The organism is Roseibium denhamense (genome assembly GCF_009711415.1).
Taxonomy (GTDB): Bacteria; Pseudomonadota; Alphaproteobacteria; order Rhizobiales; family Stappiaceae; genus Roseibium; species Roseibium denhamense.
The window spans coordinates 1-115,343 of record NZ_SMLZ01000115.1 but is presented as its reverse complement, the minus strand read 5'-3'; the positions used below and the strand labels follow the sequence as shown (position 1 = coordinate 115,343).

The window sequence follows — 115,343 nt, the reverse complement described above, 5'->3', positions numbered from 1 at the left end:
TGCCTTTGAGCCGAAGGATTATGGCCTTTATGCCATCACCGTCATTGCATGGGGCGTAAGCTGGATTGCCATGAAAGGGCAGATCGCGAATGTGGCGCCTGAAGTCTCGGTCTTCTGGCGCTTCGTTCTGGCGGCCAGCATCATGATGGCCTGGGCCCATTTCCGCGGACACAATCTGGCCTTTCCGCTGAAAGCACATATGCGCTTCGCCGGTCTGGGCGCCTTTTTGTTCTCCACCAACTTCACCCTGTTTTACTACGGCGCGGCCCACCTGCCCTCCGGCCTTCTGGCGGTGGTGTTCTCGACCGCGTCGATCTTCAATTTGTTCCTTGGCCTGATCCTGTTCGGCCAGCGTCCGAGCCCGCAAGCCTTGCTGGCCGGATTGATCGGGTTTTCCGGAATTGCGCTGATGTTCTGGCCAAAGCTTGCCGGGACCGATTTCAATTCCGATGCGGCCCTCGGTCTCGGGCTTTGCATTCTCGGCACGCTGTCCTTTTGTTTCGGCAACATGGTGTCGGCCGACACCCAGCGGAAGGCCTTTGCGGTGACGCCGGCAACCGCCTGGGGCATGGTTTATGGGATGGTGTTTCTCGGCCTGTTCGCAGCCGTCCGCGGCCAGAGCTTTGCCGTTGAGCTCACCGTGAGCTATCTCGGTAGCCTGGTTTATCTCGCAGTGGTGGCCTCGGTGATTGCCTTTGCCTCGTATCTGACACTGCTTGGCCGGATCGGATCCGCGCGGGCCGGATATGCGACCGTTGTCTTCCCGGTTATCGCCCTGGCCCTGTCCACGGTCTTCGAAGGCTATCAATGGACCAACCTGTCCATTGCTGGGCTCGCCTGTGTTCTTGCCGGAAACGTGTTGATGCTGCGCGCACGCTAGAGCAAATCGCAACCAACTTAGTGCGTCACGCTCTAGATCAGCGGGTCAAAAGATCATTGTCAAAATTGGGATTTGATCGCCGGGGGCTGCTATTCCGCAGCCACCTGGCCCGTTCCATTGCCAACATTGCCGATTGCGGCAATCAGGTGATTGCACAAGGTGTCGTGCATCGGCTCGCGGGCGGACTGGGACCGCAGCAAGGCAATGTCACAGAAGGGAAGCTGGGGGAACCCGTCCTTCTCGTCCAAAATGCGCATGCCGTCCCGGATCGCACTTTCCGGGAACACGGTGATGGCCAGGCCCGCCTGCACCGCACCCACAAGGGCAGCCGCACTGGCGCTGGTGTAGGACACTTTATAAGCCCGCCCGACACGGTCGAGCGCCTCCATCGACATGCGCCGCCAACCGCATGTGGCCGGTCCAAGAGCCAGACGCACGGTTTCCTGCGTATGGGCTGAATGCTGCGTGGACGTCACCCAGTAAAGCGGTTCGCGGCGGATGATTTCTCCACGCAGATCACTGGTGTCGCTCGAGGTGGTGATAGCAACATCAAGCGCCCCCTCCCGGATCGACTCCGTCAAGGTGGAACTGCTGAAGCACTCAACACGCACTTCGATGGACGGATTTAGCCGGTTAAACGCTGCGAGAACCTGAGGCAGCAACCTGTCGGCATAATCATCGGGAACGCCGAATTTCACCAAGCCGACTTCCTTGTTGCCGTTAAAGGCGGACAAGGTTTCGTCGTTCAGCTGGATCATGCGGCGGGCGAATTCGATCAGGCGCAGGCCATCTTCGGTCAGACGGGATTGGCGGCCATCCTTGATGAAAATCGGCTGACCGACCCGTTCCTCCAAACGGCGCATTTGCATCGACACAGCGGACTGGGTTTTGTGCACCGCCTCGCCCGCCTTTGTGAAACTGCCAAGTTCGGCGATGGCGAGAAACGTCCGGAGCTGATCAATGTCGAGTGCGTGGCTCATGGAGATCTCCAAGCCGGAAATGTGTCACCAATCTTCATTATTTAATGCGATTGGTTTGTCCTTAATACATCAACAAGGGTTACAATTCAAACGAACTTAGACCCTTGCAACGAGACCTGTCATTTACATCGATACCATCAATCAAAACGCGTGAGAACAAAGTTCCTTCCACTCCCAAGCGTTCATTTGAAAATCCGCACCTTCACATCGTTACTGTAATGCGTGCTGAGCCCGGCTCAGCCACTCACTCAGCGGCTTGCGGAACGGACAGGTTATCGAGCGAGGAGACAATGTGCTCCACCAGCGCATCGGTTACCCGGGAGCTCTTGTGCCATGACCGCATGATGGCGATTTCACATTCCGGCAGGCGCGGAAAGCCGTCGGCTTCCGTCAGGACGCGCATGCCCGACCGCAAAGCGGATTCCGGCAGCACGGATATGGAGAGACCCGCCAGCACTGCTGCCCCGACCGCGGTCGAATTCCAGCTGGAGTACAGCAAGCGGTACTCCCGGAGCTGATCTTCGAGCGCGCTGATCGCGGCTTTGCGCCAATCGCATGTCGCCCGGCCCAGCGCGAGCGGCAGCGGAGATTCGTTTTCAACCGCATGGCGCGCTGAAGCGACCCAGAGCAAAGGCTCCCGCCGGACAATCTCCGCGTTCCGGCGCCCCTTCTTTTGAACGTGCGTGATAATGGCAACGTCCAGCTCACCTTCCGAGATCATGTCGGCCAGATTGGGCGTGGGGGCACACACCACACTGACCTCTGCTTTCGGGTTTGAGCGCGAGAACCGGGCAAGGATCTCGGGCAGGAACCGGTCCGCATAGTCATCCGGAGTTCCTAGGCGCACGAGGCCGGCAAGCTCCATATCATCAAAGGCTGCGAGCGTTTCGTCATTCAGCTGGACCAACCGGCGCGCATAATGCAACAGCCGTTCGCCATGTTCGGTCAGCTTGGACTGGCGCCCCACACGGACAAACAACGGTTTTCCGATCCGTTCCTCCAAGCGGCGCATCTGCATGGATACCGCCGATTGGGTCTTGTGCACATTTTCCGCTGCCCGGGTAAAACTGCCGCATTCGGCAATCGCAACAAAGGTTCGCAGTTGGTCAAGATCCAGCATGGGCGGCCCTAATCCAGAAAAGGGTGTCAGTGTCTTCTTGGCGTTTGAGCTGCGCGCCCTCTTCAAGTACCGGGCGGCGAGGCCTTGAAGCCAGATGATTTCCGGCGCCATTCGATCACCGTTTCTCATACTGGTCACATTACCAATCATTATTGAAAATATTTTTATTCGTGATCGAACGCAAGCGCCCAGACAAAATTCCATCAACTAGCGTGATCAATTTCATCACAAACATTCGTTGGAATTATAGCTTTAAAACCTTCATTTAGAGTGTGTTCCAAAAAATGCATCCGCCGAGTTTGGCGCGGAACAAGCTGCCGGAAATCCCTCCGGCCGCTAACAGGAGACTATTGCCATGATACAGATCGCAAACCACCCCATCCTCGCTCTCGCCGGGCAGCTGGTTGCCCGTACATGGCGTGTGTTCCAGAACCGCCGCCAGTTTCTTGAGCTCAAGGACATGTCCGATGCGCAGTTGAGAGACATCGGCCTGACACGGGCAGATGTTCGACGGGCCTCCTCCCAGCCCTTCTATGCGGATCCGACATCCTCGCTAGGAACGGGCCCGGCCAGCCAAGCCGTCTTGAATGTCAAGCCGGCCAATGCCCCGGCGGTCCCGCCGCAGCTGTCCGTGGTCAAAATTCCGTCCTGCAAGGATGGGCAGCTGGCCGCCTGATCCGTTCCCGGATCCAACCCCTTTAGCAGCCCCTGTCGGCAAAGCCTTGCTGACGCAACTTGGCCCGCCTCCCGGCGGGCCATTTTTTTAGCGCCTTCTGCCGGCTGCCCCTGCCGATGGTAATGCCGATTCGCGTTTTATTCCGTATCCGGCCGCCGTGCAGCTTGTTCAAAAAAGCTGTCGAACGCCTTGAACTGGCTCGACTGAAAGTCACGTCCGGCCGCCATCCAGCTGGTCATCATCTCATCGAATTCTGACGGATCGTCTCCGGCCCCGTCTGTGTCCTCGATTTCCGGGGCCAACTCTTCCTCCTCCTCGGCCTCCGGTTCCGGCGCGTCCCCGGGAGCTGGCTGCATGAAGGCCGCTGCCGGTTGCATGAACGCCCCCCAAAAGGACTGTACGGCTTCCGTATAGCCTTGAAGATAATCCACTGGTGTCGGCTGGGGTTTTGGCCGGCCACGCGCAAACCCGCGCAAATAGGCATCCAAAAGATTGCGCGCCTCACCATGCACGAAAGGCCGCGCCACCTGCCCCATGGCGAGTGTGGCGGCAACCGGCATCATTTCCTGAATGGCATCGCGTTGCAGCCCGGTCATGCCGGAGATCTGGGCCGCAAGAGCCTGCTGCACTGGTTCTGGCCCAAAGAACGGCATCAACGCTGTCTGGTCCGGTTGCTGCGCAAACGGCAAAAAACCGGCGAAGGGATTCTGGCCAAGTCCAGAAGTAGCCGGAGCCTGATCGCCCGTGCCGGAAAAGGGAAAGCCGAAATACTGGAAGCCGTTTAGCGCGGCAGGCATGAGCTGGGTCATGACCTTGTTCAGGTCATCATTCGACCAGCCGAAGCGGTCCTGAACATCCTTGCTTAAGGAAAAGATGTCGAATGGCGGCTCTGCCCTGCCCGTCATTCCCATATAGCTGTTCCGCGTTCCAATTGCCTCAAAGCCTTGAGAGATAAGCCTCTCTTTGCTTAGCTTGACCGGTTCGCGGCAGAAGGTCAATTCGGGCAAATCGCGATGGCGGCCTCACAGCCTTGATTGCACAAGGTCAAGACCCGCGGCCTTGGCGGACCAGGCCGGGATGCATCCATGTGAGAACGGCAAGCGGACCGGCCGCACACCGCGTCCGGTTAGACGCCACTTTGACCCCAATTGGCCTAGGGCCCTGATCCTAGTAAGCGTATTCCTTGAAAATCCGGGAGAGGTCTCCCTCCCAGGAACCGTTGTAGCGGTTCAAAAGAATATCGGCGGGGGACATGCCCGCAGCCAGTCCCTCTTCGACCGGTGCAAGATGCACCCGCTCGTCAAGATCGCCGTCGCTGAGACGGTTGCGCCGTTTCAAGCCTTCCAGAGACAACGCCACGGCTTCCTTGGCAATATCGAGAACCGTCCCGGAGCGGAACGGTGTCTGCAAAGCATCTTTCGGAACACCGGCACGCAGCGCAGCGCGCTCCTCGGTCGTCCAATCCTTTACCAAGTCCCAGGCCTGATCGAGAATGCCCTGGTCGTACATCAAGCCGACCCAGAGCGCGGGAAGCGCACAGATCCGCCGCCAGGGGCCACCATCTGCTCCGCGCATCTCAATGTACTTCTTCAGCCGCACATCCGGGAAAAGCGTTGATAGGTGATTGTTCCAATCGCCCAGGCTCGGTTCCGCGTCCGGGATACGGCCGTGAAGCGCACCGTTCATGAATTGGCGGAACGTGGTGTCAGTCACGTCGTAATAGGTCGCACCGCGCTTGACGAAATACATCGGTACATCGAGCGCCCACTCCACGTAGCGCTCAAATCCGAAACCCTCCTCAAATGCGAATGGCATGTCGCCGGTCCGGTCCGCATCGGTGTCGGTCCAGATCTGCGCGCGGAAGGACTTGAACCCGTTGGGCTTGCCTTCCGTAAATGGCGAATTGGCGAAGATCGCGGTCGCAATCGGTTGAAGCGCCAGTCCGACCCGCATCTTCCGGGCCATGTCGGCTTCAGAAGAAAAATCCAGATTCACCTGGATGGTCGAGGTGCGGTACATCATGTCGAGACCAAGTGAGCCGACCTTCGGCATGTAGTTGGTCATGATGTCATATCGGGACTTGGGCATGCGCGGCATATCGGCCCGCGCCCAGGTCGGCGTCATGCCGATCCCTAAAAATCCGACGCCCAGGGGCTCGGCGACCTCGCGCACATGGGCAAGGTGCTGGTTGGCCTCCCGGCAGGTCTGATGAAGATTGTCGAGCGGCGCGCCGGACAACTCGAACTGGCCGCCGGGCTCAATGGAAATCGCGCCGCCGCCAGCATCGTCGGCAAGCCCGATAATGTTGCCTGCGTCCTCGATCCGCTCCCACTTGAGGATCTTTTCCATCCCCTCAAGCACCGCCTTGACCCCCTTCTCCCCCTCATAGGGGATCGGTGTCAGATCATTCACACAGTAGCCGAACTTTTCGTGCTCCGTGCCAATGCGGAAAGCCTCTTCCGGCTTGTTCCCCGCCTCCAGCGTGGCTGCTAGATCGGCAACCGTTTTAACGGGCGTGGAATCAACGGTATCGCGGGCCATCCCTTTGTCCTTCTCACCTTGGCGATCCTTCTGTCAGGGGAGAGGTCCCCCTGCCTGAACCGCGTCGAACCGGGCGTCCCGGAACCGCTTTGAGTTCCGGTGATTTATGTTTCCTGAAAATAGATTGCAAGCACAGAAACGACATGCCGTTGATCCACGGCCTTTGCGTTAAGAAAACCGGAAGATCTGCAATCAACGGGCTTCAAGATCAAATCCAGTCGCCAATCGTCGCCTGGACAACGGCAAGAGCCGCCACGGCCGCTGTATCCGCCCGCAGGATCCTGGGGCCCAACGGGATGGGCGTCACAAAGTCCAGACCGCGCAGCTGTGCGCGCTCATCTTCGGAGAACCCGCCTTCCGGGCCGATCAAAACCGCCAGCGGCTGCGGGCCTTTTTCCTTGAGCTGCGCAAGTGTCAAAAGCGGATTCTGACTGGCTTCCCCTTCATCACAAAAGAGCAGGCACCGCCCCGGTTGAGCTTCCGGCCACGCCGCCAAGACATCTTTCAGGGACTGCGGTTCGAGCACCTCGGGCACCGACAGCACGCCGCATTGTTCGGCCGCCTCGATGACGTTTGCCTCCATGCGCTCGACATTAACGCGGCTTGCCTGGGTGTGCTGGGTCATGACCGGCTTGAGTTGGCCGGCCCCCATCTCCACAGCCTTTTGAACCATGTAATCCAGCCGCGCGTGTTTGAGCGGTGCAAACAGATACAGAATGTCGTTGGGCTGTGTCTGATCGCGGGTCCGCTCCATCAGCTGCAGCGCGCAATCGCGCCGCCCGCTGGCGGAAATTTTCGCTAGCCACTCGCCATCACTGCCGTTGAACACCTGGACATAATCGCCATCGCGCAGGCGCAGGACATTCAAAAGATAGTTGGATTGGCTGCGGTCCGCCTCGATACGGGCACCATCGGCCAGAATGTGACGCAGAAAAAGCCGTTGCATATTAAACTCATATTTCGCCATGATTTTCGAACACGAGAGGCTAAAAGGGCGTATCGTCGGATAGATTTATCAGCCGTTTATGCCGCACTCTGGCGCCCTCTATTTCCTTATAAGCGAGATATTCCATAAGACCTTCTTCACTTTCAAAAAGCGTAAAAGAATTTATGTTCATCCGGAACAATTTATCCATGACTTCCTCGCGCATTTCGCCAGATATAATATACTTTTTTACTTTGTTGTTTCTTGGATTTGCACGAACAGCAGAATCATGAGGCATAAAAGCAGTTCTATCCGAGACTTTACCTGCACAGTAGGTGTAAATGCTTTGCTGACGATAGTGGCGCAAATGTGTTTGCACGTAGGGGCCTAGGCTGTGTATCGCAGGCTCACCAACCCAGCCGCCACGTGTATCTCCATCGTTATCATTAAATGCGAAAATCGCGACTGGTTGATCCTTTACAGCAAACTGAAATGCAAAATAAGCAGCGACATAGTGTGATTTACTCCAATCTAGAATTGGAGTTGGAAACCCATGATGTCGCGCATAGTACAGAAATTCAAGATAAGGTAATGAAAAGTACGGCCTAATATCTACATGTATGTCGACACTCTCAAATTTTGCACTAGCAAGAGAGTTTACTGCAGGGACGACACCAGCTACTATTCTATAGTAATCAATAGCGTCTATATTATCGATCTCTACATCAAACACTCGAGCCAGATAACGCTCTAATGAGGTCTTTAGTCCCCAGTTGGCATTCGACTGCCCTCGGTATATCCAATGGTCAAAATATGAAATGCTATCGCCCGAAATTCTTTGTTTGATCTCTTTCCGATCTTCCTCAACACAGGTCTCGAATTCTGACCAACTTATGGGGTGTTCCATGCTCCCAAATTCTTGAAACGACATCTAAAAGCTCCACAGCCTAAAACTTCGATTTTTTGCATCCAGCTTACGTAACACTGTACAGTTTGGGATCGTTACGCATCCCTCTGTGAAGAGAATCACTGCAGTGTCAGAAACACAATCCAACATTGCCGAATTTTCCGTCTCCGAGATCTCGTTTTCCATCAAACGGACGATGGAGGACGCCTTCGGCTATGTGCGGGTGCGCGGTGAGCTCGGCCGGATTTCAAGACCCGGCTCCGGTCATATTTACCTGGATCTCAAGGACGACCGGGCCGTGCTCTCCGGCGTTGTCTGGAAAGGCGTTGCCTCCAAGCTGAAAATCCAGCCGGAACAAGGCCTGGAAGTGATCGCCACGGGCAAGATCACCACCTTCCCCGGCCAGTCCAAATACCAGATGGTCATCGATGCGATGGAACCGGCGGGGGCCGGCGCGCTTATGGCCCTTCTGGAAGAACGCAAGAAGAAGCTTGCCGCAGAAGGCCTTTTTGCAGATGACCGCAAAAAACGTCTTCCGCCGCTCCCCCGTGTCATCGGTGTGGTCACCTCACCGACCGGGGCGGTCATCCGGGACATTCTCCACCGGATCGAAGACCGCTTTCCGCTTCATGTGGTGGTCTGGCCGGTGCGCGTGCAGGGCGAGACATCGGGGGCGGAGGTCGCAAACGGCATTCGCGGCTTCAATGCGCTCGATCCGGACGGCCCGGTCCCGCGCCCGGATGTTCTCATTGTCGCCCGCGGCGGCGGCAGCATCGAGGATCTTTGGGGTTTCAACGAAGAAGCCGTCGTGCGGGCCGCTGCCGAAAGTCAAATCCCGCTTATCTCCGCCGTTGGCCACGAGACCGACTGGACGCTGATTGATCTTGCCGCCGATGTGCGGGCACCGACCCCCACAGGGGCCGCCGAAATCGCGGTGCCGGTCAAGGCCGAGCTGATGTCCATGGTCGATGACCGGTCCCGGCGGCTCAATTCCGGCCTTGTCCGCTTTGTCACGTCCCGCCGCACCGAATTGCGGGCCGCAAGCGCCGCGCTGCCCGCCCCGCAGGATCTTCTGGCCTTGCCCCGGCAGAAATTCGACACGGCGGCCAATGGCCTGGAGCGGGCGCTGATCTACAGCACACGGACCCACCGGACCAATTGGCAAAATTTGGCCGGACGCCTGTCGCCACATCTCTTGCAGCGGCTCAGCAGCAAAGCGCGGCAGGATCTGCAAACGGTCAGCGAACGCCAGCAGCGGGCGCTCAGTGTGGCGGTCGGCCAAAAGCGCCAGAGTTTCCTGGCGATTGAAAGCCGGTTAACCCCGGCTCGCTTGCGGCAGCAGACAACCCTTGGCATGGAGCGGCTCAGCGGCCTGGCCGAGCGGCTCGACCGGGCCTACACCGCACGGCTGACACATGACAAGTCCCGTCTCGACGGCTTGCAAAAGCTCTTGAAGTCGCTGTCCTACAAGGACGTCCTGGCCCGTGGCTATGCCGTGGTCCGGGATGACACCGGACAGCCGCTCCGGTCCGCCGGCGGCGTTGCGTCCGGCGCGGCCCTTTCCATCGAGCTGGGTGACGGTACCGTTGATGCCGTTACCGTTTCAGGCTCCGCTGCGCCCAAAAAGGCGAAGCAAAAGCCCAAGAAACCGGCTGAGGGAAAACCGGAAGCCGGACAAGGCAGCCTGTTCTAGACCGTTTGCAGCTTAGCAAACACCCAGAGCAATTTTGCGGATTGCAACCAAGATCGCCCCGGATTTATGCGGACGGGACAACGGTCCTTTAAGGGACTTGCGTTTCACTGATGTCCAAACGGTTTGGACAAGGTGCGCGGTTATGACGGTTTCCCGCAAGACTTTCGGCAAACGTGGGGTGACCCCGGTGCCCACTGCCTTTGCCTCTAGAACGCCTGAACCCGATTTCGCTCCCGCGCGGGCGCAAAATGCTCTGGTGCTGGAGGACGAAAACTTCTCCGGCGGCAAGGCAGCAGCTTTCGGGCTCGGTCTTTTCTTCAGCTTCAACGGCCGCATCAGCCGTGGTCCCTACTGGATGATCGGCACCGTCCGCTTTGTCCTGATGATGGCGGTCATCTTTGGCTATGCCTTCAACAATATGACGGACATCCAGGCCCTGTCTGAGGACGAGGTTTTCGCCTATATGGTGGGATCAACGGCAGGCCTGACCATGCTGGCGCTGGTTGGCATCTTGACTGTTTGCGCATGGTCCTTGGAAGCACGCCGGTGCCACGACCGCGATGTGTCCGCATGGTGGTTGCTGCTTTATCTGATCCCGTTTTTCGGAGCTCTCTACGGAGCTTACCTGTTTGTCGTCAACGGCTTCTTCAAAGGCACACCCGGCGCCAACCGGTTCGGCCCGCCGTAGGACCTGAAACAGCCAGGTCAACTGATTTAGACGCTTCTGAAAACGATAAATTGTATCCGCTTGCCATAAACAGCCAGCTCAGTTTTTGATTTTTTCTCATATATTTCAATTACCTAGTTAGTTTCACATCACCACATCACGAAAAATTTACTTGGATAACGGCTTGAAAAAATGAATAATTCTATTTGAAAAACCGAATGATCGTGCTGTAAGAGCATGAGGTTTTTTGACAGTCTTTAATGTATCATAAATAATTTAGGGGTGCCGGATGAACCGGACACCCCTTTTAGTGTTGACCGTGAAAGTTAGCACTGCCGTAGGACAACACAGTCGCGCGTGAATAGTATCTACGGTCAGGGGAGTTTTCAACGCCATTCCGAAAGGACACAAGATGGCGCCAAAAAAGCTTAAATCCCCCAGGCTGACAGCAGAACTTGCTGCAGAAATAAAAGCGTTGTGGAAACACACCGAACTCAATCAGGCTCAGATAGCCGCCAAGCTAGGCGGTTTAAATCAAGGCAGAGTATCCGAGGTCATAAATGGGCTTCGCTATGCTGAAGTGCTACCCAGCGAGCGTATTTGAGCCATGGCTAAGAACGAAAAAACCTCAAAAGCTATCGCTTCAAAAGCTGCAAAGATTTTGCGAGACCCAAAATCGACCAAAGCACAGCGTAGTGTCGCGGCTTCTGCTTTAACGCAAGCGCCAGATCGAAAATCAAAAAAATAACAGTTATGGGCGCCAGGCGGCGCCCATAACAACTTCATACTATCCCATCAAGGCGGGCAGGAACGTGATGATCGACGGGAAGGCAAGCAGGCCGGCAATGGTCAGAACGTCCGCAGCAAAGAACGGCACGCAGCCACGGAAGACCTCCTGAACCGGAATGTCGGGCCGGACACCGGACACCACGAAACAGTTCAGCCCAATCGGCGGGGTGATCAAACAGAGCTCCGCCATTTTCACCACCAGGATCCCAAACCAGATCGCACAGGCCTCACCGGACATGCCAAACGTACTGTCGGCGGCTGAAACGCCCTCCCCGCCGTTCAACGCCATGACGGCCGGGTAGACCACCGGAAGCGTCAGGATCAGCATTCCAATCGCATCCATGAACATGCCCAGCACCGCATAGGCGAGCAGGATGCAAATCATGATCAGCCAGGGCGAGAATTCCAGGGCGACGATGAAGTCCCGGAAGGCGTCGGGCAGTCCGGCAAAGCCCAGAAACCGCACATAGACCAGAACACCCCAGATGAGCGTGAAAATCATCACGGTCAGCTTGGCGGTCTCATGAAGCGCCTGGAACAGTTGCTTGGTCTTCATGCCTTTCGCAAAGGCCACCATCAGGACCACAAAGGCCCCCAGCGAGCCCGCCTCTGTCGGCGTTGCAAGGCCGAAGAAGAACGAGCAGAAGATAATCGCAATGACGGCGATGATCGGCAAGGTTCCGGGAATGCTCTCAAACCGCTGTTTCCAGGTGAAGCCCTTGATGGCAGGTGCATCGCCCCGCCAGGCCGATACCCCGACGATAATCGCCACATAGACAAGCGCAGAGAAGACCCCCGGCAGGAAGCCGGCAATCAATAGCTTGCCGACCGACTGTTCCACCAGGATCGCATAGATCACGAGAATGGCGGAGGGCGGGATCAGCGAGGCGAGCGTGCCCCCGGCTGCGACAACGGCCGCGGACAGGCGCTTGGAATAGCCATTTGCCAGCATTTCCGGAATGGCAACGCGGGCGAAAACGGCTGCGGTGGCCACGGAGGCGCCCGAAACGGCCGCAAAGCCGGCGGTGGAGAACACGGTGCCGACCGCCATACCGCCTGGCAACCAGCCGAGCCAGCGCTTGGCAGCCTCAAACAGCTGCTTTGTGAACCCCGCGTAAAAGGCCAGAAAGCCGATCAGAATAAATGTCGGCAGAACCGACAGGGCATAGGTCACGGACTTGGAATGGGGGATCGTGCCCGCCATCTTGATGGCAGTCATGAAACCGCGCTCAAAGCCCTGCATCATCGAGAAGTGGATGATGAGACCGACAAGTCCCGTAAAGGCAGCGGCAAAAGCAACCCGCACACCCAGAATGACAAGGACCAGCAGAACACCGGTCATCATCATGCCAACGTCAAACGGCGTCATTTGGCGCCTCCCTTGCCGGCGTCATCGCCCAACGCTTCCTCGATTTCGTGTTTGGCCACTTCTTCCACATCGTGAATAACAGGGACACCGACCGGGTCGCGGTCCGGGTTGGCCACCAGACGCGCATAGCCGTAGATCTGCAGCAGCAGTCTCAGGAACAGAACACTCAGCGCCACAGGGATCACCAGCTTGGATGGCCAGGTTGGAAGGCGGATATCCATGGTGCTGTCGCCGAAATTCCAGGACCGGTCGAAGTGGAACCAGGAGCCCCAGATCAACAAAGCAACCGTAAAGGCGATCAGGATGACCCCGAGCATTTCGCAGATATAAAGCGTACGCCCGTGAAGTTTGCCCAGCACGATTTCCATGCGGATATGGCCGCCAACGCGCTGGCAATAAGCCACACCCATAAATGCGAAAATCGCCATGGCCTGCTCGGTGATGTCGATAAAGCCAGGGATTGGCGCATTCAGAACAAGGCGGCCAAGAACCTGAGCCACAGCCAAAAGCATCAGGGAAAGGATCGAGAAGGCTGCGATGAGATTGAACCCGTTTTCGACATATCCGAGCATGCCGTCAAAACGAATATAGGTAGCCGGGCGCTCCGGATCGGAACGTCCACCGGGATCAGGATTTGTCATTTTCTATTGCCCCGAATAAAGGCTCTCCGGCGCAGGAGGCGCCGGAGAGGGTCACTTCACCCCATAGAGGGTTTATTCGGCGATGGTTTTCTTGACCATGTCGAGGATTTCCTGGGCAGGCAGTCCGTTTGCGGACTGTTCTTCAACCCAGGCAGCATGGATCGGGCCGGCCTTCTCAGAGAAAGAAGCCAGTTCATCATCGGAGAACTCGATCTGGGTGATGCCGCGGTTTTCCAGCTCCGGCCACCACTTGTCATAGACCGCTGCATAGGTGTCGAGGTAGTGCGCGATGGCCGGGTCGACAGACTCATCCAGCGCTGCCTTGAACTCATCGGACAAAGCATTGTACGCATCGACGTTCACAACGACCGGGCAATGCACGGTGCCCGGGTTCAGGTTCTTCGTCCACCAATCGGCAACTTCAACAACCTTGAAGGACAGGTGCGCATGCGGTGCAAAGCCTGCCGCCTGAACGGTTCCGGAGTCGATTGCCTGGTAGGTTTCAGATGCGGTCACAGACGTCGGCACAGCGCCAGCTGCTTCCATCAGTTTGCCGAGGCCGCCAAGAGCGCGCACACGCATGCCTTCAAAGTCGGAGATGGAGGCCGGTACGTCGCCTTTTCCGGCGAAGTTATATTGCGGCATCGGGGACGGCATCAGCAGCTTGGCGTTCCAGCGGCCAAGGTCCTGCTGAACGGCCGGATGTTCGTAAAGCGCTTTTGAGACCTTAACTTCGGTTTCAAGGTCCGACACGCCGAGAAACGGAAGTTCCAGAACCGTCAGGGTCGGGTTCTTGTCGGCGTGGTAGGAGGCACAGAACTGCGCCATCTCGAAGGCTCCGAAGGAAATGCCATCAAGGTTCTCGCGGGACTTGGACAATGCACCGCCGTAGTGAAGCTTGATTTCGAAAGCCCCGTTGGTGCGTGCCTTGACTTCCTCAGCCAGCTTTTCAACGTGCTCGGTGAAAGCGCGGCGCTTGCCCCACAAGGACACGTTCCATGTCACATCAGCAGCGAAGGTTTCGGTGGCGAAGATCAGTCCGAGCGTGCCCGCAGACACAGCTGTGGCGAATTTGAGTTTCGTGAGCATGCAATCCTCCCAGATATAAAGCTCGTTGGCCTGGTAACCCGGCCCTGAACGCGTGCCGCGCTCCAGCCTGCCCCAAGTTCTTTTCTTTAAGCATGACCCGTGCCAGAGCGGCTTGGCAATCCCTTTTCTCAAGGTTTGTGCGGCTGAACACGCAAGTGGACCGGACATGCTGCACCGCATCTAGGCGGATTCTTGCCGATGGGCTTGAGAGGTCGGCGGTATTCCGCCGATGAGCCGGACCCGATTGACCGCCCGCTGATCTCGAGCAACGGGCGTTTTGTCAGAAACGGCCCAAGATGCTCGATCCTTCACAATCGATCAGCTTTGGGCCGGCAATCGAATCCGATTGACCGCCCGCTGATCTCGCTGATCTAGTCGCGGCTCAAGCCAAGACGCGCCATCTTCTCGTTCAAGGTCCGGCGCGGCAGATTGAGGTCTTCCATCACATCGGTGATGCGGCCGTTGTGGCGGCGCAGGGCGCTTTCAATCAGGGACCGCTCATAGGCATCCATGAGATCTTTCAAGCTGCCGCCGCCTGCGACCGGCCCCGTGCTTTCGCCTGTCACCAGCGCCTCAAGCGGCTTCGGGCTGACACCTGCGGTCAGGACAAAACGTTCGGCCGCATTGCGCAGCTCACGAACGTTTCCCGGCCAGTGGTAGGTCTGCAGAAACGCCTCGTCCCGCGCAGAGCAGGCTGGAACCGCCATGCCGTACTGAGCGGCAAACCGGTTCAAGAAGGTGTCGAACAACAGGAGGCTGTCCCGGCCACGCTCGCGAAGCGGAGGAACGGCGATTTCAATAGTGTTCAGACGGAACAGCAAGTCTTCCCGCAAACGCCCATCTGCGACCGCTGCCCGTGGCTCGGCATTCGCAGCGCTGATCAAGCGGATATCAACCGGCACAGGCTTGGTGCCGCCCAGGCGGTCCACCTGGCGCTCCTGCAGAACCCGCAGCAGTTTCGGCTGAAGGGCAAGCGGCATGGAGACGATTTCATCCAGGAAGAGAACCCCGCCAGAAGCCGCCTCGATCCGCCCGATGCGCTGCCGGTCCGCGCCAGTGAAGGCCCCGGCCTCATGACCGAACAATTCCGCCTCAACCATCGCTTCGGGAAGTGCGGCCGCATTGATCGCCATGAACGGGCTGTTTTTCCGCGGACTATAATCGTGAAGCGCCTGCGCAATCACTTCCTTGCCGGTGCCGGTTTCCCCGGTGATCAAGACCGCCACATCGGTTCCGGCAAAATGGAGGATCTGCTGCCGCAACAGTTGCATCGCCGGACTGGTGCCGATCAGTCGGCTTTCCAGGTTCATCGTGTCGGAAATGCGCGTTTTCAGGCTGCGGTTTTCCAGAACCAGCGCGCGCCGGTCGCAGGCTCTCTTGACCACCTCGGCAATGTGGTCCGGATCGAAAGGTTTTTCGACAAAATCATAGGCCCCGGTGCGCATGGCTTCGACCGCCATCGGCACATCGCCATGACCGGTTATCAGCACCACAGGTAGATCGGCGTCGATCTCCGCAATGCGCCGCATGAGATCGAGACCGTCATCGGCGCCCAGTTTCACATCCGAGACGACACATCCGCGGAATTCGGGCGACAGATGCGCCAATGCAGGTGTCGCCGCGCCCACTTCTATGGTCTCAAAACCGGCCAGCCGGATCCACTGGCGCAGGGCCGCGCGCATGGAAGGGTCGTCATCGACGATTACGACGGAGGAAACGGAGACGGGTTCTGTCATTCTGCGGCTTCTGTTTCTGCAATCACGGGCGCAGGGTCTGCCTGAGGCTCGGGGACGGGAGCGGGCAGGCGCAGAACGAAACGAGCGCCCTTTGGGGTGTTGGGCTCTGCTGAAAGACTGCCGCCCAGGTCTTCTGCAAGGCGCATGGAAATGGCAAGGCCAAGCCCCATCCCCCCGGCATTAGCCTTGGTGGAAAAGAACGGATCGAAAATCCGCTCCTTCAGGCCGTCGGGAATGCCCGGACCGTTGTCGCCAACGATCACGATTGCGCTTTCGTCCCCTGTCCGTGTTTCCAGCCGGACCTCGCCATCCGCCTCACCGGCAGCTGCTTCGGCCCCGTTGCGCAGCAAATTGACCAGCACCTGCTCAATGCGCAACGGAGCGGTCTCCAGAAGGATCGGCTCGTCCGGCAAGGACAGGTGGAGACGGGTGCCGGTTTCCTGGAACCTTGGCCGGGTAATCTTCTCAGCTGCCCGGATACTGTCCCGCAAATCCACCTGCTTGATCTGGCTTTCGGCCGGCCGTGAAAAGCGCTTCAGCTCCTGGGTGAGGCTTGCCATACGCAATTGCAGCGAATCGATCTCGTCCAGGTTTTCCGATGCCGTTCCAACGTCGCCTTTTTCGAGAAACTTGCGGGTGCCGGCCACGAACATGCGCAAGGCGGCCAAGGGCTGGCTGAGTTCATGCACAACGGCGGCCGACATTTCACCAACCGCTGCCAGCCGGTTTGAGCGGGCAAGGCCCCGTTGTGCTTCCAGAAGCTGGCGTTCCACCCGCCGCCGCTCCTGAACTTCATCAATCAAGCGGGTGTTCAACTCTTTCAGTTCATCGGATTCCTGGCGCAGGCGCACAGAGGTCTTGCGCAGCCTCCGGCCGCGCAAAAACAGAACCACAACGGCGTAAAACAGGCAAAGCGCAAAAGCGGTTGTCCAGATCGGCAGCGCGCTGGCGCGGGTCTCCTCAATCGGGACAAGGTAGTGGAGGTTCCAGCCGAGCAACCCGACAGGTGCAACATTGTGGCGGTAAAGCGCATCATCAATGCGCAGGACGTGATCGGCGGGAACAGGATCGGCGCTGACCGGACGCAGATCCTCATTGGCATATTTTTGCGAGGCGAAGATGCGCGCCAGCACATCTTGCGGCAGCGCGGACAAGGTCCGGTAACGCCAGTCCGACTGGCTCGACAGGAAGATGACACCGTTGGCATCGCTCAGGAAAACGCGCTCGCCGCCATCCGCCCAGGCATGTTCCAGCTGGCTTGTGTCCACCTTCACGACCGCGACACCAAGCGGGTCCCCGTCGACCGGCGTGGGTCTGGCCAGGAACAGGCCCGGACGGCCCGTCGTAAGGCCAATGGCGAAGAATTGCCCCTCCCGGCCTTCCATCGCCTCGGTAAAATAGGGCCTGAAGCCGTAGTTATTGCCCACGAGCGACAAGTCTTCGCGCCAGTTGGAGGCCGCGAGCGTCGTTCCGTCCCGGTTCATCACATAAAGAAGATCGGCCCCGGAGTTCTCCGCCATTTCTTCCAGAAACTGGTTGGCACTGTCGACAGGGTGGCCCAGACCCAGCGCGGCCGTTGCCCTTGGATCTCGCGCAATCATGTAAGGCAGGTAGCGGAACTTCTGGTACTCGCCGAGGATTGTCTGCCGGTAGAGGGTCAGCCGTTCACCGGCCTTGCGGTCGACGCGGTCCCGGTCCAGCTCTTCGAACAGCTGTACCAGAACAAAAGCGGCGCCAACCAAAAACACGGGCGGCAGGAGAAGAAGGAACCAACGGGATACCATGGCGCTATATTGCGGATTTTTTTCCGCTTCGCCAGAGGAGCACTGCAATCGCTGCTATTGAATTGATCCGGGTCAAGGAGCTGGCATATCAAAGCCCTATGATTTTTGACGAGGGCCGCTCTTCGGTTTCCGGCCCAAGGAGGACTAAATGCCGATCAAGGATATTTTGACTGTTTTGGATCTGGCGGGAGATCAGCCGGCTGCCAAGTATGCGCTGGAATTCGGCCGCACCTACGACGCCCATGTCACTGGACTGGCCGTGTCGTTTGAGCCTGTGGTTCCGGCCTTTGCCGCAGCACCCATGCCCGTTGACTATCTGCAGGCGGCTCACGATCAGGCGATTGCGGCTGCCAACGAGGCCAAAAAGGAATTTGACGAGTTCGCCCGTCTGGCAGGTACCAAGACCGAAAGCCGGCTGGCGGAAGTGCTCACGGGCGGCCCTCTGGAATCGGTTCTGGTTCATTGCCGTCCCACCGATCTGGTGGTGATTGGCCAGGCCAATCCGGACAAGCCTGAACCCATGCGCGAGATCTTGATCGAGACCATTCTGTTCGAGAGCGGCGCTCCGGTTCTGCTGGTTCCATATATCGGCAGCAAAACCTTCCAGCCGAAAAATGTACTGATTGGCTGGGATGGCAGCTCCACGGCGACCCGCGCCATCCATGCTGCCCTACCGGTCCTTGAAAAGGCGGATCAGATCACCGTTCTAGTGATTGAAAAGAAAGCCTCGAAAGACGGTGGCCAGCCCGGCGCGGATGTCGCCAACTACCTGGCCCGCCACAACATGAATGTGACCGTAAATGTTGTCACGAATCCCCAGACAGGGATTGCCGACACGGTTTTGAACCATGTGTCCGACAACAGCAACGACCTCATCGTCATGGGCGGATATGGGCATAGCCGGATGCGGGAATTCCTGTTTGGCGGGGCAACCCGCGAGATCCTGGAATCCATGACCATTCCGGTGCTGATGGCCCACTGATCCTTTCACGTTTGCGCTGCAAAACCACGGATGCCAAAACTGGTGTCCGTGGTTTTTAACTGTCTTCAAACTCCGCTATGGTTGCGCCAGTTGACGGCATCGGGAAAAGGCAGACACGGTGACCATTCGCAATCTGGAAGGTTTTTTTGATCCGCGTTCAATTGGTGTGATCGGGCCCTGCCGGCATCCTGGCGTCCTGACGGTAAAACTGATTGCCTGTCTTCAGGACATCGAGGCCGGACACACCGTTACCCTGATCGGGATCGATCAGGATGTTCCCTTCCACGGTGTGAAAGCGGCCTCCCTCGATGACCTGAACGAAATGCCGGATCTGGTCATATATCTGGCTAAGGCGGAGGAGCTGCCCGGTGTGATCGGCAAGCTCGGAGCGGGCGGAACCCGTGCGGTCCTGATCCCCTCGCCCGGATATGAAAGCTGGCCGGAAGACCTTCTCCAGGCCTGCCGGGAGGCGGCGCGAACGACAAACCTGCGGCTGCTTGGTCCCGGCAGCCTCGGCTTTGCGGTTCCAGCGCGCGGACTGAACGCCTTGCTCAGTGCGGAAGCACCGAATAAAGGCGATATGGCTTTCTTCTCCCGCTCGGGCGCGATCTTGAATGCAACGCTGTCCTGGGCACAAACCCACAATGCGGGATTTTCCGCCGTGGTCTCCCTGGGCGAGCGCATGGACGTCGATATCGGCGATCTCATCGACTATTTCGCACAAGACTACCGCACAAGATCGATTGTCCTTCACATGGAAGGTATCGCCGTTCCCAGGAAGTTCATCTCAGCTGCGCGGGCGGCGGCACGCATCAAGCCGGTCATCATCATCCGCTCGGGCAGAAGCCGGGACACAGGCGGCTCGGGGCGCACCCATGCCGGCCGCCTGGCAAGCACAGACCTTGTTTATGAGACCGTTTTCCGGCGGACTGGATTGCTTCGGGTGTACGACCTGGATGAGATGTTCGAAGCGCTTGAGACCCTGTCCCACCTCAGAGTGCCAAGGTGCGAGAAGATTGCCGTCATCGCAAACGGCCGCAGTCTTGCCAATCTGGCTGTTGACCGGTTGATGGATCTGGGCGGACAATTCGCGGATCTGAGCGATGACACGCGCGCAGCACTATCAGGCATTGTGCGGGATGTGCCGGACCTGTCCGCGACCCCGGCTGCGAACGGTTCGGTTATCCTCGCCGAACATGCCAGTACAGAGGACACGACGACGGCAATCACAACGGTATTGAAGGATCCGGCCGTCGACGGCGCGCTTGTGCTGCAAACGGCAAGCGCCTTCCAACCGCTCAGCGCAGTCGCCGCCGCGATAGCGGACGCAGGCGCACAGGACCGGCGGCGCACAGGACGGCGCAAGGCGCTTGTCGCCGGCGTTATCGGCGCGGACGCACAGACCCGCGAGATCCTGACCAAAGCGAAAATCCCGAATTTCACCAGTCCTGCGGAATCCGCCCGCAGCCTCATGCATCTGGTGAATGAGGCTGAAGCCCGCGAGTTTTTGATGGCGGCTCCGCCAAGCCTGCCGGCGACCTTTTCACCGGACGCGGATACAGCCCGCAAGATCGTGACCCATGCGCTCGAAGAAGGCAGGACATGGCTCTCGCCGACCGAGGTCTGCGATGTATTGACCGCCTATGAACTTCCGGTCATGCCGACCAAAATGGCCGGAACACCGGAACAGGCCGCCCGGATATCCGAAACATATTTTGCCACGCACCGGCATTGTGTGGTCAAGCTGATTTCGCCCGACCTTCCGTTCAAATCGAAGATCGACGGGGTGCGGCTCGGCCTTGAAACACCGGCGGCGGTCGAAAGGGCAACGGCCGAACTAATCGGCAAGACCAGCAGTGATTATCCAGAGGCGCGGATTACCGGTGTCTCGATCCATCCGATGCTGGAAGACCGGCACGGGCTGGAACTTTATTTGGGCGTTGCCGAAACGCCGGAATTCGGTCCTGTGATCGTCTTCGGGCATGGTGGCACCTCAATCGAGGAAAGCGAGGACATTGCCCTGGAGCTTCCCCCGCTTGATCTCCATCTGGCCGCTGCCCAGATCAACCGGACACGGATTGCCCGGCTTCTGGATGGCGGTCTATCCCGCCCCGCGCTCGACCGGGATGCTCTGGCCCAGGCCCTGGTAAAGCTCTCGCAAATCACCATCGACCTGCCCGAAATCCAGGAGCTCGATATCAACCCGATCGTCTCCCTGCCCTCCGGCCTCATTGCGCTGGATGCGCGCATGACATTGTCGAACCCGGAACGCCGTCCGGGACGCACGGGTGCATCCCGCCTTGCCATCACGCCCTACCCGAAGGAGTGGGAGCAAACGTTCACCTTGAAGGACGGACGGACTATTTTTGTCCGGCCGGTCCGTCCCGAAGACGAAGATCTTTTCAAGTCCTTTTTCGAGCGGGTCACCCCGGAGGATTTACGGCTCAGATTTTTCGCCCCGGTGCGCGATTTCAATCACCGTTTTCTCGCCCGGCTGACCCAGCTGGACTACGCAAGGGCCATGGCTTTCACCGCCATTGATACCAGCGACGGCAGCCTGCTCGGCGTTGTCCGGCTGCATGCGGATCCGGACCATCAGACCGGCGAATACGCTGTCATGGTCCGCTCTGACCTGAAAGGGCTCGGCCTCGGCTGGGCCTTGATGAAGCTGATTATCCGCTATGCCAAGGCAGACGGGATTGAGACCATCAAGGGTGAAGTCCTGAAGGAAAACACCTCGATGATCTCCATGTGCCAGGCGCTCGGGTTCACCGTGGGCACCTCACCGGATGATCCCGGCGTTGCAGTTGTCACCCTGCCCGTCGCGGGACTTCCCGAGGACGGGTGACATTGCGCGTTACTTGCCTTCCGCTGCCGCCCGGATCTGGCTGAGGGAGGCTGCCGGGGTGATGGCTTCCGGGTCCAGCTTGAGATGCAGGAGTGCCGGGGTGCCTGCCTGGCGCGCGCGCTCAAAGGCCTCCCCGAACTGCTCCGTTGTTTCAACGCGCTCACCGAAGGCTCCGTAGCTCCTGGCAAGGGCTGCAAAATCCGGATTGACCAGATGGGTTGCAGACGGGCGGCCCGGATAGTGTTTTTCCTGGTGCATGCGGATCGTGCCGTACATGCCATTGTCGATCACAAGAACAATGATGTTCGCGCCGTCCTGGCAGGCCGTGCCGAATTCCTGCATGGTCATTTGCAGACAGCCATCGCCTGCAAAGCAGATCACCTCGCGGTCCGGGAAGGCAAGCTTTGCCGCAACGGCGGCGGGCAGTCCGTACCCCATTGAGCCTGATGTTGGCGCAGCCTGCGTGCCGTAGGTGCGGAACCGGTGAAACCGGTGCAGCCAGGTCGCGTAGTTGCCCGCGCCATTCGTGCAGATCGCGTCTTCTGGAAGATGGCCCTCCAGCCACTCCATGACGCCTGCCATTTGCAGGCTTCCGGGTGTTTGCGGCCGGGCACCGGACCAGGTCAGATAGTCTTCATGCGCGGCCTTGGCAGCGCCCGCGCCCTTGAGTTCCGCCGGGGGCTGCAGACCTTCAGCAGCCTTGGCAAACGCCGTTGGGCTTGCATGGATCGCGGCGGACGCCCTGTAGACGCGGCCAAGCTCTTCAGCGTCCGGATGGACATGCACCAGCTGCTGGGCGGGGGCCGGAATGTCGAGCAGCGAGTAGGACTGGCTCGGCATTTCAGATAGACGCCCGCCAACCAGCAGGATCAGATCGGAGCTCTTGACCCGCTCGATCAGCTTCGGGTTGGCGCCAATCCCGACGTCACCGGCATAGTTCGGGTGCAGATTGTCGAACAGCATCTGACGGCGGAAAGAGCAGGCGACCGGCAGGTCGAAGCGTTCGGCAAACCGGGTAAAGGCCGCGACCGCGTCTTTTGACCAGCGGCTGCCGCCCAGGATGGCGATTGGTCTTTCAGCCGCCCAAAGGCGTTTTTGCAGATCCGCCATCTGGGTCAGACCCGGATAGGTTTCTACCTGGCTCCAGGCAGGTGGCTGCGGGGCCACGGCTTTTTCGACCAGCATGTCTTCGGGCAAGGCCAGAACCACGGGCCCCGGACGGCCGGAGGTTGCCACATGATAGGCTCTGGAAATGAATTCCGGCATGCGCTCCGCATGGTCGATTTCGGCCACCCATTTGGCGATACCGCCGAACATCTGCCGGTAGTCAACTTCCTGGAATGCCTCGCGCTCGCGCATGGCCCGCTCGATCTGGCCGATGAACAGGATCATCGGCGTGGAATCCTGAGCGGCCACATGGACACCGGCGGACGCATTGGTCGCGCCCGGACCGCGGGTCACCATGCAGATGCCGGGTTCACCGGTCAGCTTGCCATGGGCTTCCGCCATCATCGCAGCGCCACCTTCCTGGCGGCATACGGTCACCGGTATCTCAGTATCATGGAGCGCGTCCAGCACGGCCAAATAACTCTCGCCCGGAACACAGAAGACGCGTTTTGCCCCGTGAAGGCCGAGTGCCTCCACCAGCAATTCGCCACCGGTCTTCAAGGCGTCGGACGTATGTTTCATTTTGGCTGATCCCAGTGTTGTAAAGGCTCAGTCATTCTATAGCGTATGAAACATGCCCCCGGCAGACCGGAAAATCAGATTATTTGGCAATAAGGTCATTCCGATTGGTCGGAAATTGCCGGCCCGGACACGCACAGCGCATGTCCGGACCCGCAACATTGGCAGCACTCGGCAGCCGCCGGTCCTAAACCGGCTGAACCGTGACGACCTGAAACGTATGCAGGTCGCCATCTTCGTCCTTGATGGAGACATATTCACCCGGCTCGAACGCATGCGTGCCGAACCGGTAGCCCGCCTCGTCATCATCTTCGCCGTCAATATCGTAGTGAAATGCCCACGACCCACCTGGCCGGTGGATCAGGTGGCCGATTTCCTCAACCTCATCGCCCCAGAACCGTCGCACGCGGCAATGGTCACGCTCCTTTTTCCAGAGCGCTGCATCAATGTGGCCGGTTTCGTCCAGAGGCGCTGTGAACTCATAACCATGGCGGGCGGAGCCTTGCGGATACTCCTTGGTCCGGGCCAGGTTCAGCCTGATCTTTTTCAACGCCGGATAGTCGCTCATATGAGCCTCCCTTACTGACAAATCACCCTATATGTGCCACAGCACGGGCACAGCACATTGAGCAGTATCAAACCCGAAGCATGGCCTTTGGGGCAGAATTTCCTGAAGGCCAGCAAAAGGATACGGTATGGCGCATGCTTCTGACCAGACTGAAGCCCTGAACTTTCTGAACGCCCTTCCGGCCCGGGACCCGGCGCGCCCTGACGTGATGCGGATCGACACCCATGCGAATGTCGTTTTTCTCGCCGGTGCGCTCGCCTACAAGGTCAAGCGCGCGGTCACGTTCCCGTTTCTGGACTATTCAACACTGGCCTTGCGGAAAGCGGCCTGCGAAGCGGAGATCACGGTCAATCAGCCGAACGCGCCCCAGATCTACCGCCGCGCAATCCCCATCACACGGGAGGAAGACGGCCGCCTTGCCTTGAACGGGCAAGGAACACCGGTCGAATGGACCGTGGAGATGAACCGGTTTCACCGCACGGACGAGCTGGACATGATGGCAGCGGACGCCCTTTTTCCAGACACCTTGTCTAACGATCTTGCCGCGATGATGGTAACGGCCCATGACGGCGCGCCGCTCAGGAACGGGGCGGGCTTTTTCGCCGAACTGGAAAGCTATGTGGAGCAGAACGAGGCCGCTTTCCGGGAGTTTCCCGAATTGTTTGCCTCTGAAGACGTGCGGCACCTGACCGAGACCGCCCGCACGGTTCTGGCCTCCTTGAAGGCCCTGATCCTTAAGCGCGGTGAAACCGGCCTGGTCCGGCGCTGCCACGGGGATGCGCATCTGCGCAACATCGTGCTTCTGGAAGGAAAGCCGGTCCTGTTCGACGCAGTGGAGTTTTCCGATGCGATTGCCACCGGCGACGTCTTGTACGATCTGGCCTTCCTTCTGATGGATCTTTGGGAACGCGGCCAGCCCCGCGCCGCCAACCGGGTCTTTAACCGGTATCTCGATCAAAGCCGCCTTGAACACGGCACCGACGGATTGGCGGCCCTGCCCTTTTATCTGATGATGCGCGCCGCTATCCGCGCCAAGATTGCGGCCAGCGCGGCCGCGAACCAGACCGATCCGGACGAACGGCAACGCCAGGAGGACCAGGCGCGGGCCTATTTCGGCTATGCCTGCCGGTTTCTTGAACCGTCCCGGCCGGACCTTCTGGCCATTGGCGGCCTGTCCGGAACGGGCAAAACCACACTTGCCTATTCGCTGGCGCCTGATCTTGGCCGGGCACCGGGGGCACGGGTTCTGCGCACCGATGTCATGCGCAAGCGCCTCTATGGACTGACGGAAACCGAAAAAGCGCCCGAGGCCGCCTACACCAAGGAAGCCTCCGCGAAAGTCTACGAGGCTTTGGACAGCGGCATTCAAAATGTTCTGGCCGCCGGTCACAGCGCGATCTACGACGCGGTCTTTGCCGATCCCGCCGAACGGGAAAAAATCGAAGCCGTGGCCCATGCCGTCGAGGCTGCCTTCACAGGCCTCTGGCTGGAAGCGCCGCCGGACACCCTGAGGACCCGCGTGGAGGCGCGGAGCGGCGATGCCTCGGACGCAACCGCGCATGTGGTGGACACCCAGCTGACCTACGACCTCGGCCGGCTCACCTGGGCCAGGATCGATGCCGGAAACGGCCCGGAGGAAACAGCGAACCGCGCCCGGTCCGTCCTAAAGCTGAGTTGATGACCACTACATCCCTGCGGCTCTCAGGGCGGCGGCGGCTCCGGCGGCGCAGAAGACGGCTATATACTCCTTGCGAAGCTTGATTTGCGCGGCCGCGGCAACGATCAGGCACAGGCCCACTGCCAGTCCGCCTTTCAAGACAATCGGCAGGATGGTGGAGACAATGATGGCGCCGGGCAGCGCTTCCAGACCCCGCCGCACACGGTCGGTGATTGGAAGCCGCCCCATTACCCAGTAGCCGCCCGCGCGGAGCGTATAAGTGATGGCGGTCATGCCGAGCACGGCCATGACAAACATGGCATCTGCTGAAAACAATCCGTCAGTCATCGAGATAAGCCCCCGCCAAAGCACCAGCGATTGCGCCGGTGAAAATGCTCCAGTACCCGCCAACAAGCGCCCAGGTGATACACGCGACAGCACCTGCGACCAGCCAGCTGACCGTTTGCCGCTTTCCCTTCCACAAAGGTACAAGCAGGGCTGCGAAGAATGCCGGCAGGACAACATCAAGACCGAACACTTTCGGATCTGAAATCAGGCTTCCGGCAAAGTATCCGGGAATGACCGAGACCGACCAGACCGACCATGTGAACAGGCCGCTGCCCAGATAAATGCCCCAGTCCCGGGTGCCCTTGTCATATTCGGACAGGGCAATCAGCCAATTGAGATCTGTCAGAAAGAACAGTGACGGGTAGGTGTTGCGCGCCGGCACCTGACCCAGCCACGGGCGCAGGCTCGCCCCGATCAGGAGCATGCGCATGTTAACGGCACCTGTCACGCCCACCATCGCGATCAGGCCGCCCCAGGTGAGTGGATCCTTGTAGATCTCCATGGCAACGAACTGGCTGGCGCCTGCAAAGACCAGCGAGTTGATCATGAGTGTTTCCAAAAAGGTCAGGCCTTTTTGCGCGGCCACCGTCCCGAAGACCATGCCCAGCGCAATGATGCCGGGAAAGGCGGGAAAACACAGCGCAGCACCGCGCAGGCAGCCGGCCGGAGAAATATGTACCTGTGTCGTGGCCATCGTTGCCGGTTCCACCTTGAAAAAAGTTGCTTCATGCAACCTTTACATCCGAACCGTCTGATTTTCCAATGAATTGATTTGATCTACTCATGAGCGGTTTGGGTGGTTGCGGCCATTCGCAGGCGGACCCCAAACCACCCCCGGCCGCACGCGCATGGGCAGGGCCAAACCGGCCTGGCCCTTTAGGTTTGTGTCTGGCGGACGCCTGCTTTGCCGGGCCGTTTGCCCAAATTGCCCGGCCATGCCATGAGCTAGACCATCACGTCGTAGATCATGCGCGCTCCGGTGAAACCCAGAAACAGAGCAAATATCAGCTTCAGTTTGGACGGATCGATGGCATGGGCGATCTTCGCGCCGAGCGGGGCCGCATAGGTCGAGGCCGGGATGATCAGGAAAAAGCCGATCAGGTTGACATAGCCCAAGGAGAAGGGCGGACGGCCCTCCACACCCCAGCCGAAGAAGATCGACATCAACGTGCCCGGAACCGCAATGATCAAGCCGATGGCCGCTGCCGTTCCGACCGCCTTGCGGATCGGATAGTTGAACAGCGTCAAGGTTGGCACTCCGAGCGTACCGCCGCCGATCCCCATCATGACGGATATGCCGCCGATCAGGAAACCGAGTGTTTCCTTAATTGGCGTTCCGGGAAGTTTGTCGGCAAGGTGGGAGCCGTCCTTGCGGATCATCATGTTGGCGGCCACGGCCAAAGCCACAATCCCGAAAATGAGTGTGAGCGCGCCGCCGGAAATGTTTCCGGCCAGGGTTGCCCCGGCCACAACGCCCAGCGCAATGGCCCACCACCAGCGCTTCAGGAGATCCATGTCGACACTTCCGCGCTTGTAATGCGCCCGCGCGGAAGATGTACCGGTCGCCAGGATTGTCGCAAGCGACGTTCCAACGGCAACATGCATGAGCACGCCAGGGTCGATCTCAAGGGCGGTGAACATATAGTAGAGCACCGGGACAATGACGATGCCGCCGCCAACACCCAGAAGACCGGCAATGATACCCGCCACAACACCCGTTGCCAGCAGCGCCAATGCCAGCAGTCCAAGAGACAAAAAGCTAAGATCTTCCAAAGCGCACCCCTGCCGCCCATTCCAAACGGCCAGACAATAGCCATGCTGCCGGAAAAGGCCAGCGCGCATCACTCTTTCCTTTCAGGAACAAATTGAATGTGACGCAGGAAAGACACGCATTCCGGAAAAATGAGCAAACCACACGCTGAGAATGTTCGTCCGGCGGCTGGTCGTTTAAAAGACCGGGCGAGTTCAAAAGGAGGCCGAATGCCCGCCCATCTTGCGGTTTATACTTTCAACCAGTTCATCGCGCCCTATCAATCGGACGCCATCAAGGGGTTTCGTGATGCCGAGCCCGGCGCGTTTGCCGAAATGGACCGCGCCCACGGCTTCATCGCCCGCTCCGGGTATGACGGCGAGGACGGTCCGGAAAGTTGGGGAACCCAAGTGTTTCCCAAATGCTGGGAGAACCTGAACGGTGACGGCTGGGCGCCGTCCACGTTGTCCGTTTGGGAAACGATGGAGGTCCTGATGGCGGCGACCTATCACGGACACCATGGACATGCCTACCGGCAGGGCAACATGTGGCATCTCGCAAGACCCGGCATTCCGGAATTTGTCCTGTGGTGGATCCCGGCTGGGCACCGGCCAGACTGGAGCGAGGCGGTCAACCGGTTTGAAGACCTGATGGACAATGGGCCAAGCGTCCGGGCATTTTCATTCAAGAAGGCTTTTGCTCCAAATGGCCAGGCCATCAAACCGGATGCTGCGCGCGTGAAAGCCATCGCAAGGGAAAACCGGGCCCTTGCAGAGAGCGGTGAGGCGTTCACCCGCCCTCGGATTGTTCACAAAATGACGACTAATCGTTAAACGCCAGGGTCATTGTACAGAACGGTGATTGTGACGATCTTATGCCCAACAGCGCGGGACATGCCCGCCAGGACTTGGAAAGGATCACTCTCATGAACCAGATTTATCGCGCCTCTGACGCCCGCGGCGATGCCGATTTCGGCTGGCTGAAAAGCAAGCATACCTTCTCGTTCGGCTCCTACTTTGATCCGAACTATATCGGTTTCGGCGCCTTGCGCGTCATCAACGAGGACCGGGTTGCCCCGTCCGCCGGGTTCCCGGCCCACCCGCACCAGAACATGGAGATCATCTCCTATGTCGTGTCCGGCGGGCTGGAGCATAAGGACAGCCTCGGCACCGGGTCGGTGATCCGTCCGGGCGAATTGCAGCGCATGAGTGCGGGCACCGGTGTCCGCCACAGCGAATACAACGCATCGGACAAGGACCCGGTCCACTTCCTCCAGATCTGGATCGTGCCGGAGCGGGATGGGATCGAACCGAGCTACGAGCAGAAGGCCTTTCCGGCTGACGGCCGCGAAAACGCCCTGCGCCTGATCGGCTCGCGGGATGGCCGCGACGGGTCCGTTACCATCCACCAGGATGTGGACCTTTACACGTCCCTTCTCGGGGCCGACCGCAGCCTTGCCTACGACATCAAGGCCGGACGCAAGGTCTGGATCCAGCTGATCAAGGGCGCCTTGTCGGTGAACGGACAAACGCTGACCGCCGGTGACGGCCTTGGCCTTTGGGACACCGGCGCCATTTCCCTGACAGCACAGGAAAATGCCGATTTCCTATTGTTTGATCTCGCCGCATAAAGCGGAAACAGGCTCAAATTGTCCTCCCCCTCTCCTCCTCGGAGAGGGGGATAGTTTTCAGGAGATTTCAATGATCGACACTGCGACACCAACCATCACCCTTGAACATGAAGGTGCGAAAGGCCGCTATGTTGCCGTTGTCAGCGGCATTGCCGACCCGGCGGAGCTCACCTTTTCCGTTGTGAACGAAAATCTGATCATTGCGGACCATACTGGCGTGCCAGACGCAATGCGGGGAATGGGGATCGGCAAGGCCTTGGTCGAGCGGCTTGTGGCGGATGCCCGCGAAAAGAAGATCAAGATCGTGCCGCTCTGCCCTTATGTGAATGCGCAGCGGCAAAAACACCCGGAATGGGCGGACGTTTTTCAGGGATAGGGGCCTGCCGTCCAGCTTATCAGCTTGCCTGTGCGGCGGATGGCGGCTCTCCGTCTTCGGGGATCACCACATTGGTCGGAACGCCGCAGCCGCGTAGCGTGTAGAGACTGTTGGTCAGGACTTCGCCCGCCTGCTCAAAGGCGGCGGCCGTGATGTCCGGCCCGGCGGCGCGAATGCCGTCGGCTGCCTGGCGCAAGCCCTCAAGATTGGTGTTCAGTTGAGTGAGCTGGCGCAAAAGCGCTGGATCGGCTTGCAGGTTTGCGCTTTGCAGCCGGTCCGAAATCTCTTTCAACCGGTCGTCCAGACCTTCCAGATTTTCCTTGAATTCGGCCGGCGTGACCTGCAGCCGGGCGAGGGTCGCCCCGGTCACGGCACCGGCCACTCGTGTTCCAGCCTCATCGACCCGGTGAAGCACCAGAAGAACAAGCACACAGGCGGCGATGATCAGGAGCGCCGTTGCGTTGATCAGGGCCAGCAGCAAATTTCCGGGCAAGCGGATCAGCCGTCCCCAAAGCCCCAACCGTTCCTTCGCCATGTCCAATCTCCCATGCCCTTTGACTGCAGCAGATGCGGGAGACTAACAGCTTAAGGTTAAAAAGCTTCGCGGGCCCTGTCCGGCATGCGCACGGCAACCAGCTTGGAGTTTTTTGGGGGACGTTTTCAGGAATGGTACAGACGAGTGGATTCGAACCACCGACCTTCGGAGCCACAATCCGACGCTCTAACCAACTGAGCTACGTCTGCTTAAAGGCATGGTCTTTGGCGCGGAGCAAACTGCCCGGCCCGCCAATGGCTAGCGCGTCTTCTACCCTCGTTTTTTGAACGCGGCAAGCCGGAATCTTGTAAAATTTTCAGCTGTTGAAAAGCAAATGCCCGGAGCGGTGTGCTCCGAGCATTGCGCATTCTGTCAGGACTGCCTTTTCGGCAGTGAAGGCCTTAGTTGACCTTCAGGTCCTTGAAAGACTTTTCCATGGCTTCCTTGACCGGAGCGGAAACGTCGGTGCCGAGTTTGGTGGCCAGTTCGTGCATTTCCTTGCTCTGGGCGCTCAGCGTGTCGAACTGCTGGCGTGCAAAGGTGGACTGCAGCTCAATGGCTTCTGCCAGGGTCTTCACGGACATGATGTCCTTCATGAAGGTGAAAGCGGCATCCGCATTGGTCTTAGCTGCGTCAACGGCCTTGTGGTTGAACTCGACAACGCCCTGACGGGATGTTTCGAATGTATCTTCCATCAGGTCTGTTGCGTCTTCAGCAGCAGTCTTCATTTTGGAATAAGCTTCCCGTGCGTTCTCGATGCCTTTTTCAGTGGTTTCGCGGAACATAGCCGGGACTTCCATTTTCGGCATTGCGAAAGCTTCGAAATCCGGGAACGCAGCAGGAGCAGCCGGTGCTGCCTTTGCGCGTGTCGCACGGGTTTTCGGAGCGGCTTTTTCAGTTGTTGTAGCGTCGGTCATGATCTCATCTCCTTGAGTCCGGATGCGATCATTGGTGTTTGGTACTCCCGCCGAACCCTTGTCCGGCGGACCCTGTCGTCATCCGCAGGCCCTTACATAAGGCATCCTATGTTGCATTGCAATATTTTTTTGCACTGCACAATGAGATTTACGTCGGGTTTCCGGATTTTTTTTGTCCGCCCGGCGGCGGACAGCAGCTGACAGGATTGCGTCAACCCTTGGAGCCATGACCAGTACACCACCGGAATTGAGACCCGGAACAGACCGCCTGCCAAAGACCCACAAAACACAATGACGCACTTTTTAAGTGCATATCGATCAATTTTCAACTTTCATCGGATGTGTTTTATGCACTCACCCGGCTGTGGCGCGGCCAGACGCATCACTCCCTATCCAATCAGCTTTGGGCGGAAAACCGGGTCCGGATTACCGCCCGCCGATCTCGAGCGTCGGGGCGTTTCGTTCAAAACACCCGCTGCTCGACCACGTCACAACCGAGCAGCGCGCCGCCCGCCGGGAGCAAGGTTCACTCAGGTTTGCGAAAAGCCCTTGGCCGCGTCCTGGACCGTCTTGGTCGCTGTATTGGAGACTTCGCGCGCCTGCTCGCCAAGCGTCTCCATCTGCTTGCGCATGTAGTCCTGCTGCAGCTTCATCATGTCTTCCACAGTGCCCGCTTTCACAAGCTCCTGGGCGAATTCGAACGCCGAGTTGACCTGTTCCTCGGCAAAGGTCAGGGCCTTCTTGTTCACGTCGGCAGCACCGGCCTGCATGGCATTGGCACTGTCTTCCACATTGGTCACTGCCTTGTGGGTTGCCCCCATGAAATCGTCAAACGCCTTGCGCGCCTGATCGACGCTCTTGTCGGCGAAATCGCGCATTTGGTCGGGGATCTCGAAACCGGGCTTGTTCGTAGTCATATCGGCACTCCTCCAGTGGCAGGCTCGAAAAAATCATGCAGGATCTTTACTTGCCAAAAATTCGTAACACGCAGATGGCAATCCGGCAAATTACCCTTGGCCCAATTAACCACGCCTTCATGTAAGCCCTTTACTGGCCATGGTTTACATGGACGACGTCCGGGATTGCTTGTATTAACGGAGTGTTAACACTGCGGGCAGATCCGGCAGCCGCGCCCCCGTCAACACGTGTCGAAAGACAAGTTTGGAGCACAGCTATGGACAACCAGATCCTGTCATTTTTGGAAATGACTGCGCTTAGTGATCTGGCACCGCTCATCAATGACAAACGTGCGGCATGGTTGTGGTCCGCTGACGGGTCCAGGATCCTCTGGGCGAATGCCGCAGGGGCTGCTTTCTTCTCCGCGCACAAGGCGTCTGACCTTGCGGCCCTGAAAACATTGGAACGCTCGCCGGCCCGCCCGCATATCGCGCGCATTGCCGCCTCCGGCCAAACCGACCGCTTCAGCATCGACAGGCTGCGCTTTTACAAAGGCCTGCGGGTGATGCTGCTGACCTGCCAGTGCAAGCGGCTGACGCTTGACAATGGCGATGACGCGGCCCTGATCGTGTGCGGCGATAACGGCCTGGCCCTGACCAAGGATCCGGTCGCAAGTTTCGCGGCCATGCTGGCCGGGACCGGACAAACCGTTTTTGTGCTCGACCAGGACCAGGTCGCCAGCACGGCCGGCGCTCTTTCCGGTGTGCCGGAAAATCCCGAGCTCCTGGAAGACCAGCCGGCCCTGTTCGGCCCGCTGGACCTTGAAGGTACTTTTCACGACGGCGTTTTGCTGCGTTCGGACTCGGGTCACAGGATCATCGTTCTGTCTGATGACCCGCTTGAAGAAGACCTGGAAAGCGCTCAAGACGCAGCGGATGAGGCCGGGGCTTCCATGTGGGTGCGCGCCGATGACGAGGATGCCGGAGAGCGCGCCACCGCTGCCCCTGAAGGCTTCGCACCTGAAATCCCTGCTCCCGATGTTTCTGTCCCCGATGTTCCTGTATCTGAACACATCGACCTTGACCCGGCGGGCGTTGAGACCGGACACGACGTGCCAGACACCGAAAGTTTGGACGAAGACGCGGTGGCCAGTCCGGTGTCCTCAGCTCCCGTTGAAGACGATGCGCCGCCAAGCATTGAAATCACTGCGTCCGATGATCCGGCACCCGCGGACACAAGTGCTGATACTGTAGATGAACAGGCTCCGGGTCCTGAGGCCGCCGATCTGAATACCCCTTTGACCATCGCAGATCAGACTGCTGCCGGACGTGCCGCAGACAGCACCAAGGGCACCGAAGCCGAACCGCCGGTTGATACGTCAGATGAGGCAGCCGCCGCCGATCCACAGGCAGAGGACACACCAGAAGAGCCTGGCGCGGACGCCACCACTGAAGATACTGACAGCAAGGCGCAGGACGAAACCCACACCAGCGACGGTTTTGTATTCCAGCCGCGCCGCCGGCCGGTCCGCTTTGCCTGGAAAATGGACATCGACCAGCGGTTCACCTTCCTTTCGGACGAGTTTTCCGACGTGCTGGGACCGGAGGCCACAGATATTGTCGGTCAGTCCTGGGCGGAAGTTTCCGAGCGCTTTGACCTCGACCCGCGCGGCACCATTGCCCGGGCGCTCGACCGTCGCGACACCTGGAGCGGCAAGACCGTAAACTGGCCGGTCACCGGGGCGGATCTGCGCGTCCCAGTCGACATGGCCGCATTGCCTGCCTTTGACCGGGATCGTCTGTTTGAAGGCTATCGCGGGTTTGGTGTGTGCCGTACGGCGGATGCGGTCCAGGACACGCGCGCGGTCCCCCTAAGCCCGGCGCTTGCCGCGTTTGACGAGGATTTTGCGACCAGCCGCCGGGAGGCAGATCCGGAGGACGAGGACAAGCAAGAGACTGTCGAAGAGGACACCACAGCAGCAGAGCCTGTCGCATCGTCTGAGCCGGAAACACCATTGGTGGACAGCGCTGACAGCGATAGCGCGCCCGAAGATGATGATGCGCTCGCCCTGAACGAAAAAGACATTGTGGAGGATGAGGCGGCAGCGGCTGCGGCTCAGTCGCTTGATGCAGCGCTGGAAGCTGAGGACGCTGCTCCGGAAGCGGACACCGCCCCGGAAGGCCCAGCTTCACCTTCACCAGACGAGGGCAAGGACACGTCTGCGGCCGCAGAGGCACAAGAGTCCGTTGATGACCTGAAGCCGGCGCCGCCTGCGACCTTCGCCGGTAAGACCTTCATCGGATCGAGCGCGGCCGCGCTTGTCGGCTCCCTGGCAAAGTTCACCGGCCGTCCCGCCCCAAAAGCAGAGACACCTGCGGCGCCAGAAAGCTCCGGCAGCGCCCCAGAAACCACCGGCACGAAAACGCCTGACCCGGCTTCAAGTGATCTGCCCGCCGAACCGGACGACGATGCTGCACAGGCAAACTCATCCACAGATCCAGAGCCCGCCGATGCGGAGGATCAGGGCTCTGAGGCACCGGGCGCCATGCTGGACCAGAAGATGGCCGATGCGGATTTGCCAGCAGCTGATGCGGGAGACCGTGGAGATGTGAGCGCCCCCGCAGCTGAAGATGCTCCGGTATCCGCACCCTCCGAAGATGCAGCCGCTGAGGGGGACCAAACGGCCCTTCCGGCAGAACCGCAGGATGATGCAAGTGCTGCCCGTCCTGACACAAATCCTGTCCAGCCGGACGAGAGCGCTGTAACTGCAGCCGCAGAGCCCGATGCAGAGCCGAAGGATGCACCGGCGGAAACGGTCAAGACGGAGACGGAACCAACCGGTATTTCCGGCCCTGCCCCGCTTGCCCCGGCCGAAATCGAAAGCGCGGTGAAGTCACTCGCAAAGACTTACAGGACGGACAAGAAAGAGCCGCGAACGCCCACCTCGCTCTTGTCCGGTGACACGCCGCAATCTGTCGAGCCGGAGCCTACGCCGAGAGACTTTTTCGAAGACCCGGCGGATGAACCGGACTTTGACGGCACGGCCGATGATCTGTTGGCGGCGGCACCGGATGCCGAGGCACCGGATCTTGAGGACGCTTCCGCCGATGACACAGCGGCGCCGGAAGACAATCCTGAGTTTGAAGACACCCAGAAGACCGATGACGCCGCAGCTGACGCGGACGAGCGGGAGTTCTTTGAAGAGACGGCTGCCTTTGAAGGTGAAGAGCAAACGGCCCAAGAGGAAGACAGCGCCGCTCCAGACAAGCAAGCGGCGGACGATCGCCCTGAAGACGATGACCGCCCGGTCACCGGCAAGGTGATCCCGCTTGCAACCGCAGTGCCCCGTGTTGTGCCGGTCGATACGTCCAGCCTGTCCCGGCCGGAACGCCAGGCCTTCCGGAAAATCGCCGAAGCCCTTGGGGCGCGTCTTGAAGGCGACCTGGCAGACTGGGATGCGCCGGACCCGGAAGAAACCAAGACCGTTGACGATCTGGCCGCAGAACTCCCGCCGGAAGTGCCCGAAGCCGGGCCGATTGATCCGTCCTTGCTGGACCGGCTGCCGATTGGCATTGCCATCGTTCACGAGCGCGAAGTGCTTTACGGCAACAAGGCCCTTTTGAAACTGCTGGGCTACACCTCGCAAGCGGCCCTGCGGGAAGCGGGCGGCCTGGAAGCATTGTTTATCGATGAGACGGAAGACCTGCCGGATGCCGACGGCATGATGGACGGTGAGGTCGACGAACCCATGAAAGTGCGCCTTGCCGATGGCGGCGTGCGCTCCGTCGATGCGCATATGCATTCCGTTCCCTGGAACGGCGGGCGCGGCTTGATGGTGTCGATCACGGAGCGGCCGTCAAAGCCGCAATCCCTTGAAGCATCCGCCCCGGCCTCCCCCAACTTCTTTGCTGAGGTGCGCGGCGAGCTGGAAAGCGCGCGCAATCAGATCGCCGAGATGGACACGATCCTGGAAACGGCAACGGATGGTGTATTGGTTCTCGACGACAAAAGCATCATCGTGAAGGCTAACGGGTCCGCTGAAGCCCTGTTCGGCGCAGGCCGGGCCGATATGATCGGGGCGCCCTTTACCGACTTCCTGGCTCCGGAAAGCCACCGCGCCGCCGCCGACTATCTTGACGGGCTGTCGCGCAACGGCGTTGCCAGCATCTTGAACGATGGCCGGGAAGTTCTCGGCAAGATCCCGGCTGGTGGCCTGATCCCGCTGTTCATGACCATGGGCCGGATCAGCGCAACCAAGGAAGATCCGAAATATTGCGTCGTGCTGCGCGACATCACTCAATGGAAGACGGCTGAAGAAGAACTGACCCATGCCAAGCGGCAGGCGGAAAACGCCAGCTCGGCAAAGTCCGATTTCCTCGCCAAGATCAGCCACGAGATCCGCACCCCGCTGAACGCGATTATCGGATTTTCCGAAGTGATGATGGAAGAACGCTTCGGCGCCATCGGCAATGACCGCTACAAGGATTACCTGAAGGATATCCGGACGTCCGGCTCCCACATCATGAGCCTGATCAACGACCTTCTGGACCTGTCCAAGATCGAGGCGGGCAAGCTCGACCTGAAATTCGCCGCTGTCTCTGCCAACGAGATCATCAATGAGTGCGTTGCCCTGATGCAGCCGCAGGCGAACCGGGACCGGGTGATCATCCGCGCAAGCCTGCCGGAATCCGTGCCGAATGTGGTGGCTGATCCGCGCTCGCTCCGCCAGATCGTCCTGAACCTTCTGTCGAACGGGATCAAATACAACAAGTCGGGCGGCCAGGTGATCCTCTCGACCACGCTGGAGACTTCCGGCGAGGTTGTCATGCGCGTGCGCGATACGGGCACAGGCATGACCGCCAAGCAGCTGGCCGCAGCGCTCGAACCGTTCCGCCAGCTTCACACCGCCAGCCGAAGCGGGGGCACCGGTCTCGGGCTGCCGCTGACCAAGGCGCTTGTTGAGGCCAACCGGGCAAGTTTTCACATCGATTCCACTCCGGACCAGGGCACACTTGTGGAAATTACCTTCCCGACACAACGGGTGCTGTCCGAGTAAAAAAGCCGGACCACAACGCCTCACCCCAAGACGTTTAACTTGACGCTAGGGCTCCAGTTTGTCACCTAGGGCATCAAGGCGCGCGGCAGTTTTTCGCCGCCATTGAACCAAAACGCATGCGCTGGAGATTTGAAAGGGGCGTCCGCTGACAGACGTAATCGGTCAGAGTACCGTTGAAGACGTTGCCGAAAAAAGCATGCCCACCGGAACACCGAGCTGGCCATTGTCTGCCGGTGCACTTCTGGCCGCCGCAGCGTGCCTGCTGCCGATGGCAGCTGTGCTTCTTGCCGCGGTGACCGGTTCCTTGGAGACGCTGAGCCATCTCGCGGACACGGTCTTGTGGCGCTACACATGGACGACCGCCGTGCTCGTGGTTCTGGTTGCCCTATTTACGGCGGTGATCGGCACCGGAACGGCCTGGCTGGTGACCATGACGCGTTTTCCGGGCGTCCGGGTGTTCGAAATCGCGCTCGCCCTGCCGTTCGCCTTTCCGGCCTATGTCATGGCCTATGCCTATACGGATTTTCTCGATCATCCGGGCGCGGTTCAGACCACCTTGCGCTCTGTGTTCGGCTGGGGGCCGAGGGACTACTGGTTTCCCGAAGTCCGCAGTGTCGAAGGGGCGGCCATCATGCTCACCCTTGTGCTTTATCCTTACGTGTATCTGCTCGCCCGCGCCGCCTTCTTGCGCGAGTCGGCGACAGCCAATCTGGCGGCCCGCACCATGGGACGCGGCGCGTGGGGGGCCTTTTGGCATGTGTCCCTGCCCATGGCCCGCCCGGCCATTGCAGGCGGTGTGCTTCTGGCGGTGATGGAAACGATCGCAGATTTCGGAACGGTGAGCTATTTCGGGATCCAGACCTTTGCAACCGGCATTTATTCGAGCTGGTTTTCACTGGCCGACCGGGGCGCTGCCGCGCAGCTGGCGCTCTGCCTTCTGGTTTTCGCCCTGTTTCTTGCGATCCTGGAGAGGATGCAGCGCGGCGCCGCGCGCAATCACCATGCGGGCAAGCGGTTTGAACTGATGCCCCCGCATATCTTGACCGGATGGGGCCGCATCGGCGCCTGGGCCGCCTGCGGCCTGCCGGTTCTGTTCGGGTTTGTGCTTCCCCTGGTTCTGCTGTTCGAGATGGGCCTGCGGTCTGAACAGGATCTTTTCTCGCAGCGCTATCTCGGCTTCATTCAAAACTCGGTTATCCTTGCAGGCACCGCCGCCGTGGTCACCGTCACCGCTGCCGCGCTGATTGCCTTCAACACCCGGCTTCATCCGGTGCGCCTGTCCTTCATGGCGGGTCACATCAGTCGGATCGGTTACGCTGTGCCCGGCGGGGTGATCGCGGTTGGACTGCTGGTGCCGTTCGCCTTTCTCGACAACAGCATCGATGCCCGCATGCGGGAGTGGTTCGGCATTTCAACCGGTCTGATTTTCACCGGCACCATTACCGTCCTCGTGATGGCCTACATGGTGCGGTTCATGGCGGCCGCGCTCAATACGGTCGAGGCCGGACTGGGCACCGTCAATCCGAACACGGATGCAGTCGCCCGCACGCTTGGCAGGTCACCGCTGCGGATGGTCTGGTCCGTTCACATGCCGATCCTGCGCCCGTCCGTTTTCACGGCGCTTCTGATCGTCTTTGTCGATGTCATGAAAGAGCTTCCGGCGACCTTGATCATGCGGCCGTTCAATTTCGATACGCTGGCTGTTCAAGCGCACCGGCTGGCGTCCGACGAGCGGCTTACAGGCGCTGCCGTTCCCTCGCTTGTGATTGTCGCGGCCGGCCTGCTTCCGGTGATCCTGGTCTGCCGGTCGATTGCCCGCCAAAAACGCCACCGCCAGCCATCCTAACGGACTGATAGATCGCTTTCCCATTCAGGGGCGGCTGACCTGGATTAGCTTTGGGCGTTCCTGAGAAAACGCCCGATGCTCTAACGCGCGCCGCCTTCAATCGAAGTCAAAGTGTTTCGTCTCTTGCGTTGAAATTCTCAATTTCACGAAGCGAAAGACGAACCCGATCCAGCGCGGTTTGCCGGAGCCCAAACGAAAAAACCCTCCCGCTGTGGGGGCGGGAGGGTTTCTTGGCCAACGGTTATAAGCTTTAAAGCTTACTTCCAGCCAGCTTCGTTCAGAACTTTTTGAGCTGCAGAGATGTTGTCCGCAATCGCAGACGCATCCAGGTCGTCCGGCTTGAAGAAGCCGAGCGTTGCAACGGACGGGCTGATACCGACACCCGGAACTGCCGGGTATTCGTCGTTGCCTGCCGAGAAGTACTGCTGCGCCTGGTCAGAGGCCAGGTACTCCAGGAACAGGATCGCATTGTCCTTGTTCGGAGCATGGGCTGCCACGCCGCCACCGGACAGGTTCATATGGGCACCGAATGTGTCCTGGTTCGGGAACACCCAGCCGATCTTGTCCTTGCTCTCGGTCACGCCGTCGACCTGCTTGCGCAGCGCACGGCCGAAGTAATAGGTGTTGGACATGGAGATCTGGCATTCGCCGGAAACGATACCGCGCAGCTGGTCGGTGTCTCCGCCCTGCGGGTCACGGGCGAAGTTGCCGACAACTGCTGTTGCCCAGTCCTTCACGGCCTCTTCACCGAGATGGTCGATCAGTGCTGCGGTGATTGTCTGCGTGTAAACGTTGGACGACGAGCGGATGCAGATCATGCCCTTGTATTTCGGGTCTGCCAGATCCTGGTAGGTCAAAGGCGGCTGATCGACCGTTTCCTTGTCATAGAACAGGATACGGGCGCGCTGTGAGAAGCCGAACCACTGGTTTTCATCGTCCTGAAGGTAGGCCGGAACACGGGTTTCCAAAACCTCTGAATCGATAGACTGCAGGACGCCGGCGGCTTTCGCGCGCTCCAGGCGGGACGTGTCGACGGTCAACAGAATGTCGGCCGGGCTGTTCGCGCCTTCTGCTTCCATACGGGCGATCAGCTCGTCGGCCTTGCCTTCGATCCGGTTGATCTTGATGCCGGTCAGCTCTTCGAAATCAGAGTAGAGGCGTTCGTCGGTGTCATAGTGACGGGAGGAATAAAGGTTCAACTCACCTTCGGCGAGCGCAAGCGGAGATGACGCGAGCAGCAGCGCAGCGGCGAGACCCGAACAGGACAGGGTCGAACGAAAAGAGGGCATAGGTGGCTCCCTGTTGTAAATTGTTGCGGTCATAAACATGACCTGCACACTCAGGTAAAGGAACCAGCGCACAGGTCAACTAAAATCGGACTTTTTCAATCAAGTTTTTCCGTTTTGACGGCGTCACGCCATCCGGGGGCACAATTTTGGTGCCGCAACGGGCAGAGCAAGTGCTTCCAGCAGAGAGGTATTACACCGTCACCTATCACCTTGCCCATCGGCAAGCCGCAGGATCAGGTCCTTGCCGTTTCGCGCTTCATATGAGGTGAGCAGAGTTGTCATGCGCTTCAAAGCGGTGAGCGCCACACCCGCGTTTTCAGCCTGATCGGCCATGTGCCAGCGGACATTGCGCCAGAAGCTTGCGGACACAGCCGCCTGCAGGATCAGGTCGGGGACAAGCTCTGACAACAGACCGTGGATCTTGCTGAAGACATCAAATTGCAAGGCCCGGTCGGTTTCAGTGGCCAGAGCCATCATGCCGTCCAGTGCAAGCACCTCCGAATGTTGCGCGATGGTCAGCTCCGCAATGTCGAGCTCCGCGGCGGTCCGCAACATTCCGGCATGGACCAAACGGTCACGCTCCCGGTTCTCCGCTTTCAGGGCGGTCACGACCGTGCCGACGCCGCTTTTCGTCTCGACCAGACGCTCATAAGCCAGCCGCTGCAAGACCTGACGGATCGGTGTGCGGGACATGCCAAACTCCGCCGTCAAGGCTGTCTCGTGTAGGGTCATACCCGCACCGGGCGCGGCCAGGCAAATGCTGCGGCGCAGGCTGTCGAGGGTTCGGGTGTATTTGGAATCAAAGTGGGAAGCTTGGCTCATGGGACCGCAGTGGGTGTCCTGGTGTTTGTCGTGAAAGTGTCACTTTACGGAAATTTTACATACCTGTATACATGTTTGCAGTGCAGCACGTATACCGGACAGTCATGATACCACCAAGCCCGCCTCCACCCGTCAAGCGGCGAATACGTCTTTCGGATGTTTTTGTTCTTTCCGGAATTGCCGTGCTGCTGGCCTTCGCACTGGCCAATATTCAGGCGAATATGGCAGCTGCCGGAGTGCATCCCGGCTTCGGCTTCCTGACAAAGGAGGCCGGATTTGATGTCAGTGAGACGCTGATCCCCTACTCTCCCGGGTCCTCCTATATCCGTGTGATCCTCGCGGGCTTGGCAAATACGGTTTTCCTCGCCGGCGTCTGCATCATACTTGCGACCGTCATCGGCGTTCTTATGGGGCTGGTAAGCGTTGGACCAAGCCCGGCCGGCCGCTGGCTGGCCGTGGCCTATGTCGAACTGTTCCGCAACTTGCCGAAATTGCTTGTGCTCCTTGTGCTCTTTGTTGCAGCGGTGAACGGGTTACCGCATGTGCGCGAAGCTATGTCTGCCGGGCCGTTTCATCTCTCCAACAGATCGCTCAACTTTCCGGTCCCCTTGTGGGACGGAAAGGGCTGGATCCTGCTGCTGGCGCTCGCCGCCGGATTGATTTTACCAAGACTGATCGAAGCACATCTTCAAAAGCACTGGGGCCGCAGCACGCCCATGCCGCTGAGCGTGCTGATAGGCTGTCCCATCGTATGTGTCCTGGCGGCCAGCGTTCTATTTCAAGTTCCGTCCGGATTTTCAGTTCCGGAGCTGAAGGGCTTTGATTTTCAGGGCGGTGCGCGCGTTTCTCTGCAGTTCTGCGTTATCGCGGTGACCTTGGGCATCTACCACGGAGCCCAGATCGCCGAAGTGGTCCGCGGCGGGCTACAGAGCGTTCCCAAGGGCCAAAGCGAAGCCGCCCAGGCTCTTGGGCTGACCCGATCGCAGACCATCCGGCTCATTATCCTTCCGCAGGTGATACGCATCATTATCCCGCCAATGAACAACCAGTATGTCAATCTGATCAAGAACACATCGATTGCCATCGCAGTGGGTTATTCCGATCTGATGTCGGTCTCCGGGACCGTTATCAACCAAAGCTTCAAGCCGCTCGAAATGATGCTGATCACGATGGGGCTTTATCTCGTGCTTTGCATGTCTGTCGCAACGGCCCTCAACACGTATCAGGCGCGGCTGATCGGCCGCGAAACACGGTGACAGCATGACCAGGCTTGTCCCGCCCCCTTTGCTCTCCGCTCTCAAGAGCGGATTTGGCACGCCCCTCGCCAGCCTTCTGACCTTTCTTGCGGCCGGGCTGGTTTTAACGGTGTCCTGGTCCGCTGCCGGATGGCTGTTTGTAAACGCCGTGTGGCCTTGGCAAGCGGCGGAGGCGTGCCAGGTCAACACAGGCATTTGCTGGCCGTTCCTGGTTGAAAAAGCCCGATTCATCCTGTTCGGCACTTATCCGGCCGGCCAGCACATGCGCCCGGCGGTTGTGTCAGTGCTCCTGATCGCCCTGACCGTTATCACGTGCCGCCAGATGACCGGCAAACCGCCGCATCTGTCTCCGGTGCAGCTGATCTGCGCCTGGCTGGTGACCGTTCCACTGTGTTTTGTTCTGATGGGCGGCGGTGTATTCGGGCTCGAACCGGTTGACCCGGTCCGCTGGAACGGCATGCCAATTCTCTTGATGCTGTCCGTGATTGCCATTGTCCTGGCCTTCCCGCTGGGTCTGGCACTGGCATTGGCCCGCACACAGACAACCCATAAGGGCCTGTCCTGGGCCGCGGCCGGCTATGTGGAGGCCACCCGCGCTGTGCCAATGCTGACAGTCATCTTTGTCGGCATCTTCGTTCTACCGCTGACCTTGCCCGAAGGCATGTCGATTTCTCCGGTCACTGCGACATTGGTCGCCCTGATCTTTTTTCATGCATCTTACTTTGCCGAGGACATTCGCAGCGGTTTGATCTCCCTTCCCAGAGGCCAAACGGAAGCCGCCCGCTCGCTTGGCCTTTCCTATTGGCAATCGATCTTCTTTGTCGGCCTTCCGCAAGCAATCCGGCGGGCCTTGCCCGCCTTGGTCAACTCCATGATAGGTGCCTACAAAGATACGTCTCTGGTGATTGTCGTCGGGATCCTGGATCTGACCGCAACGGCCCGCGCATCCTTCGGCGACCCAGGCTGGCGCGACCATGCTCTGGAAGCCTATGGCCTTGTTGGCGTGTGGTTCTTTTTATCCTGCGCCTACCTGTCCAGTGTCGGACGCAGCTTGCACAAGCAAACCAAAGGATAGGACTTCGAAAGTCCGGCGGTCAGACCGCAGGGTTTGGCGGGTTTGCCGGGCTTTCAAAGCGCCTCTTCCAGCCGCCAACGCGCCACCTGCTTGCCGCCGTCAAGAATTTGTAATAATATACCTGTATACAAGTATTCGTCGAACACAGCTTCTTCCTGTTCAAAAAGGACTAACGCGATGAAACTCGTCCTATCTTCTCTTGTTGCGGCCATGACCGCAGCTGCTGCCAGCCCGGCGCTGGCCGGTCCGGTTCTCGACGAAATCAAGGAAAAAGATCAACTGATCTGCTTGGTTAACCCGAACTCCCCCGGCTTTTCCGTACCTGACAGCAATGGTGTCTACCAAGGCTTCAACACAGATTTCTGCCGCATGGCTGCGGCTGCCATTCTCGGCGATGCCGGCAAGGCGGACATCCGCGGCATCGGCTTTTCAGACAGCATGAAGACCCTTGTGGCCGACGGCGCGCATATGGCCTCCCGTTCCATCACGGCAACCGGTACACGCGATGCGGACGCGGGCATGGCCTTTGTTGCCACCACCTTTTATGACGGGCAGGGCTTCATGATCCCGAAATCAATCGGGGTCACCAGCGCCACTCAGCTGGAGGGCGCAACCGTATGTGCTGAAGACGGCTCCACCACCCTCCTTAACATTGCAGACTGGTTCAGCGACCGGACCATTTCTTACCGGGTGGAGAACATAGCGGACAAAACCGCACGCCTGGAAGCGTTCTTCAATGGCAAGTGTGACGTCTATGCCTCTGACGTGACTGCGCTTTTGAGCGACCGCCTACTATCGGACACCCCGGAAGCCTATACAATTCTTCCGGAAGTCATCTCTGCCGAGCCGCTGACACTCGTGACCCAGCCGGATCAGGCTCTGGAAGCTGCCGTGTTCTGGGCTTTCCAGGTTATGTTGAATGCCGACGTTTACGGCATCACCTCTGACAATGTCGACCAGATCATCGCAGACCTGGGCTCGTATCCGAAAGCTGTCAATCGTCTGTTTGCAGAAGACAGCGCAACGGCTGAAATGGCGGAGAAACTCGGCTTGCCCCAAGACTGGGCCTATCAGGTGATCTCCCAGGTTGGCGCCTACTCTGAAGTCTTCGAAAAGCATCTTGGCAAAGAAACCGCCTTCGGCCTTGAGCTGAACGAAACCGCAAACGCGCTGACCGCTGATGGCGGCCAAATGTATGCTTATCCGATCCGCTAATTCTCAGGTGATTTGAGAAACATCCAGCATTCCAGCATTCCAGCATCGCCAAACACGCTGAAGTCTGTAACTTCAAAACCGTTTGGCGATGCAACTCATTCTCAAGGCGCTTCAGTCGGAGCTCCCTGCCGGCCTTCGTCAGCCCTAATGACGGCCGCTCAATTCAAAGATAAACATGCGATCCAAAACCATGGAAAAATACCCATCTGACCTGCGGGCCCAACTGATGGACGATGAGACAAGCATCCGCGCATACCTGCCCCTGCCCGAAGGCGGCTTCATTGCAACGCTCGGGTTTCCGGGCCTTGCGTTTGACTTTGCAGGAGCGGCCTATGTGGATCCATTCCGCATGACCGCGACCCTGTCCGCACCCGCCTTGGCAAATTGCAAGATTTTGATTGTGCTTGTGGAAAGCCATGAAGTACCCGCTGATGCGTTCCAATTACTCAAAGAGGAATGTTCAAAGCTCCGGATCCGTTTGTTTCATCTCCCAATCTCGGATTACGACGCCCCGGACGGCACCTTTCAAAACGCCTGGGCTACCGTGGAGCCCGACTTGCGCGCTGTCTTCGCCGCCGGGGGGACTGTCGCCCTTTCCTGCCATTATGGCGCCGGCCGCTCGGGTACAATCGCCGCAAGTCTGTTGATCCGGCAAGGTTTGACCACAGAAGCCGCTATTGCCGCCATTCGCGCGCAATTTGCTGAATCGATCGAAAGCGACAAACAGCTGCAATGGCTGAAGGACCTGTCCCCCGCAGCCTGACACGCACCCTTTTTTTGCGCGGGCAAGCAAACCGCGTTCCAGCGTCTCGTTTTCCGGTCCTGCCAGACATCAAACCAGGCTTCTCCCACCTTGACAGATCTTTGCGGAACCGGGCCAATATCAGCCGTTCCCGATGATCTTGGAAAGTTGGCAATTCATGGAAAAGAAACATCAAATCAATCTCTGGTACGCCTTCATCGCGATGATGCTGGTGCTGATGTTCCAGAGCTGGTGGACAGCCTACAAGACAATCGAAGAAATCCCCTACAGCCAGTTCGAGACCTATCTAAAGGACAAGAAGATCGAGGAGATCTCGATCCGAGAAAACACCATTGAGGGCAAGTTCAAGGCTCCGCTCGACGACGGCAAACAGTATTTTGTGACCACCCGTGTGGACGTGCCCCTGGCCGAGGAGCTGGCCAAATACGACGTAAAATTCACCGGGGTTGTTCAAAACACCTTCATTCGGGACATCCTGTCCTGGGTCCTGCCTGTGGTGCTTCTGTTTGGCCTGTGGGCCTTCTTCATCCGCCGCTTTGCGGAGAAACAGGGCATTGGCGGCATGATGACCGTCGGCAAGTCCAAGGCGAAGGTCTATGTGGAAACGCAGGTCGACGCGCGCTTTGACAAGGTGGCAGGTGTTGAGGAAGCCAAGCGGGAACTGAAGGAGATTGTCGATTTTCTAAAAGACCCGAAAGCCTATGGCCGTCTTGGTGCGCATGTTCCCAAAGGCATCCTTCTTGTGGGGCCTCCGGGAACGGGCAAAACGCTTCTGGCCCGTGCGGTGGCCGGGGAAGCGGGCGTCCCGTTCTTTTCGATCTCGGGATCGGAGTTCGTGGAGATGTTCGTCGGGGTCGGCGCGGCCCGGGTCCGGGATCTGTTCGAGCAGGCCCGCAAGGCGGCCCCCGCCATCATCTTTATTGACGAACTGGACGCGCTTGGCCGGGCCCGCACCAGCGGGCAATTCGGTGGCAACGACGAAAAAGAACAAACCCTCAACCAGCTTCTGACGGAGCTGGACGGGTTCGATCCGTCCAGCGGCATCATCCTGCTGGCAGCCACAAACCGTCCGGAAATCCTGGACCCCGCCCTGATGCGGGCAGGACGCTTTGACAGGCAGGTGCTGGTGGACCGTCCGGACAAGTCCGGACGCCGGGCCATTCTGGATGTTCATGTCGGGAAGATCAAACTGGACCCGGACGCGGATCTCGACCAGGTCGCCCAGCTGACCGCTGGCTTTTCCGGTGCAGACCTCGCAACGCTCGTCAATGAGGCAGCCCTGCTCGCCACACGGCGCAAGGCGGAGGCCGTGACCCTTCCAGATTTCAACGAGGCGGTCGAACGGGTCATTGCCGGCCTTGAAAAACGCAGCCGGATCCTTTCCGAAAAGGAGCGCAGAACAGTGGCCTTTCACGAGATCGGCCATGCGCTGGTTGCCGCCAATCTGGAAGGCTGCGATCCGGTACACAAGATCTCGATTATTCCGCGCGGCGTTGGCGCGCTCGGCTACACCATGCAGCGGCCAACCGAGGACCGGTTTCTTCTGTCCACCCGTGATCTGGAAAACCGGATGGCGGTCCTGATGGGCGGGCGGGCCGCGGAAGAGATCGTCTTTGGCGAAATCTCCACGGGCGCGTCCGACGATCTTCAGAAGGTGACCGAAGTCGCGCGGGACATGGTGATGCGCTACGGCATGGAGGCCGCGCTTGGAAACCGCGCCTATGCAACCCAGCTCCAGACCTTTCTCGGCCAGCCGACCGGCGATGGTGCGGACGCGTCAGAGGCTACAAAGCGGGAAATCGACCTTGCCATCAAGACCCGGGTCGAACAGGCCTACGCAGAGGCAAAGGACATTTTGACGGCGCAGCGCAAGGATCTGGATGACGGCGCGGCGCTTCTGCTGGCGAAGGAAACCTTGAGCGATCAGGATTTCCCGGCGATCCGGCCCGTGGCCGAGCGCCAAGGGGAAGCAGCCGCAGAGTAGCCGAAAGTTAGGCGGCAAAATAAGGCTTCTGGAAAGCCGCGCCGCCGGGCTGCCAACTGGCGTGCCGCTCCAGCCAGGCATCAAAATGAGCAGCCGGCATTGGCCGGGCAAACAGGAACCCCTGGGCGGTTGAGCAGCCATTGTTGCGCAGGAAATCGCGTTGCTCTTCCGTTTCCACGCCTTCTGCAACAACTTCGTAGTTCAGGCTCTCGGCCATGGCGAGAATGGTCTGCACGATGGAATCACTGTGCTGATCCTCACCAATTCCCCAGACAAAGCTGCGGTCGATCTTGAAGGTGTTGAACGGAAGGCGCTGAAGGATCGCCAGACTGGAATATCCGGTCCCGAAGTCGTCAATCGCAAAGGTAATGCCCGCGTCCAGGAGCGGCTTTGTGACGGCGGCAACCCGGTCGGGATCCGCCATGGCCACGGTTTCGGTGACTTCCAGCTGTAGCTGGTCCGCCGGAAAGCCCGTGTGTTCCAGGATATCCAGTACCCGCCGGTCAAAACCGGGTTTTTCCAGCTGCCGGATGGACACATTGACCGCGAGCGGCATGCGCATCCCTTCGTCAAGCCAGATCCGCCCCTGCTGGCAGGCAAGTTCCAGCACGCGGTCACCGAGCCGGTTGATCAACCCGCTTTCTTCGGCGACATCAATAAAGCCGCCCGGCGCGATCATGCCGCGCTCCGGATGGTTCCATCTCGCCAGAACCTCCGCCCCGACGACTTGGGTTGTTTCGCAATTGACCTTCGGCTGGAAGACAATGGCGATTTCGTCGCGAAGCAGGGCGTTCTTGAGTTCCGCCTCCAGCCGGATCCGGTCGCGGGACCAGGAGTTCCGCTCAATCTCATTGTAGAAGGAGGCCCGGTTGCCGCCTGTCCGCTTGGCCGCGTACATGGCGATATCGGCATTCTTGAGGATCGCCGTGTAATCCTCGCCATCGTCCGGGTAGGTCGACACCCCGATGCTTGCCCCGACCGTCATGGTCAGGCCGTTGATCTCAAGCGGCTGTTCAACGCACTGCACAAGATCTTCAGTCAGCGCATAAATGTTGGTGACAGGGTTTCTCGCCGGAACAATGATTGCAAATTCATCGCCGCCAAGCCGCGCGACAAGCGACGATAATTCCGGATTTGCCGCCTGGTTCATTGGTCCGACTGCCTGTCCCGAGCGGTCCGATGAGAGGCCCTTGGATACCATCAGCGTCTCAAGCCGCTTGGCGACTTCCTTCAAGAGCGCATCGCCATGGTCATGGCCATAGCTGTCATTGACCCGCTTGAACCGGTCCAGATCGATAAACAGGACGGACAGACGGTTGGGCTGTCCGTTCTCGTTCAAGATGCTGTTGGTGAAATGCTGGCGGAAATGCTCCCGGTTCGCCAGGCCGGTGACGGGATCGATAAAGGCAAGCTCATGGATTTTTGCCATGTTGTCGCGAATGCGCCCGACCATATCGCGGTAAGCCCGGGCCAGGACGCCAATCTCGTCCGTCCGCTCAACCGGAAATGGCGCATCAAAGCTGCCTTCGCTGACCTTGTGGGCCGTCTGGGTCAATGCCTTGATGGGCCGCAGGAAGTTATCCGCAAAATGGAATGTCACCGGAATGCAGAACAGCAGCAACACGCCGGCAATCACCATATTGCGGCTCCAGATAGCAAAGAGCATTCCGTCGGTCTGCTTGCGCTCCACGCTCACAAGAGACACCCCGAGCAGGTCCCCTTTTGCCATGTCATGGACCGGAATTGCGATCTCGATCAGGTCGGGCGTCTGGCGTGTTTGTTCCTCGCCCGTCTCCATGACCAGCTGGATAAGCGGGTGCGTCTCGATGTCATCGAAGTAGCTTGTCTCCGGATCACTGTCGATTGTCACCGCGCGCGCCGGATCCATGACCTGCGCAACAGCCACGAGGCCGCCGGCGGCAATGCTCTCCAGTTCCTGCTCCAAGATGAGATAGTGGTGGTTGGTCAGGTGAGGAACGGCCAGGCGGCTGACCGTAATGCCGATGGCACGTGCGTCGGAAACGGCCCGCTGTTCTTCATCGTGAAGGTCAAGGTAGCTGGCGACCACGATCATCACGACGGAAAGCGCCACGAACAAGCCAGCGACAAGTAAAACAAAGCGAGTCCTAAGGCTTGGCAGCCAGGATGACAAAACGCTCAAAAATTTTGCCACAGCCCTAGGCGTTCCAGGCACGTCTCAATCCTCCGGGGGAGTACTTGCTGAATATATACAGCAAGTCTTGAAGTCCTGTTCACTCACCAAAGAATAAATCGGCTCTTTTCGTAAACGATAGCCCTTTTGTTAGCCGGAAAACCAAAACACGCAGCAACGCGCCGTTAAAACCACTTTAATACTATGTTATCAAAGGTTTTCCGGAACGCAAGCGTTAACCCTTTCGTTAAAATTACTGTCAATTCTACCTATTTGTCTCAGTCTGAAACGCTTCCGGCAACGTCACCGATAAACTTCTGAGTGTCTTTGAAAAACCCACATCAGCCTGATGCGTGCTTTCGGAAAGGTTCTTTAAGCCAAGCGGGCCCGAAGCGCCGCGCACTCAAATTACGAAATTCGCAATTGCCTCGTTGTAGGTAATGTCCTCCCAGCGGACATCCGAGCGGTCAAAACTGTCATGCAGTGACTTGAAGTTCTCCGGGCTCTTGGTCTCGATCCCCAAAAGCACGGAGCCGAAGTTCCGCGCTGACTTCTTCAGATACTCAAACCGGGCAATGTCGTCATCCGGTCCCAGCAACGAAAGAAAATCCTTCAACGCGCCCGGTCGCTGCGGCAACTGGATCAGGTAGTATTTTTTCAGTCCGTCAAACTTAAGGGCCCGCTCTTTCACTTCCGGCAAACGTTCAAAGTCGAAGTTTCCGCCGGAGATGACACAAACGATTTTCTTGCCGCGCACCTCATTGGCCGGGAGCCGTTTCAAGGCGTCAATGGCCAGCGCGCCGGCCGGCTCCAGAACCACGCCTTCAACATTGAGCATGTCGATCATGGTGGCGCACACACCGTCGGTTGGCGCCAGCACCATGTTATTGGTCGAGAATTTGGCCAGCTGCTTGAAGTTTTCCGCACCAATCTGAGCCACCGCAGCGCCATCGACGAAGTTGTCCACCCGTTCCAGCCGGATCCGTTCGCCCGCCCGCAGGCTTTCATAAAGGCTCGGCGCCTTGTCCGGCTCCACAAGGCTGAACTCCGCTCCGATGCCCATTTCATCAAAATAACGGGTGATCCCGGCTGCAAGACCGCCGCCGCCGACCGGCAGGATCAAGCGGTCCCAGGTCAAACCGTCCGGGCTTTGTTCCAGGATCTCCTTGCCGACCGTTGCCTGTCCCCGGATGATGGTCGGGTGATCGAAGGGCGGCACCATCAACCCGTTTTGTTCAGCGCAATACTGCATCGCAGCCGCATTGGCTGCATCAAAGCCATCCCCCAGCAATTTGATATCCACCAGCGGCGCGCCGAACGCCCTTGTTTTCATGATTTTTTGCTGGGGCGTTGTCAAAGGCATGAACACAACGCCGTTCTTGCTGAAATGACGGCAGGCAAAGGCAAAGCCCTGGGCATGATTGCCCGCGGACGAACAAACGAAGAGGGACCGGTCCGGTTCCGCATCCAGTGCCTTCTGGATAAAGGCAAAGGCCCCGCGCACCTTGTAACTGCGGACCGGTGTCAGGTCCTCGCGCTTCAACCAGATGTCCGCTTGATGAAGATCGGAAAGATACTGGCTTTTCTGCAGCGGCGTGGGATCCAGAACCTTCGACAGAAGACTGTGAATTTGATGGACTTCGTCTGCAAACTGACCCACGTTTTCTTCTTTCCGTTGTCTGTGGCGTGTTGGGATCCTGTGTTTAACGCACAGCGTCCAAACCGATGCTTAAAACATTTCCCGAAAATTTTGAAACGTTTGACCGTTGCGATTTTGCCCTGTGGCCAAAGCAAACCTCACTCAAACAGGAACGCGCCGATTCTGTTTGAGCGGAAAAACCACTCTTGATTGAGAGCGTTAGAGCCGCTTATCCGGGTCCAGCCTGCACTTGGACACTGTTCAGCCGGCGCATGATTTCAGACAGTCTCGACCAGGTTTGCAAGGTGACCGGCAACGCCAGCGCGCTCTCCACGAATTCCCACGAATAGCTGATGATTGAAAAGATGGTGCCGACCGTCATGTCCAGCCTGGAAGCAGCAAACCAGAGATTAAACAGGATCAGGCCGAGCAGAACGACAAAGATCAGGCCGTAAAGCACAGCTTCGGTATCCGAAAGCCGGATTTCATGCTGCCGCAGCCGCATGAGATGCACATGAATGGGCCGGCTTTTGCGTTGCTCAAAAACACTCACCTGTTTTTCGCTTTGCCGGTTGAGCGCGCTGTTCAGACGGAAAAAGCGACCATGGAACAAAGCATAGATCAGCACCATGGCAACAGCCGCCGCACCTGCAGCCACGGCGAGCATTGGCGCAAACGCATAAAGCACGATAACGGAAACAGTCAGTTGAACCGCTGCGGTCATGGCATCGGGCAGGTTTTGCTCCAGAAAATCGACCAGCTCCCGCCCCATGCTCAACCGGGCATTTAGGGCTGAAACCGGGAGGCTGGAAGACCGGACCGCCTGCTCCTTGCCCAATGCCACCCGGACCGAGCCGTAAGCGCGGGTGTCATAGATCCGGCGGATGACAGCGAACACGATCAGGGCAGCCATGATGCCGGCAAGCTGCCAGAAGTTCTCCATGCGCCCTTCCACAAGGTCGTCAATGGCAAAGCCGATGAACAGCGGGATCAGCGCCATGAGCGTTGTTTCGGCAAGTGTCATCAGCCAGGTCAGGACGATGCGCCTGGAAAAAACACGCAGCAGGGTGCCGATGGTAAGCGGTCGGTCTGTAAGCATGTCAGCCTGCATGTACGGGGTTAAGGATCTCTGGCGGACCAACGGGCTTAGGCGCGCAGGACTGGTCACCGGGGTCATGCCGGATCTGCCCGGCCAATCTGGCTGGCCGTGTCATGGGACAGCACGTTCTGCAGTTTTCGTCTCCGCTGACCGGCCAAACACGGCAAGAATGTCCTCGCCCACGGCAATGAGCACAGGCACAAGGATCAGCATCAACACCGTGCCGAACAGCTCCCCGAAGGTCAGCGATACGGCGGCGGGGATCAGATATTGCGCCTGCTCGGAGGTCTCCAAGAGAAGTGGTGTCAAGCCGATCGCCGTTGTTGCGGTGGTCAGGAAAATGGCCCGGAACCGCCTTGTGCCCGCCGTGTGGAGGGCTTTGCGAACGGATTCGCCTTCGGCCCGTGCCTGATTGTATCGTGTGATCAAGACAAGGCTGTCATTCACGATGACGCCGGTGAGGGCGAGCATCCCAAAGAAGGACAGGAGCGACAGCGGCACCCCGATGATCATGTGCCCGGCAGCTGCCGCGACAAACCCGAAGGGCACAATGACGAGGATGACCAGGGGTTGCCAGTAGCTCTTGAGAGGCACGGCCATCAGGACATAGATCAGCACGGCTGACAGTATCAGGGCCTTGACTAGGCCGCCGCGGATTTCAAACATCTCCTCCAGCTCTCCGCCGGCAATCACGTCTACGCTGGGATATTTGACCGAGAGCTGCGGAACCAAGTCTTCAAACACGGCCTGCGCCACCTCTTCCGGAGCGGCGGTGCCCCGGTCTATGGACGCGGACACGATGTTCATGCGCTTGCCGTCACGGCGCACCACGGCGCCGGACGCGTAGGCGCCCTCGACACTGGCGACAGTTTTCAGTGGCACCCAGGCGCCTGTCTTGCTGCGCAAACGGCTTTGCATCAGGTCATCGATCGTGTCGCGCGCGGCTTGTGCATTTTGCACGACCACCCGCACTTCGGCCCCATCGCGGCGCACCCGTGTAACCTCTGCACCTCCAAATCCGTATCCGATCTGGCTGGCCAGTGTTTCAGCGGTAAAGCCCAGATTGCGGGCTTCGGGCCGCAGGCGGAGCCTCAATTCAGGCTGACCGCCTGCAAGGCTGTCCCGAATGTTGGACACGCCTTTGATCGTGGACAGAAACGCGCGGATTTCATTGCTGGCAAGACGCAAGAGCCCGGTGTCCCGCGACACCAGTCTCAGCTGGAAGCCGCCCGCAAGTGCCTCCGATCCGCTGAATTCAAGTTCTGTCGCCCCTTCCACAGCACCGGCACGCTCCCGCCACTGGCGGACAACATCAAGCACGGCAACCTCTTCCCGCTCGGAAACCGGGCCGAGTTCGGCATAAATCTGCGCACCAGCTGCGCTTTCAATGATGGTGAAAAACGTCCTGATCGGCGCCCTGTCCAGACCCGCCTGTTGCTTGAGATCCGCATTCAGCTCGCGGCCGGCTTGTTCGATCCGTTCAATGTTTCTGCGGGTCAGCGCAAAGGGCGCACGCGCGTCCATTTCCAGGCTTACCGTGATGACCTGCCCCGGAACTTCGGGAAAAAAGACCGTTTGAACCTTGCCCTTTATCATCAGGCCAAGTCCCCCAACGGCTGCGGCCACAAACAGAACGAGAACCGCATACCGGTGGCGCACCGACCAGATGAGAACAGGCTGGTAGACCGCGTCCCGGACCCATGTCAGTCCGGATTGCGCAATATCTTGAACAGCCCCCCACCACCGCGCGGGCAGGTGGGCCCGTCCGGCGTCGATGCGGGTTTGGGCCAGATGGGCCGGGAGGATGAACTTGCTTTCGACCAGGGAGAAGATCAGCGCGAAAATGACAACGCCCGAGAACCCGGCAAGCGCCTTGCCCAAGGGATTATCGATCAAAAGCATCGGGTAAAACGCTGCAATCGTGGTCAGCACCCCAAAGACGGTGGCGACGGCGACACGCTGCACACCGGCCTCAGTGCCCTTGATGGGGTCCGGTGTCCTGCTCCGTTCTTCAAAAACGCTTTCGCCGACCACGACTGCATCATCGACCAGAATGCCCAGCGCAATGATCAGACCAAAGGTGGTGACGTCATTGAGCGAATAATCCGCCCACCGCGATCCGGAAACGGCAATAGCGCCTGCGATTGCAACCGGAATGCCCATGGCAACCCATAAGGCAAGACGGACATTCAAAAAGACGGACAGCATTAGCAGGACCAGAAGCAGCCCCTGCACACCGTTTGAGCGCAGAAGCGCAAGCCGGTCTGCGATGTATCCGGCGCTGTCGGCCCAGATTGCCACATGAATTCCGCGGGGCAGCTGCGGTTCGAAATCGGCCGCCACCGTACGCACGACACGGCTTATGTCCAGAAGGTTCTCTTTTTGCCCGACCAGCACCTCCATGCCGACCGTTGGCTGCCCCTTGAACCGGAACAGAAAATCTCCTTCCTCGAAGCCGTCATCGATCACCGCGAGGTCGGCCAGCAGCACGCGCGACCCGTCCGGCCTCTCGATGATTGGTAAAGCCGCATAACCCGGTGCATAGAGCGCCCGGTCATCGGCCCTCAGGAAGATGGTGCCTCCTTCCGTCCGCAGACGGCCCGCCTGGAAATCAAGCGAGTTGGCCTGAATGGCATCGGTTACGTCCGCGACGGTCAGCCCGAATTGCCGTAGGCGGTCCGGGTCGACTTCAATCCGCAAGTTGCGTGGCAACAGCCCCCAAATCTTGAGCCGCGACAGCTCTTCACGCGCCAGCAGCTCTTCCTTCAGCCCTTGCGCCAAGGTCCGCAACGTATCCGGGTCCGCCTGGCCATAAAGGTTCACGTAAAGAGCCGGGAAGTCGAAGGCAGACGTCTCAATGACCGGCCTGCGGGCCTGTTCCGGCAGATCGGTGAGGCCATCGATCCGCAAGCGCACCCGGTCCAGCACCGCTTGCAGGTCCTCGCCGCCTGCCCGGCGGACAGAAAGGATGGCAAGGCCGTTGGTTGATTGCGACGTGATCGAGCGCACGCCCTCCAGCCCCTCAAGTCCCTGTTCAATCTTCTGCGTGAGCAGCTGGTCGACCTGTTCGGCGGTCGCGTTCGGATACTCGACACTGATGTCCACCGTTTCCGGCGGCACACGCGGGAACCCCTCGATCCGGATCGAGAACAATGTTTGCAGCCCCAGAAACAGGATCAGCAGCATCAGGAGATTGGCGGCAACCGGGTTGCGAATGAACCAGCCGGTAAGTGCGTGCATCACTTACTCCTCCACCGGCCGCGGGGACACCTGCTGGCCCGGCATAAAGGACGCAAGCGGCGTGACCGCGATGCGCTTCGGCTCCGTGCTGTTTGCCGCAATCGTGATGCTGGAACCGCTGCGGAACAAAATCTCCGGCGTCGTGCGCACCAGCAGTTCGTCCGGGTCCACCAGCCAGACATGCCCTTCCCGCGTGAGCGCGGTTTCAGGCAGCGTCAACGTGGCCGGAATGGTCCGGCCCAGAAACACGGCCTGCACAAAATCTCCGGCAAGCAGGGCGGCATTTGGCCCAATCACATCGAGAAATAGTCTCTGCTGCCGCGTTTGCGGGTCCAAAAACCCACCGCCCTGCCGGACACGCGCCTGACCAAGCTGTGTTCCGTCCCGGTGGAGGATATCGGCTTCTTGTCCGGCAACCGGATGATCGAGCAAGGCCCAATCAGTCTGGCTGAGTTCCACCATCAGCTCATACTGATGATCGTCAGACAGGTGAATGAGGCCCTCACCGGCCGTCACCGTCTGGCCAAGGCTTGCCATACGGCGGGTTACAAAGCCGGAGAACGGAGCAACAACGTCCGTGTCTGCCAGCTGGTGTTGCGAGGATCTGAGGCCTGCCTCGGCCGATGCCACCAGCCGCTCTGCTATGCGCAATTCAGGCAACCGCAACGCCAGCTCATTTGGCGGCTCAGTACCTGCCCGCGCATAGTCGCGCCGGGCAAGTGCGACGGCATTTTGCGCCCGCCAGCGGGACAGCTTGGCTTCCTCCAGCCTGAGCTCGGCGGCTGCCACGTCCGTTTCGTACTGGTTCTTATCGATTGAAAAGAGGGGCGTTCCCGCAGCGACGCGTTCGCCAGCCAGGGCGGCCGGATGGACCTTTGTAATCCGTCCGGACACAGCGGCGCGGATTTCCGCATCCCAGCGGGGGCGGAGTTCGGCAAAAGCAGATATCTTCGCAACGGCGTCGGCAGGCACCACTTCCACAATTGTGACGACAGGCCGTGGCGGCGGCGTCTCTTCAATTGTTACATTGGCTGTGTCTTCTGCCTCAAGAACAAGCAAAAGGATTGCGCCCAAAACGGTAATTGACAATATGATCCAGATCCATTGCCGCGCGGACGTCTCTGATTTTTGGATATATGTGTCGCTCATTCCGGCCCTAGTATCGCAAACTCGAGAAGCGCATATTCGCGCCTCCCACGCCGTGACATATATTATGAACGTTCGTTCGTTCAAGTAAAGAGTGAGAAACGTGACAAAAGACCTGGCAGACCCTGGAACCAAACGTGACAAGGCAGTTGCCCAGCGCCGCCGGACCATCCTCGACGCCGCCATGCTGTGTTTTATCGAGAACGGCTACCATCAGACCGGGGTCCGGGACATCGCGAAACGCGCCGGTGTGAGCCTGGGCAATCTGTACAATCACTTTCCGGGCAAGCACGACGTTCTTGCGGAAATCGCGGCACTGGAACGGGCTGAACTCACCCCGTTTCTCGACCTGCTTGCGGGTTCTGATGCACCCGCAAAGACAATCGATGATTTTGTGGCTGCCTATGCTGCCTATCTGGGCAAGCCGGAAAATGTCATTTTGACAATTGAGCTCACCAGCGAGGCCATTCGAAAACCGGACATCGGAGAATTGTTCGTTGCCAACCGTAGGGATTTGACCGCCGCACTTGCCTCGGTTCTCCGGCAAGGAATGAGCAATGGCGATTTCCGGACCAGTCTTGATCCGGATGCGTCAGCGCAGATGATCATTGAACTTGTGGAAGCGGCCGCGTTCCGCGCCGTTTTAAGCAAAACAACCGTAGCGTCTAAGCTTGCCGGTCTGACGGACTTCCTTCATGCGGCCATCCGTTCCTGATGGGGCGGGAGTTGAATGTCTTCTGACACGTGAGGCAACTACCAGAACGAAATTCAAAGCGGGAACATGAGCCGAACCGGAGAAGTGTCTGGAACCGGCCGGGGCGGACCCTGGTCCAGATTTTAAGCGCGATACGCCTGCCGGAGCGGTGCTAACGGAGAAGCGGCCGGGATGTTGACCGGTAGGAGATCTAGCACCGGATAGGGCACGCAGACCCTGACCGGAGGCACGGTGTCAATGGTTTGCCGGTCTGCGCCTTGAATTTCTTTCGGAGCGTCGTCCAGTCTGTCTTTAAAGCGCTTTTGCAGCTCTTTTGCGACCCGGGGCATTAAACATCTGACCAAGAGATCCTCATGCGGCGATCGATACGCTTGATCAGTTTTACTGCCACCTCGGACCATCACTTCCACCTCCCGATGGCCAAATCCCAGCATGCAGCTACGTCAAGAACAAGTTGTGGTTACTGCGTATATACCCTGATTTTCACGGAGTAGAAAATGTGGACCCCGCCAAGTTGCCGCTAGCGGCCAAGCGGGGCCAATGAAATCAGCGGGCGGCTTCTATCTACCGTCTCCCGCCCGCTGATCTTTCAGTGTGGTGTCACCCGGCTCCGGGTGTTTGGACAAAAACGCGGTGGCCCTTAACCGACGAGCGTTGCTTCGGTCTGGTCCTTGACCATCTCCATGGTGATGTCCGGGGCCAGTTCGACCACCTTCATGCCGCCCTCGACCACATCGAACACTCCAAGATTGGTGATGACACGGTCCACGCAGCTCACCCCAGTCAGCGGCAGGCTGCAGGCTTTCAGGAGCTTCGGATCACCGGCCTTTGATGTGTGATCCATGATCACCACGACGCGCTTCACGCCAGCGACGAGATCCATCGCGCCGCCCATGCCCTTGACCATCTTGCCCGGGATCATCCAGTTGGCGAGATCACCTGTTTCGGCCACTTCCATCGCGCCCAGAATGGACAGGTCGATATGACCGCCGCGGATCATGCCGAAGCTGTCGGCGGACGAGAAGTAGCTGGTTTGCGGCAGCTCGGTGATGGTCTGCTTGCCGGCGTTGATCAGGTCGGCATCCACCTCGTCCTCGGTCGGGAACGGGCCCATGCCGAGCATGCCGTTTTCCGACTGAAGCGTCACATGGACACCGTCCGGAATGTAGTTGGAAACAAGTGTCGGAATGCCGATGCCCAGGTTGACGTAAAAACCGTCTTCCAGTTCCTGCGCAGCGCGTTTTGCCATGTCATCACGTGTCCAAGCCATGATGTATCCTCCCTCAGGCTGCGCGCGTTGTGCGCTTTTCGATGCGTTTTTCGTGATCGCCGACGATGATCCGGTCGACAAAGATACCGGCGGTGTGGATGTTGTCCGGGTCCAGATCCCCGATTTCCACCAGCTCCTCGACCTCGACCACGGTGGTCTTACCGGCCGTTGCCATCATCGGATTGAAGTTGCGCGCGGTTTTCCGGTAGACGAGGTTGCCTTCCTTGTCCGCCTTCCAGGCCTTGACCAGCGACACGTCGGCCACCAGGCCGGTTTCCATGATGTAGGTTTCGCCGTTGAAATCCTTGTGTTCCTTGCCCTCGGCAATCAGGGTGCCGACACCGGTCTTGGTGTAAAAGCCCGGAATGCCGGCGCCGCCCGCGCGGATGCGCTCGGCCAAGGTGCCTTGCGGGTTGAATTCCAGCTCCAGCTCGCCATTAAGATACTGTTTTTCAAATGTGGCGTTCTCGCCGACATAGGACGAGACCATCTTCTTGATCTGGCGTGTCTGCAGCAAAAGCCCCAGGCCAAAGTCGTCAACACCGGCATTGTTCGAGACTGCGGTGATGTCCTTGGCGCCGGAATCCCGGAGCGCCACGACCAGATTTTCCGGAATGCCGCACAGGCCAAAGCCGCCTGCCATCACAGTCATGCCATCGAAGGTCAGGCCGTCCAAAGCCGCCTTCGCATCCGGATAAATTTTGTTCATGTTTCACTCCCATTTAGACCGCTGGATGCGTGACCGGCACATTCGCTGCTTGCTCCCGCCCGGTCAAGGGATCTTTGGTGCATCGCAGCGAAAAACATGAGTGAACAGTCATTCCCGATGCAGCCCGAGGGATTCTCAAGCCCCCCCGCGCGATTGCCTCTGGAAAACCGGCCGGAACGGCCTCCAGCGCGGGTTCAGACCGGTCCGGATATGATAAGAATTCAATGTTTGGTGCCCGGTTCGAACCGGCCAAACCCCTTGAACCCGCAGCGAGACCTGACGCCCCGTGCATCCGTTTTTCTGGACCCTTTTCAAGATTGCCGCCTTTTCGCTGCTGGTCGGCGCGGGTCTGTCCTTTATCAATGTGTCCGCAGAAGATGTGCTCGGCTCAATCGGCCTCAGCCCGCTGGAGCTGTGGATCTACCTGCTGGAGTTCTGGGACTGGGCGGTACCGAACATGATCCTGGGGTCCTTCATCGTCGTGCCCGTTTGGATCGTGATCTACCTGTTCAATCCGCCGAGGGCTTGACACTCCAGAACTTATCCCTCTGCGCCGAAAGCCGCGCGTTCATCCCGCTCCCGCTGGACCTGCTGACGTTTCGAGACAATCGAGGCGGCAATCACCCCAACGGTCACAAAGGCAACGAGGATCGTACAGACAGCGTTGATCTCAGGCGTGACCCCAAGGCGGACCTGGGAGTAGATCTTCATCGGCAAGGTCGTCGCCCCCGGCCCGGTGGTGAAGCTGGCGATTACAAGATCATCGAGCGAGAGGGTGAAAGCCAGCATCCAGCCCGCGATCACGCCCGGCAGAATGATCGGCAAGGTGATCAGGAAGAAGGTCTTCACCGGCGGGCAGCCGAGATCCTCCGCCGCCTCTTCCACCGACTTGTCAAAGCCGACCAGACGCGACTGCACGACCACGGCCACATAACACATGGCAAAGGTGGTATGCGCGATCATCACCGTCCAGAACCCGCGGGCCTGATCCATGGCAACGAACAAGAGCAGCAGCGACAGGCCAAGGATGACTTCCGGCATGACCAGCGGCGCGAAGATCATGCCCGAGAACAGGGACCGTCCCCGGAACCGTCCGGACCGGACCAGCACCAGCGCCGCCATGGTGCCCAGAACCGTGGCAACGCTTGCCGAGACAAAGGCAACGCGGAGCGTCACCCAGGCCGCGTCCAGAAGCTGATCGTTTTCCAAAAGCGCGGCATACCACTTGGTGGAGAAGCCGCCCCAGACCGTCACCAGACGGCTTTCGTTGAAGGAATAGATCACCAGAAGCACGATCGGCAGGTACAGGAACGAAAAGCCGAGCACGAGCGATGTCAGATTGAACCAGGTAGGGCCGCGCGTCATCCGTCCCGCTCCTGCATCTTTTGCTGCTGGTTCTGGAACAGGATGATCGGGACCACCAGGATCAGAAGCAGGATCACGGCAACCGCAGACGACACGGGCCAGTCCCGGTTGTTGAAGAACTCAACCCAGAGGGTCTTGCCGATCATGAGCGTGTTCGAGCCGCCAAGCAGATCCGGAATGACGAACTCGCCGACCGCCGGAATGAAGACCAGAAAACACCCTGCAATCACACCGGGCAAAGACAGCGGCAACGTGATTTTCCAAAAGGCCTGCCACGGCGGACAGCCCAGATCCTCGGCCGCTTCCAGCAGACTTCCGTCGAGCCGTTCTAAGCTGGCGTAAAGCGGCAGAACCAGAAACGGCAGATAGGAATAAACAATGCCGATATAAACCGCGATGTTGGTGTTCAGGATCGTCAGCGGCTCACTGATCAGGCCCAGGCTCATCAGCAGCTGATTAAGCAATCCCTCGTTTTTCAAGATGCCGATCCACGCATAGACACGGATCAGGAAGCTCGTCCAGAACGGCAGGATCACCAGCATCAGCAATGTTGGCCGCCAGGCGGCTGGACTGCGCGCCATGCCGTAGGCAATCGGATAACCGACCAGAAGCGTGATGAAGGTAGAAACGGCGGCGATGATCACCGATGAGAGATACGACTTCCAGTAAAGATCGTCCTCGGTCAGCCACACATAATTTTCCAGTGACAGCTCACTGAGGCTCTCCCGGAAGGCCTGCCAGCCTGCCGACAGATCGAAGGCCGGCGTATATGGCGGGATCGCAACTGCAATCTGAGACAGCGAGATCTTGAAAACGATCAGGAAGGGAACCAGAAAGAATAGTGCGAGCCAGAAATAAGGCACGGCAATCAGGGCCCAGCTGCCAAGGCTGCGTTTTTTCGAAGGCGGGGTCACCGGTTCATCCATGCCGCCGTTACCTCCTCAAGATCACGCCGGCGTCCCGGTCAAAGGACAGGACGACCTTGTCATCCCAGGTGATCGGTTGTTCGACCATCCGGGACACGTTGGCAAATGTTGCCTTCAGAACGTCATGGTCCCCCTCGCCGATCTTGGCATGGATCACCGACATGTCGCCGAGATAGGCAATATCCCAGACGAGCCCACCCGCCTGATTGACGGTGCCCTCACCCGGTTCGCCAAGATGAATGCGCACTTTTTCCGGGCGGATGGCATACCAGACCGTGTCGCCCGCAGACGCATCGGTTGTCTGTGCCGTGTCGATGTCGTAGCCGCCGATCCCGGCCTTCAGCCGCGTTCCGGCTTCGGAGGTCTCCATGACCTTGGCTTCAATCAGGTTCACATCGCCAATGAAGTCCGCCACGAACCTTGAATTCGGCGTCTCGTAGATTTCGCCAGGGGTCGCGACCTGAACCAGTTCGCCCTTGTCCATGACCGCAATCCGGTCGGCCACCGTCATCGCTTCTTCCTGATCGTGCGTCACAATCAGGAAGGTCATTTTCAGGTCTTCCTGAAGCGCCATCAGCTCGAACTGTGTCTCTTCGCGCAGTTTCCGGTCAAGCGCTCCCAGAGGCTCGTCCAGAAGCAGAACCTTCGGGCGCTTTGCCAAGGACCGTGCAAGAGCCACCCGCTGGCGCTGGCCGCCGGACAGCTGGTGCGGCTTGCGCTTGGCAAACTGTTCCAGCTTGGTCAGGCGCAGCATCTCCTGCACCCGTGCCTCGATTTCACCGGCCGGCATGTTGTCCTGTTTGAGGCCGAACGCGATGTTCTTCTCCACATTCATATGGGGGAACAAGGCGTAGGACTGGAACATCATGTTGGAAGGGCGGCGGAAAGGCGGAATGCCGGCAAGGTCCTGGCCATCCAGGAAGATCTGCCCTGTGGTCGGCGTCTCGAATCCGGCTAGCATGCGCATCAAGGTGGTTTTACCGCAGCCCGAACCGCCGAGCAGGGCGAAAAATTCGCGCTCATAGATCTTCAGCGAGAGATTGTTGACCGCCGTAAAATCCCCGAACTTCTTGGTAACATTCCGGAATTCGATAAATGGCGGATGATCGGGATCTTCCCATGGCACGAATTCCCGCCGCACCGGCCCGATGGACTTTTTCGCCAAAACTGCCCCCACCCCTTGTTCGCTCTTCCAAGGCTATGCCGGGCCGCAGAAGCGGCCCGGCGCCATCTTGGCTTACTGGCCGCTTTTCACAGAGGTCCAGGTCCGGGTGACGATCCGGTTCACTTTCGGCGCATAGGAAGTGACCGTGTAGAGGTTTTCAACGGCTTCCGCTGGCGGGTAGATCGCCGGATCCCCGATCACGTCTTCGTTGAGAAGCTCTTGCGAGGCCTTGTTGCCGTTGGCGTAGTAGACATAGTTCGATGCCTTGGCCATGACGTCCGGACGCATGATGTAGTTGAGGAACTCATGCGCCTCTTCAGTGTTTTTCGCGTCGGCCGGGATCGCCATCTGGTCAAACCACATCAACGCCCCTTCCTTCGGAATGGCGTATTCAACGGTCACACCATTATCTGCTTCCGCAGCGCGGTCACGCGCTTGCAGCACATCGCCGGACCAGCCAACCGCGAGGCAAATATCACCATTGGCCAGCGCGTTGATGTATTCCGACGAGTGGAACTTCTGGACATGGGGACGGACAGTCTTGAGAAGTTCGCCCGCCTTTTCGATGTCGCCCGTGTCCTTGCTGTCTGGATCAAGCCCCAGATAGTTCAGCGCAGCGGGGAAAAGTTCGGTCGGCGCATCCAGAACATGGATGCCGCACTCGGCCAGCTTTTCGGCATTTTCCGGCTTGAACAGAAGGTCCCAGCTGTCGACAGGTGCGTCTTCGCCGAGAATTTCCTTCACTTTCTCAACGTTGTAGCCAAGACCGGTGGTGCCCCACATGTAGTTGATGGAATAGGCGTTGCCCGGATCGTATTTCTCAACGCGCGCCTCAATGTCCTTCCACATGTTGGACAGGTTGCTCAGCTTTGACTTATCGAGTTCGGAAAACACCCCGGCCTGGATCTGACGGGACAGGAAGGTTCCGGTCGGCACCACGATGTCATAGCCGGTTCCGCCTGCCAGCAGCTTGGTTTCCAGAACCTCGTTGCTGTCGAAGACGTCATACACGACTTCAATGCCGGTTTCCTTCGTGAAATCCTCCAGAATCGATTCATCAATGTAGTCGGACCAGTTGTAGATGTTCACGGACCGGTCCTGGGCCAGAGCGGCCCCGGTCATCAGGCTGAGTGCAGCGACGCTTGTCAGAAAAGATGTCATCTTCATTTCGAAACTCCCCTCAAGAGGTCCTGGGGTGGCCCTTTCCCGGCCTTATCCCTGTTCGCAAACGGTTTTCCGTCTGCTTGACGATCCAATCCGAAGATTGGCGATGCTCCGGATTTTTGTCCAGAGCGGATTTTGAGCACTGAGTGCCTCAAAGATATGTCTGGCGCTCAAGCGACGAGATCTCGCGGCCGAATTCATTCAATTCCTCGCGCTTGATCTCGGTCAGAACCTTGTGCATTTCCTTGCCAACTGCCTGTTTCATGAGCTTGGACGCTTCAAAGGCATCAATCGCTTCATCCATCCAGGGTGTCAGTCGTTTTCTGCGCTTTTCATAGGCATTGCCCGTCACGGCGGCCGGCGGATCCTTCTTCAGTTTCAGGCCTTCCATCATCCCGGCGAGAATCCCGGTCAGCACAAGATACGGATTGGCGTCCGCGCCTGCGATCCGGTGCTCGACACGGGCCGCATCCGGCGTAGAGGCGGGAACCCGCAGAGCCACGGATCTGTTGTCGTAGCCCCAGCAGATCGACGCTGGTGCATAGGAGCCAGGCTGCATGCGCCGGAAGCCGTTGAAGGTGGAGATGAACAGCAGCAAGGCTTCCGGCATCGTTCTCATGAGGCCGTTGATGGCATAGCCAAGAAGGTCCGCTCCCTCCTTTTCATCAGCAAAGATATTGCCGGTTTTATCACCCAGCGAGCAGTGAACATGCATGCCGTTTCCGGGCCATTCCACGAAGGGCTTGGCCATGAAGGAGGCTTTGAGCTGATGTTTGCGGGCGACACCGGCCACCAGACGGCGCAACAGCACCACGTCATCTGCGGCCAGAAGCGGGTCGCTCCGGTGATGTAGATTGAGTTCGAACTGGCCGGGCGCCGCTTCTGAAACCGCGGCATCGGCCGGAATGCCCTGGGCCTCGCAGGCCCGTCGCAAATCGTCCACCACCGGCAGAAGCGCCTCAAGATCCGACAGGGCATACATGTTCTGGCGGGCCGGGCCCAGATGGGTGGAAAACAGCGGTTTGGGCTGTTCGGTCCAATCGCCGTCGCTTTCCTCGAAAAGATAGAATTCCAGCTCAAAAGCACAGGTCGCGGTCAGGCCGTGTTCGTCCTGGAGCTTCTTGACAATGCGCTCCAGCACATGGCGCGGATCGGCCATGAAGGGCTCGCCATCCCGGTCATAGACAGACAGAAGCACTTGTGCGGTCTTGCGGTCCGTCCACGGAACCAGTTTCAGGCTTTCCGGGATCGGCCAGCAGACACCGTCCTTGTCACCGGTTTCCAGATGCATGCCGGTCGCTTCGACTTCGCGCCCCCAAACATCCAGACCGAAAAGCGAATACGGAAAGGCAACCCCCTGCTCGAACACCTTGGGAAGCGCCTTGCCCGGCAGCCACTTGCCACGCAGAACGCCATTGGTGTCGGGCAGGATGACTTCCAGTGTATCGAGATCCGGATGCTCTTTCAAAAAGGCTTCAAAGCCGGTCTTCCACCCTGGAGCCGCCGGGTGGTTCAGGATCTGGTGGGGAAGTTCGTTCATGAATGCCTTGTCCGGCGAGGAACGTTTGACCCTTCAAGCCACTCCGCTCGTCACCTATGTTGCGTCCTTGGCAAAAATGTGATCACTTTCTGGAAAGACTGTCAAGAAAGATCACACCCAGCCTTCGAATTACGGAAAGGATACACCTGGTGGCAATGCGGCGGTCCGCTCTCAGTTCAGGCCCGGAAAAGCGGTCACCGGCAACCGCCTCCAAACGCGCGTCCACGCGCGCTCAGGTGGACCAGGCTGTGCGCACGCGGCTTTTGACCGGCCGCTTCATTCCGGGCAAGTCCGTGACCATCCGCGGGCTGGCGGCCGACCTCGGGGTCAGCCCGATGCCGGTGCGCGAAGTGCTGCAGCGCCTGTCCGCCGAAAACGTGCTGGAAGTGAAATCGAACGGCCGCGTGCAGGTGCCGTCCATGACCCCGGCCCGGTTCGACGAGGTTCTGACCGCTAGGCTGCTGCTGGAGCCGGAACTTGCCGTTCTGGCTCTCCCCTCCTTGTCTGCAGCCGATGCGGATGCGCTGACCGAAATTGATGATGACATCGATGTCCGGCTAAGCAATGGCGATGCGGAGAGCTACCTGCGCCTCAATCATGCCTTTCACTTTGCAATGTACCGTGCCTCTGGAAGCGAGGTCCTGTTGCCTTTGATCGACAGCCTTTGGCTACAGTTTTCTCCCTTTATGCGGACAGTTTACGGGCGGGTAGGAACCGCCAATCTAGTTGACCAGCACAAGGCGGCTATAGCTGCCATAAGGGATGGCAACGCTTCGGCTCTCCGGGCAGCGATACGCGCAGATATACAGGATGGAATGGGTCTTTTGGGACGCGAGATTCTCTCATCGAAGCCCCCCGCTTGATCAATTTCATCCACCGTGTCATTTTGTGATCACAATATTTGTATTGGACAGTCTTGGAATGACACGCTGGGCAGTTTGGATTTCCAAAAGTGTTTTTGTGATAAGAGCCGCACCCTAGACCACTGAACCCAAGCGAATGCGAACACCCGGAGCCGACCTGTGAGTGACACCACCTCTGATACGGAGAGACAGCACCTACCTGAAACCGTTCGCGGTGTTCCGGATGAAGCGGCTGCCAAAGCCTGGCTGGAGGCCCGCAACATCCAGGATATCGAGTGTATCGTGCCGGATATTGCCGGGGTTGCACGCGGCAAGATGATGCCGACCGAAAAGTTCTTCTCCGGCCCGGTCATGACCATGCCGGCTTCGATCTTCGCGCAAACCATTTCCGGCGACTATCCCGACGATGATGATCGTTTTCAGCACAATCCGATTGACGGGGATCTTTACTTCAAGGCCGACTATTCGACGCTGACCACCGTACCTTGGGAAAGCGATCCGACCGCCCAATTGATCCACGATGCACAAACCCGGGACGGCGTTCCGGTGGAGACAGCCCCCCGCAACGTCCTGAAACGGATCCTGAAGCTCTATGAGGACAAAGGCTGGGCCCCGGTCATCGCGCCGGAGATCGAGTTCTATCTGGTGCGGCCGAATACGGATCCCGACTATCCACTCGAGCCACCCACCGGACGGTCAGGACGCCCCGAAGTCGGCCGCCAGTCCTATTCCATCTCCGCGTTGAATGAGTTCGATGACCTGATCGATGACATCTATGATCTGTCCGAAAAACAGGGCCTTGAGATCGATACGATGATCCACGAGGAAGGCGCTGCGCAGATGGAAATTAATCTGCGGCACGGCGACCCTCTGGCACTTGCCGATCAGGTCTTCCTGTTCAAGCGCACCATCCGCGAGGCAGCGCTCCGCCATGAAATGTATGCCACATTCATGTCGAAGCCCATGTCGAATCAGCCCGGATCGGCCATGCATATTCACCAGTCGGTCTTGGATGTGGCAACAGGCCAGAACATCTTTGCCAGCGATACCGGCACGGAGACGGATGCCTTTCTCTCCTTCATTGCCGGCCACCAGAAATTCCTGCCGCATGTCACGGCGATCATGGCACCCTTCGTAAATTCCTATCGGCGCTTTTCAAAAACCTCGACATCACCCGTCAATGTCTACTGGGGTTATGACAATCGAACCGTCGGCCTCAGGGTGCCGTATTCGAGCCCGGACGCACGGCGCCTCGAAAATCGCATCCCGGGATCTGATGCAAATCCCTACTTGGCAATCGCCGCATCTCTTGCCTGCGGATATCTCGGGATTACAAAGGGCTTGAAGCCGGATACGCCACGCGCGGATGATTGCACCGAACTCGCCAAGTCTTTGCCTCGCGGTCTGCCGGAAGCCCTTTCAAAATTCGAACGTTCTGAAGAAATGGTCGAGGTGTTCGGCGAGACCTTCGTCGCCACCTACCGGGCGATCAAATACGAGGAATTCGAGACCTTCATGTCGGTCATCAGCCCCTGGGAGCGGGAGTATCTCCTGCTCAATGTGTAAGGGCGGCCCGATACCTGGTCCGGAAGTGTCCGCCCGGCCCATCGGAGATCCGGGATAACAAATGAAGCCCAGCTTCAATGCTGGCAAACGGTCTTAGTCAACTGGAGCCAATGCCATGACGGCGCAATCGAACATTTATCCGACCAAGGCCCTGCAAGAGCTGGATGCCGCCCATCACTGGCATCCCTTCTCCGACATGAAGTCGCTCAACGATGAGGGCAGCCGGATCATCACAAGTGCCGATGGCGTCTGGCTGACAGATTCGGAAGGCAAGAAGATCCTCGACGGCATGGCCGGGTTGTGGTGCGTCCAGGTCGGTCACGGCCGCAAGGAAATTGCCGATGCGGTCCACAAGCAGATGGTGGAACTGTCCTATTACAACACCTTCTTCAAGACGACACATCCACCGGCCATCGCCCTGGCGGAGCGGCTGGCAAAGCTGGCGCCGGACCATCTGAATACGGTCTTTTTCTGCTCGTCCGGCTCGGAAGCCAACGATACCGTGTTCCGGATGGTGCGCACCTATTGGGACAAGCAGGGCAAACCGGACAAGAAGGTGATCATCGGCCGCTGGAACGGCTATCACGGTTCGACGCTCGCCGGCACCAGCCTTGGCGGCATGAAGGGCATGCATGAGCAGGGCGACCTTCCGGTTGCCGGCGTTCACCACATCGACCAGCCCTACTGGTTTGGCGAAGGCCACGACATGAGCCCGGATGACTTCGGCATTCACGTCGCCCGCAAGCTGGAACAGGCAATTGACGAGATCGGGGAAGACAAGGTTGCCGCCTTCATTGCCGAGCCGATCCAGGGCGCAGGCGGTGTCATCATCCCGCCGGAGACCTATTGGCCGGAAGTCCGGCGCATCCTGGAAGAACGCGAAATCCTGTTCGTGGCGGACGAGGTCATCTGCGGGTTCGGCCGTCTCGGTGAATGGTTCGGCTCCACCTATTACGGGATCAAGCCGGACCTCATGCCGATCGCCAAGGGCCTGACCTCCGGCTACCTGCCGATGGGCGGTGTCATGGTGTCGGACAAGGTGGCTGAAGGCCTGATGCTGGCCGGCGGCGACTTCAACCACGGTTATACATATTCCGGCCATCCCGCCTGCGCGGCAGCGGCCCTTGCCAATCTCGACATCATCGAGCGCGAAGGCCTGGTCGGACGGGTGAAGAACGATATCGGCCCTTATCTGCAGGAGCGCTGGCTGAAGCTCGGTGAGCATGAACTTGTCGGTGAAGCGCGCATGAGCGGAATTGTGGGGGCACTGGAACTGGTGCCGGACAAGAAAAACCCGCACAAACCGTTCAAGGATGTCGGCGTACCGGGGCTGTTGTGCCGGGACATTTCCTTCGAGCATGGCATGGTGATGCGCGCGGTGCGTGACAGCATGATCATATCCCCGCCTCTGGTCCTGACCCACGAGGAAGCCGACTTCCTGATCGCAACTGCCGAAAAGACGCTGAACGATACCTACCGGATCCTGAAACGCGACGGCTGGCTCGACTGATCATCGTTGGCCGTGGGGTCCGACCCAGCCAGCACATGAAGCGCCGCGAGGGTTCCCTCCGGCGTTTTTTGCTGATGAGGCCGTCTCCAAGGACGGGATGGCAGGCGCACCGGACTTGCCGGGCGTGGTTTTAGGTTGGGAGAGAGTGGCAAGGAGCACGCCTGCCCGAAGATCTTTCCCGGACAGCGGTCTTTTCGCACCTGGCCGGCACCTGCGGACAACCGCAAGGTGGACGTCCAAGCGCTCTTCCGGGCCCTGGTCTGCATGCGTCTGGAACCCGCATGCGATCCATCAAATCCGGCTGACCGCTGCAGAAGACCGGCCGGGCCGTTACCCCGCCCCGTCTTCTGATCTCCGGTCCCCGCCACCCACGAACGGACGGTCCGCTGTCGGCCCCGTGACGGCGGGAACGAACTTATGATACGGCCACTTGGCGCCACGGGGATAAGTTTTCCGGATCTTTTTTGGCTGGAGCGCGGCCGGTCAGAAATTGTAGTAAAGAAACAGACCGCCCTGGGCGTTGGTCCGGGCACCCCGCTCTTCGACAATCGGGCTGTCCGCCATGTCCCCGAGCAGATAGGACGCTCCGGCCGTTCCCCCGACCCCCCAGTTCTCGGTCACGGCAAAGCGGGACGACACATTCAAGGATATGTCCCGGAAGCCTGCATCTGCTTTGTATCGGGACAGGCCGCTGGCCGCAGAGCCGGACGCGGACACCGAGTAATAGGCATCGGCATAATCCGCCGTGACATAGGTGGTCGACAGATCAACCCCGAAGGCCAGCCGTTCGGTCGCGTTGATTTCATACCCTGCGCTGAAGGTGGCCGTTGTGCCGCTGTCACCCATGACGTCATGCGCTATTTCGATCCGGGCGCCTATCCGGTCGCGCTGCAACATCAGACCATCATAGCCTGCACCGACGACGCCGCCGAGCCAGAGTTCGGCATCGACCTCGTCCAGCTTCTTGACGACATTGTCCTTTACATCCTTGCGCCCGCCGCCATAACCGATCAAGGGTCCTGCATAAATGGTCTCCAATGGCAGCACATTTGCGGTCAGTGTCGTGCCGGTCAATTTGACGAAGAAGGGTCCTTTTTGAATGGTGCCGATGGGCGCGGGCTGGAACGCATAGTCCTTGGAGCCGAGATATTCCGGTCCTACAAAGGCTCCCGCCCCGACCAGAACGGTCCAATCCTTGTCCATGGTGTCCGGGGATACTGTTTCCTGCGCAAAAGCCTGTGAAGCCACGAGGCCAAGGCTTGCCAGCCCCGCGGCCCAACCATAACACTTAGTCGCCATAGGAATGTCCTTAAAAACACTGAGGCACTTCAATGTTGTCAGTGTCTATATACAACCGCATGCACCGTCAACCGGAAATGTTGACAGTGTCTATTTTTTAATGGAGAGAACGTCTGAGCGACACGAAATACCATCACGGCAATCTGAAACAGGCCCTAATCGAAGCCGGCCTGGAGATCCTGCGTGAGGAGGGCTTGGAGAAATTGTCGCTCAGGGCCTGCGCCAACCGGGCCGGCGTGTCTCATGGGGCGCCGAAGAACCATTTCGCCAATCTGGCCGTGCTGCAAGGCGCTCTTGCCACGGAGGGGTTCAAGCGGTTTGCGTCGACAATGCGGGCCCATATGGCCGGGGCCCCGGCAGATGCGAAATCGCAGGTAATGGCAAGCGCGCGGGGTTACGTCGCATTCGTGGAGGACAACAAGGACCTGTTCCGGCTGATGTTCTCCATGGAGCGGCGGCTCGATATCTACCCGGACCTGCTTCCGGCAAGCCGGGAGGCTTATGCAGTCCTGCGCGAGGTCTCCAAAGGCCTGTCCCCTGAAAACTGCGAAAATCCGCAAGGCCAGCTGTCAACGGAGACCATGCTGTGGACCTTCATTCACGGCTACGCGATTTTGAAGGCGAACAAGCAGTTCTACACCTCCAACGCGGAAACCGGCATGGACCCGAAGCTGGAAGACATCTTCCCGGTCTTCACCTATCTGGACAAGTAACGGGACCTGAGACGCGCCCTGAGACAGGCCGTGCCCAGTCAAGCTGCGGGCAACCACCACCCATATTTACCCGGCTAAACTCCTAAGCTTATACCGAACGAGAACGATATCTCTCGCGGGCCTCGCGCGCCCGTGACAACACTGGCCAGGCAGCGCTGCTTGGCTTTATGGCTGGAGAGACGGGGCCTGTTATTACCGGCCCCGCCGTTCTTCAGGAAAACATCGGAAAGGTCACGCCAAGCGACCAGGCCAGTAGAAGCGCCAGGCCGAAACCGGAGGCGAATGGCCCGGCGCGGGCTTCAACCCAGCGGCCCATGAGCCCGAACACCAGGAAGAAGGCCAGAATGATCGGGATGATGAGCACCAGGAAAAACAGCCGCTCAAAATCCAGAGCAACCGCGATTGCCAGCGACGCCAGAAAGGAAAGACGGATCAGCGCGCGCTGCCACAGCTTCGGACAGGCATGGGCCATCGCGCTGTCCGCAAGCATGAAGGCAAGCGCACCGGCGGCAAGCACGGCAATGATTGGAAGGCGGTCCGCATGCGGGGCGAAACTGATGAAATACCGGTCGAAGGCAAAGCCAAGACCCAGGATGCCATAAGCTGCCAGAAGCGCGCCCACACTCAGCGAATACACGGTGACCTGGAGGCCGAGACCGCGCAGGATCACGAGCTGGATACCTCCGTATAGGAGCATGTGAACCGCCAGATAATCGGCCACCAGAACCGGCAGGAACCCTCTTGGCAGGAAGATCGCAAGGGCGGGTGCTGCGAGCATCGGCGCGAGAAGGGCTGCGGCGAAGACCTTAGGGCTCAAGCCTTTATGCGGCGGCGCACGATCCGGCAGGAGAGCGCTCAGCGGCCAAACCAAGAGAACAAGTCCGAACAGCACGGCAAAGATCCATCCCCCGCGCTGCGGTATTTCGGCGGTGCCCGTCTTTTCAAAGGCGGTGTTGAGCCAGTTGACCGCCTCCGCCACGCCGGCCCGACTGAAGAGCACACCGACATGCTCGGCATTGGGCGCCACGAATGCGCGGCGCACCACGCTTCCGTCCGCCGACCGCACGGTTTCTCCTTCACCGGCCTCCGGCGCAAGCATTTTGACGGCACCGAGCGCGAACGCCCGCAGGCCGCCTTCCCACGCTCCGCTGATCAAGAGAAGATTTTCCGGGTGCTCCTTGGTGACGGCTTGCGAAAAGGCCGATATGGCAACGACCGGGCCAATGCGCGGATCTTCGGCTGCCGCCCGGATAATGATGTCGCTTGCCATGGAGTGGCCCAGGATCGCAACGCGGCCATCGGTTTCCGGCCGGTCGAGACCGGCTTGCATCACCTTCAGCGTTTCGGCAACGAGGAGCTGTGTCGTTCCCTCAATGGCGTCCACATCACCGGACATCGGCACCGGATTGCGGCCATGCCCCTCAAAATCGAAAGCGGCCACGACATATCCGGCCCTTGCAAGCGCCAGCGAGTAGGCCTCCATCAGCTGGCGGGACCCGGCAAAGCCATGCGCCACGACGACAAGCGGCGCGGGTTGGGCACCCTGTTTCAGGAAAAAGGTCACCGGGGTCGTGCCGATAGAGGTGTGTTCAATCGCGAGACCGGCACGCTGGCCTTCCAGATGCCAAACGCCTGCAGCAACCAGTACGACGGCGAGGCAAGCAACGGCGAAATGCCTGATGGGATTTGCCCGATTGCCCCTTGCCGTCATGTCCGCCGCACCCTCTTGAAGGCCTTTTCCATTTCTATTTCTACGGCAGTCCCCGGCAAGCCGGATTAGAATGCCGGGACAGGAGCCGAACGCCAGTGTCAGGTGACCAGGAGGCCTGGCAGCCCCACCCGCCAAAACCTCGTATCAGGCAGCGTTGGCCCCAGCTGACAGAAAATCCCAGACGATCCGTGTTCTCGCCGGAAGATGTTTGAGCGGCGGCCGCAACAAGTACATTTGAAAGGGCGAGCAATCCACGAACCGATCCAGCTGAACTAGACCGCCGGACTGGAGCTCTTCCTCAACGATCATCCTCGGCAAAAAGGCCAGTCCGGCACCGGACAGGGCGGTCTTTTTCAGAAGCAGGCTGTTATTGGCACGCAGAACCGCATTGGGATCCACCCAGGCGGTAGTCTTGCCATCCGACAAGTGCCACTGGTTCGGGCTTTGCAAACCGCTGAAAACCAGTGCCTTGTGATCTTGGATATCAGACAGCCGCGCTATGGTGCCGCCACGGGCAAGATAGCCGGGCGCAGCGCACAGGACCCTCGGCACATCGCAGACCTTCTGCACGACGGCATTGCTGTCTTCCAGCGTATGGGCGATCCGCAAAAAGATGTCGGCCCCATCGTTAAACAGATCGACAAAACGATCGCTCACCGTAACGTCGAGCGTCAGGTTCGGGTAGGTCTTCTGGAAGGCGGCCAGCTGCCCGCCAAGGCGGCTGAGCGCAAACACGGTCGGCACATTCAGCCGGACAGTGCCGGTGATGGACGTGGTGTCCTTTTGAAGATGGTCGCGCAGCGCCTGCAATTCCTCAGCCACCCGGCCGGCCGTGCGGTAACAGTCCTGTCCGGCATCCGTCAGCCGCAGGTGCCGTGTGGTGCGGATCAGCAGCGTCGCGTTCACATGCTCTTCAAGGCGGGTGACTTGCCGGGCGACCCAGGCGGGCGTCATGTTCAATTCCCTCGCGGCCGCGGAAAAGCTTTCCCGGTCAACCACAGCGCGGAAGATGCGCAGATACTCGGTGAGATTTTCAGAGCTCATTATTTTATGAATCGTATAAGATGAATGCTCATTTAGTGATATTATCACATCAATCATCAAAAAATAGATTGGCTGACAGTTGTCAACCGGAAGCCAATCATGTCCCATTCCTCCTTGTTTAATCCCTTTCGTCTCGCCTCGATCCCGCTGAAGAACCGTGTGCTCGTCGCCCCCATGACCCGCGTCAGCGCGACTGACGACGGCTGTGTCAGTGACTTGATGTTCCCCTACTACCGCTCGTTCGCCGAGGGTGGTTTTGGAGCCGTCATCACCGAAGGTGTCTATACGGACAAGGCCTTCAGCCAGGGATACCGGTATCAGCCGGGCCTCGCCGATATTGTCCAGGCCGCGGGCTGGTCGAAACTAATCGGGCAAGTGCAGGCGGCAGGCGCGCGCGTCATCGTACAGCTCATGCATGCGGGGGCCTTGTCGCAATACAATCCCTTTAAAGCAGACACACGTGGCCCTTCGCCTGTTGTTCCAAAGGGCCGCCAGATGGCGTTCTATCGCGGAACAGGAGCCTACCCCGCACCGCAGGAACTCGTTCCGTCAGAAATCGACGCGGTGCTGAAAGGATTTGCAGACGCTGCCCGCCGGGCACAAGACGCCGGTGCGGACGGGGTCGAGGTGCATGGTGCGAACGGATATCTCCTTGATCAGTTCCTGACCGACTACACCAATCAGCGCAAGGACGCCTATGGCGGCAACACGCTGCATCGTGTCCGGCTAACATGCGAAGCCATTGAACGCGTCCGCGAGGCCACCGGCCCCGCCTTCGCAGTCGGCGTTCGAATTTCCCAGGGAAAAGTCAACGATTTCGAACACAAATGGGCGGCGGCAGAAGACGATGCCAGAATCATTTTCCCGCAGCTTGCAAAGGCTGGGGCCAGCTACATTCACACAACTGAGTTTCAGGCCGACGCACCGGCCTTCGCCTCCGGCTATCCCTTGGCGAGACTGGCGCGGCTGCTCTCCGGGCTGCCGGTGATCGCAAATGGCGGATTGGGAGATCCGGCGCACGCCTCCAGAATGCTCGCGGATGAAAATGCCGACCTCGTTGCGCTTGGCAAATCCGCACTCGCCTCACCGGACTGGCCCAAACGGGTCCAGGAGAAAACCGCCCTGAGCGAATTCAGTTTCGACATGTTTTCCCCTTTGGCCGATCTGGAAACCGCCAACGCCTATGAAGCGGAACGCGCGGCGCGGCTGCACCCCTGAACACGGACTGCTTTTTGCTGGCCAGGCATCACGCCAGGCCGGCACTCCCCGCCTGCCGCGGTCCTGCCGGTCAATCACGGACCGTTCCAAATCCAGCAGAGGCGTTTTCGCGTAAGCGGTTGGCTTTGGGCGTTTCTCCGGGCTTTTGAATACCCGGGTCACCATAAAATGATGCGGCAAAACAACAACACCGTGCGATAGGATCGGGGAGGCACACCGTGCCGGACACAGGGGCAAACATGAGTGAGATCACGATCCTCGATGGCGGGATGGGACAGGAACTGGTGCGGCGGAGCGGCCGTGTTCCCAGCGGGTTGTGGTCCTGTGAATTGATGATGGAGCGCCCGGATCTCGTCCGCGCCGTGCATGACGACTTCCTTGCCGCAGGCGCTGATATCGTCTCGGTGAACAGCTACACGCTGCACCGGGACCGTTTAAACCCCGCCGGTCTTGGGGATGAGTTCGAAGCGGTGCACAAGCTGGCATGCGATCTGGCATGTGAGGCCAGGGATGCGTTTGGCGCAGGAACGGTTGCGGGATGCATTGGGCCCCTCGGCTGGTCCTACAGCCATGACGGCGCACCGCCCGAAGATGAGTCCGTCGCTCTTTACCGGGAAATTTGCGATCTTCAGCGTGACAGGGTCGACATGTTCCTGATCGAAACCATGGCTTCCATTTCTCAGGCACGCGCGTCCCTGACGGCCGCACTGCCGTTTGGCAAGCCGGTCTGGATCGGTCTTACGGTCGACGACTTCAACGGGACGCACCTTCGCTCAGGCGAACCCTTGTCCGAAGCCTTGCAGGAGATTGAGACCCTGGCCCCCGACGCCGTTTTGCTGAACTGCTCGACACCCGAGGCCATCGGTGATGGCCTTGCGGTCATGCGGACGTCACACCTGCGAACCGGCGCCTATGCAAATGGCTTCACGGCCATCAGGCCCGAATTTATGGAAAAGGGAAGCAGTGTCTCCAAGCTGTCCGCCCGGACCGATTTTTCTCCCGACGCCTATGCGAACCACGCCGCCAGATGGGTGGGGTACGGAGCAACCATACTCGGCGGATGTTGTGAAGTTGGCCCATCGCATATCGAAGAACTTGCGAAACGGTTCGGCGCGCGCCCGGCGCGCCTGCCCGGCACGTCCCTCTCTGCCCATTAAAACTGACCCGGACTGCCGTAGGAGAACTTTTCTTAAATCAAAATCTTCCCCGCGCCGGGTCTGTTTTATCCCGGCACGGATACTCGCCAAGAGACGGCGTTTAAGATGAACCAACTTAAGGAATTTACACCGGCCAGAGAAGGCGGTAGCGTTTCGGGGATTTGAGGAGAACGCAATGCTTTGGATTTTTGTTGTCGGTCTTGCCTTTACCTACATTTTCACCAAAGAACTCAAACGCCGGTATCCGGTCCGCCTGATCGAATATGTGCCGTTCTTGTGGGTTCACTTCGCCTCGATGATCATAACGGCGTTTATCACCGCGTTCGGCGCATCGGCCTACGGTCAGGACTACTCGATCCTGTACTTCCTGGTATCGAGCTACTTCCCGCAGACGATCTGGCTGATCACTGATTGCTGCCGGTTTTCGCTGCGCTACGTCATGGAGCCGGTGACTGCCCGCAGAGAGGCACTGGGCGTTTCCAAGCCAAGCCTTTTTGAACGGCTCGCGCTGCCGAGTATCGACAGCAAGGCTTAGGTCAGCGGGCGATTAACCGGCCCCGATTTACCGCCCAAAGCTGATCTCATATGGAGTGCACGAGCAGCTTTAGGCCGCCCAGCGCGGACAGGGCTCACAGAGGCAGGCGGATTATGACCGGCTTTTTCCGGCCTAGGCGGTCATTGTCCAACTGGCTCACGATGAAATCCGCGACATCCGCGCGGGACACAATACCGTTCCGCCACTCGGCAGGCTCGCTCAAGACCCGGTAGCAGTTGGACTTGGGACCATTGGTCAAAACGCCCGGGCGCACGATCAACCAGTCAAGGTCAGATCCCTCGATCAGCGTCTCCTGGATGGTCTTGTCGTCATAGGCCCGTCCGAGCAGCGCGCGGAACGGCAAACGCTGCAGCAAGTTCACCGAGGAAGCGCAGTCTCCGGCACCAAAACCGGTAACCGCGACGAGGCGCCCGACGCCCGTCTTTTCCATAGCGGGCAAAAGCACGCGGGTTGCCTCGGAAAATAGAGTGACAGGCTCCGTGATCATCTTCAACGAGGCTTCCACGCCAAGCGCCTGGACAACCGTATCGATGCCCTCAAGGGCACGCTCCATGTCCGCAGCCTTCAAGGCATTGCCGGAAAAACCTTCGATCCGGTCATCGCGGCGCCGGGTAACCGCACCGCTGCGTGACATCGCCCTGACTTCATGCCCCCGCGCAGCGGCTTCCTCGCTTACGGCTTTTCCGATCCCGCGGCTGGCACCAATCACGAGTATTTTGGCCATCATTCTGCTCCCGAAGGTCAATAATCCATGCGCCGCCGGCTCCCGCAGCGCCTGATTAGAGCACGGGCCGGATAGCTTGACTGTTGGAAGAGTTTACGTGGACATCCCTGAGGATGATCACCCAACCGGCGCAAATCCGGTTGTTTCCCGCGCGGCTGAGCGCATTTGCCGCGCCTGCCAGGCCATAAATACGCGCCCATTTCCCGTCACGAGGATGGGTTAAGGCCGTTCAAACCGGGCACCTTGAATATTTGCAGGATTCCGGGCAGGTGCCCCATCGAGTCCCACTCGAGGAGAAGACGCCACCACAAAAAAAATTTCATTTACGAAAGAGCCTATCGTTTCCGCTGATCAGATTTTGTTCCGCGTCTTCAGAAGGCCCCAACCCTCGATAAGGTGATCCATTCTTTAAGGGACGTTCCGGTTTGGAGACGCGAAAATCGCCCTTCGCCCTAGCCGGATTCGTGGCTCTCATGAAAACGATAAGCCCAACGACAAAAACGGTCAGGCCGATCCAGACCTGAAGCGGAATTGCGATCAACTTGTTAAATGTTTCGATCATCGCAAACGCATTCCCCTGTTAACAGATAGATTAGATATCATGCCGCAACGGGGTTATTTCAAGCTTCAGTTGAATCAGTATTAACACACCACTTAAGCCAGCATCGGCGCCGCGCATCTTTACTTGCGCGGGCGTTACCGTTTCCAGCCTTGACCGGACACCAGAGGCCTTACTCGGCAGCCACGGCAATGTCGCGGATCGAGCGGCGGGCCCAGGGACGTGTGCCTTCCGGGATCTCGTCGACCGTTCCGACCGGCTGCAGGTACTTGGTGACTTCCGGCCACTCTCCAGCCTTCAGGGCCTTGAGGACCTCCGGCTTGGAGATCTCGAAACTTGACACACCGCACCGGCGGGCAAGCGGCACCTGATCCAGGATGTATTTGCCGATGGCCCGGATGTCGCCTTTATAGCCCATCTGTTCCCGCAAAACGCGGGCGGCGGAAAAGCCGCGCCCATCCGCAAAGCTCGGGAAATCCACGCCGACATAGGCAAGCCGGTCAAGATATGCGCCAAGCTCTTCAACGTCGTCTCCAGGTTCGACCACAACGGCTGTCTGCGCCGGCCCGGACAGGTAGGCCTCGGGCTCGGCCAGAAACAGCTTTTGCGGCACCAGGGCGTTGCCGTCTACCTGGCCGGTTTCAGCATCCACCCGGGTCCAGGCTTCCTCGGCGAATTCGCCATCCTTGAAGATCGTTGTCATCTGTTCGCGTCCTAAATCTTCTTTATCCGGTCTCAGGCAGGCATCGCGCCGCCAAATCATCTTTTGTGTTCGCCGCCTCTCCCCAGAGGCGAAATAGGCCGTCAGGCCAATGGCGCAAGATCATATCCCGCTGCCGTCGATCTCTTTTCCGTGGGTCGGCCAGTGAATGCCGCATTCGGTCTTGTCCTGGCCGCGCCAGCGTCCGGCGCGCGCGTCCTCCCCCGGGGCCACCTTGCTGGTGCAGGGCATGCAGCCGATGGAGGGATAGCCCTGCGCGACCAGCGGATGCGGCGGCAGGTCATGGGACTTGGCATAGTCCAGGACTTCAGCTGCCGACCAATCGGCCAGAGGGTTGATCTTGACGCGTCCGGCATCGATCTCGAAATGCTCGAGATTGGCACGGGTCGAGCTTTGATGGCGCTTGCGGCCGGAAATCCAGGCCTCGAAGCCGGTCAACGCCGTCTCAAGGGGAACAACCTTGCGGATGTGGCAGCACGCATCCGTGTCGCTCATCCACAACATGCCGGCCGGGTCTTTTGCCTTCAGGTCTTCCGGTTCCGGCTTGTGCGTGCGCACATCGGTGAGACCCAGCTTTTCGACCAGCTGATCCCGGTACAAGATTGTTGCCGGAAACAGCTTCACCGTGTCCATGAACTGGACCGGCGTCGACGGGTCGACCTGAGAAACCATGTGCAGAAGGACAGCTGAATCGGCCCCAAAGCTGGAAACCATGGCGATCTCGCCGGCGAATTGGTGCCGGATCGAGGCCATCAGGATTTCCTGCGCCGTTGCCTCTTCGAACTGGGAATTCAAGGCCGCGACTTCGGCCTGCAATCCCAGCTCCGGATCAACGACGAAGCTAAAGGCTTCATGCAACCCCATAAAGGGCCTCCTTGAACGGTTCCTCGCCTACCCGGCGGTACGCCTCCAGGAAGGTTTCTTCCTTTGCCTCGCGCAGGCCGAGATAGGTATCGACAAGCGTTTCAATGGCATCGACGACTTTTTCCGAAGAGAAGCCGCGTCCGGCAATCTTGCCGATGGATGCGTTCTCATTGGCCGAGCCGCCAAGCGTGATCTGGTAGAACTCCTCGCCCTTCTTCTCCAGGCCCAGAATGCCGATGTGACCGACATGATGGTGTCCGCAAGCGTTGATGCAGCCGGAGATCTTGATCTTCAGCTCTCCGATTTCGGCCTGACGCTCGGGCGTGCCGAACCGTTCCGAAATCCGCTGCGCGACTGGAATGGACCGTGCCGTTGCAAGCGCGCAGAAATCCATGCCCGGGCAGGCGATGATGTCGGTGATTAGACCGGCATTGCCTTCGGCGATTTCAGCCGCCACCAGCTCGTCGAACAGCGCTGGCAGGTCTTCCAGTTTCACATGCGGCAGGATCACATTCTGCTCGTGGCTGATGCGGATCTCGTCATGGCCGAACTTTTCGGCAAGATCCGCGATCACATCCATCTGCGCATCGGACGCATCGCCCGGAATGCCGCCGATCGGCTTCATGGACAGGGTCACGGATGTATAGCCCGGCACCCGGTGCGGGTTGAGGTTATGGGCCACGAACTGCGCAAAGGCGGCATCGCTCTCACGGCGCGCATCAACAGCCGCCGACGTTTCGGCCCGGACTTCCAGGGGGGGCGGCGCAAAATAGGCCTCGATGCGGCGCACTTCTTCATCCGGCAAGCGCAGGACACCAAAGCGGATCTTTTCGAACTCGGCCTCAATATCGGCTTTCAGCTCTTCCAGACCGGTCTCGTGAACCAGAATCTTGATCCGCGCCTTGTACTTGTTGTCCCGGCGTCCATAGCGGTTGTAAACGCGCAGGATCGCTTCGGAATAAGCAAGCAGGTCCTCTTCCGGCAGGAAGTCACGCACCTTGCGGCCGATCATGGGCGTACGGCCAAGACCACCCCCAACGAAGACCTCAAAGCCGATCTCGCCCGCTTCATTGCGGGTGAGTTGCAGGCCGATGTCATGGACCTGAACGGCTGCCCGGTCATTCGGTGCGCCGGTGATCGCGATCTTGAACTTGCGCGGCAGGAACGAGAATTCGGGATGGAGCGAAGACCACTGGCGCAAGATCTCCGCATAGGGGCGCGGATCTGCGATCTCGTCGGCGGCAGCCCCTGCAAAATGGTCGGCTGTCACGTTCCGGATGCAGTTGCCGGAGGTCTGAATGGCATGCATTTCCACTTCCGCCAGCTCCTCGAGGATCTTCGGCGTATCCTCAAGCTTCGGCCAGTTGAACTGGATGTTCTGACGGGTCGTGAAGTGGCCGTAGCCCTTGTCATAGGTCCGCGCGATATGCGCGAGCTTGCGCATCTGGCGGCCATTCAGCGTGCCGTAGGGAATGGCGACCCGCAGCATGTAGGCATGAAGCTGAAGGTAGAGGCCGTTCATCAGCCGGAGCGGCTTGAACTCGTCCTCGGAGAGCTCACCGGCCAGACGGCGGCGGACCTGGTCCTTGAACTGCTCTGTGCGCTGGTTGACGAAACTCGCGTCAAATTCGTCGTAGCGGTACATATTCGCGTCTCCTTCAGGCGCTGCCGGCGGCCGGCGCTGCCATAACGTTCAAAATTGAGGTCAGGCCGATACAGCCTGGGCCTGTTTGCCAAGATTGGGATGGGTGGTTGGGCCTGCCGCACGGATGCGCTCGCGAAGGCGGACCGGAACGATCACACCGTCTTCAACGGCCACGTCCATTTCATAAACGCCGACGACTTCCTGGTTCTTCTCGGCAGCAGCCCCGACAGCCAAGGCGTCGGCAACAGCGTCCGTGCCATCAAACACTTCGGCCAGGGTGATGCGCTCGACCCAGGTTTTGCCTGCGCCCAGCCAGACGACATCGCCATTCAAAAGGCGGTTGGCGGTAATGACTTTCATCTCTTTCTCCTCAAGCCGCGGCGACGCGGGCGCTGAGCGTCCCCACTTTGACCGGCGCTTTCACCGGCGCCAGCGGCTCGGCATGTTCCAGGGCGGCGTGGCCGACGGCCTCGCCAATCACAATCAGGACCGGCCCATCAATCTCAGTGCGGTTCGACAGGACCGCGAGTTCGGAAAGGGTTCCTGCAAATTGCCGTTCATCCGGGTGCGCGGCGTTTTCGATCACGGCAACCGGCGTATCCGGCTTCAAGCCCGCGCCGACCATGCGCCCTGCAACGGACGCAGCCACCGTGCGGCCCATATAGACGGCAACGGTTGCGCCTTTCAGCGCCAGCCCGGCCCAATCCGGAAGCGTTTCGGACTTCGCGTTGTGGCCGGTGGCAAAGACAAGGTTGGAGGCGACACCGCGCAAGGTCAGCGGAATCTGCGCCGAGGCTGCGGCGGCAAAGGCTGCTGTGACGCCGGGAACGATTTCAAAACCGACCCCTCCCGCGCGGAGCGCCTCCATTTCTTCTGCCGCCCTGCCAAAGATCATCGGGTCACCCGCCTTGAGGCGCACCACCTTCAGACCATCGCGGCCGAGCTTCACCAGCAACTCGGAAATTTCAGATTGCGGCACAGAATGCGCGCCCTTGCGCTTGCCAACGGAAATCCGCTCCGCGTCGCGGCGGCCCATGGCCACCACATCGGCTGGCACCAGAGCGTCATGCACAATCACATCCGCTTCCTGCAGGAGGCGCTGCGCGCGAAGCGTGAGAAGATCCTCAGCGCCGGGACCGGCCCCAACGAGCCAGGCAAACCCCGGCTCGTCCGCCATGCCGTTCAAGAGCCGCTGGGCTTCGGCCCGGGCGGCATCGGCCTTGCCGGCATAAAGATTGTTTGCAACGGATCCGGAAAAGAACCGCGCCCAGAAGTTCCGGCGCAAGTTGCCGTCGGTGATAACCTTGGCCGCAGCATCACGGAAGCTTTCGGCAAGGCGGGCCAGTTCGCCGGTTGCACGTGGCAGCATGCCCTCGATCCGGGCCCGGATGTGACGCGCCAGCACCGGCCCGACACCGGTGGACGTAATGGCAACGGCAATCGGTGCCCGGTTTACCAGCGCACCCGTATAAAAATCGCAGAGCTCAGGTTTGTCGACGGCATTGACAGGCACCCCCATGATCCGGGCCGCAACGACAACCGCCTTGTCGAGATCCCAGTCTTCCCGCGCCGAGAACACCATGGCGGCATTGGTAAGGTGCTTTGGTAGGAAATCACTGTCGATGTGCTCGGCCTTGAAGAGCGTGACGGCTTCCTGAAGATCGGGTTCGATGTCCTTTCCGATGACAACGATATGGGCATTGGTTTCGCCGAGCAGACGGACCTTCGCAGCCGCCTCGCCGCCGTGTCCGACAACAAGAACGCGCTTGCCGGCAACCTTCATGAAAGCAGGAAAGACGTCGAGACGGTCTTCAGGCTTTTTCAAAGTCTTGGTTTTTTCGGTAAGGCGGCGGGCCATCGTGTCGGGTCTCCAATCCCATTTTGCTAGGCTCAATGTAAGCGGCGGCCTGCGAGAACGCCGGGCACTGGTTTTCAAAGCTGAGCGCATATGGAGAAAAGATTTTTCCCGAATGGCACATTCACGCGGTTTTCGGATGCCGTTACGGATAAACCGGGCGTTTGCGGGACGTGGCGGCTGAAGACCCGGGCTTTGGGAAAACTGCCGAACTTGCTGCCCTAACGGAATTCGCATAGCTTTTGACGAAGCGCAGGTGTGCGCATTTGTTTCAGCAACGCTTTGGGGGAAGCTATGCGGTTTTGGACGAAGCTGGCACTTGCTAGCGGTGTGTTATGTCTCTTTGTTTCAGCTGCTTCCGCAGCCGTGGTGGAATCATTCCGGTCCGGCGGCTGGAACGGCAGCGCCTACACCGATGATGCCACCGGCCGTCTCAGCACATGCGTTGCCGCGGCGACCTACCAGAGCGGCATTACCCTCTATGTTCAAGTGGACACCAGTTACAGCTGGGCGATCGGTTTTTCAGCGCCGCACTGGAACATGGACGTCGGCTCCGACATCCCCTTGCAATACCGCATCGACCGGGGGGCATGGCAGCAAGGCGTTGCCAAGGCGACTTCCAAGGATCTGGCCCGGATGCAGATGCCCCAGGGCAGCTACATCATTACCCGCTTCCGGCGCGGCCGGACCATGTATGTCTATGATGGCGCCTATAACTACGAATTCCGGCTGACCGGCACGTCACGGCTGATGGCGCGGCTTGCCAAATGTGTGGAACGGAATGTTGCCCGCTATGGCGCAGCGCCAGGCGTGGGAACTGCGGCCGCCGCACCTGCCGCCCCGTCCGGCGGGCTTGGCCAGGCGGATCCGGCACCTGCTCAAAACACGGCGGCTGCGGCCGATCCGCAGCTGGCCATCGAGGCAACCCAGGCTCTGTTTAACCTCATGGGAAGTGCTGGCATCTCCGGCCTGAAGCTGATCCCAGATGGCCAGCGTGAAGAGGATCTGAACGGCCTTCATGCGGTGGCTGCAGATGATGCCAGGACGCTCGTTGCGCATATCTTCGCATCGGGAAGTTATGAGAGCGAACAAAAGCTGATGTCGCTGATCATCGCGGATTCTGCCGAGAATTGTGACGGCAGCTTCTCCTCCGGAACCGAACGCGTGACCGAAGGCGGCAAGGACGTCTTTTCAAGCTATGCCAATTGCGAGGCAGGGGATTTCCAGCTGATTGAGCGGGTCGCAATCGTGAAGCGCGGCGCGGGCGGGGTTCATGTCTACGGAGTCGCCGATACCTATGTCGGCGAAGGCGGCGGCGCCCCGGTGTCTCCACCGGAACTGACCGACCCGGACTTCTACGCCGCCGCAGCCGCCGCCGCGGATTAAAATCAGGGACCAGGATAAAGACCCGGACCGCAAAGGAACTGCTGCGGCCCGGACCGTTACAAAGCTATGTCTTCGTTACTTCATCGCCTGGAGGATGGAGACATAATTGGCGACCGCAGCCCCGCCCATATTGAAGATGCCGCCGAGTTCGGCGTCTTTCACCTGAATATCGTCCGCAGTTCCGGTCAGCTGCATGGCGGTCAGGACGTGCATGGAGACACCGGTTGCCCCGATCGGATGGCCTTTGGCCTTTAGACCTCCGGACGGATTGACCGGCAACTTGCCGTCCATTTCGGTCCAGCCCTCCAGGATGGCTTGTGCGCCCTTGCCTTCGGCTGTCAGCCCCATGGCCTCATATTCGATCAACTCGGCAATCGTGAAGCAGTCGTGGGTCTCCACAAACGACAGGTCGTCGAGCGTCAGCCCAGCATCGCCCAGAGCGGATCCCCAGGCTTTCGAGCAGCCTTCGAACTTCAGGATGTCCCGTTTCGACATGGGCAGAAAGTCCTGCACATGCGCCATTGAGCGGAAGGCGACCGCCTTCTTCATGCCGAGTGCCGTTGCCGGATCGGTCAGGACCATGGCCGCAGCGCCATCGGACACAAGCGAACAATCCGTGCGCTTCAAAGGTCCGGCAACAAAGGGATTCTTTTCAGATTCCGCGCGGCAGAATTCGTAGCCAAGGTCCTTGCGCATCTGAGCGTAGGGATTTGACACCCCGTTCTTGTGGTTCTTGGCGGCAATTTTCGCCAAGGCATCGGATTGGTCGCCATGCCGTTGGAAGTACCCGTCGGCGATCTGGCCGAAAACTCCGGCGAATCCGGCAGGTATATCGCCATCCTCGGGAAGGTAGGAAGCTTTCAAGAGGTTCTTGCCGATCTCCGGTCCCGGTGTGGACGTCATTTGCTCGACACCGACCACCAAAACAATCTTCGCGTCACCGGACGCAATGGCCCGCACGCCCTGATGAACAGCGGCCGAGCCGGTCGCGCAGGCGTTTTCAACCCGGGTGGCAGGTTTGAACCGCAGCTGCGGATCGGCCTGCAGCACCAGGGCTGCGGTAAAGTCCTGCGCGGAGAAACCAGCATTGAAGTGACCGAGCAGAATTTCATCCACGTCTTCTGCCGCAATGCCAGCGTCCTCGATCGCCGCGCTTGCCGCCTTGACGATCATGCTCTCGACCGTCTCATCCGTGTGTTTTCCAAAGGGCAAATGCGCCCATCCCACCATGGCTGCCGTCATTTTGCTCTCCCTAGATTGCAACGCCCGAGCCGTGCGCTCCGCACGGGCTGGGCCCGGTCAGCGCTTCTGCGCATATGAATTCCGCGCGCACAGTTCCAGTTCGTCCGCTTGAATGCAAGCATATTTTTGACCATTACGTCATTATGTTTGATTTATGGTTTTTATTTCAATTATTTAATATCCTTCTTTTCCCTCTCCTCGGACAGCCCCAGACAACTAAAAACATCGGATCGATGGACACAAAGGGGGGCTGCGTTAACGTTTGCTTCATACACCTGTCACGAATGGCGGCTATCCAGACCCTGTTCATCACAATTTGTATTTAGGTCCTTTTTCAAGAAGACGCCGGTCCTGCTTTGCAGGGCCGGTTTTTTTATGCCGGAAAGCTTTTTTCATTCATGCGTTTCCACCAGATTTCCCCTGCCGGACTTTCCTTCAAATCGCCTTTTGCTTGACGGGAAGCCGCTTGGCCTATAGCCACTCAAAGCGCTTTGGATTTTAAACAAGGCGATGGTCCGCACACTTAGTTTCCCATTTTTGAAACTGCCGCACTTTGCCAGGAGGCCCGTATGCCCGACACACTCATGACTGATCCCGACTGGTGGCGCGGCGCCGTCATCTACCAGATTTACCCACGCTCATTTAACGACACGAACGGAGACGGCATCGGCGATCTTAACGGCATCACCGAGCGGATGGACTACATTGCCTCGCTTGGTGTCGATGCGATCTGGCTTTCGCCCTTCTTCACGTCGCCAATGGACGATTTCGGATATGACGTCTCCGATTACGAAGATGTCGACCCCATGTTCGGGACGCTGGCCGACTTTGACCGCATGACGGAAGCCGCCCATGCGCGCGGTCTGAAGGTCATGATCGATCTCGTGATTTCCCACACCTCAGACCAGCACCCCTGGTTCAAGGAAAGCCGGTCGTCGGCGGACAATCCAAAGGCCGACTGGTATGTGTGGGCCGATGCCAAGCCGGACGGCACGCCGCCCACCAACTGGCTGTCCATCTTTGGTGGCCCGGCCTGGGAATGGGACAGCCGCCGCTGCCAGTATTACATGCACAATTTCCTGACCAGCCAGCCCGATTTGAACTTCCATAACAAGGAGGTTCAAGACGCGGTTCTGTCGGCGGCCCGGTTTTGGCTCGAGCGCGGTGTGGACGGGTTCCGCCTTGATACGGTGAACTTCTACTTCCATGACCAGAAGCTGCGCGACAACCCGCCCCTGAGCCTCGATCAGGCGCCGTCGACGGTCGAAAAAACCAATCCCTACGGCTATCAGGATCATCTCTACGACAAGACGCAACCGGAGAACCTGGTCTTCCTGGAAAGGCTTCGGGCGCTTCTGGATGAGTATCCGGGCACCACATCGGTCGGCGAGATCGGTGCGGATGGACAGGCTGTCGAACTGACCGCCTCTTACACCGAGGCTGGCAAGCGTATTCACATGGCCTACAGCTTTGATCTTTTGACCCCGCAACACTCCGCGCACTACATCCGCCGGATTGTGTCGGAGATGAATGACGGCATTGGATCAGGCTGGGCGAGCTGGGCCTTGTCGAACCATGACGTGAAAAGGGTTGCCAGCCGCTGGGGCGAAGATCTTGATCCGGCCCGGTTCGCACCTTTGGAAACAGCGCTGTGTGCCAGCCTGCGCGGCACACCCTGCCTGTATCAGGGTGAAGAGCTTGGCTTGAAACAGGCAGATGTTCCTTACGAGAAACTGCAAGACCCTTATGGCATCCGCTTCTGGCCGGAATACAAGGGACGCGACGGGTGCCGGACGCCCATGCCCTGGACAAAAGACAACGCCAATGGCGGGTTTTCCGAGCCCGATGTCGAGCCGTGGCTGCCGGTCGCGCCCGATCATCTGACCATGGCCGCGTTTGCGCAGGACGCGGATGAACATTCGATATTGAACCGGAACAGAGCCTTTTACACCTGGCGCAAGCCACACACAGCGCTGCAAAAAGGCGATATGGCATTCGTGGACGCGCCGGAAAATGTTCTGGCCTTCACCCGGAGCTTTGAAGGGCAGACGGTCCTGTGCGTGTTCAATCTTGGAGCAACCTCGGAAACTTTCCAGGTTCCAGGCGTGAGCTTGTCCAATCTCGATGCACCGGGGTTCAAGGGCAGCGTGAGCGGATCAAAGGTCACCGTTCCAGCGCTGGATGCTGTCTTCGCCACGGCAAAAGGCTGATTCCGGCTTCAAAAACGGGACCGGCGCGGCTAAATAGACGCGCCGGGCTGACCCGGCCGCCGTCAATCCTGTGCCCCGGACCCGCATGACCCACCGCTTGCCGCTTTCCGTTTTCATCATCGCCAAGGATGAAGCCGACCGGATCGAAAAACCGATCCGCAGCGTGATTGACTGGGTGGAAGAGGTCATTGTGATCGACAGCGGCTCAACCGATGCGACCCCAGAAGTTGCCGCAGCTTTGGGGGCACGGGTGATCCACAACGATTGGCCCGGCTACGGCCCGCAAAAACGCTTCGGCGAGGATCAATGCCGGAACGATTGGCTTCTCAATCTGGATGCGGATGAGGAAGTCACTCCGGAGTTGGCGGAGGAAATCAAGGCCAAGTTCGCGAACGGCAGCTACCAGGATGCCGACGGTTGGCGCATCATGATCCGGGATATCTATGCTCATGAAATAGCCCCGGCGCCCTGGGCTTACGGATATCACCAGATCCGCCTTTATGACCGCCGGAAGGGGCGGTTCTCGCACTCCAGCATTCACGACACGGTCCGCCCGAATGAAGGCGCCCACATTTCAAACCTGAACGGGATCATGGCGCACCGGTCGATCCGCTCGCTGGAGTTTCAGGTCGGCAAGTACAATCGTTATTCGGACATGCAGGTTGCGGACATGGCCGCCCGCGGCCGTACCCTGCCCCGCTACCGGCTCTTGACCGAATTTCCGGTGAGTTTTTTGAAGGCCTATTTCGTCCGCAAATACGTGAAGTATGGCTGGTGGGGGCTGATCTTGTCGGTGAACTACGCCCATGCGCGTTTCTTGCGCGTCGCCAAAGCCTATGAAGCCGACCTGACCAAAAGGTCCGAAAAAGGTTAACTAGGCAGTGTCTGCAAGCGCTTCTGCAGGCACTTCGTGCCTAATCACTCTCACTGGCTGACGCACACCGGCTGTGCGGTTGAAATGATCCAGTCGACGGATCGTTGTTAGAGTTAGCGGGTGCCCCCGCGAGAGTACTAGCTCATGCCGTCCTTCGGTCAACACATCATCCACCAGAATATCGCCGGGGCGCAATGAATTGATGTAGCAATGCGAAATGTGCTTCTTCCGATGCTCTTCTATGTCACCAAGAAGATGATGCTGAGCAAGATGTAGGAGGTTTGGATCATATTTCTGGCGATTGATTGCAAGTGCTTCGAACGCGGCCGCATCTGGACCATCTTCAGGGCTCGCATACCAGAGATCAGTCAGCAGCCTGATAATCCGGGCGGCAACTGGGATATCCTCACCAACCGGACCATCCTTTGGGAAACCGGATCCGTCAAAGCCGCGGCCGGACAGGTACAGATACTCCGACACCTTCTCCAGCTGGGGAATGTTCTTGAGAAGTTCCCGAGTCTGGTCCGGAGACTTATTTAAAACGTCGCGTTCCTGCTCGGTCAGACTGCGCGCCGCCCGATACTTTGCAATAATTTCTTTCGGTAGCAAGGCTTCGCCAAGCGGAGATAGCATAACCGCGATCTCCAACTCCCATGTCTTGCGGAGGCTTGTTGCCTTGGCAAGCATGAGCGCCTGCTTGCGCATCGGAGCCGTCCGGCGGAAGGCATCCGGGTGAAAAACCGCCAGCATATCGATCAGCATCTTGATCGAACCGGAGAGCGTGCGTTCCAGAAGCGCACGTTCTTTCGACATGAAAGTGTGATGCGCCAGCGCGGTCTCAAGCGCCGAAATCAAGTCGGTCGATTTGACCGGCTTGTCCAGAAACATGAAGGCATGTGCCTCATTGAGGCTCTTCTTGACCGCCTCTACAGAGGATTCCCGGGTCAGCATGATCCTTGTGGCCAGCGGTACGATCGTTTCGGAGGCCCTAAGAAAGGCAACCCCACCCCGGCCCGGCAAATTGTAACAGCTAAAGATAACGGCGGCGGACGGATTATCCTTTATAAACCGCAGACCAGCATCCGACTCAGAGAAACACTGGATCCGGTAGTGGCTTGAAAACAAACGTTTGAAGCCCTCCTGAACCTTCTGATCCGGATCCGCGACTATAATCAGTTCTTTAGCCTGCTTTTTGGTCTGCTCCATTGCGGCAGCCTCCTCTCGCTGCCTGTGCTGCGTTGGTCTGCGCAAATCTTTCGAGCCTAAGCAGATTGTGGCAGAAGACCTATAACAAATGCTTGAGATTTTCCGTTGCTTTTCCGTGGCCCTCACGCGTCTTTGCCGAAAACCGTTGTGGCCATCTGCCAAGGGCGCGGACTATAAGGCCGCATGCTGGATGTATTGATCATAGGGGCCGGACCATCCGGCCTGTTCGCCGCCGAACAACTTTCGGCCAAAGGCCTCTGCGTCCGGATTTGCGATAAGATGGCCTCTCCGGCCCGCAAGTTCCTGATGGCCGGGCGCGGCGGGCTCAACCTGACCCATAGCGAGGATCTGTCTGCCTTTATGGGCCGTTACCGGGAGGCCACCGGTTTTCTGGCCCCGCTCATCGAGGCCTTTCCGCCCAATGAGCTGCGCCGCTGGTGCGATGGCCATGGCGGGGAAACCTTTACCGGCACCAGTGGCCGTGTCTTCCCGAAAGCCATGAAGGCATCGCCGCTCCTGCGCGCCTGGCTTCGCCGGCTGGAGGCGCAGGGCGTGTCAATGACATTGCGGGCCGAGTTCGCCGGGCTCGATGAGAAAGGCAAGGCCCTGATTGCAGAAAACGGCAAGCCGGCGGAGGCCGTGCCCGCCCGCGCCGTTTTGTTGGCACTTGGCGGTGGCAGCTGGCCAAAACTTGGCTCGAATGCAGGCTGGGTGCCCCATCTTGAGGAATGCGGCATTCACATCTCGCCGTTCGAGCCCGCCAATTGCGGCTTTGAAGTTGCCTGGAGCGATCATCTGACATCCCGTTTCTCCGGTTTCCCATTGAAACGGATCCGCCTGTCCCTGGGCGAGGACACTGTCTTCGGCGAGGCGATTGTCTCAGACCGCGGACTGGAAGGCGGCGCGGTGTATGCGATTTCAGCAAGCATCCGCCAGCACATCAAGGAGCACGGGCAGACGGACATCCTGCTCGATCTCCGGCCGGAACAGACCCATGACAGCCTTGCAGCAAAGCTGGCGAAACCGCGCGGCAAGCAATCCATGGCGACTTTCTTGAAAAAAACCCTGAAACTTCTGCCTGTCGAGCAAGCCTTGCTTCGGGAACCGGGGCCCCTGCCCGCAACGCCGGAAGATCTGGCCGCGCGCATCAAGGCGTTGAAAATCTCCTGCAAAAAACCCTACCCGATCGACCGTGCGATTTCGTCAGCGGGCGGTATTGCCCTGAACGAAGTGGATGACCGGCTGATGCTGAAAAAGGTGCCAGGCGTTTTTGCCGCGGGAGAAATGCTGGATTGGGAAGCACCAACAGGCGGCTATCTGCTGCAGGCGTGTTTTGCGACCGCGTTCCGGGCGGCGGCAGGCATCGAAGACTATTTGAAACAAACCAAAGACAAAGCATACGCCTCATGACCACGCTTTTTATCGATGCCGATGCCTGTCCGGTTAAGGACGAGGCAATCCGCGTCGGCGAACGCCACAAGACGCCGATCAAGATTGTCTCGAACAGCTGGATGCGGCTGCCTGACAGCGACCTTATCGAACGGGTGGTGGTGCCCGAAGGGCCGGACGTTGCCGATGACTGGATTGCGGAACGGGCATCTGCCGGCGATGTGGTTGTGACTGCGGATGTCCCGCTGGCCGCCCGCTGCGTAAAGGAAGGTGCGCTGGTCATTTCCCCAAATGGGAAGCCCTTCCGGGAAGACGCAATGGGCATGCGGCTTGCCATCCGGGATCTGAACACGCATTTGCGGGAAATCGGCGAAATCCGGGAATCCGGCCCGGCTTTCACCAAGCAGGACCGCTCCCGGTTTCTCAATCAGCTTGAGACCATCATGCGTGCGGCCAAGCGCATCTCAGAGACGAAATCCTGACCGGCAGTCCGGCGCCTAAGGCATGAAAAACCCCGCAGGAGGAGGGGCGGTGCTCCTGCAGGGTCTTTACCAGCATTGTGAGTTGCGCCCAACCAGCTGGAAGTGGAATGGGGTTTAGCGGCAGAACTTGTACTGGCCGGAATAAGCCAGGAAGTAGCCTGTGCGCGGATTGAAAGACCGGTATTTGCGGCTGCAGTAGTTATACCAGGCCGGGCTCCACGGTGCCGGGCGGTAGGTAACCACAGGAGCCGGATGGTAAACCGGGGGCGGCGCGTAGTAGCGCGGGGCGGCATGGTAGCGCGGCTGCGACAGGGCGGAGCCGAGAATGGCGCCTGCTGCCAGGCCGCCGGCAATGCCGACACCGACTTGCCAGCCTTCAGCTGCCTTTGCGGATTGTGCCGGAAGCGCCAGGGAAGCACCGGCAACAAGAGCCAGCGCGACGGAGGTGGTTGCGAACTTCTTGAACATTGCGGTGTCCCTTTCGACTGCGAGGCGGTTTGTCTTGCCTCTCTTCATGGGCTCACCCTACGTCCACAATATCTTTCCGCCTGTGATAAGGGTCACACGCTGTCACTTTGGCAAAAATGGACCGGAAAGCGCGGATAAAATTTCTCACACTTCTTTCACTTGGCATGAACAGCCAGGCACCCTACATTCTTCCCATCGGGGCAAACTGCCCCGTACGGGACAATCATGAGACCCGGTGAGACTGACTTCGGTGGATACTCGCTTGAGTGCTGCTTTGAAATCCCAAGCTTTCCGTTTCTGACTGACTTCTCGTTCATCCGCGCTTTGCCGGGGTCGGGGAGGCGCAGCAAACTTTACGGAAAGGCTTCTCCATGCGTGAGAACGGTACCATCAAGTTTTTCAATCACGACCGTGGCTTTGGTTTCATCACCCCGGAAAACGGTGGCAAAGACGTATTTGTCCATGTAACCGCTTTTGAACAAGCAGGCATCGGCACGCCGGTCGAAGGCGCAAAGGTTTCGTTTGTTGCAGAAGACGACCGCCGCGGACGCGGTAAACAGGCAGCTCAGCTCGAGATCGTCTAGTCAGGCATTCTTCCCGCGACCGCCGTCTGCGCGTGGCGCGGGGGTGCAAACAGGAAAACGGGGCCAAACGGCCCCGTTTTTTGTGTCTAGAACAGCTTTAGGTGTTTCTCAAAAAACGCCCAATGCCGTAATGCCCGCCGCTCTGCATTAAAGCATGCACTCAAGCAGTTCGTTCTCGCCGATGACGCCGATAATGGCTCCATCGCGCTGAACGACGACCGGATCCTTACTGGACTGCTTAAGTCTTGCAACTTCCCGGATCGGTGTGGCGGCATCGCAGGTCAGGCCGCCCGCGAGCGAACCGGAAAGGCTGCCGGGAGGTGCCATGATATCGCGGGCGCGCAAAACGTTGAGCGGGTTCATGTGGCTGACAAAATCGGCCACATAGTCTGTCGCCGGTTTGCGGACGATCTCCTGCGGTGTGCCGAGCTGGATGACACGACCGCCCTCCATGATCGCGATGCGTGACCCGATCTTGGCGGCTTCATCCAAGTCGTGACTGACGAAGATGATGGTTCGGTTGAGTTCCTTTTGCAGGTCCAGAAGTTCGTCCTGCAGCTTGTCGCGGATCAGAGGATCAAGCGCGGAGAACGGCTCATCCATCAAAAGAAGTGGTGCATCGGTCGCAAAGGCCCGCGCCAGGCCGACACGCTGTTGCATGCCGCCGGACAGTTCGTGGACGTATTTTTCGCCCCAACCGGCCAGACCGACGAGTTTGAGCTGCTGCTCGACCTTTGCCGCACGATCCTTTTGCGAAACGCCTGCCAGTTCCAGACCGAAGCCGACATTCTCCGAGACGGTCCGCCATGGCAGCAGGCCGAACTGCTGGAACACCATACCGATTCTGCGGCGGCGGAGCTGACGCAAGGCCGCGGGCGGGCAGGTTTCCGGGTTCACATACTGCGTGCCGTCATGCACCTGAACCTCGCCCCGGATGACCGGATTGAGACCATTGACGGCGCGCAAGAGTGTCGACTTTCCGGAGCCCGACAAGCCCATCAGAACGATGACTTCACCTTCATGGATATCAAATGTGGCCCCGGCAACCCCCAGGATTTGTCCGGTCTCGGCCTGAATATCCTGCCGCGACTTACCCGCATCGATCAGGGGCAGAGCCGATTGCGGATTTTCACCGAAAACAATGTCGACATCCTTGAAGGAAACAACTGGAGAGGACGTGCTCATCGTTTGGCTCCTTCTTCTTTGCGGAAGAACCGGTCGAGGACAATCGCGATCAAGACAATGCACACGCCGACTTCAAAGCCCTGGGCGATGTTGACCGTATTCAGTGCCCGCAGTGTCGGCACACCCAAACCATCGGCACCAACAAGCGCCGCAATCACGACCATCGACAGGGACAGCATGATGGTCTGTGTCAGGCCAGCCATGATCTGTGGCAGGGCGTAAGGCAGCTCGATTTTCCACAAAAGCTGGGATTTCGTCGCGCCAAAGGCTTTGCCCGCCTCCAGCAAGGCCGTCGGCGTGGACGACACGCCAAGCTGCGTCAGGCGGATCGGGGCGGGAATGGCAAAAATTACCGTTGCGATCAGTCCGGGCACCATGCCGAGCCCAAAGAGAATGAGGGCCGGGATCAGGTAAACGAACGTCGGGATCGTCTGCATCAAGTCCAGGACCGGACGCAAACCGGCGTAAAAGCGCGGATTGTGCGCACCAAGGACGCCGATCGGAACACCAACGGCCATACACACGACCGACGCTGCCATCACCAGTGCCAGGGTTTCCGTGGTTTCTTCCCAGTACCCCTGGTTTATGATCAGGAGAAGCGCCACGGCCACAAACGCCGCGAAGGTGAAGGTCCTGTGGACGGCATAGCCAAGCGCGGTTGCGATCACGACGATGATCAGCGGATGCGGCGCTTGCAGAAGCCAGAGGATCCCGTCAATCAGGGTTTCCAGGAAAATCGAAATTCCGTCGAACACCCAATATGCATTGTCTGTCAGCCAGTCGACGAAGGTACGTGCCCACGGTCCGATCGGCAGTTTATGGTCTGTCAGCCAGTCCACCCTGACACTCCGTTTATTATGTTCTTGAAAGGAATTGGCGCCGGGCGGAGAACCGCACCGGCGCCTGGATGGTCAAGTGTTAAAGGCCGAGAGCGCCTTTGACAGCTGCGAAGCTATCGCCGCCATCAACGGTCGTGACGCCTTCCAGCCAGCGCTCGAACGTTGCCGGATGCTCTTTCAGCCACGCCTTTGCAGCTTGCTGCGGGTCGGCCCCATCGTTCAGGATCGCTCCCATGATCTCGTTTTCCATAGGCAGCGAGAATTCGAGATTTTCCAGGAACTTGCCGACATTCTGGCACTCGTCGGTGTACCCGGCGCGGACGTTTGTGTAGACCGTCGCACCACCGAAATTCGGGCCGAAGATGTCGTCCCCGCCGGACAGGTACTCAATCTCGAAATTCGCGTTCATCGGATGCGGGGCCCAGCCGAGGAAAACAATATCGTTTTCGCGCCGTTCCGCCCGCGCGACCTGCGCCAGCATGCCTTGTTCGGAAGATTCGACCACTTCGAAGCCATCCAGCCCAAACAGGTTCTCGTCGATCATGCCGATGATCAGACGGTTGCCGTCGTTGCCCGGCTCAATGCCGTAAATCTTGCCGTCCAGCTCTTCCTGGAACTTGGCAATGTCCTGAAAGCTCTTCAGGCCCTTGTCATAGGTGTATTTCGGCACGGCAAGGGTGTACTTGGCGCCTTCAAGGTTTGCGCGCACGGTCTCAACGGAGCCGTCCTCGCGATACGCCTTGATGTCGCCTTCCATGGTTGGCATCCAGTTGCCGAGGAAGATGTCGATGTCCTTGTTTTTCAAGGACGCATAGGTCACCGGCACGGACAGGATCTTGATCTCTGTTTCATAGCCAAGCGCATCCAGAACCACCGTTGTCGCGGCAGTTGTTGCAGTGATGTCGGTCCATCCGACATCAGAAAAGCGGACAGTCTTGCAAGCTTCGGGCTCGCTCGCCAAAGCTGTCCCGGTCAAGAGAAAGCTCAGCGCCAGTCCGCTTGCAATTTTTGCTGTCAATTTCATTTTGCTACCTCCGTTGGAAAGTGACTTTGTATTCGGCCCACCGATATTTTTACAGCCCCGTACATAGCAGGACCGCGTTTTCCCCTCCGGGAAGCCGTTATGTGCGCAATGGAAACACTCATATGAAAAATTTGCAAGTTTTCATTGATTGATTGATCAATTAAAAATATGAACCAAGGAGCACAGGAGATCGCAATGCCCAAGATCGGGATGGAAGCCGAGCGCCGGCGCAGCCTCATCGACGCGACGATAGATGCGATCCACGAGCGTGGATACAGCGACATCACAATGGCACAGATCGCCAAGCGCGCTGGGGTCTCCGGCGGGCTGGTTCATCATTACTTCGGTTCAAAAGACCAGCTTCTGGCCGCAACGATGCGGCATCTCCTCAATGAATTGGGCCGCGAAATCCGGGAAGGCCTTGCGAGCGCTGAAACACCCAGGGCCCGCATCTCGGCCATTATCGCGGGCAACTTCGCCGTTGATCAGTTCCGGCCCGCGGTCATTGCTGCCTGGCTTGCCTTTTACGTGCAGTCCCGCACGACAGCCAGCAACAGCCGCCTCCTTAGGATCTATTCCGCCCGGCTTGCCTCCAACCTCACCCACAATCTGCGCGCCTTCATGCCGCGTGCGGAGGCGAAACGGATCGCGGAAGGCACCGCCTCCATGATCGACGGCGTGTGGATCCGGCAAGCGCTGAGCGACTCGAAGGCCGACCGGAGCGCAGCCATCGCCATGGTCGAAGACTATGTGGAAACCCAAATTGCGGCAAAGACCGCCGGCAAGCCCGGTCCATCCACCGGCGCTGGAGATACTGAATGAGTGACCGTTTCGACTTTATCATTGTAGGTGCCGGGTCCGCCGGCTGTGCCCTTGCCTATCGCCTCTCCGAAGACCCCAAGAACAGGGTGCTGGTGCTGGAGTTCGGCGGCACGGATGCAGGTCCGCTGATCCAGATGCCGGCGGCCCTGTCCTACCCCATGAACATGCCGCTCTATGACTGGGGTTTTCAAAGCGAACCGGAACCGCATCTGGGCGGACGGCGCCTGGCCACCCCGCGCGGCAAAGTTGTCGGGGGATCCTCCTCCATCAACGGCATGGTTTATGTGCGCGGGCATGCCTGTGACTTTGACACCTGGGAAGACATGGGCGCCAGCGGATGGGGCTACCGGCACGTCTTGCCATACTACAAGCGCCAGGAAACAAGCCATGGCGGCCAGGACGGCTGGCGCGGCACGACCGGTCCGCTCCATGTTCAGCGCGGCACCAAATGGAACCCCTTGTTTGAAGCGTTCCAGAAAGCCGGTGAACAGGCGGGCTACGGCATTACGGAAGACTATAACGGTGAGCGCCAGGAAGGCTTTGCCGACATGGAGATGACGGTCCATAAGGGCCGCCGCTGGTCTGCCGCCAATGCTTACTTGAAACCAGCTCTCAAGCGCGGAAACCTGCAGCTGATCAAGGGAGCGATGGTTCACAAGGTCAACATCGCAAATGGCCGCGCGACCGGTGTCGACTATGAAGTCGGCGGTGAAATCATCACGGCCCATGCGAACCGGGAAGTGGTTTTGGCCGCGTCGTCGATCAACAGCCCGAAGATCCTGATGCTGTCGGGGATCGGTCCGGCCGCGCACTTGTCCAGCATGGGCGTTAATGTCGTGGCTGACCGGCCGGGGGTCGGCCAGAACCTGCAGGATCACCTGGAACTTTATATTCAGCAGGCCTGCACTCAGCCGATCACCCTTTACAAACACTGGAACCTTTTCTCAAAGGCCATGATCGGTGCGCAGTGGCTCTTCATGAAGCAGGGTCTTGGCGCCTCCAACCAGTTTGAAAGCGCTGCCTTCATCCGGTCAAAGGCCGGGGTGAAGTATCCCGACATCCAATACCACTTCCTGCCCTTCGCAGTGCGTTATGACGGTCAGGCCGCCGCCGAGGGTCATGGCTTCCAGGCCCATGTGGGCCCGATGCGCTCCAAATCACGGGGACGGGTCGAACTCACGTCTTCGGATCCGAAGGCGAACCCATCGATCCTGTTCAACTACATGTCCCACGAAGAAGACTGGCAGGATTTCCGCACCTGTATCCGCCTGACCCGCGAAATTTTCGGCCAGGACGCCTTTACGCCGTTCCGCGGCAAGGAAATTCAGCCAGGTGACGTAATCCAGAGCGATGACGCCCTCAACGGCTTTATCCGCGAACATGTGGAAAGCGCCTATCACCCTTGCGGGACCTGCAAGATGGGCGCAAAAACAGATCCGATGGCGGTTGTCGATCCTGAGTGCAAGGTAATCGGTGTGGACGGCCTGCGGGTTGCCGACAGTTCGAAATTCCCGCAAATCACCAATGGCAACCTGAACGGGCCATCGATCATGGTGGGGGAAAAGGCGTCCGATCACATCCTCGGCCGGGACCCGTTGCCCGCGTCCAATCAGGAACCCTGGATCCACCCGGACTGGGAAAATGCCCAGCGCTAACTCTTTTTATCGGCAGGATCTATCGAACCGCCGCGACACATTCAGGAGCCCACTCATGCGTGCCCAGCCCAAAGCCTCCCACTACGTCGGCGGCGCCTATCTGGAAAGCCAGACCGGAACCCCGTTCGACTCGCTCTATCCGGCGACCGGCGAGGTCATCGCTCAAATCAAATCGGCTGATGATGCCGTCATCAGCGCTGCGGTCGAAGCTGCCAAGGCCGGTCAAAAAGTATGGGCCGCCACGCCTCCAGCAGAACGCGGCCGGGTTCTGCGCCGGGCTGCCGAAATCCTGCGGGAGAAGAACCATGAGCTCTCCGTTCTGGAAACGCTGGACACCGGCAAACCTCTGCAGGAAACTCTGGTGGCGGATGCCGCGTCCGGTGCGGACTGCCTGGAATATTACGGTGGCCTTGCCGCAACGCTGACGGGCGAACACATTGATCTCGGCGGATCCTTCGCCTACACCAAGCGTGAACCGCTGGGCATCTGTTTTGGTATCGGCGCCTGGAACTATCCGATCCAGATCGCCTGCTGGAAGGCCGCACCGGCGCTGGTCTGCGGCAATGCGATGATCTTCAAGCCGTCCGAAGTCACGCCGCTGAGCGCCCTCAAACTGGCCGAAGCCTTGAGCGAAGCCGGTCTGCCAGACGGGGTCTTCAACGTCATTCAAGGCTTTGGGGATGTGGGCGCAAAAATGGTTGCCCATCCCGACATCGCGAAAGTCTCGCTGACCGGATCCGTTCCCACCGGGGCAAAGGTCGCGGCATTGGCCGGCGAGTACCTGAAGAAGACAACGCTGGAACTTGGCGGAAAGTCGCCGCTGATCGTCTTTGATGATGCGGATATAGAAAACGCGGTCTCTGCCGCGATCAACGCGAATTTCTATTCCACGGGTCAGATCTGTTCCAATGGCACCCGGGTGTTTGTCCATACGGCCATCAAGGAAGCCTTCCTGAAACGGCTTTCCGAGCGGACCGCGGATGCCGTCCTCGGAGATCCGCTCGATGAAGCCACCAATATCGGGCCGCTCGTCTCCCGCATGCAGCTGGACAAAGTGCTGGACTACATGAAAATCGGCCAGAACGAGGGCGCCCGCCTTGTTTGCGGTGGTGGTTCTGCCAGCGTTGACAGCCTGCCGGACGGCTATTTTGTTCAGCCCACCGTCTTTGCCGATGTCACCGACACAATGCGGATCGCGCAGGAGGAAATCTTCGGCCCGGTCTTGAGCGTTCTCGACTTTGACGATGAAGCGGATGTTGTTGCCCGTGCCAATGCCACTGAATTCGGCCTGGCAGCCGGTGTCTTTACCAAGGACATCCAACGCGCCCACCGCGTGATCGATCAGCTGCAAGCAGGCACATGCTGGATCAACACCTACAATCTGACGCCGATCGAAATGCCCTTCGGCGGATACAAGAAATCCGGTATCGGCCGTGAGAATGGTCACGCCGGGATCGAGTATTACAGCCAGATCAAAAGCGTCTATGTGGAAATGGGCGACGTGGAAGCTGCGTTTTAACCGGCCCCACCCGAAATACACCCGCACGCCGCACGTTCTGTGTGTGCGGGTAGCCAGCGGGCGCCTGGCCGATTACGGATTGATCTTCCAGTCGGAAGCCTCATTTTAAGGGGACTATAATCCGGCCCTGGAGCCCTGATGTCCAACCATCTGATCGATCCCGCCCCGCGCAGCTATGTGCCAACGGTCTACCTGCGGGCCCGGTCAGATCGCGGGCCTGCCTGTGCCCCGGAAAAGCAAACGCTTGATGATGTTCGAAAGTGGCTGCTTTACGAGGCCAGCGGCAACAATGATGTGTTGCTGCTCTTTGAGGAGTTCATGTGGCGCTGCCATGCAGCCGGGCTCGCTATAGACCGGTCGACCTTGCATGTGGGTACTCTGCATCCTCAGTTCATCGGTTTTTCCTGGATGTGGAATGCAACCGATGGCCTGTGCGACGAAATCGCCGCCGACGCGAGATCACTGGAATCCGAAGCTTTCCGGCGTAGCCCTTTGTTCAAGGTTATGTCGCTAGGTGAGACCATCAAGGTGGATCTTGCAACCGAGGAAGGGCGCCAGTCAGCGCCCATCATGTTGGAATTGGCGGAAGAGGGATATACATTTTACGGCGCTATGCCACTCAGCAATGGGTCGGGTCAGATGCGCAATGCCATGACCTTAGCGACCAAACATCCAGGCGGCTGGCCGGAGGAGGTAAAGGATGAGATCCGTAAAATCCTTGACCTTTTTGCCTTTCACGTCGAGCGGCATATCCTCGTGCGCATCGCCCAGAATGTGGCCGACACGTATCTTGGGCCCATCGCCGGGCGGCGGGTCCTTGACGGGGAGATCAAGCGCGGAGATGGCGAATCCATTCAGGCGGTCGTGTTCATGTGCGACATGCGCGGCTTTACAGGGCTTGCGGACCGGCTGAGCGGACCCGATGTGACAGCGATCTTGAACGCCTATTTCGATCTTGTGTCGGACGCCGTCCTCAACAATGGCGGCGACATTCTGAAATTCATGGGAGACGGCATTCTGGCTGTCTTTGACCAAAACGCACTTGGCGCCGACAAGGCAGCAGAGGCCGCCCTGTCCGCAGCCCGCACGGCGCTTTCCGCCATCGACCAGCTGAACACGGCCCCCAAAGGATTGCCGGACAAAAGCCTGTGGCACCCGATCCGGATCGGGATCGGGCTGCACCAAGGGGAAGTGTTTTTCGGAAATGTGGGCGGTGAAGACCGGCTGGACTTCACCGTCATCGGGCGGGCTGTCAATGAAACCAGCCGGGTCGAGGCTTTGTGTAAGCCGCTTGGCCAGACACTGCTTTTGACCGAACCGGTGCGTGCGGCCTTACCGGGCACGTTTCACGACGAGCTGAGCGCCATGGGCGATCATGCCTTGCGCGGCGTCGGACAGCCGGTTGCGATTTATGCCTCCGGACATGCCCATCCAAGTTCTTCCGCGCCCCAGCCTATTTCGTGAGGATCAATTTGCCCTGTTTGGTGATGCTCAGCCGGTAGGTGTCCTCATTGTGGAGAATGTGGATTTCGCGGGTGCCAACAAACAGCTCGTCGGTTTTCAATTCCGGCTTGGTGGCTCGCCGCGGCTTAGGCGCTTGAACCGGAGGGACCTGAGAGGATGCCAGGGTGAGCCGTGTCTTGCGGGTGTTGGTCAACGGTGTCATCGCAAAAGTCCATGATTTTGTTGGATTTTCAAAAGCTGGAGCAACGTGCCCCGGCCGCTTGATGACATCACCATACAAAATATGAGTATGATACTCAACTTTATACTTGACGATAACACTCAAGTTTTTTAAACAATAATCACCCGATGGAAACGGGGCTGGAAATCGCGTCCTCTGGCCCTCGTGAAAACGGGTCCCCCGAAACCTCAAAGGGTTTCAGGGTGCCAAATGCCAGGCAAGCCAACCGCCCTCTCCTCTCCCTCAGCGGTCAGCCAGCTCGGCCTTATACCAAAGCCAATTGATTATAACCCATCTGATGATCTCTTCTCGTTTTCCGGCGAGGCGCATCGCGCCGTGCGGTCTGGTTGACCGGACAAGCGATGAAACGATGTCCGGGGAGCGAGAAAAGGCCACCTAAGGCCGGGTTTGGAGGGCCTTCGGCTGCGTTGCATGTCTTGACCGATACACCGTATCGCCCGGCACCATGCGCCTATCCGAAAGCCCTCCAAACCCGGTCAGATGGGTCATAACCAGTTGTCTTTGGTATTATACCAAAGTGACCCCATTCAAATCCGCTCCCACCCAAATGCGGGATGCAAAAAAAGCGCAGACCAGATGGCTGCGCTTCTTCCGTTTGTGAAGGCATGTTGATCAGGCGTTGGCCGCAATCGGCGTCTCGTTCATGCCGATCTTCAACAAGTCCCGCATCCCGTACCGGTCCTCGGACAGGTCAGCGATGGACTTGCCATCAAGCACTTCCATGAAAGCTTCCAGCGCTTCATGCAGCAATCCGTTAAAACCGCAGGACATGATCAGCGGGCAGTCCTTGCGTCCAGAATCAAAGCACTCCGCAAGAAGGAAGCTCTCTTCCGCTGCGCGAACCACTTCGCCAACGGAAATCTGCTCCGCCGGGCGCGCAAGCATCACGCCGCCATTCCGGCCACGGATTGTCTTGATCAGGTTTGAATCGACCAGGACTTTCATGATCTTGAAAAGATGCGTTTCGGACATTTCAAAACTGGCCGCGATATCGGCAACCTTGCTTGGTTTGTCCGGGTTAACCGCGCAATACATGAGGGCGCGGACCGCATAATTGGTCTGTTGTGTCAGTCGCATGTGATAGATATGCGGTGCAGTTTAGAAAAGGTCAATGGTAAAATTTGAGTATTTGAGGGAACTTTTATGACCCGTCCAATCTGGGAAGATTGTCCTTAAGGAAGACGTCGATCCGGATGCGTTCCTGACCGTCGATGATGGGACGGCCATCACAGAGCGCCTTCAGGACCCGGATTGCGCTGCGGATCTCATGACCTGGATCCTGGGCAATCACCGCATCCATGATCCCGGACTGCAGGGCATCGTGCGTATAGGGCGTCAACTCGTGGCCGACAAAGACGATCTGCTTGGCGCGTGGCGCGTTGACAAGTGCAGCCGCGACGCCTCTGTTGCCAGCACCGATGTTATAAAGCCCGGCAAGATCCGGATGCTCTGCAATGAGCGTTGCAACAAGCTTTTCATTCCGGTCATTGTCATCACGCCCCTCCCGCACCTTCAAAAGCTCAAGATGCGGAAACCCCTCGGCCAGAACCTTCTGGCAGCCGGCATAGCGGTCGGCGTGGTCCCGGAGGCCCAGCGATCCGGCAATGAAGCCGATTTTGCCTGGCGCTTCGGGCAAGAACCGCCCGAGCAGCCGGCCCGCCGTACATCCAGCTGCATAATTGTCGATGCCGACAAAATGCTGGCGGGTGGAGGCCGGGTGGTCCGAGACCAATGTGACAACCGGAACACCGCGTGCCTGCAAACGGTCTATGGCGGCCCGGACCTCCGGAAAGGCCGGTGCAACCACAGCCACGCCATCGCAGACAGTGCGGTCGAGGATCGCAAGGGTGCCGGCAACGCGGTGGCCGTCAAAGGCATCAATCGGCTCCACATGGACCTGCAGTCTGTCGCCGCTCATGGTTTGCGCATGCGCCAGGGCTTCGCGGGTCAGGTCCTCCATGAAGGCGTTGGGTCCGTCAGGCAGCAGAAACTGAAACCGGTAGCGGCTTTTCTTGGCAAGGCCCGCTGCAAAACTGTCCGGCTGGTACTTCAGGGTTTCGACCGCTTGCCGCACTTTTTCGATCGTCCCCTTGCGGACGCCCGGACGGCCATTGAGGACCCGGTCGACCGTTGCAAGGCTGACACCAGCGGCCTCGGCCACATCATGAATTGTCACACGCTTCATTCCGCCCCCTGTGATTCCGGCAGTATATCGCGGAATGAGGCACGGTCATCAAAAAATGCTGCAGCGCGGAAACCATCTCTCCCGCCTTTGCTCAAGAGGTGCGCAGACTTAAACCACTTGACCTGCTGCATGGCCGGAGGACCAGGCCCATTGGAAATTGAAACCGCCGAGATGTCCCGTCACATCCACGGCTTCACCAATGAAGTAGAGGCCCGGAACGTTTGTTACCTCCATCGTTTTGGAGGAAAGCTCCTTGGTATCGACACCGCCCAAGGTGACTTCCGCGGTGCGGTATCCTTCGGTGCCGACGGGCGTCAACTGCCATCTGCTGAGCTGATCCGCCGCCCGCTGCAACGCTTTGTCGGAGAGGTCTGCGAGGCGCCCGGTGAGCTGAAAGGCACGCGCCAGCTCTTCGGCCAGGCGGTTGGGCAGCAACTGCCCAAGTGCGGTTTTGAGATCCTGTTTCGGCGTTTCCTGGCGGGCGTTTTTCAGTGTCGAAAGCACATCGCTGCCCGGCAGCAGATTGACCGCAATCGGCTGGCCTTCCTGCCAATAAGACGAGATCTGCAAAATGGACGGTCCCGACAAACCCCGGTGGGTGAACAGCAGGCCTTCCTGAAAAGCCGTCTTGCCAAAGCTGACGATGGCATCAAGCGAGACGCCGGACAGACGCCCGCACAGATCCTTGTTGGCATCGGAGAACGTCAGCGGAACCAGGGCAGCCCGCGGTGTGACAACATTCAAACCGAACTGTTTTGCCAGGTCGTAGCCGAACCCCGTTGCCCCCATTTTTGGGATCGACGGCCCGCCGGTTGCAACAACCAGCGACCGGGCGCGGAGCGGCCCTTTCGACGTTGCAACGGAATAGCGGTCATCCGGCTTGCTGACGGCAGTGATCGCGGTTTCCAATTCAAGCTGACCGCCCGCTGCCTCCAGCTCGTCCAGCAGCATTTGAATGATGTCTTTCGCGGACCGGTCGCAAAACAACTGTCCGAGGGTCTTCTCGTGCCAGGGAATCCGGTGTTTTTCCACCAGATCCAGAAAATCATGCTGGGTGTACCGTTTCAGCGCCGAAACACAAAAACGCGGATTTTGCGACAGAAAGTTAGACGGGCCGGCATGGAGGTTGGTGAAGTTGCAGCGGCCGCCGCCTGAAATGCGGATCTTGTCAGCCGGTCTTTTGGCGTGGTCAATGACCAGAACCTTGCGGCCGCGCTTGCCCGCCTCGATCGCACACATAAGCCCGGCGGCACCACCGCCCAGCACCAGAACATCCAGATCTCGCATGGGCCGCTTATAGGCGCTTTGCCCTTGTTGCGGAAGCGCGTCCCCATCAAGAATTTGATTATCTCTTGGACGTTATTCTCCCGCCTGTTTTCACCGGAGGTTTTCATGAATTCGATTGCTCAAGCTTCAAAAGGCGTTTTGGCCGATACCTTGACCGTGGCCGGTTCTCTGGTGGTCGCCTCGCACAACAAGAACAAGATCCGCGCTTTCAAGGAAGCGCTTTCCGGTTGCCCGGTCCCTGTCTTGACCGCTGCGGATTTCAAGCTGACAAGCCCGGAGGAAAACGGAACGACTGTTCTCGAAAATGCGCTTATCAAGGCACGGGATGTTGCCGCTCAAAGCGGTCAGGCCGCAATCAGCGATGACAGCGGCTTCTGCATTTCAGAACTCGATGACCTGCCGGGCGCAGCTGCGCTCGACTGGGCTGGACCCGACGGCAATTATGATGTGGCTATCGAGCGGATTGGAACGCTAATAGGTCAAAAAAACCTGCAGACAGGGTCCGCCCGGTTTGTCACATGCATTGCCATTGCCCTCCCCGATGGCACCGCCATTGCCGAAGAAGGCGCCACCCATGGCCGGCTTGTCTGGCCGCCCAAAGGCCCGACAGAAGGCTATCTGTCCGTGTTTGCCCTGCCGGGAGAGACGATGACGGTTGCCGAGCAACTGGCGGACGTGGATTTGGCGCAGACGCATGAACTGCCCGCGTACAGGCACCGGAAAGCAACAATCGAGAAGCTGATGGCACGGCTGTCTTTTCAAGATTGCTGAAATCTTCACTTGTTCCCCTCTCCCCCACTTGAGGGGAAGATGCAAGATGCAAAGCTTTGCCAAACCTCGGCACCCTGTGTCTCCCCGGACGTGATCCGGGGTCCACTCGCGGTGCCTCTTGCCACAGCTATCGCCGCTTTCCCGGAGGCCTGTTACTGCAGGTCTTATCAGAGCGCCGCATGTGAGGCGAAGACCGTGTGGTGGATCCCCGCATCAAGCGTAGATGACTGCGGAGGGTGTGGCGGCGGCCATACCTCTCATGGCAGCTTTGCTTTCCGCGTTCGGCAGCCGTCAAAGCATTGCGTTGAGGACAGGGAAAGGATGCAGGGGCATGCCAAATCGTCAGGGGGCGGACTATCCTGCTTGGCATAAGGGCCTCCACAGGCTATCAGATTTGGCATGAACGGCTCTGAAATCTATCAACGACTTATCGGCCTTATCGAAGAGCGGACGCTGAAACCGGGCGACCGCCTGCGGGAAGCGGATCTTGCGGAGGAATTCGGTGTTTCCAGAACGCCGATCCGCGAGGGGCTCAAGCGCTTGGAAGCCCAGGGCCTTGCCGTTCACGAGCCCAATCGCGGCATGGTTATCCCGACCCTTGATCATAATCAGATCAATGAAGTCTACTTCATGCGCGAAGTTCTGGAAGGAACGGCCGCAGGACTTGCCGCCAAGCATGCCTCCCAGCCGGAAATCGAAATCCTCCAGGATCTGGTGGAAGCCGACCGCAAGCGCGTCTCGGACAAGGACAGTCTGGTGCGGTCCAACCGGGAGTTTCACCGGCGTCTGTGTCTTGCCTCCCATAACCGGTATCTGGTCGATCAGATCGAGCATCTTCGCCTGTCCTTGATCCTCATGGCGGGGACAACGCTGGACACACCGGAACGGCGGGAAATAGCCGTTGAAGAACATGCCGCCATCATCGATGCGATCGTGCAGGGCGACAGCAAAGCCGCTGAAACCGCCGCCCGCCGCCATATCGCTCACGCGCACAAGACCCGGCTGCAGCAGATCTGAAGTGCAGAGCACTTAATCCTTTTGTCTTTTGCGCGATGATCCGTCTTTAGAAGAAAGATCCGGACGCGAATACAAGCACTAGATTGGCGAGAGCTGCGACCGCCAAAACGAAGAACGTGCATGCCATCCCGCCAGATCTGAAGGGATTGATCGCCCGTTCGCTCAATACGCCGTAGGCATGAGAGATCCGGCCGATCAGAAAGAGCGCGCCCAGGCCGTGGATGAGCCATGCTGTACCGCCCTGAAGTTCGAAAAATGCGATCAGAATGATGGCAAGTGGTGTGTATTCTGCAAAATTGGCATGCACGCGCATCGGCTTGAGCATGGCCTGATCACCGTTGTCACCAAGTGAGATGCGGCGTTGAAACCGGGCCCGTATCACGCGGATACTGAGCGCGATGTAAAGAAGTGCCAGTATGCTTGCATAAAACGGCGTGATGACGAGCGTCATTCAAATCACTCCGGAGTGTTATGGCATCGTGCCGGCAATTCAGGTGCCGGTAATGCCGATTACGCACATGGAGGAGATACGGTTCTGGGTTCCCGGCAAAAACCTGGATCAGCACTCGACAATGTTCACTGCAAGACCGCCTTTGGACGTCTCTTTGTACTGCTCCATCATGTCCATGCCGGTCTGGCGCATCGTTTCGATGCAGCCGTCCAGCGGCACGAAATGCGTCCCGTCACCGCGCAGGGCGAGCGAAGCGGCGGTCACGGCTTTTACCGCGCCAAGGGCGTTCCGTTCAATGCAGGGGACTTGAACAAGGCCAGCAATCGGATCGCATGTCATGCCCAGATGATGTTCAAGAGCGATCTCGGCAGCATTTTCAATCTGTTCGTTAGTGCCGCCAAGGGCCGCGCATAACCCGGCTGCCGCCATGGCGGAGGCCGAGCCGACTTCCCCCTGGCAGCCGACTTCGGCGCCGGAAATGGAGGCATTCGCCTTGATGATGCCGCCGATGGCAGCTGCGGTCAGAAGGAAGGTCCGGATGCCGTCCTGACCAGCGCCCTGACAGTGGTCGAGATAATACCGTGTGACAGCGGGAATGACCCCGGCCGCGCCGTTGGTCGGCGCCGTGACGACCCGGCCACCTGCCGCGTTTTCTTCGTTCACTGCCATGGCATAGACGCCAAGCCAATCCACGACGCTGTGTTCGAATGGAGGATTGGTGCGGCCCTCCTTGATCAGCTTCTGGTAGATATCGGCCGCCCGGCGCTTCACTTTCAGGCCGCCGGGAAGGATCCCGCCTTGGGCAATGCCGCGGTTGATGCAGGAATCCATGGCGCCCCAAAGCTTGTCGATACCCTGAAGGACTTCTTCTTCCGGTTTGTCGGCGCACTCGTTTTGAAGCTTCATTTCGGCGATGGAAAGCTCGGCCTCCTTGCCCATGGCGAGCATCTCTTTTGCCGAGGCGAAGGGGAACGGGACTTCCTGCTTGGCGAGTTCGCTGATCGGCTCATTCGTTGTCTTGCGCAGTTCGGCTTCACTCACGACGAACCCGCCGCCGATGGAGTAATAGACGAAACTGTCGACCACAGAGCCATTTGCATCCAAGAGCTGAAAGGTCATGCCGTTCGCATGAAGCGGAAGCGCCGGGCCATAATCGTAGATCACGTCCTTTTCCGGATTGAATTGAAGTTTTGCGAATCCGTCGATGGTCAGCGTTTGACTGGCTTGCAGGGCGTCCAGCATGGGGTCGACCTGATCCGGGTCCATCGTATCCGGCCGTGCGCCCAGAAGGCCGAGGCAGACCGCCTTGTCGGTGGCGTGTCCCTTTCCGGTAAACGCAAGGGATCCATGCAGTGTCACGGTGATCCGCGCCGCCCGTCCGCCGGCGCCGGGCAAGGCCCGCAGGCGGTCCAGATAGCGATGAACAGCCACCATTGGACCGACCGTATGGGAGCTGGAGGGTCCGATGCCGATTTTGAAGATATCAAAGACGCTGATGAACATCTGTCTGGCCGCGTTTGTCGTCACATAAGGGAAAATGCTGATCTGGAGATAACAGATACCGCAGCTTGCGTTGACCTTCAAACGCGCATTTTTGTGCTGTTTGCGACATCGCTGGAAGATATCACCCAATTCTCCGGAAATGAGGGAAGGCTGTCCCGTTCTGACGGTTGTTTGCGGAAGCCGCCTTTGCTAGCTTCTGCGCCCGCTCAAGCCGAATAGCCTTTCGAAAGCAACATGCAATGACCCTTCACCCTCTTGATCAAAATGATGTTCTGGCGGCCAAGAAAGCTGCCTTTCAAATCCCGGAGGGGGTCATTTATCTGGACGGCAATTCGCTTGGTGTGCTGCCCAAGCATGTCCCGGACCGGCTGCAGGAGGTAGTTACTCGGGAATGGGGCACGAGCCTCATCAAATCGTGGAACGACCACAGTTGGATCGACCTGCCCCAACGGGTGGGGGATCGGATCGGCCGGCTCATTGGCGCAGATAAGGGTTCCGTCGTGGCCTGCGACAGCACGTCGGTCAACGTCTTCAAGGTTCTGGCAGCGGCCCTGTCCCTGCGCCCGGACCGCAAGGTGATCCTGTCCGACAACGGAAACTTTCCGACGGATCTTTATGTGGCGCAGGGCCTGCAGGCGCTCCTGGACAAGGGGCATGAGCTGAAGATCGTCGCCCCCGAAGACGTGGAAGCTGCATTGAACGAAGATGTCGCGGTGATGATGCTAACCCAGGTCGACTACCGCAGCGGACGCGTTCATGACATGGCGGGCCTGACGCAACTGGCGCATGACAAGGGCGCTTTGGCGATCTGGGATCTGGCGCACTCTGCCGGTGCCATTCCGGTGAACCTGTCCGGAGCCGGAGCCGATTTTGCTGTCGGGTGCGGTTACAAGTATCTGAACGGCGGGCCGGGCGCGCCGGCGTTTTTATACGTCGCGCCGCATCTTCAGGAAGAGGTCGCTTCGCCGCTGGCGGGATGGATGGGCCACGAGGCGCCATTTGCCTTTGATCTTGACTACCGGCCGGTTACAGGCGTCAGCCGGATGACGGTCGGAACGCCGGCGATCCTGTCGCTCTCAAGTCTCCACGCCGCGCTGGACGTGTTTGAAGATGTCGACATGAACGATATCCGTCAGAAGTCCGTTTCGCTCAGCGAAGTGTTCATTCAGGAAGTGGAACGGCAATGTCCGCAGCTTGAGCTGGGAAGCCCGCGTGATCCGCAGGCGCGCGGAAGCCAGGTGTCCTTCCGCTTCGACGACGGCTATGCGGTTGTCCAGGCGCTGATCGCGGAAGGGGTGATTGGTGATTTCCGGGCCCCGGATATCATGCGCTTCGGCTTTACGCCGCTTTATCTCAGCCACAAGGACGTTGTGGATGCCGCGGCCATTCTAGCCGATATCCTGGCAACGCGCCGGTGGGACAAACCCGAATTCAAGACCCGTGCGAAAGTCACCTAAGCGCAAGAGCAGCAGCCCATAAATGGGGCCATCGGCTTTGTTAGATTGACCAGTCCGGAACATGGCGCTTTTGCGCCGGGGCTCCTGGCTGGTTTTTCAGCATGTCGACAAAAGTCTGCTTGGGAACAGGTTTGGAATAAAGATACCCCTGGTGCCAGTGGCAACCATGGGCCGACAGCCAGTTGCGCTGCTGGACGGTTTCAACGCCCTCGGCAACAACGCTCGCACCAAGTGCCTTGGCAAGGGACAGGATCAGTTTCACGATTTCTCCGCCCGAGCCGATATCTTCCATAAACATCCGGTCGATCTTGATCCCATCGACGGGATAGTTATGCAGATAGGCAAGATTGGAGTATCCGGTCCCGAAATCATCGATGACCACGCGATATCCGCCAGCCTTCAGCGCTCTGAGGGAGCCAAGTGCATTGGGAATTTCACCAAGCAGGACGTTTTCCGTGATTTCCAGCGCAATGGAACTGGCATCGCACTGGCATTGATCGACGAGTGATTGCATGTGGGCAACAAACATCGGATCGGACAATTGCCGGGGCGATACGTTCATGGCCAGAGGAAGATCGAGCGACAGCTCCGCCAATTCGCAATGGGTGTTGATGACTTCGCGGCCGACCCAGTTGCCGATGTCCTTGATCAGCCCCGTATCCTCTGCCACCGGAATGAACTCATCGGGCATCATCAGACCTTTGGTCGGATGCTGCCACCGGATGAGTGCCTCGGCCGAGACGATACGCTCTGTCCGCGTACAGGCGATCGGCTGGAAGTAAAGCACGAACTCGTCTTCCCGGACGGCGCGTTTCAGGTCCTGGGTGATGACCTGCTGTTCATCGCGGACGCGGCGCATGTCTTCCTGGAACCGCACGCATTTTGTATTCGGTTCGGTCTTGGCCTGGTAAAGCGCAAGGTCTGCGTTGCGCATCAGGTCGCCAATGGTCGCGCCGTCTTCGGGGTAATGGGCAAAACCGATGCTCAAGCTAACATGGCGCGGTTTGCCATCGATGATCTGCTGACTGGAAAAGGCGGTTTGCAGTGCCTGTCCGAGCCATTCGGGCGATTCAGCGCTGTTCGGGGACAGCATGTGGCAGATCAGAAACTCGTCGCCGCCAAGGCGCGCTGCGATGTCATCGGGTCCGACAAGCCGCCGCAGCTTGTTGGCAACCAGCTGCAGAAGCTCGTCGCCAGCCGAGTGTCCTAGATTGTCGTTGACCAGTTTGAATTCATCCAGATCGATCAGATAGAGCGATGCGGTCCGGCCCTGGGCCTCACCCGTCTCCAGCATTCTGTTGAGCTTGTCGGTGAGGAACGTGCGGTTCGACAGACCGGTCAGCGGGTCGTGGCTCGCAAGGTACTGGGCCCGTTCCTTGGTTTCATGAAGCTCGGTAACGTCAATCTCGCTGACCAGATAGGCCGGCTGGCCGGAAACCGGGTCATGGCAGCTGCGCAGCGTCAGTTCGTGCCATCGGTGCCCTGAATTGGTGCGGACCTGGGCGACACGGCGGGTGCTGCGTTCCTCGGCAACGCTGTCCCACAGCTCCTTGGCCTCTTTCGGATTGACGAACTGGTCGCCGAAAGAGGCTTCCAGTCCGATACAGGCCGAACGCGAAGCGGTGTTCCGGTAAAGCGGGTTGCCGTCCAGCGAGAACAGCGAAATCATCACCGTGGTATGCAGCAGGGCCTCTGCGCTGCGCAAAGTTTCGGGCTGTTGTTCGTGGTGTTCCCGGCCTTCGCAAAGAAGTGCCAGACGGCCGTCAGTTAATCTGACCCCGCTCATGGTCATTTGGAGGACGCGGGCTTTTCCCTTGGGGTAGAGCGTCCAGATTTCAGAGAACCGCACGTTGGATTGACTGAAATCCTGCTGATACTGCTTGAGCCGCAATTCGACCGAATGAGACATGTCGGCCGCAAGATCACGGGAGCGCAGGTCATCAAGGGACTGCGCATCGTAAACATTCAGCGCGGCCTGATTGGCCCAGAGGATACGCTTCTGCTCGAAATCGAAAATCCAGACAGCACTCTCGAGCTGGTCCAAGACAAACAGTTTTAGATCGGAGTCAACAATATGGTCCGGGCTTCCGCTGAGTTGTAAAGACTGTGCCGGCTCGGCAATCATTGGTCAAATTCTCGAATTGGTCTGTGTTCGGAACAGCAGGTTACCCTGAATATTTTTAATGTACCGCTTATAAGTAACGTACAATGAAGGGTTGAGAAAGGTCTTTGCATTGTTTTTAGCGTTGCGCTTGTATCGTTAAGGTTGCTTGGTGGACTAATACCATCCTGGCTTGATCGAGGCTGGACTGCCCCTCTGTGGAAGGTGTATTTCCGGTCTTACCTAGGGGCCGCCTTTGGTTTGGACAGGGCTCCAAAACTCGGCTTCGGATCCAATTTGCGCGCCACAAGTGCACATTGGCAAACCCGGCTCTCTCCCAAGTGTCCGGAATGGAAAAAGACACCTCGTATTCTTTCCAAAAAGAGACGGGTCCCGCCGGCTTTGGACGCAGCACATTGAGGGCAGCCGTTTCAAAGTGGTTCAGATTCTGGAAAATCTTGCCTTATCTGCGCTGTTTCACGCCGATTATGAGTTGATTGCGTGGCCAATGAAGCTAGAAGGACGGGGCGCAGCACCGTGGCGGGCATCCAACGACCCGCGTGAGAGGCTCTGGGAGGGGCTGGTGCGGGCCAAGACGAAAAAAGAAAGACCGCTCAGGGGCGCGGCGAGGAGCATAGATGCTTGAGCTTGATCAGCTCGTGATGGATTTTAGCGGGTTTAAGGCCGTCAACGGCTGCACATTCCGCGTTGAAGAAGGCAGTATAACAGGGTTGATTGGACCGAACGGGGCCGGAAAAACCACGTTGTTCAATCTGATTGCCGGGGCCTTGCAGCCCACAAGCGGGACGATCCGGTTCCTGGGCGAGGATGTCACGCCGCTGGCGAGTCACCAGCTTTTTCACAAGGGATTGGTGCGGACATTTCAGATCCCGCATGAATTCCACAAGCTGACAGCCTTAGAAAACCTCATGATGGTGCCGCCCGCTCAGCCGGGGGAAAGCCTCCTGTCGAACTGGTTTTCCTGGGGGCGGGTCAAGTCCACTGAGGTTGATGTCGAAAAGAAAGCCTATGAAACCCTTGAGTTTCTGGAGCTGACGCACATCGCACATCAGCGGGCCGGCAATTTGTCCGGCGGGCAGAAGAAGCTGCTTGAACTTGGCCGGACCATGATGACCTCCGCCAAACTGGTGCTGCTTGATGAGCCAGCTGCCGGCGTCAACCGGACGCTTCTGAGGAAGCTGGAATCTAAGATCGAACTCCTGAACAAGGAGCGCGGCTACACCTTTATCCTGATCGAACACGATATGGAAATGATTGAAAAACTATGCGACCCGGTGGTCTGCATGGCGGAAGGCAAGGTTCTGATCCAAGGCGATTTTCAGACCGTCCGCTCAAATCCCCAGGTGCTTGAAGCCTATCTTGGGGAAACGACCGGAGACGCAGCATGAGTGCGCTTTTGTCGATGGAGAGCATTACGGGCGGGTATGGCGATGCCGATATCCTCCAGGACGTTTCGCTGCATGTCAGCCAGGATGAAATCGTTGTGATTGTCGGGCCGAATGGTGCGGGCAAATCAACAGCCATGAAATCCGTCTTCGGCATGCTGACCATTCGCGGCGGCAAGATGGTGTTTGATGGCGACGATATTACCCGCTGGACGCCGAACAGGATTGTCCAGCGCGGCATCTGCTATGTGCCGCAGGTGGACAACATCTTCCGCGAGATGTCGATCCACGAGAATCTGGAAATGGGCGGGTTCCTGAAAAAGGGTGACCTGAGCGCTGCTTATGACCGCGTCTACACCCTGTTTCCCGATCTGAAGGAACGGCGGAAGACCATGGCGGGCGCGCTTTCGGGCGGCCAGCGCCAGATGGTTGCCATGGGGCGCGCGCTTATGCTCGACCCGAAGCTTTTGTTGCTCGATGAGCCGACAGCCGGTCTGTCTCCGAAATACATGGAACAGATCTTCCAGATCTGCCGGGACGTGCGCGACACGGGTGTTGCCATTCTCCTGGTGGAACAGCACGCGAAGCAGGCATTGGCCTTTTGTGACCGTGGCTATGTTCTGGCCGCGGGCAAGAACCGCCATGAGGGCACGGGGGCCGATTTGCTGGCCGACCGCGAAGTCGCTGAAATGTTTCTGGGGGGCTGACCGGTATGGATCTTTTCGAGCTTTTGAATTTCTACGTCATTCCAGGCATCGTGCTTGGATCTATCTATGCGCTGGGCGCGGTCGGCATCACGCTGATCTTCGCGATCCTGCGATATGCGCATCTGGCCCACGGCGATCTTGCAACACTCGGGGCTTTCATGGCCCTGGCTGTTGTCACCGCCCTTGGTGTGTCTCCGATGGTCGCACTGCCGATTGCCATTATCGGAACGGCAGCCGTTGCCGTTGGCATCGACAAGGTGTTTTACGAGCATTTGCGCGAACGCCCGAAAATCGTGACGGTCATGGCCTCTCTCGGCATCGCCCTGATGATCCGTGCCATTGTGCAGGTTGTGTGGGGCGTTGATACGGAAACCTATGTGAAGGGCATTGTGCGGCCGGAAAACTATTTCGGTCTGCGCATTAGGGACCGCGAGAT

98 protein-coding genes and 1 tRNA gene (1 of these 99 running past the window's edge) are annotated in these 115,343 nt (G+C 58.8%); 43 read left to right on the top strand and 56 right to left on the bottom strand.

The genetic code is table 11. The features are described 5' to 3' along the window. Positions 1-880, top strand: partial view of a DMT family transporter gene (locus E1180_RS19220; protein ID WP_155193801.1) — the 3' portion only. The gene continues 38 nt to the left of window position 1, outside the view; the window shows 880 of its 918 coding nt (coding positions 39-918); its start codon lies off the left edge, out of view; it ends in the stop codon at positions 878-880. An 89-nt stretch (positions 881-969) separates the two neighbouring features. Here the strand turns inward: E1180_RS19220 and E1180_RS19215 are convergent, their stop codons facing one another. Both E1180_RS19215 and E1180_RS19210 read right to left on the bottom strand, forming a co-directional pair. Continuing rightward, positions 970-1,860, bottom strand: coding sequence for a LysR substrate-binding domain-containing protein (locus E1180_RS19215; RefSeq protein ID WP_155193799.1), 891 nt, complete (start codon positions 1,858-1,860; stop codon positions 970-972). A gap of 244 nt (positions 1,861-2,104) precedes the next feature. After that, positions 2,105-2,980, bottom strand: coding sequence for a LysR substrate-binding domain-containing protein (locus E1180_RS19210; RefSeq protein WP_155194084.1), 876 nt, complete (start codon positions 2,978-2,980; stop codon positions 2,105-2,107). A 355-nt stretch (positions 2,981-3,335) separates the two neighbouring features. Here E1180_RS19210 and E1180_RS19205 point away from each other — a divergent pair, with 355 nt between their 5' ends. Further along, positions 3,336-3,656 (top strand): DUF1127 domain-containing protein, encoded by a 321-nt coding sequence (locus tag E1180_RS19205; RefSeq protein WP_155193797.1) that lies wholly within the window; start codon positions 3,336-3,338, stop codon positions 3,654-3,656. 137 nt (positions 3,657-3,793) lie between these two features. Here the strand turns inward: E1180_RS19205 and E1180_RS19200 are convergent, their stop codons facing one another. From E1180_RS19200 to E1180_RS19185, 4 genes are all read right to left on the bottom strand, one after another. Continuing rightward, positions 3,794-4,561: a hypothetical protein gene (locus E1180_RS19200; protein WP_208997254.1), complete on the bottom strand. Its 768-nt coding sequence runs from the start codon at positions 4,559-4,561 to the stop codon at positions 3,794-3,796. A gap of 262 nt (positions 4,562-4,823) precedes the next feature. Further along, positions 4,824-6,197 carry a glutamate--cysteine ligase gene (locus E1180_RS19195; protein WP_155193792.1) on the bottom strand — a complete coding sequence of 458 codons (1,374 nt, stop codon included), beginning with the start codon at positions 6,195-6,197 and terminating at the stop codon, positions 4,824-4,826. Positions 6,198-6,405: 208 nt separating this feature from the next. Next, positions 6,406-7,164, bottom strand: coding sequence for a 16S rRNA (uracil(1498)-N(3))-methyltransferase (locus E1180_RS19190; protein WP_155193788.1), 759 nt, complete (start codon positions 7,162-7,164; stop codon positions 6,406-6,408). A 19-nt stretch (positions 7,165-7,183) separates the two neighbouring features. Next, positions 7,184-8,053 (bottom strand): FRG domain-containing protein, encoded by an 870-nt coding sequence (locus tag E1180_RS19185; RefSeq protein ID WP_155193786.1) that lies wholly within the window; start codon positions 8,051-8,053, stop codon positions 7,184-7,186. Between the two features lie 103 nt (positions 8,054-8,156). Between E1180_RS19185 and xseA the strand changes: the two genes are divergently transcribed. The 3 genes from xseA to E1180_RS19170 all read left to right on the top strand — a co-directional run bounded on the left by xseA (position 8,157) and on the right by E1180_RS19170 (position 10,993). Continuing rightward, a complete protein-coding gene (gene xseA, locus E1180_RS19180; protein WP_283404509.1) occupies positions 8,157-9,722 on the top strand; it encodes an exodeoxyribonuclease VII large subunit in 1,566 nt (521 codons plus the stop codon). A gap of 142 nt (positions 9,723-9,864) precedes the next feature. Beyond that, the gene (locus E1180_RS19175) at positions 9,865-10,410 is read left to right on the top strand and encodes a DUF805 domain-containing protein (RefSeq protein ID WP_155193784.1); all 546 of its coding nucleotides are present in this window, start codon (positions 9,865-9,867) and stop codon (positions 10,408-10,410) included. 391 nt (positions 10,411-10,801) lie between these two features. Continuing rightward, positions 10,802-10,993: a helix-turn-helix domain-containing protein gene (locus tag E1180_RS19170; RefSeq protein WP_155193782.1), complete on the top strand. Its 192-nt coding sequence runs from the start codon at positions 10,802-10,804 to the stop codon at positions 10,991-10,993. Between the two features lie 183 nt (positions 10,994-11,176). Here E1180_RS19170 and E1180_RS19165 read toward each other — a convergent pair whose 3' ends face one another. The 5 genes from E1180_RS19165 to E1180_RS19145 all read right to left on the bottom strand — a co-directional run bounded on the left by E1180_RS19165 (position 11,177) and on the right by E1180_RS19145 (position 17,797). Further along, on the bottom strand, positions 11,177-12,547 hold the full coding sequence (locus E1180_RS19165; RefSeq protein WP_155193780.1) for a TRAP transporter large permease: 1,371 nt from the start codon (positions 12,545-12,547) through the stop codon (positions 11,177-11,179). After that, positions 12,544-13,188: a TRAP transporter small permease subunit gene (locus E1180_RS19160; protein ID WP_155193777.1), complete on the bottom strand. Its 645-nt coding sequence runs from the start codon at positions 13,186-13,188 to the stop codon at positions 12,544-12,546. The genes E1180_RS19165 and E1180_RS19160 overlap by 4 nt, the downstream gene beginning before the upstream one ends. 72 nt (positions 13,189-13,260) lie before the next feature. Next, positions 13,261-14,277 carry a C4-dicarboxylate TRAP transporter substrate-binding protein gene (locus E1180_RS19155; RefSeq protein ID WP_155193774.1) on the bottom strand — a complete coding sequence of 339 codons (1,017 nt, stop codon included), beginning with the start codon at positions 14,275-14,277 and terminating at the stop codon, positions 13,261-13,263. Positions 14,278-14,648: 371 nt separating this feature from the next. Beyond that, complete coding sequence (locus E1180_RS19150; protein WP_155193772.1) at positions 14,649-16,013, bottom strand: sigma-54-dependent transcriptional regulator; 1,365 nt, start codon at positions 16,011-16,013, stop codon at positions 14,649-14,651. Further along, a complete protein-coding gene (locus tag E1180_RS19145) occupies positions 16,010-17,797 on the bottom strand; it encodes a sensor histidine kinase (protein ID WP_155193770.1) in 1,788 nt (595 codons plus the stop codon). The genes E1180_RS19150 and E1180_RS19145 overlap by 4 nt, the downstream gene beginning before the upstream one ends. Before the next feature lie 148 nt (positions 17,798-17,945). On the opposite strand from E1180_RS19145, the gene E1180_RS19140 reads away from it, so the two are divergent. After that, positions 17,946-18,779, top strand: coding sequence for a universal stress protein (locus E1180_RS19140; protein WP_155193767.1), 834 nt, complete (start codon positions 17,946-17,948; stop codon positions 18,777-18,779). A 118-nt stretch (positions 18,780-18,897) separates the two neighbouring features. Next, complete coding sequence (locus E1180_RS19135; RefSeq protein WP_208997253.1) at positions 18,898-21,627, top strand: bifunctional acetate--CoA ligase family protein/GNAT family N-acetyltransferase; 2,730 nt, start codon at positions 18,898-18,900, stop codon at positions 21,625-21,627. 9 nt (positions 21,628-21,636) lie between these two features. On the opposite strand, the gene E1180_RS19130 is transcribed toward E1180_RS19135, so the two are convergent. After that, complete coding sequence (locus tag E1180_RS19130) at positions 21,637-23,316, bottom strand: thiamine pyrophosphate-binding protein (protein WP_155193765.1); 1,680 nt, start codon at positions 23,314-23,316, stop codon at positions 21,637-21,639. Positions 23,317-23,500: 184 nt separating this feature from the next. After that, positions 23,501-23,881, bottom strand: coding sequence for a hypothetical protein (locus tag E1180_RS19125; protein ID WP_155193762.1), 381 nt, complete (start codon positions 23,879-23,881; stop codon positions 23,501-23,503). 127 nt (positions 23,882-24,008) lie between these two features. Here E1180_RS19125 and E1180_RS19120 point away from each other — a divergent pair, with 127 nt between their 5' ends. After that, a complete protein-coding gene (locus E1180_RS19120; RefSeq protein WP_155193760.1) occupies positions 24,009-25,559 on the top strand; it encodes a bifunctional aminoglycoside phosphotransferase/ATP-binding protein in 1,551 nt (516 codons plus the stop codon). 6 nt (positions 25,560-25,565) lie between these two features. Here E1180_RS19120 and E1180_RS19115 read toward each other — a convergent pair whose 3' ends face one another. The 3 genes from E1180_RS19115 to E1180_RS19105 all read right to left on the bottom strand — a co-directional run bounded on the left by E1180_RS19115 (position 25,566) and on the right by E1180_RS19105 (position 27,659). After that, positions 25,566-25,886, bottom strand: a complete 321-nt coding sequence (locus E1180_RS19115) for an AzlD family protein (RefSeq protein WP_196220648.1) — start codon at positions 25,884-25,886, stop codon at positions 25,566-25,568. Continuing rightward, on the bottom strand, positions 25,879-26,580 hold the full coding sequence (locus E1180_RS19110; RefSeq protein WP_155193757.1) for an AzlC family ABC transporter permease: 702 nt from the start codon (positions 26,578-26,580) through the stop codon (positions 25,879-25,881). Before E1180_RS19110 ends, E1180_RS19115 begins: the two co-directional genes overlap by 8 nt. 251 nt (positions 26,581-26,831) lie before the next feature. Then, positions 26,832-27,659 (bottom strand): sulfite exporter TauE/SafE family protein, encoded by an 828-nt coding sequence (locus E1180_RS19105; protein WP_155194077.1) that lies wholly within the window; start codon positions 27,657-27,659, stop codon positions 26,832-26,834. 207 nt (positions 27,660-27,866) lie between these two features. Between E1180_RS19105 and E1180_RS19100 the strand changes: the two genes are divergently transcribed. The 3 genes from E1180_RS19100 to E1180_RS19090 all read left to right on the top strand — a co-directional run bounded on the left by E1180_RS19100 (position 27,867) and on the right by E1180_RS19090 (position 29,642). Continuing rightward, on the top strand, positions 27,867-28,469 hold the full coding sequence (locus tag E1180_RS19100) for a DUF3291 domain-containing protein (RefSeq protein ID WP_155193755.1): 603 nt from the start codon (positions 27,867-27,869) through the stop codon (positions 28,467-28,469). A 92-nt stretch (positions 28,470-28,561) separates the two neighbouring features. Then, the gene (locus E1180_RS19095) at positions 28,562-29,266 is read left to right on the top strand and encodes a pirin family protein (RefSeq protein WP_155193753.1); all 705 of its coding nucleotides are present in this window, start codon (positions 28,562-28,564) and stop codon (positions 29,264-29,266) included. A gap of 70 nt (positions 29,267-29,336) precedes the next feature. Continuing rightward, entirely contained in the window at positions 29,337-29,642 is a 306-nt protein-coding gene (locus E1180_RS19090; RefSeq protein WP_155193750.1) for a GNAT family N-acetyltransferase, read from the top strand. Between the two features lie 19 nt (positions 29,643-29,661). Here the strand turns inward: E1180_RS19090 and E1180_RS19085 are convergent, their stop codons facing one another. From E1180_RS19085 to E1180_RS19070, 4 genes are all read right to left on the bottom strand, one after another. Continuing rightward, the gene (locus tag E1180_RS19085; protein ID WP_208997251.1) at positions 29,662-30,177 is read right to left on the bottom strand and encodes a hypothetical protein; all 516 of its coding nucleotides are present in this window, start codon (positions 30,175-30,177) and stop codon (positions 29,662-29,664) included. Between the two features lie 132 nt (positions 30,178-30,309). Then, positions 30,310-30,386 (bottom strand) — tRNA-His (locus E1180_RS19080). A 192-nt stretch (positions 30,387-30,578) separates the two neighbouring features. Further along, positions 30,579-31,094 (bottom strand): phasin, encoded by a 516-nt coding sequence (locus tag E1180_RS19075; protein ID WP_155193748.1) that lies wholly within the window; start codon positions 31,092-31,094, stop codon positions 30,579-30,581. 530 nt (positions 31,095-31,624) lie between these two features. Next, positions 31,625-32,011, bottom strand: coding sequence for a phasin (locus tag E1180_RS19070; RefSeq protein ID WP_155193745.1), 387 nt, complete (start codon positions 32,009-32,011; stop codon positions 31,625-31,627). A 257-nt stretch (positions 32,012-32,268) separates the two neighbouring features. Here E1180_RS19070 and E1180_RS19065 point away from each other — a divergent pair, with 257 nt between their 5' ends. Next, positions 32,269-37,047 (top strand): ATP-binding protein, encoded by a 4,779-nt coding sequence (locus E1180_RS19065; RefSeq protein ID WP_155193743.1) that lies wholly within the window; start codon positions 32,269-32,271, stop codon positions 37,045-37,047. A 196-nt stretch (positions 37,048-37,243) separates the two neighbouring features. Beyond that, positions 37,244-38,893 (top strand): ABC transporter permease, encoded by a 1,650-nt coding sequence (locus tag E1180_RS19060; RefSeq protein WP_155193741.1) that lies wholly within the window; start codon positions 37,244-37,246, stop codon positions 38,891-38,893. A gap of 257 nt (positions 38,894-39,150) precedes the next feature. Here E1180_RS19060 and E1180_RS19055 read toward each other — a convergent pair whose 3' ends face one another. Further along, positions 39,151-40,182 carry a Fe(3+) ABC transporter substrate-binding protein gene (locus E1180_RS19055; RefSeq protein ID WP_155193738.1) on the bottom strand — a complete coding sequence of 344 codons (1,032 nt, stop codon included), beginning with the start codon at positions 40,180-40,182 and terminating at the stop codon, positions 39,151-39,153. Positions 40,183-40,380: 198 nt separating this feature from the next. Beyond that, on the bottom strand, positions 40,381-41,004 hold the full coding sequence (locus E1180_RS19050) for a GntR family transcriptional regulator (RefSeq protein WP_155193736.1): 624 nt from the start codon (positions 41,002-41,004) through the stop codon (positions 40,381-40,383). A 104-nt stretch (positions 41,005-41,108) separates the two neighbouring features. Between E1180_RS19050 and E1180_RS19045 the strand changes: the two genes are divergently transcribed. The 5 genes from E1180_RS19045 to ftsH all read left to right on the top strand — a co-directional run bounded on the left by E1180_RS19045 (position 41,109) and on the right by ftsH (position 47,297). After that, complete coding sequence (locus tag E1180_RS19045) at positions 41,109-42,260, top strand: ABC transporter permease subunit (RefSeq protein ID WP_196220647.1); 1,152 nt, start codon at positions 41,109-41,111, stop codon at positions 42,258-42,260. Positions 42,261-42,264: 4 nt separating this feature from the next. Continuing rightward, positions 42,265-43,335, top strand: coding sequence for an amino acid ABC transporter permease (locus E1180_RS19040; RefSeq protein ID WP_155193730.1), 1,071 nt, complete (start codon positions 42,265-42,267; stop codon positions 43,333-43,335). 177 nt (positions 43,336-43,512) lie between these two features. Next, positions 43,513-44,550 (top strand): transporter substrate-binding domain-containing protein, encoded by a 1,038-nt coding sequence (locus tag E1180_RS19035; protein ID WP_155193728.1) that lies wholly within the window; start codon positions 43,513-43,515, stop codon positions 44,548-44,550. A 175-nt stretch (positions 44,551-44,725) separates the two neighbouring features. After that, positions 44,726-45,313, top strand: coding sequence for a phosphatase domain-containing putative toxin (locus tag E1180_RS19030; RefSeq protein WP_155193726.1), 588 nt, complete (start codon positions 44,726-44,728; stop codon positions 45,311-45,313). Positions 45,314-45,470: 157 nt separating this feature from the next. Further along, entirely contained in the window at positions 45,471-47,297 is a 1,827-nt protein-coding gene (gene ftsH / locus E1180_RS19025; protein WP_155193724.1) for an ATP-dependent zinc metalloprotease FtsH, read from the top strand. 7 nt (positions 47,298-47,304) lie between these two features. On the opposite strand, the gene E1180_RS19020 is transcribed toward ftsH, so the two are convergent. The 5 genes from E1180_RS19020 to E1180_RS19000 form a co-directional block, all read right to left on the bottom strand. Next, entirely contained in the window at positions 47,305-49,389 is a 2,085-nt protein-coding gene (locus E1180_RS19020) for a putative bifunctional diguanylate cyclase/phosphodiesterase (RefSeq protein ID WP_208997249.1), read from the bottom strand. Between the two features lie 463 nt (positions 49,390-49,852). Beyond that, positions 49,853-51,109, bottom strand: coding sequence for a threonine ammonia-lyase IlvA (gene ilvA / locus E1180_RS19015; RefSeq protein ID WP_283404508.1), 1,257 nt, complete (start codon positions 51,107-51,109; stop codon positions 49,853-49,855). A 208-nt stretch (positions 51,110-51,317) separates the two neighbouring features. After that, positions 51,318-52,187, bottom strand: coding sequence for an ABC transporter six-transmembrane domain-containing protein (locus tag E1180_RS19010; protein WP_155193718.1), 870 nt, complete (start codon positions 52,185-52,187; stop codon positions 51,318-51,320). Between the two features lie 111 nt (positions 52,188-52,298). Then, positions 52,299-55,427 (bottom strand): efflux RND transporter permease subunit, encoded by a 3,129-nt coding sequence (locus tag E1180_RS19005; RefSeq protein ID WP_155193716.1) that lies wholly within the window; start codon positions 55,425-55,427, stop codon positions 52,299-52,301. Between the two features lie 3 nt (positions 55,428-55,430). Beyond that, positions 55,431-56,576 carry an efflux RND transporter periplasmic adaptor subunit gene (locus E1180_RS19000; protein WP_155193714.1) on the bottom strand — a complete coding sequence of 382 codons (1,146 nt, stop codon included), beginning with the start codon at positions 56,574-56,576 and terminating at the stop codon, positions 55,431-55,433. A gap of 100 nt (positions 56,577-56,676) precedes the next feature. On the opposite strand from E1180_RS19000, the gene E1180_RS18995 reads away from it, so the two are divergent. Then, positions 56,677-57,288, top strand: a complete 612-nt coding sequence (locus E1180_RS18995) for a TetR/AcrR family transcriptional regulator (RefSeq protein ID WP_208997248.1) — start codon at positions 56,677-56,679, stop codon at positions 57,286-57,288. A gap of 640 nt (positions 57,289-57,928) precedes the next feature. Here E1180_RS18995 and E1180_RS18990 read toward each other — a convergent pair. After that, complete coding sequence (locus E1180_RS18990) at positions 57,929-58,558, bottom strand: CoA transferase subunit B (RefSeq protein ID WP_155193711.1); 630 nt, start codon at positions 58,556-58,558, stop codon at positions 57,929-57,931. Between the two features lie 13 nt (positions 58,559-58,571). Continuing rightward, positions 58,572-59,267 carry a CoA transferase subunit A gene (locus E1180_RS18985; protein ID WP_155193709.1) on the bottom strand — a complete coding sequence of 232 codons (696 nt, stop codon included), beginning with the start codon at positions 59,265-59,267 and terminating at the stop codon, positions 58,572-58,574. 286 nt (positions 59,268-59,553) lie between these two features. Between E1180_RS18985 and E1180_RS18980 the strand changes: the two genes are divergently transcribed. Further along, complete coding sequence (locus E1180_RS18980; protein ID WP_283404507.1) at positions 59,554-59,796, top strand: DUF6460 domain-containing protein; 243 nt, start codon at positions 59,554-59,556, stop codon at positions 59,794-59,796. A gap of 11 nt (positions 59,797-59,807) precedes the next feature. On the opposite strand, the gene E1180_RS18975 is transcribed toward E1180_RS18980, so the two are convergent. From E1180_RS18975 to E1180_RS18955, 5 genes are all read right to left on the bottom strand, one after another. Beyond that, positions 59,808-60,632 (bottom strand): ABC transporter permease, encoded by an 825-nt coding sequence (locus E1180_RS18975; RefSeq protein ID WP_155193707.1) that lies wholly within the window; start codon positions 60,630-60,632, stop codon positions 59,808-59,810. Continuing rightward, positions 60,629-61,558 carry an ABC transporter permease subunit gene (locus E1180_RS18970; RefSeq protein ID WP_155193705.1) on the bottom strand — a complete coding sequence of 310 codons (930 nt, stop codon included), beginning with the start codon at positions 61,556-61,558 and terminating at the stop codon, positions 60,629-60,631. The genes E1180_RS18975 and E1180_RS18970 overlap by 4 nt, the downstream gene beginning before the upstream one ends. 7 nt (positions 61,559-61,565) lie before the next feature. Continuing rightward, entirely contained in the window at positions 61,566-62,723 is a 1,158-nt protein-coding gene (locus E1180_RS18965; RefSeq protein ID WP_155193703.1) for an ABC transporter ATP-binding protein, read from the bottom strand. A 72-nt stretch (positions 62,724-62,795) separates the two neighbouring features. Beyond that, positions 62,796-63,890: a polyamine ABC transporter substrate-binding protein gene (locus E1180_RS18960; RefSeq protein WP_155193700.1), complete on the bottom strand. Its 1,095-nt coding sequence runs from the start codon at positions 63,888-63,890 to the stop codon at positions 62,796-62,798. A gap of 148 nt (positions 63,891-64,038) precedes the next feature. Further along, on the bottom strand, positions 64,039-65,427 hold the full coding sequence (locus tag E1180_RS18955) for a glutamine synthetase family protein (RefSeq protein ID WP_155193698.1): 1,389 nt from the start codon (positions 65,425-65,427) through the stop codon (positions 64,039-64,041). Between the two features lie 155 nt (positions 65,428-65,582). Here E1180_RS18955 and E1180_RS18950 point away from each other — a divergent pair, with 155 nt between their 5' ends. The 3 genes from E1180_RS18950 to E1180_RS18940 all read left to right on the top strand — a co-directional run bounded on the left by E1180_RS18950 (position 65,583) and on the right by E1180_RS18940 (position 69,366). After that, entirely contained in the window at positions 65,583-66,290 is a 708-nt protein-coding gene (locus E1180_RS18950) for a GntR family transcriptional regulator (RefSeq protein WP_155193696.1), read from the top strand. A gap of 159 nt (positions 66,291-66,449) precedes the next feature. Further along, positions 66,450-67,856, top strand: coding sequence for a glutamine synthetase family protein (locus E1180_RS18945; protein WP_283404506.1), 1,407 nt, complete (start codon positions 66,450-66,452; stop codon positions 67,854-67,856). Positions 67,857-67,971: 115 nt separating this feature from the next. Next, on the top strand, positions 67,972-69,366 hold the full coding sequence (locus tag E1180_RS18940; protein ID WP_155193694.1) for an aspartate aminotransferase family protein: 1,395 nt from the start codon (positions 67,972-67,974) through the stop codon (positions 69,364-69,366). Between the two features lie 483 nt (positions 69,367-69,849). On the opposite strand, the gene E1180_RS18935 is transcribed toward E1180_RS18940, so the two are convergent. Then, positions 69,850-70,665, bottom strand: coding sequence for a MipA/OmpV family protein (locus E1180_RS18935; protein WP_155193692.1), 816 nt, complete (start codon positions 70,663-70,665; stop codon positions 69,850-69,852). 194 nt (positions 70,666-70,859) lie between these two features. Here E1180_RS18935 and E1180_RS18930 point away from each other — a divergent pair, with 194 nt between their 5' ends. Then, entirely contained in the window at positions 70,860-71,378 is a 519-nt protein-coding gene (locus tag E1180_RS18930) for a TetR/AcrR family transcriptional regulator (protein ID WP_155193690.1), read from the top strand. Positions 71,379-71,589: 211 nt separating this feature from the next. On the opposite strand, the gene E1180_RS18925 is transcribed toward E1180_RS18930, so the two are convergent. Then, a complete protein-coding gene (locus tag E1180_RS18925; protein WP_155193688.1) occupies positions 71,590-73,089 on the bottom strand; it encodes an alpha/beta fold hydrolase in 1,500 nt (499 codons plus the stop codon). Between the two features lie 144 nt (positions 73,090-73,233). Next, positions 73,234-74,133, bottom strand: a complete 900-nt coding sequence (locus E1180_RS18920) for a LysR family transcriptional regulator (RefSeq protein ID WP_196220646.1) — start codon at positions 74,131-74,133, stop codon at positions 73,234-73,236. Positions 74,134-74,232: 99 nt separating this feature from the next. Between E1180_RS18920 and E1180_RS18915 the strand changes: the two genes are divergently transcribed. From E1180_RS18915 to E1180_RS18905, 3 genes are all read left to right on the top strand, one after another. After that, complete coding sequence (locus E1180_RS18915) at positions 74,233-75,351, top strand: NADH:flavin oxidoreductase (RefSeq protein ID WP_155193683.1); 1,119 nt, start codon at positions 74,233-74,235, stop codon at positions 75,349-75,351. Between the two features lie 239 nt (positions 75,352-75,590). Beyond that, on the top strand, positions 75,591-76,508 hold the full coding sequence (locus tag E1180_RS18910; protein ID WP_155193681.1) for a homocysteine S-methyltransferase family protein: 918 nt from the start codon (positions 75,591-75,593) through the stop codon (positions 76,506-76,508). A 175-nt stretch (positions 76,509-76,683) separates the two neighbouring features. After that, positions 76,684-77,043 carry a hypothetical protein gene (locus tag E1180_RS18905; RefSeq protein ID WP_155193679.1) on the top strand — a complete coding sequence of 120 codons (360 nt, stop codon included), beginning with the start codon at positions 76,684-76,686 and terminating at the stop codon, positions 77,041-77,043. A gap of 94 nt (positions 77,044-77,137) precedes the next feature. Here E1180_RS18905 and E1180_RS18900 read toward each other — a convergent pair whose 3' ends face one another. The 6 genes from E1180_RS18900 to cysG form a co-directional block, all read right to left on the bottom strand. Then, positions 77,138-77,791, bottom strand: coding sequence for an NAD(P)-dependent oxidoreductase (locus tag E1180_RS18900; protein ID WP_244314122.1), 654 nt, complete (start codon positions 77,789-77,791; stop codon positions 77,138-77,140). Between the two features lie 728 nt (positions 77,792-78,519). Further along, positions 78,520-79,050, bottom strand: coding sequence for a DUF934 domain-containing protein (locus E1180_RS18895; protein ID WP_155193677.1), 531 nt, complete (start codon positions 79,048-79,050; stop codon positions 78,520-78,522). 120 nt (positions 79,051-79,170) lie between these two features. After that, positions 79,171-79,932, bottom strand: a complete 762-nt coding sequence (locus E1180_RS18890) for a phosphoadenylyl-sulfate reductase (protein ID WP_155193675.1) — start codon at positions 79,930-79,932, stop codon at positions 79,171-79,173. Then, a complete protein-coding gene (locus tag E1180_RS18885) occupies positions 79,919-81,577 on the bottom strand; it encodes a nitrite/sulfite reductase (RefSeq protein ID WP_155193673.1) in 1,659 nt (552 codons plus the stop codon). The genes E1180_RS18890 and E1180_RS18885 overlap by 14 nt, the downstream gene beginning before the upstream one ends. A 60-nt stretch (positions 81,578-81,637) precedes the next feature. Beyond that, positions 81,638-81,937, bottom strand: a complete 300-nt coding sequence (locus tag E1180_RS18880; RefSeq protein WP_155193671.1) for a DUF2849 domain-containing protein — start codon at positions 81,935-81,937, stop codon at positions 81,638-81,640. Positions 81,938-81,947: 10 nt separating this feature from the next. Continuing rightward, complete coding sequence (cysG, locus tag E1180_RS18875) at positions 81,948-83,435, bottom strand: siroheme synthase CysG (RefSeq protein ID WP_155193670.1); 1,488 nt, start codon at positions 83,433-83,435, stop codon at positions 81,948-81,950. Positions 83,436-83,726: 291 nt separating this feature from the next. On the opposite strand from cysG, the gene E1180_RS18870 reads away from it, so the two are divergent. Further along, complete coding sequence (locus E1180_RS18870; RefSeq protein WP_155193668.1) at positions 83,727-84,818, top strand: hypothetical protein; 1,092 nt, start codon at positions 83,727-83,729, stop codon at positions 84,816-84,818. Positions 84,819-84,893: 75 nt separating this feature from the next. On the opposite strand, the gene E1180_RS18865 is transcribed toward E1180_RS18870, so the two are convergent. Then, complete coding sequence (locus E1180_RS18865; protein WP_155193666.1) at positions 84,894-86,060, bottom strand: acetyl-CoA acetyltransferase; 1,167 nt, start codon at positions 86,058-86,060, stop codon at positions 84,894-84,896. A gap of 569 nt (positions 86,061-86,629) precedes the next feature. Between E1180_RS18865 and E1180_RS18860 the strand changes: the two genes are divergently transcribed. After that, positions 86,630-88,270 carry an alpha-glucosidase family protein gene (locus tag E1180_RS18860; RefSeq protein ID WP_155193665.1) on the top strand — a complete coding sequence of 547 codons (1,641 nt, stop codon included), beginning with the start codon at positions 86,630-86,632 and terminating at the stop codon, positions 88,268-88,270. An 85-nt stretch (positions 88,271-88,355) separates the two neighbouring features. After that, complete coding sequence (locus E1180_RS18855; RefSeq protein ID WP_155193663.1) at positions 88,356-89,144, top strand: glycosyltransferase family 2 protein; 789 nt, start codon at positions 88,356-88,358, stop codon at positions 89,142-89,144. Here E1180_RS18855 and E1180_RS18850 read toward each other — a convergent pair whose 3' ends face one another. Further along, positions 89,145-90,350 (bottom strand): HD domain-containing phosphohydrolase, encoded by a 1,206-nt coding sequence (locus E1180_RS18850; RefSeq protein WP_155193661.1) that lies wholly within the window; start codon positions 90,348-90,350, stop codon positions 89,145-89,147. A gap of 183 nt (positions 90,351-90,533) precedes the next feature. Here E1180_RS18850 and E1180_RS18845 point away from each other — a divergent pair, with 183 nt between their 5' ends. Beyond that, complete coding sequence (locus E1180_RS18845) at positions 90,534-91,760, top strand: BaiN/RdsA family NAD(P)/FAD-dependent oxidoreductase (RefSeq protein WP_155193660.1); 1,227 nt, start codon at positions 90,534-90,536, stop codon at positions 91,758-91,760. After that, positions 91,757-92,221, top strand: coding sequence for a YaiI/YqxD family protein (locus tag E1180_RS18840; protein ID WP_155193658.1), 465 nt, complete (start codon positions 91,757-91,759; stop codon positions 92,219-92,221). The genes E1180_RS18845 and E1180_RS18840 overlap by 4 nt, the downstream gene beginning before the upstream one ends. A 114-nt stretch (positions 92,222-92,335) precedes the next feature. On the opposite strand, the gene E1180_RS18835 is transcribed toward E1180_RS18840, so the two are convergent. Next, positions 92,336-92,689, bottom strand: coding sequence for a BA14K family protein (locus tag E1180_RS18835; RefSeq protein ID WP_155193657.1), 354 nt, complete (start codon positions 92,687-92,689; stop codon positions 92,336-92,338). A gap of 371 nt (positions 92,690-93,060) precedes the next feature. Here E1180_RS18835 and E1180_RS18830 point away from each other — a divergent pair, with 371 nt between their 5' ends. Beyond that, positions 93,061-93,273, top strand: a complete 213-nt coding sequence (locus tag E1180_RS18830; RefSeq protein ID WP_155193656.1) for a cold-shock protein — start codon at positions 93,061-93,063, stop codon at positions 93,271-93,273. A gap of 147 nt (positions 93,274-93,420) precedes the next feature. Here the strand turns inward: E1180_RS18830 and choV are convergent, their stop codons facing one another. The 3 genes from choV to E1180_RS18815 all read right to left on the bottom strand — a co-directional run bounded on the left by choV (position 93,421) and on the right by E1180_RS18815 (position 96,321). Continuing rightward, positions 93,421-94,458, bottom strand: coding sequence for a choline ABC transporter ATP-binding protein (gene choV / locus E1180_RS18825; RefSeq protein ID WP_155193654.1), 1,038 nt, complete (start codon positions 94,456-94,458; stop codon positions 93,421-93,423). Next, on the bottom strand, positions 94,455-95,297 hold the full coding sequence (choW, locus tag E1180_RS18820) for a choline ABC transporter permease subunit (RefSeq protein WP_283404505.1): 843 nt from the start codon (positions 95,295-95,297) through the stop codon (positions 94,455-94,457). The genes choV and choW overlap by 4 nt, the downstream gene beginning before the upstream one ends. A gap of 79 nt (positions 95,298-95,376) precedes the next feature. Continuing rightward, positions 95,377-96,321: a choline ABC transporter substrate-binding protein gene (locus E1180_RS18815; RefSeq protein ID WP_155193651.1), complete on the bottom strand. Its 945-nt coding sequence runs from the start codon at positions 96,319-96,321 to the stop codon at positions 95,377-95,379. 195 nt (positions 96,322-96,516) lie between these two features. Here E1180_RS18815 and betI point away from each other — a divergent pair, with 195 nt between their 5' ends. From betI to E1180_RS18795, 4 genes are all read left to right on the top strand, one after another. Next, a complete protein-coding gene (betI, locus tag E1180_RS18810) occupies positions 96,517-97,143 on the top strand; it encodes a transcriptional regulator BetI (protein WP_155193649.1) in 627 nt (208 codons plus the stop codon). Further along, positions 97,140-98,798 carry a choline dehydrogenase gene (betA, locus tag E1180_RS18805; RefSeq protein WP_155193647.1) on the top strand — a complete coding sequence of 553 codons (1,659 nt, stop codon included), beginning with the start codon at positions 97,140-97,142 and terminating at the stop codon, positions 98,796-98,798. Before betI ends, betA begins: the two co-directional genes overlap by 4 nt. A gap of 55 nt (positions 98,799-98,853) precedes the next feature. Further along, positions 98,854-100,317, top strand: coding sequence for a betaine-aldehyde dehydrogenase (gene betB, locus E1180_RS18800; protein WP_155193644.1), 1,464 nt, complete (start codon positions 98,854-98,856; stop codon positions 100,315-100,317). Positions 100,318-100,455: 138 nt separating this feature from the next. Beyond that, on the top strand, positions 100,456-101,781 hold the full coding sequence (locus tag E1180_RS18795; protein WP_155193642.1) for an adenylate/guanylate cyclase domain-containing protein: 1,326 nt from the start codon (positions 100,456-100,458) through the stop codon (positions 101,779-101,781). Here E1180_RS18795 and hemP read toward each other — a convergent pair. From hemP to E1180_RS18775, 4 genes are all read right to left on the bottom strand, one after another. Then, positions 101,771-101,983, bottom strand: coding sequence for a hemin uptake protein HemP (hemP, locus tag E1180_RS18790; RefSeq protein ID WP_155193639.1), 213 nt, complete (start codon positions 101,981-101,983; stop codon positions 101,771-101,773). The genes E1180_RS18795 and hemP overlap by 11 nt on opposite strands. 651 nt (positions 101,984-102,634) lie before the next feature. Beyond that, the gene (locus E1180_RS18785; protein WP_155193637.1) at positions 102,635-103,099 is read right to left on the bottom strand and encodes an Rrf2 family transcriptional regulator; all 465 of its coding nucleotides are present in this window, start codon (positions 103,097-103,099) and stop codon (positions 102,635-102,637) included. A gap of 64 nt (positions 103,100-103,163) precedes the next feature. Beyond that, positions 103,164-104,207, bottom strand: a complete 1,044-nt coding sequence (locus tag E1180_RS18780) for a LacI family DNA-binding transcriptional regulator (protein WP_155193635.1) — start codon at positions 104,205-104,207, stop codon at positions 103,164-103,166. A 108-nt stretch (positions 104,208-104,315) separates the two neighbouring features. Beyond that, on the bottom strand, positions 104,316-105,494 hold the full coding sequence (locus tag E1180_RS18775; protein ID WP_155193632.1) for a BaiN/RdsA family NAD(P)/FAD-dependent oxidoreductase: 1,179 nt from the start codon (positions 105,492-105,494) through the stop codon (positions 104,316-104,318). A gap of 105 nt (positions 105,495-105,599) precedes the next feature. On the opposite strand from E1180_RS18775, the gene E1180_RS18770 reads away from it, so the two are divergent. Both E1180_RS18770 and E1180_RS18765 read left to right on the top strand, forming a co-directional pair. Then, positions 105,600-106,265 (top strand): non-canonical purine NTP pyrophosphatase, encoded by a 666-nt coding sequence (locus tag E1180_RS18770; RefSeq protein WP_155193629.1) that lies wholly within the window; start codon positions 105,600-105,602, stop codon positions 106,263-106,265. Between the two features lie 399 nt (positions 106,266-106,664). Continuing rightward, on the top strand, positions 106,665-107,282 hold the full coding sequence (locus tag E1180_RS18765) for a GntR family transcriptional regulator (RefSeq protein WP_155193627.1): 618 nt from the start codon (positions 106,665-106,667) through the stop codon (positions 107,280-107,282). A gap of 46 nt (positions 107,283-107,328) precedes the next feature. Here E1180_RS18765 and E1180_RS18760 read toward each other — a convergent pair whose 3' ends face one another. After that, positions 107,329-107,733, bottom strand: coding sequence for an MAPEG family protein (locus E1180_RS18760; protein WP_155193624.1), 405 nt, complete (start codon positions 107,731-107,733; stop codon positions 107,329-107,331). A gap of 108 nt (positions 107,734-107,841) precedes the next feature. Then, positions 107,842-109,236 (bottom strand): L-serine ammonia-lyase, encoded by a 1,395-nt coding sequence (locus E1180_RS18755; protein ID WP_155193622.1) that lies wholly within the window; start codon positions 109,234-109,236, stop codon positions 107,842-107,844. 239 nt (positions 109,237-109,475) lie between these two features. Here E1180_RS18755 and kynU point away from each other — a divergent pair, with 239 nt between their 5' ends. After that, positions 109,476-110,693 carry a kynureninase gene (gene kynU, locus E1180_RS18750; RefSeq protein WP_155193620.1) on the top strand — a complete coding sequence of 406 codons (1,218 nt, stop codon included), beginning with the start codon at positions 109,476-109,478 and terminating at the stop codon, positions 110,691-110,693. A gap of 40 nt (positions 110,694-110,733) precedes the next feature. On the opposite strand, the gene E1180_RS18745 is transcribed toward kynU, so the two are convergent. Continuing rightward, a complete protein-coding gene (locus E1180_RS18745) occupies positions 110,734-112,818 on the bottom strand; it encodes a putative bifunctional diguanylate cyclase/phosphodiesterase (RefSeq protein WP_155193617.1) in 2,085 nt (694 codons plus the stop codon). A gap of 614 nt (positions 112,819-113,432) precedes the next feature. Here E1180_RS18745 and E1180_RS18740 point away from each other — a divergent pair. The 3 genes from E1180_RS18740 to E1180_RS18730 form a co-directional block, all read left to right on the top strand. Beyond that, positions 113,433-114,203, top strand: coding sequence for an ABC transporter ATP-binding protein (locus tag E1180_RS18740; protein ID WP_155193615.1), 771 nt, complete (start codon positions 113,433-113,435; stop codon positions 114,201-114,203). Continuing rightward, positions 114,200-114,907 (top strand): ABC transporter ATP-binding protein, encoded by a 708-nt coding sequence (locus tag E1180_RS18735; RefSeq protein WP_155193613.1) that lies wholly within the window; start codon positions 114,200-114,202, stop codon positions 114,905-114,907. Before E1180_RS18740 ends, E1180_RS18735 begins: the two co-directional genes overlap by 4 nt. Before the next feature lie 5 nt (positions 114,908-114,912). Next, positions 114,913-115,343 (top strand): branched-chain amino acid ABC transporter permease (locus E1180_RS18730; RefSeq protein ID WP_425280930.1); only part of this gene is annotated, 431 nt, incomplete at its 3' end.

Excerpts from the sequence above, each read along its gene's own strand:
- E1180_RS18890 (WP_155193675.1), bottom strand. The coding sequence starts at position 79,932 with ATGGGGTTGCATGAAGCCTTTAGCTTCGTCGTTGATCCGGAGCTGGGA.
- E1180_RS19060 (WP_155193741.1), top strand. The coding sequence starts at position 37,244 with ATGCCCACCGGAACACCGAGCTGGCCATTGTCTGCCGGTGCACTTCTG.
- choV (WP_155193654.1), bottom strand. The coding sequence starts at position 94,458 with ATGAGCACGTCCTCTCCAGTTGTTTCCTTCAAGGATGTCGACATTGTT.
- E1180_RS18850 (WP_155193661.1), bottom strand. The coding sequence starts at position 90,350 with ATGGAGCAGACCAAAAAGCAGGCTAAAGAACTGATTATAGTCGCGGAT.
- E1180_RS19210 (WP_155194084.1), bottom strand. The coding sequence starts at position 2,980 with ATGCTGGATCTTGACCAACTGCGAACCTTTGTTGCGATTGCCGAATGC.
- E1180_RS19195 (WP_155193792.1), bottom strand. The coding sequence starts at position 6,197 with ATGGCCCGCGATACCGTTGATTCCACGCCCGTTAAAACGGTTGCCGAT.
- E1180_RS18990 (WP_155193711.1), bottom strand. The coding sequence starts at position 58,558 with ATGGCTTGGACACGTGATGACATGGCAAAACGCGCTGCGCAGGAACTG.
- E1180_RS18885 (WP_155193673.1), bottom strand. The coding sequence starts at position 81,577 with ATGTACCGCTACGACGAATTTGACGCGAGTTTCGTCAACCAGCGCACA.
- E1180_RS19110 (WP_155193757.1), bottom strand. The coding sequence starts at position 26,580 with ATGGCCACGACACAGGTACATATTTCTCCGGCCGGCTGCCTGCGCGGT.
- E1180_RS19115 (WP_196220648.1), bottom strand. The coding sequence starts at position 25,886 with ATGACTGACGGATTGTTTTCAGCAGATGCCATGTTTGTCATGGCCGTG.
- E1180_RS19120 (WP_155193760.1), top strand. The coding sequence starts at position 24,009 with ATGGCGCATGCTTCTGACCAGACTGAAGCCCTGAACTTTCTGAACGCC.
- E1180_RS18855 (WP_155193663.1), top strand. The coding sequence starts at position 88,356 with ATGACCCACCGCTTGCCGCTTTCCGTTTTCATCATCGCCAAGGATGAA.
- E1180_RS18785 (WP_155193637.1), bottom strand. The coding sequence starts at position 103,099 with ATGCGACTGACACAACAGACCAATTATGCGGTCCGCGCCCTCATGTAT.
- E1180_RS19200 (WP_208997254.1), bottom strand. The coding sequence starts at position 4,561 with ATGACGGGCAGGGCAGAGCCGCCATTCGACATCTTTTCCTTAAGCAAG.
- E1180_RS18775 (WP_155193632.1), bottom strand. The coding sequence starts at position 105,494 with ATGCGAGATCTGGATGTTCTGGTGCTGGGCGGTGGTGCCGCCGGGCTT.
- E1180_RS19165 (WP_155193780.1), bottom strand. The coding sequence starts at position 12,547 with ATGACGCCGTTTGACGTTGGCATGATGATGACCGGTGTTCTGCTGGTC.
- betB (WP_155193644.1), top strand. The coding sequence starts at position 98,854 with ATGCGTGCCCAGCCCAAAGCCTCCCACTACGTCGGCGGCGCCTATCTG.
- E1180_RS18915 (WP_155193683.1), top strand. The coding sequence starts at position 74,233 with ATGTCCCATTCCTCCTTGTTTAATCCCTTTCGTCTCGCCTCGATCCCG.
- E1180_RS19000 (WP_155193714.1), bottom strand. The coding sequence starts at position 56,576 with ATGAGCGACACATATATCCAAAAATCAGAGACGTCCGCGCGGCAATGG.
- E1180_RS19070 (WP_155193745.1), bottom strand. The coding sequence starts at position 32,011 with ATGACTACGAACAAGCCCGGTTTCGAGATCCCCGACCAAATGCGCGAT.
- E1180_RS18765 (WP_155193627.1), top strand. The coding sequence starts at position 106,665 with ATGAACGGCTCTGAAATCTATCAACGACTTATCGGCCTTATCGAAGAG.
- E1180_RS18975 (WP_155193707.1), bottom strand. The coding sequence starts at position 60,632 with ATGACGCGCGGCCCTACCTGGTTCAATCTGACATCGCTCGTGCTCGGC.
- E1180_RS19005 (WP_155193716.1), bottom strand. The coding sequence starts at position 55,427 with ATGCACGCACTTACCGGCTGGTTCATTCGCAACCCGGTTGCCGCCAAT.
- E1180_RS18860 (WP_155193665.1), top strand. The coding sequence starts at position 86,630 with ATGCCCGACACACTCATGACTGATCCCGACTGGTGGCGCGGCGCCGTC.
- E1180_RS19085 (WP_208997251.1), bottom strand. The coding sequence starts at position 30,177 with ATGGCGAAGGAACGGTTGGGGCTTTGGGGACGGCTGATCCGCTTGCCC.
- kynU (WP_155193620.1), top strand. The coding sequence starts at position 109,476 with ATGACCCTTCACCCTCTTGATCAAAATGATGTTCTGGCGGCCAAGAAA.
- ftsH (WP_155193724.1), top strand. The coding sequence starts at position 45,471 with ATGGAAAAGAAACATCAAATCAATCTCTGGTACGCCTTCATCGCGATG.
- E1180_RS19140 (WP_155193767.1), top strand. The coding sequence starts at position 17,946 with ATGCCGATCAAGGATATTTTGACTGTTTTGGATCTGGCGGGAGATCAG.
- E1180_RS18900 (WP_244314122.1), bottom strand. The coding sequence starts at position 77,791 with ATGATGGCCAAAATACTCGTGATTGGTGCCAGCCGCGGGATCGGAAAA.
- E1180_RS18880 (WP_155193671.1), bottom strand. The coding sequence starts at position 81,937 with ATGAAAGTCATTACCGCCAACCGCCTTTTGAATGGCGATGTCGTCTGG.
- E1180_RS19055 (WP_155193738.1), bottom strand. The coding sequence starts at position 40,182 with ATGCCCTCTTTTCGTTCGACCCTGTCCTGTTCGGGTCTCGCCGCTGCG.
- cysG (WP_155193670.1), bottom strand. The coding sequence starts at position 83,435 with ATGGCCCGCCGCCTTACCGAAAAAACCAAGACTTTGAAAAAGCCTGAA.
- E1180_RS18760 (WP_155193624.1), bottom strand. The coding sequence starts at position 107,733 with ATGACGCTCGTCATCACGCCGTTTTATGCAAGCATACTGGCACTTCTT.
- E1180_RS19175 (WP_155193784.1), top strand. The coding sequence starts at position 9,865 with ATGACGGTTTCCCGCAAGACTTTCGGCAAACGTGGGGTGACCCCGGTG.
- E1180_RS19090 (WP_155193750.1), top strand. The coding sequence starts at position 29,337 with ATGATCGACACTGCGACACCAACCATCACCCTTGAACATGAAGGTGCG.
- E1180_RS18755 (WP_155193622.1), bottom strand. The coding sequence starts at position 109,236 with ATGTTCATCAGCGTCTTTGATATCTTCAAAATCGGCATCGGACCCTCC.
- hemP (WP_155193639.1), bottom strand. The coding sequence starts at position 101,983 with ATGACACCGTTGACCAACACCCGCAAGACACGGCTCACCCTGGCATCC.
- E1180_RS18735 (WP_155193613.1), top strand. The coding sequence starts at position 114,200 with ATGAGTGCGCTTTTGTCGATGGAGAGCATTACGGGCGGGTATGGCGAT.
- E1180_RS19185 (WP_155193786.1), bottom strand. The coding sequence starts at position 8,053 with ATGTCGTTTCAAGAATTTGGGAGCATGGAACACCCCATAAGTTGGTCA.
- E1180_RS19095 (WP_155193753.1), top strand. The coding sequence starts at position 28,562 with ATGAACCAGATTTATCGCGCCTCTGACGCCCGCGGCGATGCCGATTTC.
- E1180_RS18740 (WP_155193615.1), top strand. The coding sequence starts at position 113,433 with ATGCTTGAGCTTGATCAGCTCGTGATGGATTTTAGCGGGTTTAAGGCC.
- E1180_RS19190 (WP_155193788.1), bottom strand. The coding sequence starts at position 7,164 with ATGGCGAAATATGAGTTTAATATGCAACGGCTTTTTCTGCGTCACATT.
- E1180_RS19045 (WP_196220647.1), top strand. The coding sequence starts at position 41,109 with ATGATACCACCAAGCCCGCCTCCACCCGTCAAGCGGCGAATACGTCTT.
- E1180_RS18950 (WP_155193696.1), top strand. The coding sequence starts at position 65,583 with ATGCGGCGGTCCGCTCTCAGTTCAGGCCCGGAAAAGCGGTCACCGGCA.
- E1180_RS18845 (WP_155193660.1), top strand. The coding sequence starts at position 90,534 with ATGCTGGATGTATTGATCATAGGGGCCGGACCATCCGGCCTGTTCGCC.
- E1180_RS19205 (WP_155193797.1), top strand. The coding sequence starts at position 3,336 with ATGATACAGATCGCAAACCACCCCATCCTCGCTCTCGCCGGGCAGCTG.
- E1180_RS18865 (WP_155193666.1), bottom strand. The coding sequence starts at position 86,060 with ATGACGGCAGCCATGGTGGGATGGGCGCATTTGCCCTTTGGAAAACAC.
- E1180_RS18940 (WP_155193694.1), top strand. The coding sequence starts at position 67,972 with ATGACGGCGCAATCGAACATTTATCCGACCAAGGCCCTGCAAGAGCTG.
- E1180_RS18935 (WP_155193692.1), bottom strand. The coding sequence starts at position 70,665 with ATGGCGACTAAGTGTTATGGTTGGGCCGCGGGGCTGGCAAGCCTTGGC.
- E1180_RS19155 (WP_155193774.1), bottom strand. The coding sequence starts at position 14,277 with ATGCTCACGAAACTCAAATTCGCCACAGCTGTGTCTGCGGGCACGCTC.
- E1180_RS19010 (WP_155193718.1), bottom strand. The coding sequence starts at position 52,187 with ATGCTTACAGACCGACCGCTTACCATCGGCACCCTGCTGCGTGTTTTT.
- E1180_RS18745 (WP_155193617.1), bottom strand. The coding sequence starts at position 112,818 with ATGATTGCCGAGCCGGCACAGTCTTTACAACTCAGCGGAAGCCCGGAC.
- E1180_RS18835 (WP_155193657.1), bottom strand. The coding sequence starts at position 92,689 with ATGTTCAAGAAGTTCGCAACCACCTCCGTCGCGCTGGCTCTTGTTGCC.
- E1180_RS18870 (WP_155193668.1), top strand. The coding sequence starts at position 83,727 with ATGCGGTTTTGGACGAAGCTGGCACTTGCTAGCGGTGTGTTATGTCTC.
- E1180_RS19040 (WP_155193730.1), top strand. The coding sequence starts at position 42,265 with ATGACCAGGCTTGTCCCGCCCCCTTTGCTCTCCGCTCTCAAGAGCGGA.
- E1180_RS18960 (WP_155193700.1), bottom strand. The coding sequence starts at position 63,890 with ATGAAGATGACATCTTTTCTGACAAGCGTCGCTGCACTCAGCCTGATG.
- E1180_RS19065 (WP_155193743.1), top strand. The coding sequence starts at position 32,269 with ATGGACAACCAGATCCTGTCATTTTTGGAAATGACTGCGCTTAGTGAT.
- E1180_RS18830 (WP_155193656.1), top strand. The coding sequence starts at position 93,061 with ATGCGTGAGAACGGTACCATCAAGTTTTTCAATCACGACCGTGGCTTT.
- E1180_RS19150 (WP_155193772.1), bottom strand. The coding sequence starts at position 16,013 with ATGACAGAACCCGTCTCCGTTTCCTCCGTCGTAATCGTCGATGACGAC.
- betI (WP_155193649.1), top strand. The coding sequence starts at position 96,517 with ATGCCCAAGATCGGGATGGAAGCCGAGCGCCGGCGCAGCCTCATCGAC.
- E1180_RS18910 (WP_155193681.1), top strand. The coding sequence starts at position 75,591 with ATGAGTGAGATCACGATCCTCGATGGCGGGATGGGACAGGAACTGGTG.
- E1180_RS18970 (WP_155193705.1), bottom strand. The coding sequence starts at position 61,558 with ATGGATGAACCGGTGACCCCGCCTTCGAAAAAACGCAGCCTTGGCAGC.
- E1180_RS18780 (WP_155193635.1), bottom strand. The coding sequence starts at position 104,207 with ATGAAGCGTGTGACAATTCATGATGTGGCCGAGGCCGCTGGTGTCAGC.
- E1180_RS18925 (WP_155193688.1), bottom strand. The coding sequence starts at position 73,089 with ATGACGGCAAGGGGCAATCGGGCAAATCCCATCAGGCATTTCGCCGTT.
- E1180_RS18905 (WP_155193679.1), top strand. The coding sequence starts at position 76,684 with ATGCTTTGGATTTTTGTTGTCGGTCTTGCCTTTACCTACATTTTCACC.
- E1180_RS18840 (WP_155193658.1), top strand. The coding sequence starts at position 91,757 with ATGACCACGCTTTTTATCGATGCCGATGCCTGTCCGGTTAAGGACGAG.
- E1180_RS19125 (WP_155193762.1), bottom strand. The coding sequence starts at position 23,881 with ATGAGCGACTATCCGGCGTTGAAAAAGATCAGGCTGAACCTGGCCCGG.
- betA (WP_155193647.1), top strand. The coding sequence starts at position 97,140 with ATGAGTGACCGTTTCGACTTTATCATTGTAGGTGCCGGGTCCGCCGGC.
- E1180_RS19050 (WP_155193736.1), bottom strand. The coding sequence starts at position 41,004 with ATGAGCCAAGCTTCCCACTTTGATTCCAAATACACCCGAACCCTCGAC.
- E1180_RS18985 (WP_155193709.1), bottom strand. The coding sequence starts at position 59,267 with ATGAACAAAATTTATCCGGATGCGAAGGCGGCTTTGGACGGCCTGACC.
- E1180_RS19035 (WP_155193728.1), top strand. The coding sequence starts at position 43,513 with ATGAAACTCGTCCTATCTTCTCTTGTTGCGGCCATGACCGCAGCTGCT.
- E1180_RS19130 (WP_155193765.1), bottom strand. The coding sequence starts at position 23,316 with ATGAAACATACGTCCGACGCCTTGAAGACCGGTGGCGAATTGCTGGTG.
- E1180_RS19030 (WP_155193726.1), top strand. The coding sequence starts at position 44,726 with ATGCGATCCAAAACCATGGAAAAATACCCATCTGACCTGCGGGCCCAA.
- E1180_RS19160 (WP_155193777.1), bottom strand. The coding sequence starts at position 13,188 with ATGACAAATCCTGATCCCGGTGGACGTTCCGATCCGGAGCGCCCGGCT.
- E1180_RS18895 (WP_155193677.1), bottom strand. The coding sequence starts at position 79,050 with ATGACAACGATCTTCAAGGATGGCGAATTCGCCGAGGAAGCCTGGACC.
- E1180_RS18770 (WP_155193629.1), top strand. The coding sequence starts at position 105,600 with ATGAATTCGATTGCTCAAGCTTCAAAAGGCGTTTTGGCCGATACCTTG.
- E1180_RS19215 (WP_155193799.1), bottom strand. The coding sequence starts at position 1,860 with ATGAGCCACGCACTCGACATTGATCAGCTCCGGACGTTTCTCGCCATC.
- E1180_RS19100 (WP_155193755.1), top strand. The coding sequence starts at position 27,867 with ATGCCCGCCCATCTTGCGGTTTATACTTTCAACCAGTTCATCGCGCCC.
- E1180_RS18955 (WP_155193698.1), bottom strand. The coding sequence starts at position 65,427 with ATGAACGAACTTCCCCACCAGATCCTGAACCACCCGGCGGCTCCAGGG.
- E1180_RS18920 (WP_196220646.1), bottom strand. The coding sequence starts at position 74,133 with ATGAGCTCTGAAAATCTCACCGAGTATCTGCGCATCTTCCGCGCTGTG.
- E1180_RS18815 (WP_155193651.1), bottom strand. The coding sequence starts at position 96,321 with ATGAAATTGACAGCAAAAATTGCAAGCGGACTGGCGCTGAGCTTTCTC.
- E1180_RS19075 (WP_155193748.1), bottom strand. The coding sequence starts at position 31,094 with ATGACCGACGCTACAACAACTGAAAAAGCCGCTCCGAAAACCCGTGCG.
- E1180_RS18795 (WP_155193642.1), top strand. The coding sequence starts at position 100,456 with ATGTCCAACCATCTGATCGATCCCGCCCCGCGCAGCTATGTGCCAACG.
- E1180_RS19145 (WP_155193770.1), bottom strand. The coding sequence starts at position 17,797 with ATGGTATCCCGTTGGTTCCTTCTTCTCCTGCCGCCCGTGTTTTTGGTT.
- E1180_RS19170 (WP_155193782.1), top strand. The coding sequence starts at position 10,802 with ATGGCGCCAAAAAAGCTTAAATCCCCCAGGCTGACAGCAGAACTTGCT.